Consider the following 115,343-nt stretch of genomic DNA (forward strand, 5'->3'; position numbering starts at 1 on the left):
TTGACGATTTTGGATTAAAAGGCTTAGATCATATCAATAGGCAAACGTTGATGGAAATTATCGAAGACAGGCACGGAAAACGCTCCACCATTATGGCTTCCCAGCTTCCTATAGAGGCCTGGCATCAAACCATCGGGGAACAGACTATTGCGGACGCTATTTTAGATCGCCTGGTACATACCGCACACCGGATTAATATTAAGGGAGAATCTATGCGGAAAAAACTAAGAAATAAAAGCTAACTTTACACCAAGAATGAATCGATTTTAAACACTTCATTTACACTGCTCACTTTTATCCGTTTTAGGTGGCTCACTTTGTCCGTTCTTTCCACCCAGGCGCTAAATGGCAAACTCTCGAAAAAAACTGGCCTTCAAAAAAGGGCAAGATTACGGAAAGGACTATCCGGGAAAGACCGTATTCGGGTCAAACGAAGATAAAAAGCGTCTCCGCATATCAAATGTATAACTAAGTTCAGAATAATGAAGATAGAAATTATAACGCAAGATGACCTGTTCAAATTGAAGGAGGATATTCTGGCCGAAATCAGGGCATTAAACCATAGCAATTCAACTAATGAACAGGGAAAGGTTTGGTTGAAAAGCGCTGAGGTACGGAGGCTATTGGGGATATCGCCAGGGACACTGCAGAACTTACGGGTGACCGGGACCCTGCCGTACCGGAAAATTGGTGGCACTATATATTACCGCCGAGATGATGTGGATACTATGATGGAGAATGGAAGTAATGACCACAATGGCAAATAAAATCGATTTCGGGAGCAGTGTGTTCAATGAGCTGTTGGAAAGATTGGCAGAAGATGAACGTCTACTGTTAACGCACATGGGACTTGTTGCCGCACTTTTATATTACCATCACAATGATAGAGAGAAAAAAGGCTATTTTCGGGGAAGCCGCAGTAAACTCATGCGGATATCTCGCATCAAATCCATAGCAACATATCATAAATGCCTATCCGATCTGGTTTCCTACGGCTACGTGGAGTACCAACCTTCCTGGCATCCTTCCCTTGGAAGCAGGTTTAGGTTGGCACCCTTATCTTAAAAATGGCTTATCTCGCGTGTTGAGATACTGAAGATTACAATAAACCAGCATGGTCAGGATCGGTCCGACAAGGCGGAGTGCCCGCTGGATAGTTTTTTTTCCAATTGAAGCATATCGTCTTTCACCCTGGTATCTAGCAACTTGGCATAATGCTGGGTGGTTTTCAATTTGGTATGTCCCATCATCCTTGCCACCGTTTCAATCGGCACACGGTTCGCCAGGGTTACTGTCGTAGCAAACGTGTGTCTCGATAAGTGGAAGGTAAGGTTCTTGGAAACACCCGAAAGGTCCGCTATCTCCTTTAAATACTCGTTCATCTTCTGGTTGCTTTTCACAGGCAGCGCAAGGCCACTTTGGACACAGGGCGGATAGTCCTGATAGCGGTTAATAATTCCCAGGGCCTGTGGCAACAGCGGCAGGTTGGAAGCAACGGAAGTTTTCTGCCTGTTGGTAGTGATCCAGGGGCTGCCATCGAATCCGATGACGATATCCGAACGCTTCAGTTTCTTCACGTCTCCATAGGTCAGACCGGTATAACAGCAGAATACAAAAATATCCCGGACATGTCGAAGCCGGGGATTGGAAAGCTCCTTTGATTCGATCTTCCGTAATTCTTCGGCAGAAAGAAAAGACTTCGGAGTCGGCTTTGCTGTTGACTTATAAAAAGCAAACGGATTTTCTGTAATCCATCTATGGGAAAGACAAAAGTTGATAATCTTTCGCAGGTGTTTAATATATTTCTGTGCTGTTATGGGAATGCATCCCTTTTCCGTCTTCAAATAAAATTCATAATTCTCAATAAAGGCAAGGTCAATATCTGCTATTATATAATCCGTTACATCGTAATAATGAGCAAGAAAATTGCGAAGATGATTTAAGGAATATTCAAAATTCTTGTGCGTACCTTTTGAATAATCCTTTCCGATCAATGACTCCACCTTTTTATTATGCGCTTCGAAAACCTCTATAAGCATCTTTTCCCGACTTTTCTTTTCGTCTTCCCGGAGGTACTTTTTCTTCAACGTTTCAATAGAAATAACTGCATCCTCATTAACCAGTTCAAGATATGCTCCATGGACTTTCCGCTCTATGGTGTCTAAGTGTTGGTTAAGCTGGCGGATCATCTCTTTGGTCCCTTTTGCACGGTTGGCATGGGGGTTCCATCGATCCGGTTCACATTTCCTTCCGGTGGAGATTTCACTGCGACGGCCTTCCACAGTTAACCGCATGTAAATCGGTTGCGGGCCACCCGCATAGTTTTTCGGCTTCTTCAGGTAGAAGAGCAAGGAATAATTTGCACTCATGACAATACATCATTTAAGTTAAACAAAGTTAGCCTTGCAGCAAACATGAAACAAGATGTTCACCTGTCAAACATGTTCATTTACAATTATTTAAACCGTTTCTGGTGAGTACTTCCTCAGTGATTAAAAGTACTCACCGAATGACTCACCGGAATTTTGGAAAAAATTGAATATTCTGGAGGAAGATTGAAAATAAAAAAGCCTGCAAACTTATGATTTGCAGGCTTTTAGCGTTTTTTGCTTTCTTAAAAAGCGGTCCGGACGGGACTCGAACCCGCGACCCCATGCGTGACAGGCATGTATTCTAACCAACTGAACTACCGGACCTTTCTGTATTGCGGTTGCAAATATACACCCCTTTTTCAATTCCGCAAATGTTTTCATTAAAAAAACACAAGATATTTTACAGGTCTCAAATAAACTTTTGTCTTTCAACAAGGTAAGTCTGTAAAATTTTTTCGATATTTTTTCCAATATCCGCTTCCACATATTTTATGCGGTATTGCGCGGCTTTTAATTTAATGGTATCGGTGTAATTTTTTAGTGCTTTCCGGTAGTCTTCCTTCATGTTTCGGGCATAAAGATCGATATGCTCACCGGTTTCCACATCCACAAATCGCTTCGGGCTATCGTCAAATTCAAAATCAAGTTCACTGCTTTTGTCCGTCACATGAAAAAGAACGACTTCATGCTTGTTGTATTTCAGATGGCGCAATGCATTAAAAAGTTCTTCGTCATCGGTTTCATCCTGGAACATGTCGGTAAACAGAAAGATCATACTCCTGCGGTGTATTTTCTCCGCAATCTGGTGCAGGTACGTATACGTCCGGGTCTTCCTCTCCTGCTCACGGTGTTCCGCCAGTCTCCCCAGAACATTCAACAACATCTGATAATGCCTGTTACTTCCCTTTTCCGGGGCGTAAAAGTTATAATCATCTGAGTATACACTTAACCCCATCGCATCGCGCTGACGCTTCAGCAAATTCATCAGAGAAGCGGCAGCCAGCACGGAAAATCCGATCTTATTGAGATGATTTACCGAAGGACGCTTTACTTCCGGATAATACATCGAGGAAGAATTGTCAATGATAATATGACAGCGCATATTGGTCTCTTCCTCATAACTTTTGGAATAGAGCTTATCGGTCTTGGCAAACAATTTCCAATCGATATGCCTGGTACTTTCGCCCTGATTATAAATCTTGTGCTCTGCAAATTCCGAGGAGAACCCGTGAAACGGACTTTTATGCATGCCGTTGATAAACCCTTCCACAACCTGGTTGGCCAGTAGCCCGAGATTCTTAAAGAGTTGTACGCTATTTAATTCGCTTTGAATATCCACATTATCCTAAATTAAACCACGGAATATATCCGTGACATTCTGAAAAAATAAGCCTAAGGTCTTATCAAAAATAAAAAAGGTTCAGCCACAGGCCAAACCTTTTTTATAATTCCGGGTATCTATGTGTTTCTACAACAAAGAATCAAGGGCTTCGGTGTATGTACCTTTGGGAGCCACACCTACTTGTCTTCCTACGACTTCACCATTTTGAAAAACCAATACGGTAGGGATATTGCGTACACCGTATTTAGCGGCAAATTCCTGGTTTGCATCAACATCCACTTTTCCTACAACGGCTTTACCTTCATACTCAGCGCTAACTTCTTCGATGATAGGTCCGACCATTCTACAAGGTCCGCACCATGCAGCCCAAAAGTCTACCATTACAGGTTTATCGCTTTTTAAAACTACTTCTTCGAAAGTAGCGTCTGTGATCTCTAATGCCATAATATAAAATTTTAGTTTCCTATCTTATTTACCATGCAAATTTAATCAAATATTCTTCCAAATCTCACGCTTACATATTAGTTTTGACTATGATCGTATTGTCTATAGCAATAATAGAACGCCAAAATACTGTTCATAGTGCAGGCTAATTCACACGGTCGGGATAATCGGTCAGTACTCCATCCACTCCCATTTTATGAAGTTGGTCTGCCGTAGAACGTGTATTTACTGTCCGGCAAAATACCAGAAGCCCAGCTTTGTGTATCCTATCCACATCTTCACGTGTAAGTACGGAATACTCCGCAATAATTGCTGAGGCATCAATGCCCGTCGCCGTCTTCAAAACTTCCGGAAGATCATCTCCTGCTACTACCGCCAACGGGATTTCCGGGTTCTGCATCCGAAAGCCCCCCAGTTCGTGCCGGTCTTCCCCGGATACCAGGAACTCCCCCGGACGCCATCCCTTTTTTTCGATATGATAGTCCAGCACACTATCCAGGGTTTCGGCCACGCCCTCACCCTGCATTTCGATATTAACCCTGCAACGCCGGTCTACGTGCTGCAACACTTCCTGCAAAGTCGGTATCCTGTGATTCCCATCGAGCAAAAGAGACTTCAGATCCAGCAGGTTAAAGGACTGAACCGCACCGTTGCCATTGGTGAGCCTGTCCACCTGAGGATCATGAAAAACAACCAGCTCCCCGCTGCGGATGCGGAATACATCGATCTGGATCATATCCACACCGAGTTCGAGGGCCTTATCTACCGAAGCCAGAGTATTTTCGGTCTCGTACCCCATGGCTCCCCGGTGTCCTATAATCTTCATACGATTACCTGACTGCTCGCATCCGGAACAACAAAACAGCAATCCCAGTAAAAAGAAAAACAATCGTTGCATGTCCCATTTATTTTCAATCCCTTAATATACGTAAAAACCCGCAATTATATAGAAGTTGCGGGTTTACCGGGTACGTTTTAAAAATATCTTCTACTCGGATGTGAGGATCAGGTATTCCCAGGGCTGAAAATCAAATCCGGTTCCGGGGTTTACCGCATGCTCTTCTCCGGTTTCATAGTCTTTAAAAACCCCTTTTGCTTCAACGGTAAACCGGACCGGTTTGTCGGTAAGGTTCGCTATAAACAACAGGGTATCTCCTTCCTTTTCTCTGCAAAACGCCAGCACTTTAGCATCTTCGGAAGTGGCCAGCCTTTGATAGGCAGCAGCATTTTTTCCTCCGTGCAGCGCCTTGTTATTGTTTTTGAGTTTTCCCAGTTTTTCATAGAGTGGGTAAAACTTTCCTTTTTCTTTCCTTATGGTATCCTTTTCGAAAAAGAGAAGTCTTTTATCCATGTCGTATTCCTGTCCGCTATAGATCAAAGGCATACCCGGAATCGCATAGGTCATGGCCGCAAAGGTCTCTGCCGCACCTCCCATTCTTTCAAAAACAGTCCCGTTCCATGAATTTTCATCGTGGTTGGATGTGAAGTTCATAAATATATCATCGGACTCCAGCAAGGTATTGTTCTTAGCCATATAATCATCCCAGGCTTTCACATCTTTCTTTCCTTGTGCGATTTCATTCATAATGTGGTGGCCTTCCCAGGCATATTGCATGTCAAAAGCATTTTCCAGAAGTTCAGGCTGTTCGGCTTCCGCCAGCATAAAGACGGGTTTAATTTCTCTCAGGGCAGCCGCAGCATCTTCCCAGAAATCTACGGGTACCTGGTGGGCTACATCGCAGCGATATCCGTCAACGCCTTCTTCTTCTATCCAATAACGCATATCCCTTATCATTTCCTGCCGCATCTCCTGATTGTCGTAATTGAGATCTGCCACATCGGTCCAGTCCCAGGACTCCCCTGTTTCCGGGTTCAGAGGGTCTATGATAGTACCATCCTTATCCTGCGTGTAATATTCGGGGTGCTCCTTTATCCAGATATGATCCCACCCGGTATGGTTCGCTACCCAGTCCAGTATAACATACATATCGTTGTCGTGAGCCGTTTTTACGAGGTGACGAAAATCTTCCATAGAACCGAATTCGGGATTGACCTTAGTATAATCGGTAATCGCATAATAGCTCCCCAGGGAACCTTTGCTTTTGGTCGAGGAAATAGGATACACGGGCATTAACCAGATAATCTTCACTCCCAGCTCTTTGAGTTTGGGAATGTCACGGGCAAAGGCATTAAAACTCCCCTCTTCGGAATACTGCCGGATATTGGCCTCATAGATAACGGCCGTCTCCAGCACATCATCCGAAACCGGCACCGGTTTGCTTTGTTCTTCTTGTTGCTTTTCCTTTTTCCCCGGCTGCTCCTTACAGGCCAGCAGGCTACAAAAGGCCATCACGGTTATCACTAATTTATTCATGTTTATTTTTTTTATTACTATACATTTTTTATACGATATAACATCCCAGATTCCGCAAATACACTATTTCAGTTCGAGAATCATCACGGTCTTGGAAGCTATCGAAATCTCCCCGAGAGACATTTCCTTCCCGGTGATAATATCTGTTCCTTTTTCAAAGCCGTTAAGGCTTTCCCGGAAACGTCCGGTCTCCACTGTCCGGTTCTCCGTACTGTTATTGATCACAACCATAACCGCATTCGTATCGTTATACCTGAAATAGACATATACATTGTCTTGCGGGAGATAGTGCTTCGTTTTCCCCGAATGTATAACCGGTGTTTGTCTTCTCCATTGGAACAGCTTTGAGGTATAAGCGAAAAACTCATTTTGCCTTTTGGTTCGTCCGGAGGCGGTAAACGCATTTTGTTTGTCATCCGGCCATCCTCCCGGGAAATCCTGTCGTATGGCTCCATCGCCCTCATCTTTGTTCCCGCCCATACCTATTTCACTCCCGTAATACAATTGTGGAATACCCCGTACCGTAGCCAGAATAGCCATGGCCATTTTGTATTTCGCAGGGTCTCCGCCGTACATGTGATTGAAACGCTGAGTATCGTGATTTTCCGCAAAGACCAACAGGTTATTGATATCGGGATACAGAAAATCATTGACAAAATTCCCGTACACTTTTACGATCCCTTTATCCCAGGAAGCTTCATCTTCGTGAAATACGGTACTCAAAGCATCGTGTAGCGTAAAGTCCATCACTGCAGGCAGGTGAGAATTAAAATCCTGTATGGCACCTATCCTGCTGTCTTTCTGCCAATACGCAATCTGGGCCTGGTCGTGCAGCCAGACCTCTCCGACAACATTGAAATACGGATATTCGTCTGTAATGGCTTTGGTCCATGCCGCTATACTTTCTTTATCATTATAGGAATAGGTATCGACCCGGAAACCATCCAGTCCTGCATATTCTATCCACCATATAGCATTCTGTATGAGGTAATTCAGCACCAGCGGATTACTTTGGTTAAGATCGGGCATGGTCGAAGTAAACCAACCATCGACGCAATATTTCCTGTCGATATCCGAAGCATTGGGATCGTACTGTGTTTCCATACGGTAATTGGAGTTGGCATATCCAGGAAACTGATGTATCCAGTCATAAGAAGGCAGGTCCCTGATCATCCAGTGTTCTGCCCCCCAGTGATTGGTGACATAGTCCATAACAAGTTTCATATCCTTCTTATGCAATTCGTCGGCCAGGCGTTTGTAATCTTCATTGGTCCCATAACGCGGATCTATACGGTACACATCGCTCTGCGCATAGGTATGATAAGAATATTCCGGATCGTTATCCTCAAGTAAAGGCGTGCTCCACAGCGTTGTAGCCCCCAGCTCCTGAATATAATCGAGATGATCTATGATACCCTGTATATCACCGCCATGACGGCCTCCCTGCTTCGTACGGTCTGCCTGTTCGGCCGTTTCGGGGCTCGAATCGTTATCAGGGTTGCCGTTGGCAAACCGGTCGGGCATAATGAGATACATCACATCCGAACTATCGAACCCCTTACGCAGGGCCGATCCTTCATTACGCTTCCGGAATTCGTAGGTATAACGGGACACCTCCCGCTTCCCCTTCTTCAGCCGGAGGACATAGGTCCCTTCGGCCACATCTGTTGTGCTGATGGTCATGAACAGGTAATTGGCGTTTTCCGTTTTCCGTATATTCGAAATGGTTATCCCATCCATTTCCGGAGTGTAGCGGGCAATGTCCTTTCCGTAAAGCATGAGTTGCAGTGACTCGCTTTTCATTTCGCTCCACCAGAACGGGGGTTCTACCCTTTCTATATGCTGCGCTCCAAGATGTATGGCATTGCAACAAAAGAGTATAAGAAATATTTGCTTCATCTATTCTGTTTTAAGATATTCTACATATTGTTACACGGTTACCGGGGTACCGGGATGTACTTCGGTTTTCCTTCCGTTGATCACGACAGGCACCGGGGTATTCCCGTCCAGCTCAAACTCGGTTCCGGAAGCTTTGACATGAATGCTCAAAAGCTGTCCGCGGAAATTAATTTTAAAGGAATAAGCCTTCCACTGTTCCGGTATTTTCGGGCTGAAATGCAATACATCCTCCCGGACACGCATTCCCCCGAACCCTTCTACGATACTCATCCAGGTTCCGGCCATCGATGTGATATGACATCCTTCCTTCACTTCCCTGTTGTAATCATCCAGATCCAGACGGGAAGTTCTCAGGTAAAAGGCATACGCCTGCTCCATCCTGTCGAGACGGGCTGCCTGTATAGAATGCACACAGGGGGAGAGTGAAGATTCGTGAACGGTAAAGGGCTCATAAAAATCAAAATGCTTTTCCAGTTCCTCCCCGGTAAAGTGGTCTTCGAAAAAATAAAATCCCTGTAACACATCGGCCTGCTTGATATATGGGGAACGTAAAATCCGGTCCCAGGACCATTTCTGGTTGAGCGGTCGTTGTGCAGGATCGAGATCAGAAACCCTGATCAATTCCTTATCCAGAAAACCATCCTGCTGCAGATATACCCCATGCGTCTCCGAGTACGGAAAATACATGGCCTCCCCAACCGCTTTCCATTGTGCTGCTTCTGTGTGTTCTATTCCGGTTTTGGCCGCAATACGGGAAAAATCGGAAACGTAATGTTTTTTGACCTCTTCCACCTGCTCCGCTGCGTATTCCAGGCACCATTTGGCCACATAATTGGTATACCAGTTGTTATTGACGTTATTTTCATACTCGTTCGGACCGGTAACTCCCAGGATCACATATTTATTTTTCGCGGTAGAAAATGTAGCCCGCTGGGCCCAGAAGCGGGCAATACCGATAAGTACTTCCAGACCTTTCTCCGGAATATAGCTGTAATCGCCCGTGTAGCGGTGATAGTTGTATATGGCATAGGCAATAGCCCCGTTACGGTGAATCTCTTCAAAGGTAATCTCCCACTCGTTATGACATTCTTCCCCGTTCATCGTTACCATGGGATAAAGCGCAGCCCCATGGCTAAAACCGAGTTTTTCCGCATTTTCTATCGCCTTATCAAGCTGGTTATACCTATAAGACAACAGGTTACGTGCCACCTCCTGGTTTTTGGTAACCATGTAGAAAGGCAGGCAATAAGCTTCGGTATCCCAATATGTACTTCCTCCGTATTTTTCCCCGGTAAATCCTTTAGGCCCGATGTTGAGGCGGGCGTCTTTACCCAGGTAGGTCTGGTTGAGCTGAAAGATATTGAAACGGATCCCCTGCTGGGCTTTGATATCCCCTTCGATAGTAATATCTGCCATGTCCCATATCTCCGCCCATGATTTTTTCTGTATTTCCAGAAGCCGATCATATCCCTCCTCCACTGCTTTACCGATCACCTCCTGTGCAGCGTGAACCAGCTTATCCTGCGGATGGTTCATAGATGCGGTGTACCCTCCGAATTTCTGCAACCCTGCTTTTTCCCCTTTCGCGACCGAAATTTCATAGGACAGACTGATCCGGTCATCCCCGGCCTTTTCAGATACGGGTACGGAAGCTATCTCTTCTCCATTCCGGAAGAGCGTATTGTGCATATAGGTCGCTACATGAAAATGCGTTTTGAAGGTACGGGACACAACAAAAGCTTCCTTTTCCGAGTGCCGGGTTTCGAGTGGTTCCCAGAACTTCTCGTCCCAGTTGGTATCTTCATTGGTAATCCCGGCATCGACATAGGGGGTAAAGCTGATCTTCGCATCGCGATTAAGCGGTGTTACCTCGTACATGATCACCCCGAGCTCATCGTATTCCAGTGAGAGAAAACGCCGGACATCCACCCGGATTTCCGTACCGTTTTGTAAAACAGCTTCGAAAGTGCGGTGATACCAGCCTTCCTTCATATTCAGTTCTCTCCTGAAATTGCGGATGGCACTGCACTTGTTCAGGTCCAGCTTCTCGCCATTGATCCCGACATCAACACCTATCCAGTTGGGGGCATTCAACACTTTGGCAAAATACTCCGGATAACCGTTTTTCCACCAGCCTACCCGCGTTTTATCCGGATAATACACCCCGGCGATATAACTCCCTTGGAATGTCGGACCCGAATAGGTTTCTTCAAAATTGGCCCGTTGCCCCATGGCGCCATTTCCTATGCTGAATAAGCTTTCGGACGATTTTACCCGTTCCTTGTCGAATCCTTCTTCTACGATGGACCATGCTTCGGGAATAATATAATCTTGGTTCATTTTCCTGCTTCTTAAATTGGTTTGTATTTTTCCGGGAAATCTCAGTCAGATCTCCCGTATCATCAGTTTTCTATTTGTGGTTTTAGTGCTTTACGGATAGTGATAAAAGTGTTTCCGGGGCTACAGCCGCAAAACCGGGAAACACATGATCGGCATCTTTGAGGGTTTCGGCTTCCCCGATACCTACACTTACCATACCGGCGCTATTTGCCGCCTCAATGCCGGCTACGGAATCTTCAAAAACCGTACAGTCTCCTTGTGGCACACCGATCTGAGCCGCTGCCAGAACAAAAACTTCCGGGTCGGGTTTGGCGGCAGACACGTCATTCCCATCCACAACCGCATCAAAAAGCGGCATTATACCGGTCTTCTCCAGGATCAGCCTCGCATTTTTACTGGCAGATCCCAGGGCTATCTTTCCTCCGTTTTCACGCAAAAAATGTAATGCAGGCAATACCCCGGGCAAAACTTCTTCCGTGCCCATGCGGGAAACATAGCCGAGATATTCTTCATTTTTCTGTGTCATCCACTGCTGTTTTTGCTCATCTGTAGCCGTGATATCTCCAAGTTCCAGAATAATATCGAGCGAACGGGCCCTGCTCACCCCTTTTAACCGTTCGTTGTCCTCTATGGTAAAACCGACCCCGATCTGTGTTGCAAGTTTTTTCCAGGCCAGAAAATGATATTTTGCAGTATCGACGATGACGCCGTCCAGGTCGAAAATAAATCCTTTCATCTGTTCGTTTTTATGTAGTGTTCAATAGTCAGATCGAATACACGAACCATGCGGTTCTATGTCATTTCCGAAAACGGTTATGGATTTCGATGCTGTGTTTTTATTGTGTTTTTTAATCTTGTAATGAAGTTGATATACGTTCCGGACATGAGAACATAACCCTGTCTCTGAGTTTATCCCGATGATTTTTCCTGTCTCGCTATGGGCTTGTCTGTTGTCCGGTTTCATCCACATCCTGCACCCCGAAAACCAGGACAGCAGCAATGAGAAAAGAAACTCCGCTGACCACAATGGCATATATGGCATTACCTCCATAGAGATATTTCACCATAGGACCGCCAATAAGGGCATTGATAATCTGTGGGATCACGATAAAGAAGTTGAATATCCCCATATATACTCCCATTTTTCGCGCAGGTATGGAACCTGCGAGAATAGCATAGGGCATGGCCAGGATGCTGGCCCAGGCAATGCCTATTGCACACATAGCGGGTATAAGCCAGTATTTGTCTGGTACAAAATAAACAGAGATCAACCCCAGTCCACCGGTAATAAGTGCTATGACATGGGTAGTTTTTCTCCCGACCTTTTTGGCTATAACGGGCAGAAAAAAAGCAAAAACCGCAGAAACGGCATTGTAAACTCCGAACAGTACCCCAACCCAGTCGCCGGCATCCTGATACAACCGGCTCGTGGAGTCCTCCAGTGGCAGACCATAGATATGATGCGCAATGGCGGGAGTAGAAAACACCCACATCCCAAACAATCCGAACCAGGAAAAGAATTGTACCCAACTCAATTGTATCATGGTCTTTGGCATTTTTGCAAAATCAGAAAATATGGTCAGCAAACCTGCCTTTTCTTCCGGCTCTTCAGGGACATCGGGTTCCATCAGGGCAAGTTCTTCCGGAGTGTATTCTTTGGTTGTCACTACCGTGACAATAATGCTCACCAGGAGTATGGAAGCTCCGATGACAAAAGACACCAGGAGATTCAACGGTACTTTCCCCAGAACAGCTTCATTGGACAGTCCCATCCAGTTGGCCAGTACATAAGGAAGCCACGACCCTACTACAGCTCCTATACCGATGAGTACGGTCTGAATACTAAACCCAAGCGTCCGCTGGTCCGAAGGTAGATTATCCGCTACCAGGGCACGGAAAGGTTCCATAGCCACATTAAAGGAAGCATCCATGATCATCAGCAACCCGGCTCCGACCCATAATGCCGGCAGAAAAGCTACGAAAATATCTGCTCTGGGCATGAGTATCAGCCCTATAGAAGCCAGGATCGCTCCCGTGAGAAAGAAAGGCCGCCTGCGCCCGAGACGTGTCCAGGTCCTGTCGCTGTAATGCCCTATAACAGGCTGCACCACAAGACCGGTCAGCGGTGCTACTAACCAAAACCAGGACAACTCATGGATATCTGCCCCGAAGATTTGTAAAATTCTGCTGGCGTTTGCATTCTGGAGAGCAAAACCCATTTGTATTCCCAGAAAACCGAAACTCATGTTCCAGATCTCCAGAAAACTCAGTTTACGCTTTTTCATTATCGTAATTTTCGTTTATACACTACGATAAGCGTTATCACTTATCAAGACTTTTAATCGGGTGAGAAGTAAAACTATAAGTCCTGACGGGTGTAAATATAAAATATTTTTTTGTGGTAAGTTTCTAATTCACAAGTTTTTTTGCACTACAACGTTGTAGTAAACCTACGTGTAACAAGGCGACCGGACAACTTCGGAAATACATTGTAGTTTTATTAAACTCTCCCGGTTCTTCCTGTTTTCGGGGTTCCGGTCATGCCGCTTGCCCTTGTTACGAAGGCTGATTTATTTTTTTGTACTTTCCCGCTCTTTTATGGAAGTCGGTATCACATGGGTACGGCTTGCTTCATCGTCCATATCATCGTTTTCCAAACGCTGAATAAGCATTTTTGCAGCCATTTCTCCCATCTCCAGCCCGTGCTGATCTACCGTAGTGAGGGTAGGAAAGGCAAATTGAGATAATATGCCATCTGTAAAGCCTACAAAAGCGATATCTTCCGGAATCTTATATCCTCTTCGCTGTGCTTCTTTCATTGCCGTCACGGCAAACAATTCGTTAACAGCAAAAACGGCATCGAATTTTTCCGAGTCAAAGAGTTCTGCGATCTGCCGCTCACAATTATCGATATCTTCAATTTTAACGATAAGCGATTCGCTCACCGCTTTGCCGGACTGTTTCAGGGCCCGGATATATCCTTCCGTACGCAATTTTCCGACACTCACATAATCTACGGTAGTTAGTAATGCGATGTTGTGACAGCCGGTTTCAAGCAAAAAATTCACTGCTTTTTCAGCGCCTTCGATATCATTGATGATCACCTTATCCCCCGGGACCTCCTCCGAGACGCGATCGAACATCACCAACGGCATTCCCTGGTCTATGGCTTCCAGAAGATGATGAAAATCTTTTTTCGACTGCGTTTCTTTGGAAAGCGACAATATAAAACCGTCAATACTCCCGTTAGCCAGTGTCTCCATATTGATCACCTCCTTGTCAAAAGATTCATCGGAAAGACAGACAATAACATTATATCCCGCTTTGTTAGCCTCTCTTTCGACACCACTGATCACCGTGGTAAAGAAATGATGCACGATCTCCGGAATAATGACCCCTATATTCTTGGTTTTCCTGTTCTTAAGACTAATGGCTATGTTATTAGGCTTGTAATTCAGAAGTTTGGCAAAGGCCTGAACCTTTTGTCTGGTATCCAGGCTTATCTCCTTACTGTCGCGAAGTGCTTTGGACACCGTAGAAACGGACACATCCAGTTCCCTGGCAATTTGTTTTATGGTAACTTTCTTTTTCATCTGTCTGCAATTTATACCTGAAAAATACCAGGCATACAGGATCGGGGATATCTACGATATAAAAGAAAAGTCTCAAAAAAACACAGCTTTCGTAGCTTCCCCAAAAAAACCTTGTTTACAAAGATACCGCTTCTTTTACAAATCGTATCCCTTTATAAATTAACGTTACCAAAAGCCGCAGAACCGCAGTACAGGCAAAAACAAACCGGGATCAGGGCCGGAATTCGAAAGATTTTATGACCAGCTCTACTTCTGCTGTGTCCGAGGGCGCGAGAGCATCGAACAACCACAGGTTCATATGCACGGGCATGGCCACCTGCGGAACATCAAATCCTGACGGGGTCTGCCATTGAAAAAAAGCATTCCGGGAGGCTTCCGTATGCCCGTGAAAGCCACTGAAAGCTACGTATTGATTGCTCCTCGTAAAACGATACGTCGTGTAAGAACCGTTCAGGGAAAGTTCGTTCGTATACGATACTCTCGACTGTCCGCTGGGATATTCCGGATACACGGTGTAGTTAAAATTATGCCATTGATCGTTTCCCCAACGGGCAAATTCGATATCGACCTCATCGTAACCGTCATACTGCCAGTCCCGGTAGTCGAAAAGACCGAAAACAATATTCTTGTCGAGCTGGTCCACACGCCCCTCTACCTGCCATACATAGGTTCCGTAACCAAAACTGCTTACCGAACTCACCTCGGCACAGGTCCAGCGTCCATCCGTTCCGCGACGGATCTTTAAATGCAGTTTTCCCTCTTCATCTACCCATACATTATCACTGTCCCAATAATTGTTCATCGGTCCTGTAGGTTGCTCCGCGTGTTTTACATTCCAGTAATATCCGCTGAATTGTATCGTATTCTGAACTGCCATATATAATTCTTCCGAAGATAAAGCATCCGGTTCATCCGAAACATCCTGTTTATTACAGGATAAAAAGAGAAGCCAGAAGAAACTTAATAGTACTGTTTTTTTCATGATGAGCAGGTTATTAGGTTATGATTTAGAAAGGGCTTAAGGATGATCAATAACGTTTTTACTTGATAAATTATGCATAAAATTCATGCTTTTCTCTGATCGGTTTTTATTTTTTTTGGGATCATTTTACAAACAAACCAACCGCTTTTAAGCAGCCGCAAAATACTCTTCTATAGCTTCCGACGCATTAAAGAATAAATTTTCGTTAAAAATACGTAAAAACTTACACGAAATACTGTTTTAGTCTTTGAAAACTTATTTTTCCCTTTTGAAAAGCGGATGAAAAATACAAGGAAAAGCTCTAATCATATTAACATTATATTAATCTCTCCTCCACAAGAGACTTAAAAATTGTTACATCATCAATTTTAACATGTAAAAACTGATGATCATACCAAAAAAGAGAAAAGTTGTCCACACGAAAACGTTGTAATAGATCTTCGTCAGTTTGCTTAACCTAAAATTTACATAGCTTTAGCTCCGAGAAGTAAAATTATAAGCCTGATTTTTAATTAAATCAACAAAAAACCGACACGAAAAATACATAAAACCAATATTCGTGTTCGCTTTAAAATCAAATCTATCTACAGCATGAAAACATTTTATATTTCCATCCTGCTGTTGTTTTTGCTTGGGCTTCCCCTGGGGGCGTATGCACAAACAACAGTTCACGGTACGGTGACCGACCATTCGGGTCCTTTGCCGGGGGTCAACGTGGTTATTAAGGGTACCACCACGGGAACCACAACAGACTTCGACGGTAATTACAGCATCGAAGCCGCTTCCGGTGATATACTTGTCTTTTCTTATATCGGTTACCGTACTTCGGAGAAAACGGTTTCGGGTAATACTCTGGATATCATCCTGGAAGAGGACACGCAACAACTCGACGAGGTGGTACTGATAGGGTACGGACAGGTAAAGAAAAAGGACGCTACCGGATCGGTAACTACGGTAAAGAGCGATGACTTCAATAACGGTATGGTGGTTTCACCCGATCAGCTTATCGCCGGAAAGACCGCAGGGGTACAGATCACTTCCAGCGGTGGAGAACCCGGAGCAGGGGCCAATATACGGATCCGTGGAGGAGCTTCGTTGAATGCGAGTAACGATCCTCTTATCGTTATCGATGGTGTTCCGGTAGACAAGGAAGGGATCGCAGGAGTGAGCAACCCGCTGAATATCGTAAACCCCAATGACATTGAAAGTTTCACAGTGCTCAAGGATGCTTCGGCAGCTGCCATTTACGGCTCTCGGGCCTCCAACGGGGTAATTATCATTACCACCAAAAAGGGAAGTAGCGGTGAAGTACAGTTCAATTATAACGCCAAGACATCGGTGAGTACGGTAACCCGTACAGTCGACGCGTTCTCGGCAGATTCCTTCCGCAATCTCGTACAAAACTACGGCTCTGATGCACAGCAAGCCTTACTGGGAAATTACCATACCAACTGGCAGGACATCATCTTCAGAGATGCCATAAGTTTCGACCAGAATTTCAGTGCCAAGGGGCAACTCTTCGGCAACACCCCTTTCCGGGCCTCCGTAGGATATACGGAACAGGACGGGATCTTAAAAACATCTTCCCTGGAACGCTGGACCGGATCTTTCGGTATCACTCCCAGGTTTTTCGACAATCACCTGAAAGTTGACATCAATGTAAAGGGGATTCTGAGCAACAGTCGTTTTGGGGATACCGGGGCCATAGGCAGTGCCATACTGATGAACCCGACCAACCCGGTTTACGACAGCAGTTTACCTTTTGGCGGATATTATGAAGATTTTACCAACGGCAATGTAGAGACCCTCGCCCCCCGCAATCCGCTGGGACTTCTGAAACAACGAAATAATACAGGAGATGTAAAACGAAGTGTCGGAAACATCGAGCTGGATTATAAACTTCACTTCCTGCCCGAACTTCGTGCCCATGCCAATTTCGGTTATGACATTTCTACCGGAGAGCGCAACGACCGGGTATCGGAAGAAGCTGCAGGATATTACCGCAACGGCACCGGGTACGGACATCTCGAAACCGAATCACAAAATAAGCGGAACCTGTTGATGGATCTGTATCTCAACTACTCGAAATCCTATGAAAACAGTTTTATCACCAATCTGGATGTTACTGCAGGTCATTCGTATCAGTCCTTTACGAATAGCGGTTTTAAGAACAATTATGATTACATCAACGACCAGGTTATCGTAACCCGGTACTACAACCCTGTGGTTATTGCCTCCTTCTTCGGAAGGGCCAATGTTTCCATCAAGGATAAATACCTCCTTACTGCAACGCTCAGAAGAGATGGTTCTTCCAGGTTTGATCCGGACGTACGATGGGGTAATTTTCCCTCCGCAGCATTTGCCTGGAATATGTACAACGAGCCGTGGCTCGAAAATTCAGCTACGCTGAGTAACCTGAAGCTTCGTATGGGCTGGGGTATTACCGGGCAGCAGGACCTTCCCGGGCGGTATTTTCCTTACCTGTCCGTTTATCTTGCGGGTACACCCCAGGTACAATATCCTTTCGGGGATAACTATTACACTACATACCGGCCTAACCCATACAGCAACAGCCTGACCTGGGAAGAGACCACGACCTACAATGCCGGGCTGGACTATGGGTTCTTTGACAACCGTATTACCGGTGCGGTCGATATCTATTACAGAAAGACCAAAGACCTGCTCAGTGAAGTATCCACACCTGCAGGAAGCAATCTTTCCAATGTCTTTGTGGACAATGTAGGAACCATGGAGAATAAAGGACTCGAATTCGAGATCAACGCTACGGCCATCGAAACCGATACATTCAGCTGGAATCTCGGAGCCAACTTCACCTGGAACCGCTCCGAAGTCACCGGACTGAATGCCGACACCGATTTTATCTCTGTACAAGACCGCAATATTACCGGGGGAACCGGACTTTTCAACCAGGTACATGCCGTAGGAGAAACTCCGTACAGCTTTTATGTATACGAACAGGTATATGATGCCGACGGAAAACCCGTAGAAAATGTCTTCGTAGACCGTAACGGTGACGGTGTCGTTGATGATAACGACCGCTATATCCACAAATCGGCACTACCGGATGTGTATTATGGCTTTACTTCCCAGTTCCGGTATAAAAAATGGGATCTCAACATGGTTTTCCGTGGACAGGCCGGCAATTATGTATACAACAATATCGACTCCAATGTAGGAATACGAAACGGTGTATTTACCAGTTCTACGTTCCTGACCAATATCGTGGAAAACTATAACGAGACCGGGTTTGTACAAGCTACGGACCAGGTAAGACTTTCGGATTATTACATTCAGAATGCGTCGTTCCTGCGGCTGGACAACATTACCCTGGGCTATAATGCAGGCCGGTTTTTGGGGAACAGTTTCTCTGCCAGGATATACGGCTCCGTACAGAACGTATTTACCGTAACCGGATATGACGGGCTGGACCCGGAAGTACAAAACGGGAACGATTATAATATCTATCCCCGTCCGAGAACATTCCTCCTGGGACTCAGTGTGGATTTTTAAACAAACATCAAGACATTCGACATGAAAAAGATAATGTTCAACTACATATATACAGGGATAGCAGGACTAATGGTAGTCTTCGCCACCTCCTGTACAGGTGATCTCGATACCGATCCGAGGGTCGAGCAGACCATAGACAATATTCTGGACGAAGATCCGGATGCCTATAAAGGGATGTTGGCCAAAATATACAGTGCCTTCATCCTTACCGGGCAGGAAACTTCCGGACAAACGGATGTTGTTGCTCCCGATGCCGGGGCTTCCTCCTACATCCGGAACTACTGGAATTTTCAGGAACTCACTACCGATGAAGCCCTGAACCGATGGGGAGACGGCGGACTCGATGCCCTGAACCGGCTCAACTGGACAGCGGGAAACAACTTTGTACGTATCCTCTACGACCGCATTTATCTGGAGGTTGCTATGGCCAACAATTTCCTGAGAGAAACCCAGGGTATCGAAGACGAGGAAATACAGGATTTCAGAAATGAAGCGCGGTTTCTTCGTGCCCTGGCCTACTGGCATGCCATAGACATGTTCGGGAATGTACCGTTTGTCACCGAAAATGATCCTGTGGGCAACTTCGAACCCCCGCGATATACCCGTGAAGCGCTTTTCAATTATGTAGAAAACGAACTCCTGGAAATCATCCCGCTGATGAAAGATCCCGGAACCAACGAATATGCCAGGGCCGACAGGGTCGCAGCATGGATGCTAATTTCCAAATTATACCTGAATGCCGAGGTGTACATCGGGGAGCCGAGATACAGTGAAGCACTCACCTATCTGGACAACATCGTAAGGGAGAGCGGATACAGTCTGGAACCGGATTACCAGAACCTCTTTCTGGCCGATAATGACAATTCCCGGGAAATTATCCTGCCTCTGGCCTCCGACGGATTGCGGAGCCAGTCTTACGGAGGAACCACGTATATCATTCACGCCGGGATCAGTAATTCTACGATGAATCCATCCGACTTCGGTGTTAACGGAGGCTGGGAAGGCAACCGTACCACTTCGGCTTTCGTGGACCTCTTCGGTAACCTTGAGACCAACGGAGACCGGCGTGCCCTGTTCCATACCGAAGGACATATTAAGGAAAATACAGATTACACGGCTTTCAATAACGGTTATGCCATCGCCAAATTTAAGAACATCACCGCTTCGGGCGACATGGGATCCGATACCAGCGGAGAATTCGTAGACACGGACTTTCCCCTGTTCCGCCTTGCCGATGCCTACCTTATGTATGCCGAAGCCGTAGTAAGAGGAGGAACCGGAGGAGACCTGTCTACAGCCCTGGATCTCGTCAATCAGCTCAGGGAGCGGGCCTATGGGGACACCTCCGGAAATATCGGTTCGGCAGCACTTACCCTCGATTTTATTCTGGATGAGAGAGGAAGGGAACTGTACTGGGAAGGTCACCGAAGAACCGATCTCATCCGCTTCGGGAAATTTACGGGTAACACCTATCTATGGCCCTGGAAAGGAGCTACCCTCGGAGGATCTGCCGTAGAATCGTTCCGTACCCTACTGCCTATTCCGCTGACCGACCTCGGCGTTAATTCAAACCTGGTTCAAAACCCCGGATATTAACGGCAGGCTTAAACCAAAAGAGATACGCCATATTTGGCTATCCCTTACATACATAACAACATATGCTAACCTTACAAGAATAAAACAATGAAAACACCGAATATTCTGGCTACGCTGATCCTGTCAGCAGGGCTTTTCTGGGCGTGTTCCGATGACGATCACCCCACATTGATTGCTGCCGATGAACCTGCTATAACCGCACCGGCCTCCGGGAGCAGTTATATCCTATCGGAAGATAATGCTACCGAACAAGCCGATCGCTTTGTCTGGAACAGGGCAAACTTCAGTATTCAGACGCAGATCAATTACAATCTACAGGCCGATATCCCAGGTAACGACTTCCAGAATGCGGCGACACTCGGAAGCACGACGGCCACGCAAATCAATGTCAGCGTAGAGCACCTTAACAATACTGCTATCGCATTAGGACTGCCATCCGGAGAAGCCTCGGAAATGGAAGTCCGGGTTGTTGCTTCGGTCAGCGATGAAGTAGAAGCCCTGGTTTCCGAAAGTATACTTATAAGTGTTACCCCCTATGGCTCCGGAAACACCGGTACTTCGTACCTCTGGGTTCCGGGCGGTTTCCAGGCTGCCGGAAATTACGGCCAGGACTGGACCCCTTCCGAAGCTCCTCAATTGCGATCACTATCTTCCGACCCCGAAGTGTTTGAAGGATATATCTATTTTGCCGCAGAGGCAGAGTTTAAGTTCACCGCAGCTCCAGAATGGGGTAATGGCGAATACGGTGACGGTGGTTCCGGTACGCTGTTACGCGATGAAGGCCCTAATCTCAAAACTCCCGCCGGGTATTACCGTATGCAGGTGAATACAGAAAAACTCACCTACACCCTTCTCGACACCGACTGGGGGATTATCGGAGATGCCATTCCCGGCACCGGGTGGGACAGCGATGTGGATTTGACCTATGATCCTGCTGAAAAAACCTGGAAAACCACTCTTGAACTACAGGCAGGCGAACTCAAATTCCGTGCTAATGACGCCTGGGATCTGAACTACGGAGATGATGACACCGACGGGACCCTCGAAGAAGGAGGCAGCAATATCAACGTCGAAGCCGGTGGTACGTACACCGTGGCGCTTGACCTGAGTCAACCCGGAGTATATTCCTATACCCTAACGGCCGTAACAGAGTAAACGATATCAAAAATAGTTGCAGGAAACGGAATGCATGATAGCCCCTATGCATTTCGTCCCCTGTACTTTACTCCGGTCAGAAACACCACTAAAACCAAAACCATGAAAACATCACAGCAAATCTCTACAAACCGTATCGTTTATGCTCTTGCATGGGTACTCCTGTTATGGGCGTGCAACAGTGATGAGCAGCACTATACCACAGATGCTCCCGAACCACTTCCGGTAAAATCCGATCTCAGTCGTTTCGACAACGGCGAACGGGTAATGATGCAGGCCTTTTACTGGGATGTCGAACCCCGGTTCGAATGGTGGACCACACTCACCGGAAAAATAGAAGACTGGGCAGCTTCGGGAATCGATCGTATCTGGCTTCCGGTGGCTACCAAGGGCCAGTCGGGTGAATATTCTATGGGATATGACCCTTCGGATTATTTCGATTTCGGGGAATTCGATCAGCACGGAACTGTCCCCACCCGATTCGGCACCAGGGCCCAACTGGAAACGCTGATCCGCGAAGCCCATCAGAACGGTCTGGAAGTCATTGCAGACATCGTACTCAATCACAATTCGGGAGGCGGGGAAGAATTCAATCCGTATCGCAATAAAAACACCTATACGCATTTTGATACCACACACGGTAATGCCTCCGGGAAATTCGACCGCTCCTATAAAGACTTCCACCCTAACAGCTTGCACGATCATGATGAAGAAGCACTTTTCTTCGAAGAACAGGATCTCTGCCATCATCAACCCAGGGTACAGGAATGGCTGTGGAAAGGCGAAAATTCCATTGCTCATTATTACAAAGACCATATGAAATTTGACGGTTGGCGTTTTGATTATGTAAAAGGGTTCGGCCCTTGGGTAGTAAAGGCATGGAATGATGAAGTCGGAGGTTTTTCCGTAGGCGAGTATTGGGACGGCAATGCGCCTGACCTTGCCCAATGGGTAGAAGATTCCGGCTCCCGGGCATTCGACTTTGCCTGTTTTTACAAACTGGACGAAGCCCTGGATCGCCAAAAAGACCTGAGGGTGCTCTCCGGAGACATGCTCCGGAAAATATATCCGGACAAGGCGGTAACTTTCGTGTCTAACCACGATACCGAAAAAGATGAAAACCCGGAAAACAATATCAGTGTAACCAATAAAATGCTGGCTTATGCGTATATACTGACCCATGACGGTTACCCTACCATTTTTTACAGCGACTTCGAAAATACAAATTACAGAACAGGGCTCAGGGCCCTTATCCGTATTCACAACAGTATCGCTTCCGGCGATATTGAAATTCTGTATCAAGGCGAAAAAGAATACATTATGAAACGCCACGGTTCGGAAGACAACCCCGGACTTATCCTCTACATGAATATCGGAACTTCCAACCGGCAACACACCGTATCCTCCAACTGGAAAAATACAAAGCTTGTCGATTATGCCGGGCGCACCAATGCCTGGCTAATTACAGATGACCAGGGACAGGTAACTATAGAAGCTCCCGCACATAACTTTGCCGTGTGGTCCGTATCGGAAGAATAATTTTACGGTAAAAACAACGTCCATTCGGAAAGACCAGGTTATTTATCCCGGGCTTATCTGTTTATCTCCCGGGATAATACTCCTGTTCTGCAATACACACACCAACATCGCGGAACAAACTGGGGGATAAAGTCCTCATTGTAATCCTTTTCAGGTTAAAAAGTACTGTTGCCGACTCCTGATATACAGTGCTGTAATTTTCGTGAAAAATGAATAAATTTTACCATTTTTTTGTTTTACCTCTTATTCTTCACTAATAAATCAAAATAAAAAATCAATTATTGGCAATATGTTAAAATAATCAAAGTTATCAACACTACAACGTTTTCGTATCAGCAAGACATGGCTGCATTAAAAAATTCACATAAATTTAACTCTACATTGATTTTTACATGGCAAAAACACATCAAAACTACTATTTATGAAAATTAACTTTATTAAAAATCTTGCCTTGATTTTTACCATATTCATATATGGCAGTATTCAGGCACAAAGTACGGTATCCGGTACGGTTTCGGACGCCATGGGTCCCCTACCCGGCGCCAATATTCTGGTAAAAGGCACAACCAATGGAACACAGACCGATTTCGATGGTAACTACTCGATAGATAACGTAGGCGAAGATGCTGTTCTCGTTATCAGTTACGTTGGGTATAAGAGCCAGGAACTCACTGTCAACGGCAGATCTACTATCAATGTTACACTTGCAGAAGATGCCCAGGCCCTGGATGAGGTTGTGATCATCGGTTATGGCGAAACCACCAGGAGAGATGCCACGGGATCTGTGGTTTCGGTTAAGGCAGAGGACTTTAACAAGGGAGTTATCGCCGCTCCGGAAGAGCTGATACAGGGAAAAAGCGCAGGGGTACAGATCACATCGTCAAGTGGTGAGCCCGGAGCCGGGATCAACATACGAATACGGGGGACATCTTCCGTACGGAGTAATAACAACCCGTTGTTTGTTGTGGATGGAATTCCGCTTTCCGGGGATAACACTGCATCAGGAGGAGCAGATATAGGACGCGGTTCTTCGGCATCCAAGAACCCGCTGAATTTTATCAACCCCAACGACATTGCCAGTATTGACGTCCTCAAGGATGCTTCCGCCACGGCAATATACGGTTCCCGGGGTGCTAACGGGGTTGTCATCATAACCACCAAAAGCGGAAAAGGGAAACAGGGAAGCCTGGAGTACTCCACAACGGCCAGTGTATCCAAAGCAGCCAACACTTACGACCTCTTAAACCGGGATCAGTTTCTTCAGGGCATCGAAAAATACGGAGGAAATGTAAGCGAACAGGATGAAGGGTCCGATACGGACTGGCAGGATCAGATATTACGTACTTCTTTTTCACAAACCCATAACCTGTCCTATTCCAATGGTTATGAAACGGGAGACTACAGGCTGTCCCTGAGTTATTCCGACCAGGAGGGGATCGTTAAAAACTCATCGATGGAACGACTGAACGGCCGATTAAACTTAAATCAGCGCCTGTTCAACGACAAGCTCAAACTCGGGGCACAGATCACTTTTTCCCGGGTCAATGACGAAGCGCCTTTAATTACCGACAATGCCGGGCACGAAGGCGATTTGCTGGGCGCTACATATGCAGCAAACCCTACCTGGCCTGCCGACCCCCAGTTTCAGTTCTCCACTTCCAATCTCAACCCACTCTCCATGCTGGAGTACTACCGGGACAACACGCATACCAACAGGAGCCTTATCAACCTGTCGGCATCTTATGACTTTACCGATGAGTTTAATATCAAGGTAAATACAGGTTTTGACAACTCCTCTTCCAACAGGGAAGGTGCACTTTCACCTTTACTTTTTATGGGAGGGGTTTTTGAAAACGGAAGGGCTTTTATTGCCGAACAGGACAACAGCAGTCAGCTTCTCGAAGTATTATTTAACTACCGCAAAGAATTTGAAAACTCCAAGCTTTCCGCCATGCTCGGATATTCATACCAGCAGTTCAAGAACGAAGGGCGTAACTATCAGGGGTGGGGATTTCCGGATAATGACATGGGTGGTATGATCCATGATCTCAAAACCACAGACCGAAGTATCCGGAATTCCATCACAGGTTCCTATCAGCAATACGGGTATGGAACAACCGAGGCTTTTGTCAACCGCTTATTTCCGGAAGATATTACCGAAGAAATTTCGGTTTCCGATGTTCCCATCAGGGCTGCTATTTCCGACTGGTTTAAATATACAGACGAATTACAATCGTTCTTCGGAAGACTTAACTACACCTTAAAAGATCGTTACCTCTTTACCGCGACGCTCCGGGCTGACGGTTCTTCACGTTTCGGAGGAAACAACAAATACGGCTATTTTCCTTCCGGAGCTTTTGCATGGATACTTTCCGATGAAGAATTCATTCCTGATGTTTTTTACAACCTGAAACTACGACTTGGATACGGTGTTACCGGTAATCAGGAAATCCCGCACAACCGCTATCAGACCAGGCAACGGTATGCAGGTCTCGGCATTAATGCCAACAGCGGGGAAGTACAACGGGTAGGACTGGACAACGTCGCATTTGCCAACCCCGATCTCAAATGGGAACAGACCCAGCAGTTTAACGTTGGGCTCGATTTTGGTTTCCTCGACAATCGCTTGAGCGGATCTGTGGACCTCTATCGCAAAAACACCACCGATCTCCTCATGCAGATCATGTCTGCACAGCCGGCTCCTCAGGAATTTGTGTACCGGAACCTCGATGCTGATGTCATTAATCAGGGCTTTGAGATCACACTGAACTACGGAGTTATCGAAACCGAGGACTTTACCTGGGATCTCGGCACCAATTTGTCATACAATGATAATGAGGTCAAAAATTTTGACGGTACTGTGGATACCGGAGGGATCAACGGACAGGGACTCACCGGGGCATTTGCGCAGCGCATCCAGGACGGGCAACCGCTGTTCTCTTACTTCCTCAGGGAATTTGCCGGTTACGACGAAAACGGGCTAACCGTTTATAACGGAGGAGACCGGCAGCAGTTTGTAGGTAAGAGTGCCCTACCCAAATACAATCTGGGAATATCGACCAGTTTCACCTATAAAAACTGGGACCTCTCCGCTTTCCTTGCCGGACAGTTCGGACATTACATTTATAACAATACGCGTAATGCATTCTTCACCGCCGGCGCTATCGGCAACGGAAGAAATGTTACCCGTGACATATTGAGCCGCCAGGAATCTAACCTTAATGCTGCCGATGTATCGACCAGGTTCCTGGAAAAAGGAGATTTTCTACGGCTTCAGAACATTACATTAGGACACAATTTTAAATTTGCGGACAATTCCAAGGTGTTCAAGTCATTCCGCTTATACCTGAATGCTCAGAACCTGTTTGTCATCACCAATTACTCCGGGCTTGATCCCGAAGTGAATGTCAACAAGGAACTGGATGGTGTTCCCTCTTTGGGAATAGATTACACCTCCTATCCCAGACCGAGAATATTCACTTTAGGATTAAATGCAACTTTTTAAAAAATATGTTATGAAAAATACAACCAGAAATATATTCTTCTTAAGCTGTCTGGCCCTTACTTTTTCGTGTACAGACCTTGAGGTAGATGAAAAAGATTCGATCGTGATCCCCGACACCGATGAAGGCTTCGGAGGTGTTAACCCGGATCAGACACTGAACTCGGCTTACGTAGACATTCGTAATACGTTCAATACCCAGGAAGCCCTGTATGCCCTCTCCGAAGTATCTACCGACGAGGTCCTGGTCCCTACCCGGGGGACCGACTGGGGCGACAACGGAGTATGGAGGCTGTTGCACGAACATACCTGGGATCCCACTCATCGGGACATCCTGAATACCTGGAACAGGCTCAACTCCAATATATACCGTATCAATCAGTTATTGGCTCCGCAATCGCAAGCCAGCTCACAACAGATTGCAGAAGGCAAATTTCTCCGTGCTTTCAGCATGTTCCACGTTATGGATCTCTACGGACAGGTACCCTTCCGGGAAGCCGACGAAGGGGTGGATGTAGACCCGAGCGTGTTTACGGCAAGTGAGGCTTTTGATTTTATACTGAATGACCTCAACGAAGCTCTTCCGGATCTGCCCTCACAAGGCCCCGGTGCCGGGACACTAAAGGCTTCCAAAGCCGCCGTACACTTTCTCCTGGCCAAATTATTTCTCAACAAACATATTTATAAAGGTAACGAAAGTCCGGATCAGGCCGATATGAATAAAGTCATAGAAGAAGTCGATGCCATTACCGCAGAAGGATTTGAACTGCAGGAAGGTTTTTTTGATATTTTTAAAAATGACCCGGATTCCGAAACAATCTGGTACACCGATGCATCGGTAGCGACAAGAATGTGGCCCGGACTCCACTATCACCAGGTAGTTTCGGATTATACATCCGGGGGATGGAACGGATTTGCCACCCTTGCCGGCCTGTTCGACCTTTTTGAAGGGCCGTCCGACACCAATGCCGAAGGTTCGGGACAGGAAGAACGCAGAGGATTTGTACCTGCCGAAGGTATCGGTTATGGATTTCTGGTCGGGCAACAATATGATACGCTCGGCAATGCATTAAATGACCGTGCAGGAAATCCGCTGATATTTACCCGAGACTTTCCGGCGCTGGTAGGTAATAACGAAAGAACCGGGATACGGATACTCAAATATCACCCCAGCAACGGAGGAGAAGCCACCGGTATGATCATATTCCGTTATGCCGATGCCTACCTGATGAAAGCAGAAGCCATACTACGCGGAGGGTCTTCCGGCGATGACGCTACAGCCATGGTTAACGCGCTCCGGGCCATAAGACATGCCTCCGAACGCAGCTCCGTCGATCTTCCGGAATTACTGGACGAACGGGCGAGAGAACTCTACACAGAAGGATGGAGAAGAAATGATATGATCCGTTTCGGAGTATATAACGACACCTGGGAATTTAAAGAAAACACCGAAGCATACCGGGTCCTTTATCCCATCCCGGCGACGGCCTTGGTTTCCAATCCTAATCTCGTTCAGAATACAGGGTATTAATCAGCCCTCTACTGTTCCTGAGTATATTTCTTAAGCAAAAGAGGCTGTCGTAAAAGATAGCCTCTTTTTTGTGTTGAGCTGTTCCCGCTTTATTTCTTACTTTTATGGCAAAACCCCTAATGAAAAAGAAAATAATAACAGTCTTTTCACTGGCTGCCCTATTATTTACCTCCTTATCGTCTGTAGGGCAGGATAAACAAACCACCCTTCTGGATGAGGTTATCGTAAGTACGGATTCGCTATCAATCATCTCCAAAGACAGTTCGCTTATTATCGGGACACCGGTCGTCAACCGGCAACAACTGGACCAGTATGGCCCCACTGATGTCACCTGGGCTCTCAACCAGTTACCCGGTGTTTATATGCTTTCCGGCGGAATGAATGTAAACCGCATTACCATGAGGGGTGTAGGGGCCCGAACTCCTTATGGCAGTAATAAGGTCAGAGCCTACCTCAACGATATTCCGGTTACCAATGCCATCGGGGAAACCTCCATAGAAATTTTCGATCCCGAAAATATAGACCAGGTTGAAGTGATCCAGGGTCCGAAAGCCGTGAATTACGGCACCAACCTCGGAGGCGCTCTCCTGTTCCGGTCAGGAACCCCATCGGGTTCTTATATCCGAAACAGCTTCACCACAGGATCTTATGACCTCATTAAAAATACCACCAATGCCGTATACAGTGACAAAAAACTTTCTGTAAATGCAGGGTACGAGCATCTGGAAACAAAAGGCTACAGGGAGAACAGTGCATACCGCCGTAATGCCGTATTCCTGAATGCCACATACCGGCCAGACTCCAAAAATGCCTTTACCCTGTTATTGAACCAGATCAATTACAACGCACAGATCTCGAGTTCTATCGGGCGGACAGCATTGGAAGAAAATCCCCGACAGGCAGCTTCCAACTGGCTCGAAGCACAGGGCTATAAAAACAGTAGGTCCACCCTGGCCGGATTGAGCTATACCCACCGTTTCAGTTCCGAATTCCGGAACACCACCAGTGTTTTTTACACCTACCTGGACCACTACGAACCCCGCCCCTTCAATATCCTTACCGGTTTTACCAACGGGTACGGGATACGAAGTACCTTCCGGAAAGATTTTGATTTCGCCGGGCAAAAGGCAACAGTCTACCTCGGAACAGAGCTGTATAAAGACCAGTACAACTGGCAGACCATCGAGAACCGCTACCAGGAAAACAATGGCAACGGCAGCCTGGAAGGACAGCAACTAAGCAGAAATAAAGAATACCGGAGCCAGGTAAATCTCTTCGCTTCCCTATCGCTTCCCCTGGCCCGGGGACTGAAGGCCCAGGTGGGCCTCAACAGCAATTTTACCTCGTATAATTTTTTGGATCATTACCATACCGGAGAAGACAACACCAGTGCTTCCAGGCGTTTCGACCCCATAGTGGCCCCTTCCCTGAACCTCGATTATCAATACGACAGCAACCTCCGGTTTTATGCTAACGTAAGCCGTGGTTTTTCTTTTCCGGGTACAGAAGAGACCCTCACTCCCGAAGGGGTCATCAATCCCGATCTCGGACCGGAAAAAGGTATGCACTACGAAGCGGGAAGCCACATTAAGCTATGGAAGGAACGGCTACGGCTATCCGTGGCCGCATACCTTATGGATATCAAAGACCTTCTGGTAGCTCAGCGCGTGGGAGAAGACCAATATATAGGAAGAAACGCCGGAAAAACCGAACATAAAGGTATAGAAGTCTCGGCCGAGTATCACTGGGCAGTATCCCGGAGCCTGCTCCTGATCCCTTTTATAAACACTTCTATCAATGATCACCGATTCATACGTTTCCGGGACGGGGACAACAATCATTCCGGAAATAACCTTACCGGCGTACCGGACAATAAGACCAATGCCGGACTGCGGATCATACACCGCAGCGGGTTATATTTTTATGCCAATTACCAGCATATCGGCGAGATCCCGCTCACCGATGCCAATAACTTATACACCGATCCTTACGGAATTGCCAACGTAAAGGCGGGTTACAAACATACGTTATCCGAAAAATTTATCCTCGAAATTTCAGGTGGCATCAATAATTTATCAGATAAGAACTACGCCCAATCGGTCCTTATCAATGCCGTAGGATTCGGAAATTCCGAACCGCGTTTCTATTACCCCGGTCTACCGAGAAACTTTTACGGTGGCATACAGTTTCGTTACCTCCTGTAAGTAACCTCAGTAATGCCAAGAAAAAATAAAATAAGCGAAAGAAATTACTTATTTTTGTTAAACACCCTTTCATTAACAAATGACCAGAAAATCCCGGAGAGGGACTTTGCTGTGTCTAAGAAAAACGGAAAATTCTATGAACACTATTTTAAGAGTATTGCTCACCGCCCTGGCCGTGGTGGTAATTGCTAAAATACTTCCGGGAGTGAGTGTAGACAGCTATCCGACTGCTATTCTCGTTGCGGTGGTATTAGCCCTATTAAATCTCATCGTAAAACCGATACTCGTTATCCTTACGTTACCGATCACGATTATCACCTTGGGATTGTTTTTACTGATTATCAATGCCGTGGTTATCCTTATCACAGATAGCCTTGTCAGCGGATTTCAGGTAGAGAATATCTGGTGGGCTTTACTATTCAGTCTTTTACTCTCTTTTTTACAATCTATTCTACATTCGTTTCTTAAAGAAAACACCGAAAGGTAGACGCTTTCGTCATTGTAGTATTCCGGGCAAAACCCGGCATCTTTCTATCGGAAATATGTCGCTGTTTTGCCCGGAATGCATTTAAGACAGCCAAAAATACCTGAGCCATCCCATCACTTTTTGCAGCCGTATGCTACGGATGCTTTACGGGCAGGGCAGCCTTTTCCCTGAAAAACAGGCTCCACCCTCCCGAAAAACCTCCTTTTATCACACAAAAAGATGCTCTAAAATTCAGACCCTCAAAAAGTTGGTTAACATTGTAAAATGTTCTAATTTTGCACCCTGTTTTATATGCCATGTTAATTTTATTAAAGCGAGTAAATGGATATTACAAGAGAGCAAATAGATGAGTTGAATGCTGTAGTAAAGGTTGCTATCAGCAAGGACGATTACAGTGACAAAGTAGACACAGTCCTGAATGACTACCGCAAGAAGGCGAATATTCCCGGTTTCAGAAAAGGACATGTTCCTATGGGATTGGTGAAAAAACAATACGGGAAAGCGGTTCTGGTAGATGAAGTTAACAAGCTTTTACAAGATGCCCTTGATAAGTATCTCACCGAAGAAAAGATTGATGTTCTCGGAAATCCGCTGCCTAAGGCACAGGATAATTTTGACTGGGATGCAGAAAATTTTTCTTTTGAATTCGAACTCGGACTGGCTCCCGAATTTGAAGTTAACCTGAAAGGTAAAAAAGCAATAACCAGCTATAAGATCGTTGCCGATGATAAAATGCTGGACGAGCAGGTCGACAGAATTCGCAACCAATACGGGAAACTCATATCCAAAGACACTATAGAAGAAGGAGATGAAATCACCGGAACATTTACCAGTGAAGAAAAGGAGATAGACAACAAGGCTACTTTTTCACTTGACAAGATCAAGGGAAAACGAAACCTCGGTAAGTTCACCGGAGCCAAAACCGGTGATGTACTGGAGCTCAAAACCAAAAGCCTTTTCCAGGACGATCACGACCTGATGAATTTCCTGAAGGTAGAACACGATGAAGTTCACGACCTGGACATCTCCGTAAATTTCACTATTGAGGAAATCAATAAAAGAGAACCTGCGGAACTCAACCAGGAACTCTTCGATAAGTTGTTCCCGGAAGGAACTGTGACTACCGAAGACGAACTGAAAGCCAAGATCAAAGAAGATGCCGAAAAACAATTCGAGCAACAAGCCGATCAAAAGTTGTTGAATGATGTTACCGAATATCTCGTCGAGAGCACAACCTTCGACCTTCCCGCCGAATTCCTGAAAAAATGGATCCGTCAAACCGGAGAAAATCCTATCAGCGAGGAGCAAGCCAGCGAGGAATATGAAAAATCCGAAAAAGGATTACGCTATCAGCTTATCGAAGGCAAGATCATCCGTGACAATGAACTCCAGGTTACTTTTGACGAACTGAAAGATTTTGCCAAAGATTTCATAAAAATACAGATGGCGCAGTTCGGACAAACCAATCCTTCAGACGAAGAACTGGATGGTATCGCAGCAAGAATCCTGTCTAACCAGGACGAGGTAAAACGCCTTTCCGAGCAGCTGATGAGCAAAAAACTGCTCAGCCTCTATAAGGAAAAGACCAACCTCAAAACCAAAGAAGTCAGTTATGAGGACTTCGTTAAAGAGGTTTACCAGTAGTCCGCAAAGACAAATAAAATAACTATATTTAAGGCGTTAATTCATTCGATTTAACGCCTTATTATATAAAATAAAAAACTATGGATTACACAAGAGAGTTTAAAAAATACGCCATACAACATCACGGAGTCAACAGCATGTATTACGACAAAATCGTAAGCAGAATGGCTCCTGTGGGGATGACCCCCAACATTATCGAAGAACGGCAGATGAACGCTGTTGCCATGGATGTCTTTTCCCGTCTCATGATGGACCGTATTATCTTTATGGGAACTGCCATAGACGATCAGATCGCCAATATTATACAGGCGCAGTTATTGTTTCTCTCCAGCGTAGACTCGTCCAAAGACATCGAGATCTACATCAATTCCCCAGGAGGAAGCGTATATGCAGGTCTGGGGATTTATGACACTATGCAGTTCATAAAACCGGACGTCGCCACGATCTGTACCGGTATGGCCGCTTCAATGGCTGCAGTATTGCTTTGTGCCGGACAAAAAGGAAAACGAAGTGGTCTTACACACTCCAGGGTCATGATCCATCAGCCTCTGGGAGGTGCACAGGGACAAGCCAGCGATATCGAGATCACGGCAAGAGAGATCCTGAAACTCAAGGACGAGCTTTACCATATTATTGCCAACCACTCCGGACAACCCTTTGACAAAGTAAATAAGGACAGTGACAGGGATTACTGGATGAAGGCCGACGAGGCAAAAGCATACGGTATGATCGATGAGATCCTGAGCCGGAGCTAAAAGAAAATAACCGGAGCTGTCTGTAAACACGACATACCGATCTGAAAGACATCTCCCGGGAAAGCCTGTATTACGGGTTTTCACATTAATAATTACAGCCCTTTTCCTCACGGAACAGGGCTGATTTGACAAAAAAAACCGTTATGGCTAAAGAAGAATTAGAATGCTCATTTTGCGGAAGGAAAAAACCGGAAACCAGCCTGCTTATTGCCGGACTGGACGCACATATATGCGACCGGTGTATCGAACAGGCCCATAGCATTGTTCTGGAAGAGATCAAACAATCCCAATCGGAAGAACTCTCTGCCGAACTGATACTGAAAAAGCCGCAGGAAATAAAAGCTTTCCTCGACCAGTACATTATAGGTCAGGATTTTACCAAAAAAGTAATGTCCGTGGCAGTGTACAATCACTATAAAAGACTGTTACAACCGGCCTCCAAAGACGATATCGAAATACAAAAGAGCAATATCATTATGGTAGGGCAAACCGGTACCGGTAAAACGCTTATGGCGCGGACCATTGCCAAAATGCTCAACGTACCACTGGCTATCGTAGATGCTACCGTACTTACCGAAGCCGGGTATGTGGGTGAAGATGTAGAGAGTATCCTTACCCGCCTGTTGCAGGCCGCAGACTATAACCTGGAAAAAGCAGAAAGGGGTATTGTCTTTATCGATGAAATCGATAAAATCGCCAGAAAAAGCGACAATCCTTCCATTACGCGCGATGTCTCCGGAGAAGGCGTTCAGCAGGCCCTCCTGAAATTGCTCGAAGGTACCGTGGTCAATGTACCGCCGAAAGGAGGACGTAAACACCCCGACCAGAAATTTATCGAGGTGAATACCGAGAACATCCTGTTTATCGCCGGAGGAGCTTTTGATGGTATTGAAAAGGTAATTACCAAACGGCTGAACATGCAGGCTATCGGGTATAATGCTTCCCGCGAAGAAGAGGTCATAGACGAAGAGAATCTGCTTCAGTACATCATTCCCAAAGACCTTAAAGAGTTCGGACTTATTCCCGAAATCATAGGAAGACTTCCTGTCCTTACCTATATGGACCCGCTGGATGCCGAAGTACTACGGGCTATCCTTACCGAACCCAAAAATGCGATTGTAAAACAATACAGCAAGCTTTTTGACATGGATGATATCACCCTGAACATCTCGGACGATGCGCTGGATTTTATCGTAGAAAAAGCAATGGAATACAAACTGGGTGCTCGGGGATTACGCTCGCTATGCGAAACCATTCTTACCGATGCTATGTTTGACCTTCCGAGTTCGGACGAAAAGACACTGGAAATCGATCGTCAGTACGCCAGCGAAAAACTGGCTAAAGCTAAAGTGAGTAAACTCAAAGCAGCTTCATAAAAGAAGACGATACGCTATAAAACAAAACTGCCTGAAGTTCCATCTCGTACTTCAGGCAGTTTTTGTTTTTACACTCCCGCACCGCGGTTTTCGGAAGCCGGTTCGGTTACAGACCCGTTCATGCCCAGCATCTCTTCGAGATAATTTCTTTTATTGGACAGTCTCGGTACTTTATGCTGCCCTCCGAGCTTGTTATATGTTTTCAACCAGTCGTAAAACAATCCTTTTCTCGCAATGTTTACCCGCGGCATATTTAAGGTCATGTTGTTATAGCGCTTGGCTTCATAATCGGAATTGAGCGACTTCAGGCCTTCATCGAGCAGGATGATAAACTGCTCCATATTTTCCGGGGGTTTCCGGAACTCTATAAGCCATTCGTGCCCTCCTTTCTCCTTGCCTTCCATAAATACAGGAGCTACCGTATAGTCTACAATCTCACAATCGGCTTCCTTACACGCTTTTTTAAGTGCTTCCTCCGTATTCTCTATGATCAGTTCTTCGCCGAACACGTTGATGAAATGCTTTGTACGCCCGGTCACCTTTATACGGTAAGGATCCGTACTGGTAAAACGAACGGTATCCCCTATCAGGTAACGCCAAAGTCCCGCATTAGTTGTAATGACAATGGCATAGTTTTTTCCGGGCTCTACCTCCCATAACGGAATGGCGCGTTGCGCGTCTGCACCGAAAGTATCCATCGGGATGAACTCGTAGAATATCCCGTAATCGAGCATTAGCAGCAATTCGTCCGAATCGTTCCGGTCCTGGATCGCAAAAAAGCCTTCGGAGGCGTTGTATATCTCGTAATATTTAAAAGAATCTCTGGGCAACAGTTTTTTGTACTGGTCCCTGTAGGGATTAAAATTCACACCACCATGAAAATACACTTCAAGGTTATTCCACACCTCAAAGAGGTTGTTCTTACCCGATTTTTCCAATACCTGGTTGAGCAATACCAACATCCAGGAAGGAACTCCCGCAAGACTGGTGACGTTCTCCTGGGTAGTTTCGTGGATAATCGCTTCGATCTTGGCCTCCCATTCGCTCATCAGCGAGATCCTGTTACTCGGCGTACTACTCATTTCCGCCCAGAAAGGGAGGTTGTCTATGATAATGGCCGACAGGTCGCCGAAGAAGGTGTCATTATCCTCATAAATAGATTTGCTCCCGCCCAGCCTGAGGCTCTTCCCTGTAAACAGTTTGGAGTCTTCATTGTTATTAAAATATAGCGACAACATGTCCTTGCCTGCCTTAAAATGACAGTCTTCCAGAGATTCGGTACTTACCGGGATAAATTTGCTCTTGGCATTGGTCGTTCCACTGCTCTTTGCAAACCACTTTATAGGCGTCGGCCAGAACACATTGTGCTCTCCCCGCCGGGCTCTTTCTATAAAGGGCTCTATATCTTCGTACTTGTTGATAGGAACATTGTCGCGAAAACGTTCGTAGTTGGTTATGGTCTCAAAACCGTATTTCTTCCCTATATCCGTGTTTCTTGCGGTTATAAGTAACTGGTTCAAAAGTTCTACCTGGACTTCTTCCGGATATTTCAGGAAAAGTTCCATCTGGTAAAACCTTTTTTTCAGCCACCAGGAAGCTATGGAATTAAACAGGGGAATCGGCATTTTTTGTGTACTTTTACAATCCTTTTCTATATTGACAGGGAATAAAAATACTAAAAAACTTTACCATGTACCAAGGTGTCCTGATAAAAATGAAAACCGAATTTACCAGTCCCGTAAACTATTACCTGGTTTTCAAAAATGATTTCATTCATATGAACCAGCTTTTGGATAAAGAAGTAAAGTTTTCTTTTGTTTCTTACGAATGTCTTAACTGCCATCTCGACAAGCCCATTTACCGCCAGGGCTTTTGTAAAAGCTGTTTTTTCGAAACGGCTTCGGCCGGCGACTGGATCATGAGACCGGAGCTCAGCAAAGCACATCTCGACGAGGAAGACCGTGACCTGGATTTCGAAAAGCAAATGCAGTTGCAACCCCACGTGGTTTATCTCGCCCTTTCCAGTGAAGTAAAAGTAGGTGTCACCCGTAAAGCCCAGATCCCTACCCGATGGATCGACCAGGGCGCCCATCAGGCGATTGAAGTCGTGGAAGTTCCGAACAGATATCTCGCCGGTATTACCGAGGTAGCACTGAAAGATCACATGACGGATAAGACCAACTGGCGCAAAATGCTGACCAACACCCTGGCAGATATCGACCTGGTCGCGGAAAAAGACCGTCTGGACGATTTTCTTCCCGAAGCGGTAAAACCTTACTACCTGGATACCAATCAAAAAATCTATACCATAGAATATCCGGTCCTTCAATATCCGGAAAAAGTAAAAAGTCTCAACTTGGACAAAACTCCTGAGTTTTCAGGGAAGCTTAAAGGCATCAAGGGGCAGTACCTCATTTTTGACAACGGTACCGTATTTAATGTAAGGGGAAATGAGGGATATGTCGTTAATATCGAAATACAATAAAGCCGGTTAAAGCCCGAGCCTTTCCATAAATTCATTCTTGTAACTCTCACCGATAGGAATACGGTTGTCGTAGATAATCACCTTGTTCTTCTGCACCGACCGGATATAGCCGATATTGACGATAAAGGATTTGTGTATACGTAAAAACTGCCCTTCCGGCACTTTCTCCAGAAAATCTTTAAAACTCAAAAGTGTCAGTACCGGTTTGTTAGTACCGGCTACGTGAATCTTCAGATAATCCTTTAAGCCCTGTACATAGACAATGTCATCGATATTGAGTTTTACGTTTTCGTAATCTGCCTTTACAAAAATATATCCTGTCTGCACATCACTGAGTCCGCAGGAAGATGAGATATAAGGTTTCATGCTTTTGTCTTTTTCTTTTAAACTCATAAGTTCTTTAGCTCTCACAACAGCCTTGACAAAGCGGTGATAAGGGATCGGTTTTACAAGATAATCCACAGCATTCAGTTCAAAACCTTCTATGGCGTACTGGGAGTATGCTGTTGTAAAAATAAACAGGGGCCTGTTGTCCATAGATTGCATAAAATCGATACCGCTGATCTGCGGCATTTCGATATCGGAAAAGATGAGGTCCACTTCTTTTTCCTTGATCACTGCTATGGCATCCAGAGCATTCGTAAATGTTCCGACAACATCCAGCAAACGGATCTTCTCGCAATAGTCCCTGAGGACATCGATAGCCAGGGGTTCGTCATCGATAATTACACATTTCATGTCTTGTCGAATTTTAGCGTTAGGCTTACCGTAAAGGCTTCTCCGTCATCTGTGATATCGAGAGTATGCGAATCCGGATATAACAGGTTGAGCCGGTTTCGTATGTTCTGCAAACCTACTCCCGAACTCTCATCGTTCTTTTTATACCTGCCAATGATATTACGAATGTAAAAATGGATAGCATCTTCCTTAATAGAAATCACGGTTTTCACTACCGTTCTCCCTCTGTAATCCGTTCCGTACTTAAAGGCATTCTCTATGAAAGAAATAAAGAGAAGCGGTTGTATTTTCTTATCCCGGTCGTCCCCGTAAATATTAAGCGTCACCTGTTCTCCGTCGGACAAACGAAGCCGTTGTAATTTTATGTAATTCTTAATATATTCGATCTCCTTCGACAAGGGCACCAGATCGCGATTGGCTTCATAGAGCATATAGCGCATCAGATCCGAAAGGGTGATTACAGCTTCGGGCGTATCGTTTGATTTTTTTACGGAGAGCGAATAAATACTGTTGAGGGAATTAAACAGGAAGTGCGGATTCAACTGTGCTTTGAGGAACTGCAACTCCGAAGTCACCTTTTCCGACTGTATCTGGTGGCGCAGGGCTTCTCCTTTTTTCCACTCCATATATATTTTAATTGCCGCCCCGATAACAAAGTACATAGCTACCACCATAGCTGCACGTAAAGACATCAAAAGCCTAAAACGCCACATCTGCGTACGGCCAAAGTTCTCTGCGGCTCTTGTTGCATGAGCTTTATGCCATTCGGGTTCCATACCAGGATGAGGTATGTCATCATAGCGTCTGATATTTACGCCTCTTTGAGGCCGGATAGAATCATGACCTGCCCGTACCGACTCCGAAACGCTGCCGCTCTCCATCCCCGGAGGAGCATCCATTCTTTCCGCTATAATAACCGCACCCGGAGGCGGGCTATCGAACCCACCGATCAGCACGACATTGAGCACAATGATAGACAGGGAAATAAAAACGTATTTGCGCAGCTTTTTTTTCAGCAGAAATTTAGGAACGAGATAGGCGTAATTGAGGTAAAAAAGTGCGATATTAATCAGACTGCGATATAGTGTCCGGTAAAGTATCTCTACCGGGACATACCGTATCTCAGAATACACCTGATAATTGAGAACTACAAAAAAGAGTATCCATACCGCGGCATGTACAGCGATATATTTCCACTTCTTTTTGCTGACCATATTCCCGGACAAATGCATTTTCGATACCTTTAATTGGCTAAATCTATACAATTTAAACGAACGTGAAGCGCTTTTAACTCTTCCTTAGTAATTGCAGGAGTCTCTCCCTTCAGCATCTTTTTCCTTACCAGGAATGCAACAGCCCTGGCATCGTCATAAGTACAAAAAGGGGAGGTATTTGATATTGCAGGAATAATCTGCTGCTTTATCAGTACTTTATTCCCACTTTTAAGCACATATCCGTATCCGCCCGGAATTGCTATGACTTCCGTACTTATTGCACTGTTGTCCCGCGGGTAAAACAGGCCTATCACCACTGCGCACATACATACAGCAAGAACAAATATCAATGCTATCTTTTTCATAATACACTATATTAAGACTTCGAACGGATAACGGACAGTACTTCCGGTTCTTCTTCATGTACACTCCCGGCCTAACAGGGGGAATATGGACCCGAAGTATTCCTTTTCTTTTCATCTACCGGCAACCAATTAACAACTAAAAAAAGCACTAATCATCCTCGTCGTATTCCTCCCAGGGGAAGAATTCCTGAACATCATCGAGATAAAGACTTCCGGAACGTCCCAGTCCTACGAAAGCCCTTGCCCCGTTTGAAAAAGTTACAGGACTTTGTCTGGACGTTCCTTCATAACCTGTTTTACGTTCCCAGATATCATATACGGGATCGTATTCCCAAACAGAGCCCAATGTTCCCGATGCGGTCCCACAGGCAATATACCCATAGCTCCCTATGGCAAAGCCAACCGCATTACTTCGTACGATACTGTAATCGTCCTCCTCGTCAAGACTGTTAAGTTTGGTCCAGCTTTCGGTCTCCGGATCAAACATCCAGAAGTCTTTGATATATACTCCGTTGGAAACACCAGTCCCCATATAGACCTTATCATCGATGGTAAAGCTTGTCGCTCCTTTGCGTTTATCTCCTCCGAAACCAAAGAGTTCGGTCCAGGTATCGGAAGAGGGGTCGTATTTCCAGAAATCTTTTCTGTCATTATCTCCGTCGGTTCCCGTACCGAAGTAACCGTACCCGTTAGCGGCAAAAGCCAGGGCTTCCCGTCTCGGATTTTCGGGAAAATCGGCAATAGCACTCCAGGAGTTTACATTGGCATCATAAGTGTAAAAATCGCGAAGTTCGTTGACCCCATCATATCCGGACCCTACATAACCGTTGTTGTTTATGGCAAAACCAACGGCAGCACTACGTGCCGTACCCGGAAAATCTGCTTTTTGCACCCAGTAATCCCCGTCCATATCGTATTCCCAGAAATCGACACGATAATTATCACCGTCATAACCGGTACCGGTATACCCTTTATTTCCTATGGAAAAATAGGCGGAACTACTTCTCGGTTTCCCGTCAAAAACAGAGCGTATTTTCCAGTTCCCCATATCTTCATCATCGTCACTGGAACAACCTGCCAGGAACACTACGAAGAAAAGCAGGGAAGCTCTGTACAAGATAAAATCCAGGTTTCTTTTCTTTGTTCTTCTCATTTGTTATTTGGTTTAAAATTTATAATTGACCCCTAAGGATATATAGGGGGACGATGCCATATCGTACGTATAGTCTTTGGTATCGTCCCGGTAAAGATCCAACGTGTTATAAAGTGTGTATCCGACTCCTACCGTAAGCTGCCAGCCTCGGTTAAAATCATATTCGTAATTCAGTCTCCCGTTGAGGCTCATATAACTCAGTTTGTAGCGTACAGCTTCCTTGTCATCAAAATATCCGTTCCAACCCTGTACTCCCGCATAAAAAGCATTCAGACCAAGTATCGGTTTCAGTGTATGGTTCGAACCCGCTTTCCAGGACACATACGTATAGGGATACCCGATCGCATAGGCCCATCTCGCATTGATTTTTCTCAGGTAATTGACGATTGGCACAAAACGGAGTTTTCCGAAAGCTGTGGTATATTCTCCTCCCACCGTCAGGGAAGAAGTAGCTCCCCCGGTATGCAACCATGTTCGGGTAAAATATCCGCCATAACCGAAATTGAATCCTTCCGCAGTCCAGTCTCCCCGAAAATCCGAAGCTATCTCCGGTTGAACGAAAGCGGTGAAAAACCAATCATCTCGTATAGCGTACGAAACAAAAAACTCGGTCCCCAGGGTGTACGTTCCGGTAAAATGCATGTCCGTTGCCGGTTGTGACGTATAGGTATAATCCAGATCGAACTTATGCAGATCGGCAGCAGCTCCGATACGAAACCTGCCCAGGTTGAAAACCTTACTCCCTCCTATGCGGGTTTCGTAAATGTTTACCCCATCGTCCGATTTATTTATATTGTAGTCCAAACGGATCATATCCGAAAATTTTTCCTGCCCCGCCACTTCGGTGACTACCATCAAGAGAGACATAATGATTAATAACCTTCTCACCAATTTTTTGAACAAATCTACACGGCTGCCTTACCGGGCAAAAACGGAATAGATGAAACCCGCCTATTTCTATACCAACGGGATGCTTCTGTAGATGAAAACTCCGCAGACCGTTTGATAGACAAATAGACAGGTTTGGTATAGTGTCCTCTCCTACTGGTCGATTTTCATTTTCCTGCTATATCAACCCGGTTATTTTTGCTCCAAATCAATTTTATATGCGATACGTATTATTATTATATCTGTCCGTACTCCTGTGGTCCTGTGGCGATGACAATGCATACGACACCGATTTTGATGCCGGTGAAGATTTTACCGACAGTAATATCAGGGTGCTTTCTATCGACACGATGACCGTTGAGATGTCTACGATGAAATTCGACAGTCTGATCACTTCCGATGCTACCCGGATACTGGTCGGGCAATACACAGATACGGTTTTTGGCAAAACGACAGCTTCAAGCTATTTCGAATTACTCCCGTCTTCATACAGTATAAGTAATGATGCCGTATTTGACAGCATATCCCTGTTCCTGGGATATGACAATTATTATTATAACGACACCCTCCAGACGAGTTCCATCCATGTAAAAAGGCTGACTTCCAAGGTTAAACCTCCACAGGGAAATTCTTTTTACAACACACAGTCCATAGCACATGAAAGCCAGGATCTCGGAGTGATTTCCTTTACACCCCGTCCGCTTGGCGGCAAGGATTCTGTAGAGATCAGACTGGATGAATCTTTCGGAGAGGATCTCTTTGAGCGCATTCAGAACAAAAACATCTCTACGAACGATCAGTTGAGGGAATACTTCAAAGGTGTGGTGCTTCAGCCCGGAGAAGATGATAACGGAGCCGTACTCGGTTTCAGCACGACCAGCGGAAACACCTATCTCAGGTTATATTATTCTACCCGGGAAACGGAAGAAGCTACCGTAAAGTACACGGATTTCACCATTACTACCGGGAACAGCCCGGCAACTTTCTTCAACGGTATAGTTTCCGAAGACAGCAATACGCTTTTCAGCAACCTCACCTCGCACAAAACACTGTTATCCAGTTCCGATACCGGAAACCGGACCTTTATACAATCGGGAAGAGGTCTTGCTACACGGATAAATTTCCCTTCCGTACGTTCTCTTTACGACATACAGGGTACGGGAACTGTACTCAGTGCAGTATTGAAAATTAAGCCTGCAAACACCTATTACGACAAAAACCTGTCTCTTCGGGATACCCTCAATATCTACGTAGTAGACCAGAATAACGATATTACGGAACAACTGACAACCTCGGAGTCTACGGCTTTACAGGCCATACTAAACCGGGAGAACCAGGAATTTAATGATGTCTATTTCGAAGTTCCCCTGGGCACTTATCTCGAACGTCTGTTAACCGCAACAAGAGAGGACAGAAGTTCGATCATCCTGATTCCGAACGAATACAGTTCGTCCATCGACCGGATGGTGCTCAACGGCGAAAACAACGAAGATTACAAGGCTACCCTGGAAGTTATATATGCCGTCTATGATGAAAACCAGGAATAACCACAAGACCTCAAGCCCGCAGCCGAAAGGACAAAAACAACTATTCCCTATGAAGAAGATCATTTTTTTTGCATGCCTTTTTATATGTTCTCATGTTATCAGTGCCCAATCCGAAGGACTTACCGCATCGCCCTACTCCATGTATGGCCTCGGTATCCTCAACCAGGCCAATGTAGGGAAATACAATGCTCTCGGACACGGGGGTATTGCTATGCCCGGTAACACCGGAATAAACAACATGAACCCCGCATCGTATGCTTCCATTTATGAAAAATCCTTTTTATTCGATGTGGGGTTTCAATCCGAATACAATCATTTTGCCAATAAGATCAACGACGAGAGCAAATGGAGTTTTAACTTCTCCAACCTCGCGCTTGCCTTTTCCCTCTCCAAAAGATCGGGTATAGGTGTTACGCTTATTCCCTATACCAATGTGGGGTACACCTTACTTGGTGTCACTACGAATATCGAAGGTTCTGATGAGACCTTCGAAAGTACGATCAACGGTACGGGAGGATTAAACGATCTGCAGATCAACTACGGTTATATGCTTTCCGACAAAATACGACTCGGAGCCAGTGCCTCATACCTCTTCGGGAGCATTGAGGAAAACGAATTTTTTTACGTGGGAAGCAGCTATTTTAATATGGATGAAACTTCTTTTTATCAGGGGGTACGTCTGGGGCTGGGATTTCAATATGACATCCTGAAGAAATTCACCCTTGGGGGTACCGTAAAACTTCCCGTAACCCTGGATGCCAGTATGGACCGGTCCGTTATCAAGACATTAGACGGGGTCAGTGTAACCGTAGAAGATGAAGAAGACCAGAGTATTACAGGATTTAAACTTCCGACAGAAATCGGGATCGGCGTCTATTTCTCCCCGTTTAGAGGTCTTTCGGTAAATGCCGATTACAAACGAAACTTCTGGAGCAGCACGAATCAGACAGATAATATTGGCCGGTATGAAGACCAGGATATTTTCAGTTTCGGAGCAGAGTACATGAAAAATGCCCGTTCGCTGGATTACATCGACAGGGTACAGTTTCGGGGTGGCTTTACCGCAGACAACGGTTACCTGTCTATCAATAACAGAAAGGTCGGTGGGTATGCGATTACTGCCGGATTGGGTCTACCGCTGAACACCAACACGCACTCTATGCTCAACCTGTCCTATTCCTACGGACAGAAAGGACAACTGACTAATGTGCTGGTCAAGGAAAACTACCATTTCATCACCCTGAATGTCAGTCTCGAGGATCTTTGGTTTATCAGAAGAAAAATCGAGTGACAGGTTAAAAAAAGGCCGGACCACATCAGCAGTCCGGCCTTTTTGTAAGCTATACCGATAATCAGTTTACCGTATCTTTTTTCTTTTTCCCAAACAGTCCCTGAAGCACATCTCTTGCGGCTTCTTTAACATCCTGTTGCTTTTTCGTTTTTGTAGAGTCTGTAGCCGTACTGTCCTTACCTTGTCCGCCCAGCAGATTACCGATAGCATTGTTTACGGCATCTTTGCCTTGATTGACCAATTTGTCTTTCTGTTTGGCCACGATCTGTTGTGTCAGTGCCGTTACGGCCGATTTGATATCCGTAGACACAGACGGGCTGCTATACGTACCTCCTATGGTTGCCGTCACCGGAACCGTCATTTTATCCTTTTCACTTTCACTGAGTTTTGCCAGCAGGCTACTCGCTTCTTTTCCGAGGTACTTTGCCGGTACATTAAAAGTAGCTTTATATGCCAGGGTTTTATCGAAACCATGGCTACCTGCTACTTCCACGTCTATATCCTGGTATTTGATATGAAAAGGTTTCACATTTACTTTTCCGTTATCGAAAGTCAGGTAGGTTTTTACATCCTTGAGATTTAGTTTGCTCACATCCAAAAAGCTCAGGTTACTGGTAAGGCTTTGCAATAATTTCGAGTCTTTGGTATCCACTCCGGAAGTGAGCAGCTCGGCCAGGGCATTCCCCGAAACAGACATCAATATCGGGGTCAGGTCATCATTAAGATTACCGGAAAGCGAAAGATCCGTATTGAGTTTACCCTGTAAAACGCTGGCTATAGGTGTGAGTGCCTGTAGCATATCCAATCCGCGGAACGATTCGGCAATATCAAAACTGTTGATATCCATTTTCATATTGAAGGTCGGTGTGGCTCCTTTGGTCGAAACATCGCCGTTAATGGCCAGGTTTCCGTTGAAAATATCAGAACGAAGATCTTTCAAAGTAGCTTTTTCATCCTTGATGATCAGCGTACCTTTGACGTTTTTGAGTTTCAGATTGTCATACACTACGGTTTTGGCAGCAGCATTTATCGTACAGTCCAGAAAAGAAGGGATCTTTATTTTTTCCCCGGATGTATTTTCCGGAGTCTTTGTTTCTTTCTCCCCCGTTTCCGGAGCCTTTCCGTTTCCTTTTTCTTCCGAATCGGCAACCATAAAATCATTTACGGAGAAGTTATCGGAAGACAATGTAAAATTCCCCTCAATGTTCTCCTTATTAAACATAAAGCCCATCAGGTTACTGATGGTCCCCGTCGCATTGAGATCGGTCTGCCCCGTGCGCGCCTTAAAGGTATTCAGTTTTACGGTTTTGGGATTAAATACCACATTGGCCTGGCTTATACTTACCGGGTGTGCCATCTCCGGTGAGTCATAGGTAAATCCGGTAAGGTCGAGGGTTCCGGAGTTTTTGGTATTTTCGTACCGTTTGTGCTCGATAGAAGCCATGTCAAAAGCCGTCGTAATATCGGCAACCAGGATACCGCTCAATTCCTGTTCCATCGGAAAGGGATAGGCCTTGGAAAGATTTGCCAGGTTGAGTTTCCCGTCTACCCGGGCATTTACATACATGTTTTCGGTAATATTATTGAGGCGTGCATTGGCATTGAACACGTCCTGATCTATACGAAACGAGAGTTTACGGATATCCACGTAGGTGTCTTTGGCAAGCCCGGTCTCATTGACAATATCGGTAGCCAGACGTATATCGGTTACCGATTTTGGAAGATCGGGATACTTGAACGAGGCGTTGTCCGATGCTATTTTTATGTCAAAAGCCGGGATATGGGTTTCGTCGATCACACCTTTTACTTCTCCTTTTACTTCGAAATTTCCGGTAGTCTGTACATTTTCGATGTTGCTTGCATACGCCTCAGGGATCACCGCAAGAAAATTTCTGAAGTCCGAGGAGGGCGTATTAAACGTTATATCGACCTCCTGATTATCGTCATTGATCTGCACGTATCCGTCAAACACCAGAGGCAATTGATTCAGCAGTAACGTATTGTCGAGAAAAGTGTACCGGTTTTTTTCCAGGTCTATCCCCAGAACCGCATCGAGATTTACTTTGTTTTTTGATATGTATGCCATGCTGTCCATGACAAAAGAAACCAAGGCATCCGTTTGGGTTTTCAACTCGGATTGTTTCAGGGAAAGATCTCCGCTACCGGAGTGGTTGAGTTCTTCCAGAACAAACTGCATTTTTCCTTCCTCATCGAGATAGGAGATCCGGCTGTCCAGGATTTCGTATTGCGCTACGGAAAACCTGAAGTCTTCTCCGCCTTCTTCGGGAGTATCTGCAGCCGTATTGTTTTCTTCACTTTCTTTTGCGATATCATAGTTGGCTTTTCCTTCACTATTAACAAGGATATTGACCTTGGCTTTATCTACGCCGAAACTACTGATGCGCATACCGCTACCTTTAAAAAGCTCTCCGATCCCCATTTTCACGGAAACCTCATCGGCATAAAAAAGAGTGTCTCCTTCAAAAGGAGCCAGGTTGATTACCGATATCTCATTTAAGGCAACACGGGCCTTTGGAAATCCGGACAGCAGACTGATATCCACATCCTTAAAATCTACCCGGGCATAAAGATTTTTATTGATATTCTCCTTAATCAGGGCAGTTATCTTATTTTTAAACAAAAACGGCGCCGCTGCAAGTAATACGATAAGAACAACGAGCGTAATTCCGGTAATCTTTAAAATCTTTTTGATTTTCATTGCTTTAGTCCTTTATATAGATGTAACGTTATTAAAGAGTTTGTATTTTATGATGTGGAAATAACTTTACGGTCAGGGTAACCGGATCTCTTCTCCTTCTCCGAGACCAAACCACCTTCGTATAATATATACGAAAAAATACAGAAAAGGAGTATCCAGTAAGGCGATCATCATCTTAAAGAGCACGCCCCCCACCAATAATCCGGAAAAACGTTCCCAGGCAATGACATCGAATGAACAAAGCAGCAGGAGCACGGTCATCGTATCGATAATCTGCGAGCATATCGTAGAGCAGTTATTGCGTAACCACAGGTGCCTGCCGTTGGTAAAACCCTTCCAGAAATGATATATGTGAATATCTACGTACTGCGCAGCGAGGTATGCCAGCATGGAAGCCATAACAGCCAGTATCGTACGCCCGAAAACATCCCGGAATATTTCGTCGCCTATAGGAGACCAGTCCGTGGCAGGGGCAGCTACCGAAACATAGATAATGAGCAGGGAAAACAGTGATGCGAAAATCCCGGCAGTCACTACCTGGTTTGCTTTCTTCTTACCGAATATTTCAGAGATCAGATCCGTGATCAGGAACGTTACCGGGTAGGGTAGAATACCTACGGATATTTCGAATATTCTGGCCCCGAAAATATTGATCTCTCCGAAAGGATACCAGTAAAAAAATTTCTGAAAAATAAGGTTGGATACGACCAGGGATGTTATAAATAATGCGGAGAGGTATAAATACAACCGGTACGCTGCCTTCTGATTTTGCATGTAAATAGTTTTTCGTATTCGGAAAAGCTGCTCGAAAAATGGGATAAAGTTCCGGAGATTTGTGGTAGCGAATCTCCGGAACTTTAGGCTTTACTTTTATCAGCGTATGATCAGCTCAAACGGCATACGGGCCTGTGCCCCTTTCTGCGCAGATAACACTTTGATGTTCTGTAATACCCGGTAGGCCTGCTCTCCTATTTCCTCCTTTAAAATTTCTTCTTTGGTCTTACCAATGGAAACTCCTATAAATTTGTCCATAATATCCTGTACGCTTGTCGTATACACCGGGAAATCCTGAATGGTATAGTCCGTAGTACCCCCGGTTTCAGCTGCATAGGCGACCGCATCTTCCAATCCGCCTATCTCATCGACAAGACCTATTTCCAGCGCCTCCGTACCACTCCATACCCTTCCCTGGCCAATGGCATCCACCTCTTCGCGGGTCATATCCCGGCCATCGGCAACGTGGCCGACGAAAGTGCTGTATATGTTTTCGATACTTTCCCTGGTTACTTTTTCATAGTCTTCAGACAAGGGCTGAAACACGCTGTACCCTAAGGATTGCTCATTGGTTGTTACATATTCCGAATGTATTCCCATTCGGTCTGCAAGCTCCTTAAAATTGGGCAACATCCCGAAAACCCCGATAGAACCGGTTATGGTATTAGGTTCCGCATATATCTTATCGGCCCCCGATGCAATGTAATAGCCACCTGAAGCAGCGAGGTTCCCCATAGAGACCACCACCGGCTTATTGCGTTTGGTAATTTCTATTTCTCTCCAGATAATATCGGAAGCCAGCGCGCTTCCTCCCGGAGAGTTTATACGAAGTACAATAGCTTTTACCTTATCGTCTTCTCTGGCTTTTTTGAGCGCTTTTACTACAATACCCTGCCCGACCAGCTCTTTTCCACCTTCTCCGTACACGATCTCCCCCTCGGCATAGATAACCGCGATCTTGTCTTTACCGGATTTTTTAGACTTTTTAGCTGCGTACTCCGCATATTCGCGCAGGCTGACATACTCCACATCCTTATCCTGTTCCAGAGCGCCTGCATTTTTCAGTGAAGTCTCATACTCATCGAAATAAGCGATACGGTCTACCAGGTTAACTTCCAGTGCCATCGCAGGAGTTCTCGCTCCCAGCGTATCTGCAATATCGTTTAACCTATCAGATTCCAGTCCGCGGGTTTCAGCAATCCCGTCCAGCATGGAATTCCATACCGAAAATAATAATTCGGAAATCTGGTGCCTGTTGTCCGGGCTCATTTCGTTACTCAGGAATGGCTCTACCGCACTTTTATATTTTCCGTGACGGATGACTTCAAATTTCACTCCTGATTTCTCCTGAAGATCTTTAAAAAACAAGACTTCTGAAGAAAGCCCTTTAAAATCTATATCCCCGACAGGGTTCACAAACACAGAATCTGCCACAGAGGCCAGATAATAGTCTTTCTGGGAATAAAAATCACCGTAAGCATATACGAATTTCCCGGAAGTCTTAAAATCTTCCAGGGCATCACGTAAAGCCTTGGTCTGGGCTATTCCGGCCGGGAGATAGTTACTGTTGATGCTTATCCCCTTGATCTTGTCATCGTTTTTGGCGTTCTTAATCGCTGCCAGGTAATGGTTCAGGCCGTCATACTTTTCGAATTTCATCCCGAAATCCGTAAAATCGAACTTTCCTCCGTAATCGCTCAGAGGCTTGTCGATACTCACCTCCAGTATGGCTTTGTCCGGTACGGTAACCACATTGTCCTGATTGCCCGCCAGGGAAATGAAGATAATAAACATAAAAAATAAAACGCCAAGGGCTATAAAACATCCCAGGACAGATGCCAGCAGGTTTCTCAAAAATTTCATGGTATTCTCTCGTATTACTTACATTCCAAAACTCGATACGTACAGTAGCGTTGTACTATACATCACAAAGATAATCTTTTCGTTTTACCCATTAGCATCGGGAATACCGATTTACATTTATGCGGGAAGCGGCAGCAAAAAAGCCGTATTGTTTTTACGGGGGGGCCTCGTTTATGTTGGTTTCTTTTAGTTATTTTGCACAATGAAACGCGCATACCTGTCCATAGGAAGTAATCTCGGGAACAAGATACAAAACCTCCAAAATGCTGTAACCTATCTCGAAAAAGACAATCCCCTGAGCGTCACGGCTTGTTCTGCGGTATATAAAACACCGGCGTGGGGCTTTACGGGAGCGGACTTTCTCAATGCCTGTATCGCTATCGAAACATCCCTGCTACCGCAGGAACTGTTACATCATATCCTGGAAACGGAAAAAAGACTGGGGAGAGTACGTTCCGGCGAAAAGGGATACCAGCCCCGGACCATCGATATCGATATCCTGTTTTATGAAGACGAAATTATCCGGCAGGACAATCTCGTTGTTCCTCACCCTCAGATTCCCAACCGTCTTTTTGTACTTCGCCCGCTGGCTGATATTGCACCGGGGAAAGTGCATCCGGAACTGCGAAAAACCATAGGACAACTGCTGGAAGAATGTGCAGATCACAGCGAGATCCATACCACTTCCCTTTCCTTACATACCGAAAGGGAGCATCCGTTTGCTTCCCTGCACTACATTGCCATAGAAGGAAATATCGGTTCCGGGAAAACCACCCTGGCCACCAAGATCGCAGAAGACTTTAACGGCAAACTCATTCTCGAAAGATTTGCCGACAACCCTTTCCTGCCCAAGTTCTACGAGGACAGAAACCGCTATGCTTTTCCGCTGGAGATGTCTTTCCTGGCCGATCGGTACCAGCAATTTACGGACGACACTTCACAACCCGACCTGTTCCGGAATTTTATGGTCAGTGATTACGACATATTCAAATCGTTGATTTTTGCCAAGGTAACACTCGCCGAAGACGAATTCCGGCTGTACCGTAAGCTCTTTGACCTGATGTACAGGGAAGTGACCAAACCCGACATCTATGTATATCTCTACCAGAACACCGATAAGTTATTACAAAATATCCGGAAGAGAGGACGAAAATACGAACAGAATATCCCCCCGGACTACCTGGAGGAAATCCAGAAAGGATATCTCGATTTTATCAAGGCAAACCAATACAACAATGTCTTATTACTGGACATTTCCGACCTGGATTTTGTGCAGAACAAGAATGACTACGATTTCATAATCGATAAAATACACGATTTTAAGGACAAAATACAAAAATTATAATTTTTTTAACCTTTTCTTGCATTTTACGATAATGTTGTATTAAATTAGTACCGCTAATAAAGCTAACTAACTAACTTTTTTCATAATCCAACCCCCGGGATTCAGTCACTTGAATCCCTTTTTTTATGTCTTAATTTTCGGAATTAAAGTACCAGCTCCCGAAACAGTTGCCGGAGAGTTTCTTCGGGATCTGCGCTAAAACCGGGATGTGGTCTGGAAGTCTGTATAACGGAGCTCCGGGTAGCGGTCAGCCAGCGAAACCGGGATGCGATATCGAGCCGGGCAATGGGCCCGCCATCGCTACTTCCCCTGCTGATCTTATCGAAAGAGCTCAGGTTTTCTTCCAGCTGTTCTGCAGTGACCTCGCAGGCAAACAACTTCAGTTTTTCTTCCGGAATGTGATACAGCGTTTTGAGGAATCTTTGCTCCTTGCAAAACAGTATCACCCCGACATTGAGGAACTCTTCACGTTCCACTTTGGGGACCAGCCGGATTACGGCGTATTCATACAGTAGCATCTCTCGCATTCTTAGCTTCATTAATAAATATACCGGAATTGGCCAGCCTGGTTTTCAGAAAGGAAAAATACACTTCCCGTATCTGTTCCGGGCTCTCCTCGGTCTGCTCCCATTGCAACCAGGTATCGGGTATGAGGCCCGTAATAGCTCTCAGCACCTCGTCCGTCAGGATGCTCCGGAATTGCCGGTCAGTTTCATCGAGCATATCAGCCTGCGGAAGCAGTACATGATCTTTGATATAGGGGAAAGGCGTTCTGGCCTGTTTTTCCCATTGATTCCACGAATGGTGAAAATAAAAGGAGGCTCCGTTGTCTATTATCCACAGCTCTTTGTGCCAGAGCAACATATTAGTGTTCCGGAACGTCCGGTCTATATTGGTGATAAAAGCGTCGAGCCATACGATCTTCGAAGCGAGTTCACGATCGACCTGCACAGCTACAGGGTCAAAATTTATAGCTCCGGAAAGAAAGTGAAGTCCGATATTGAGCCCCCGGCTTTCCCGGAGCAGGTCCTGGATTTCTTCATCTCCTTCCGTACGGCCGAAAGCTTCATCCAGTTCGGCATAGACAATCTCCGGCACCTTAAGTCCGAGTGCCCTGGCGATCTCTCCACCGAGCAGTTCTGCGATAAGCGCTTTTACACCATGCCCTGCACCCCTGAATTTAATCACGTATTTAAATCCGTCATCGGCTTCCGCTATGGCCGGCAGCGAACCTCCTTCGCGAAGCGGGGTGATATACCTGGTTACTTTTACCTGTCTGATTTCCGGAGCAGCCATTTTCGTCGTTTTTACCATGGCAAAAGTAGGGTATTCTTCCGAACCGGAGGGGCTCGCCACATCCGGATATACTAAAGCATCTCTTTTTTTATATCCGGGAAAAATGTATTTTAGGTGTTTTCAATACAAAACGATACACGGCATACCCGGGAAATCCCAAAGCTTTTATTTTCTATTTTTGTAATCCATGGAAGAATTTCTCGACAAGGAAACACATATCTACCTTCAGAAGCTTATCGGTTTCGGGATCGCTCTACTTGAAGCTATCGCCATACTGGTTATCGGTTTCTGGCTATCCCGGATTATCAGCAAATACATCTGCCTGCTGATGGAGAAACGGGAAGTGGAACTCTCCACCCGGAACTTTCTCCGGGATTTCCTGCGTATACTCTTCAACATCCTGGTTATTGTTATGGCCATTCATACCGCAGGTATTGAGGTTACTTCCATTCTTGCGATCATAGGAGGTGGTGCCGTAGGTATCGGCCTCGGGTTACAAGGCAGTTTTTCCAATTTTGCAGGGGGCATCATGATCATTTTTACCAAACCTTTTAAAACCGGTGATCTCATTCAGTCCGGTGACGATATCGGGTATGTCGAAAAGATCAGCTTGCTCAACACCACGATACGGTCTCCCCGCAACGAGATTATCGTATTGCCCAATTCCCCCTTATTCAATCATCCGCTTTCCAATTATTCCGCCAAAGATACTTACCGGATCGATATTACGGTAGGCGTGGAATACCGTTCGGATATACACAGGCTTTCTCCCTTGTTGAAAGAAGCTATCCGCAAGCACAAAATATTCATTCCCGGGAAACCGATTACGGCAGAGATCGAAGCTTTTACGACAGATCGTATCCATCTTACAGTAAGGGCCTATACCCATCCGTTCAACTATTTCGACGCTCCATTAATACTTCACGGAATCTGTAAAGACACCATCGAAGCCAACGGTTTTGTGATGCCCGTAGCACCGAGGGAAATAAAACTTATTTCACAGGAAAACCCGGGCGATCCAAAGAAGCCGCTTGAAAAAGAATAAAAACTTATCTTTATACAAATACGCAAACCCAGGATCATGAAATACATACTATCTTTTACACTTCTGTTATTTTACGCAATTACCTTACAGGCCCAGAAACTCGATGGTTCCTGGAAGCTTACCCATAAAAACGGAAAAATGGTCCATGACACGGAGTACATCCGGATATACCAGGACGGATATTTTACCTTCGGAGGTAAAAAAACAGCGGATAATTCTTTTACCGATGCCGGGGGAGGCCCATACACCATAGAAGGAGATCAATATACGGAAATACCGGATTTCTATACGGCTGCACCGGAAAAAACAGGAAAAAAGCAACAGTATTTCATAGCGGTCACCAAACAGCAGATCGTCCTGAAACAGGCAGGAGGCCATACCGAAACCTGGACACGGATATCAGAAGAGAAAGACCAGCTTACGGGAAACTGGGTAATTACGGGACGAGCCGACCCCAAAGGGAAAATGAACGAAATGACTCCGGGCGATCGCCGGACTATTAAAATCCTGAGTGGTGGAAGATTCCAATGGGTAGCCTTTAATTCTGCCACAAAAAAATTTCATGGCACAGGTGGTGGCACCTACACTGCCGAAGATGGAAAGTACACCGAGCATATCACTTTCTTCTCGCGGGACAAAGACCGGGTCGGAGCTTCTCTCGGATTCCATTATGACGTCAGGGACGGCAAGTGGTATCACAGTGGAAAAAGCTCGGCCGGAAAACCGATCAGTGAGATATGGTCCAGGTATAAAGATGCTTATCAAGCTAAAAAATAGAAACGCTGTTATTCCAAGATAACCCCGTATTTTCCAAGCAGGCCTGATGCACCTTCCAGGGAAAACCTCGCCTTTTTCAGATAATTCGTCTCCGGATCGATAGCAAAACGTTGAGATGTCCGGAAATCAGAGCCTTCCAGGTGTGTTTGTTCAAAAACAGCACCTGTCAGGTCGCAACGGTCAAAAACAGCATCGCGAAGGTCACATGCCCTGAAATCCACGCCTTCCAGTTTGCATGCCGTAAAAACACATCTGCTGAGTTTTAACTGCTGAAAGGAAGAAAAATCCAGCATACAGTGTTCAAACCGGAAATCGAGCAGGATGTCATTACACCGGTCAAAGGAGACTCCGAGTAATTTACAGTGCTCGAAAAGCACATCGCGAAAAGCCGTACGTGAGGGTTGTACCATACTCAGGTCGCAATGGGAAAAACGGGATTCCGAAAAATCGATGCCGGTTAGACTGACCCGGGAAAAATTACATCGGTCAAACGTACATCCTTCGTATTCTCCCTTTTCAGGAACATTTGCGCTAAAATCCCTGTTTTCGAATATCTTATCGGAAATGAGCATGTTGTGTCTTGTTTAAGAATTTACAGCCTGTAATTTATTGAACATATCCCAGATCACCACGCCTGCACTGACCGAAATATTCAGGGAATGCTTGGTTCCGAACTGGGGGATCTCCACGACCTCATCACACCCGGATACCACATCTTGTGCCACCCCTTTGACCTCGTTACCGAATACTACGGCATATTTTTTACCGGGCTCCGGGATAAAATCCTGGAGCATTACCGCCTTTTCCGCCTGCTCAACGGCTATGGTTATTATTCCGGAATCGCGTAATTCCGCAATCAGGGGGGCCGTATCTTTCACATACTCCCAGTCCACACTTTCCGTGGCCCCAAGCGCTGTTTTGTGAATATCCTTGTGCGGCGGTGTGGCCGTTATACCACATAAATATATCTTTTCTACAAGAAAAGCATCGGCCGTCCGGAACACCGACCCCGTATTATTTAAACTCCTTATATTATCCAGAACGACTATCAACGGCGTCTTTTCCGTGTTCTTGAACTCCTCTACTTCGAGCCTTTCCAGCTCACTGTTTTTCAGTTTTCGCATATACTGGTTTTGATCGCTATTATCTCATGACAAAAATAACCTTTTGCAACCCAATACAAAACCGGCCGGTATGTCTTTTATCACTTAAGCTCCGGGATATCGTGCAAACAAAAATTTCAAACAGCTAAAATTATTCATAAATTCGCCATTGGTTAAGACCGGGGAAAACTTCTCCGTTTCCGAATGTAAAACTACAAACCTTAAAAACCTCGAATAACGTTGGCATCTACAAAGAGTAAGAAGGAAACACCGTTGATGAAACAGTACAACCAGATCAAGGCAAAATATCCTGATGCAATGCTTTTGTTCCGTGTGGGAGATTTTTATGAAACTTTCGGGGAAGATGCTGTCAAAGCTTCGGGAATACTGGGGATCGTTCTCACGCATCGCAATAATGGTGGTGACCGTAGTGAACTTGCGGGATTTCCCCATCATTCGCTGAATACGTACCTGCCCAAACTGGTCAAAGCCGGAGAACGTGTAGCCATCTGCGACCAGCTGGAAGACCCTAAACTCACTAAAAAGATAGTAAAGCGGGGAGTCACCGAACTCATCACTCCGGGAGTAGCCCTGAATGACGACATACTTCATGCCAAAACCAATAATTTTCTTTGCGCAGTACACTTCGGTAAAAAAATGATGGGTATAGCCTTTCTCGATATTTCTACGGGAGAGTTCCTCACCTCTCAGGGAGACCAGGAATACACCGACAAACTCTTACAGAATTTCAGTCCCAGCGAAGTACTGGTATCCAAAAAACACAAACAGGAATTCCTAAGTGCATTCGGCAATGATTTTCATGCTTTCTTTATGGAAGATTGGGTGTTCCAGGACGATTTTTCCCGGGAGACCCTGACCAACCATTTCAAAACAAGTTCACTGAAAGGATTCGGGATCGATCATCTTTCGGAAGGCATTATCGCTTCGGGTGCTACCCTGCACTACCTTTCGGAAACCCAGCACAACCAGTTACAGCACATAACATCGGTAAACCGGATCGCCGAAGACGAATATGTATGGATGGACCGCTTTACCATACGCAACCTCGAACTATACAGCGCTACGGCAAACAATGCCGTTACGCTTATCGATATCATAGACAAAACCATCTCTCCCATGGGGGGCCGTATGCTCAAAAGGTGGCTCGCCCTGCCTCTGAAAAATGCGGAGAAGATAAGACAACGTCATAGCGTGGTCCGCTACCTGCGGGAAGAGGACGGCACCTTGCAAAAAATACGCACCCAGATAAAACAAATCGGCGATATCGAGCGCCTGATCTCCAAAGTTGCTACCGGGAAGATCAACCCGAGGGAAGTGGTACAGCTCAAAAATTCGCTCGAAGCTATCATTCCTGTCAAAACACTGGCCACAGAAAGCCCGGAAGAAGCCCTGAGATTACTGGGAGACAAACTCCATGCCTGCGATGCGCTTCGCGAAAAAATCGTGGAAACACTGCATGAAGAAGCCCCGGTAAACATTCAGAAGGGAAATGCCATAGCTTCCGGATTCTCCCCGGAACTGGACGAGCTTCGGAGCCTCGCTTTTTCGGGAAAAGACTATCTCGAACAAATGCTGGAACGGGAATCGCAACGAACAGGAATCCCTTCCTTAAAGATCGATTCCAACAACGTATTCGGTTATTACATCGAAGTGCGTAATGCCCATAAAAACAAAGTTCCCGAAGAATGGACCCGGAAGCAGACCCTGGTCAATGCCGAGCGTTATATCACGGAAGAACTGAAGGAATACGAGGCCAAAATCCTCGGAGCGGAAGAAAAGATACTGCAACTGGAACAACAGTTGTTTGCCCGACTGGTGGAATGGCTCACACAGTTTATCGCCCCTGTCCAGGCCAATGCGGCACTCATCGCCCAGCTCGACTGCCTAAGCGGCTTTGCACAACTGGCTTCGGAAAATAACTATACCTGTCCCGAAATTAACGACTCATTCGAATTACAACTCCGAAACGGAAGGCATCCTGTTATCGAAAAACAGCTTCCCCTCGGAGAAAGTTATATTGCCAACGATGTTTATCTCGACAGGGAAGACCAGCAGATCATTATGATCACCGGACCTAACATGAGTGGTAAATCGGCCATACTCAGGCAAACGGCCCTAATCGTTTTGCTGGCCCAGATGGGTAGTTTTGTCCCTGCCGACGAAGCCCGTGTAGGTATTGTAGACAAGATATTTACCCGGGTAGGGGCCAGTGATAACATCTCCATGGGAGAATCGACCTTTATGGTGGAAATGAACGAAACGGCTTCAATACTGAACAACATTTCGGAACGCAGCCTCGTCCTCCTCGACGAAATAGGCCGGGGTACCAGTACATACGACGGTATTTCCATTGCATGGGCGATCTCCGAATACCTCCATGAACATCCGGCACGGGCCAAAACCCTTTTCGCCACACATTATCACGAACTCAACGAGATGTGTGAAACTTTTACCCGGATCAAAAATTATAACGTATCGGTCAAAGAGCTCAAAGACAAAGTGCTCTTTCTCCGGAAACTGGTTCCCGGAGGAAGCGAGCACAGCTTTGGTATCCATGTCGCCAAAATGGCGGGAATGCCGCAACAGGTTATACAAAAAGCCAACAAAATTCTGAAAAAACTGGAAAAATCACATTCGTCCGACGAACTGTCCGACAATCTGAAATCGATGCGCGATGACGTGCAGTTGAGTTTTTTTAACCTGGACGATCCGCTGCTGGAAGATATCCGGGAAGAGATCCTTCATACGGATATCGACACCCTGACCCCGGTAGAAGCCCTGATGAAGCTCAATGAAATAAAGCGTATGCTTGTAAAATCCGGAAAATAGGAACTGTAGTCCTGTACAGTAATAATTTCAGTTCCAGGCATGTGCCGGATCACAGATCTGAAAAAAGGAAAACAGTCATGAAAAACATACTCTTTTTTTAAAAATCTCTTTGCCATTTATAGAAAAACATTAAATTTGCATCCGCAATAATCCTTACAAGGATATGTTCTTACACATGCGAAAATAGCTCAGTTGGTAGAGCGCCACCTTGCCAAGGTGGAGGTCGCGGGTTCGAATCCCGTTTTTCGCTCAAGTCTTAATTCGCTCCCGGAGCGGGTTCAGTTTTACAACAACCGCTCGGGTGGTGGAATTGGTAGACACGTTGGACTTAAAATCCAATGAGCAGTAATGTTCGTGCGGGTTCAAGTCCCGCCCCGAGTACAGATGATCGTCTTAGAAACAAAGTTTTTGGGACGATTTTTTATTTTTATCTCTTTTCACTTCCCTCCTTGACAAGACATTCCAGGAAAACTTCGGGACTTTTACACCCCGGATACTTTAACAGGTTGCAAAAAAAAGCTTAATTTTAGACCATAGCGCATTGTGCTATGTCAAAGCCCTCTTAATATCTGAACTTTAACCAAACAACAAAATTATGCTCTCTAAAGAAGATTGCCTCAAAGCTGTCCTTTCCTGGGATACCGCCAAAGAAAGTTATTCCAGAACCGAACAGCTTATTAATCCCGTTTTTGTATTTGATTTCGAAGAAAAAGATTGTAACTGGATTGAGAAGTTTAACGATAACAAAGCATATATCTATGCCCGTATCGGGGTGTACCGGGAGCAACTGAATCTCATTATTACGCCACTCGATAAAAACGGAAAGCCGAAAGATCTGGAAGCTTTTCTCAATATCCCCCTTACCCCTTTACAAAAAGACCTGGTACTCCTGGAACGGGAAGAGACCGTGGTCATCAAAAAAACAACGCTTTCCCGCGACCTGGATATCACACACTGCTGTGAAGAGACGGAACTCCCGGTGTACAACAACCCCGTACTGAACGAGAAGACATCTCTGGAAGAGATAGAAATGTGGAAGAATAACTGTCTGGACTGGTTTTACAGGGAATGCACGGAGTTTAACGGCAAAAGAATTTTCAGGACCTTTACGATCCCTTTTACGGATCTGATCAAAGGCAACAGTAAATTCGATAAAATCATTGCCGTTTTCGGACTTAAATATTCGGTCATATACCAGAGATATATCCCCACCCTGATATTCATAGCCGTAGACACCGCGACTATGCAGGCACAGATACGCAATGCTGCTCCGGCTGGCACCATCAATACGGATATGCTGAGTAATGCTTACGACTGGTCACGTCCCTGTCCCCCTTTTTGCCGGGAAAAATTAGAAGAGAAAAACTAAGGAAACACCATGAGTTTCTATTACGGGTCCCTGATCCTTTCCAACTGTTTACTGATCTTATCTTTTGTACTGGGGCTATCCCGGTGGGCCACCCTGAAGCGGGACAAAAGACATTTTTTTGTAGCCTACCTGGGGTTCGTCCTTACTATAGAAGTCATCAATGAAATACTGATCATGCTGTTTTACGTACAGGACATCAGTTTTATCTACCCGTTTTACATAAGCGGGGAATTCTTTTTGCTCATGTGTTTATTCCTATCCATACAAAAGATGTCCGGATCTTGGTATTATGTTGCCGCAGCGGTGGCACTGCTGTTTTTTGCCGAGGCCGCATGGCTGCGAAGTGAAGGAGCAGATGTATCGGCAGGGTACGGAAAAATCATATCGCACCTCTCCATCGTGTGTTTTTCCGGATATATACTGATCAGAGCCATACGCGAATCGGGCAGAATCGATTATTTTCTGAATATATACAGTTGCCTGCTCTTGTACTATGCCATCTCTGTTTTTCTGTTCCTAATTCTGGACCAGCTCACAGCGCTTACACCCCGGAATGCTGCTGTCATCTGGGGAATGAATAACATACTATCATCAGTTCTTTACGGCGTTTCATGGTATACCTTCCTGCAATTAAAGAAATAAACATCAGTATCAGCGAACTGGTTATCATGATTATCATCCTTACGATAATCATCAGTTTTTCTTTGCTCGCTTACCAAAGTTTTATCAAAAGAATAATCCGCGAAAAGAGCATACAATATGAACAGGAAATACGACATCAGAAAGATTTCCTGCAACAGCAGGTGAAAATCCAGGAGGATGAACGTGAACGAATTGCCGTATTGCTCCACGACGATATCGGCAACCGCCTGAATATACTTTCGGTATGGCTGCACAACCCCGAAGCCTGGAACAGCCGGCGATCGCAGGAGATCATACTGGCACAGATCCCGGAACTGATCGATGCCACCCGGAGTATTTCCCATTCTCTGTATCCTATCAATCTGGAACGTTTCGGACTTCTGCTTTCCCTTGAAGAAATGCTGTCCGGAATGAGCCCTTCGCTTCATACACGCCTGATCACCACACATCCGTACCAGAACAGGCCTGTTGTTGTCGAAGTACAGCTCTACAGGATCATACAGGAGTTCATGACCAATGTTATCAAACACGCAGAAGCATCAGCTGTAAAAATCTATCTCCGTGATTCGGAAGGTTCCCTGTCTGTATTACTTTCTGATAACGGCAAAGGTTTTGACACCGGTTCTTCCGGAAAGGGAATGGGACTGCGGAACATTACATTACGTCTTCGTTCCCTTAACGCTTCTTACAAATGGAAAAGCACGAAGCGCCAAGGATCCCGTTTAATCTTCATAATCCCCAAACCATGACTATAAAAATTGCACTGGCAGATGACGAGGAACTGTTCCTGGAAGGTCTGACCCGCCTGCTATCTGTCTCCAAAGAGATCACGGTAACCACCACAGCAGAAGACGGTACTGCATTACTCCGAAAGCTATCGGAAATTGAAGAAGGACAATTTCCCGAGATCGTTCTTGCCGACATACAAATGCAGCCCATGAACGGCTTCGAACTGGTGGAGCAATTACGAAAGTACTATCCCGACCTGCGGATTATCATTCTTTCTTCCCATTACCGAAATGCTGTTTTCGGTCAGATGATAAAGCTCGGTGTTTCCGCATTTCTACCCAAGAACTCCACAAGAGAGAGCCTGCTCAACGCGATTCGGTCCGTGCATGAAACCGGAGTTTATTTCTCACCGGGAGATCATCGTATGCTCCTGGAATACGTTAAGGATAAACCTAAAAAGCATAGTATCATTTCATCTGACGAATTATCGGAAAGGGAAATAGAAGTGGTAAAACTCATTTGTAGCGAACTTACAAACCAGGAAATCGGTGATAAACTCTACATCAGCAAAAGGACCGTAGAGAGCCACAGGCAACGGATACTGGAAAAAATAGGCGCCCGGAATACCGTAGGACTGGTGATCTATGCCATTGCTCACGAAATCATCCCCCCCTCGCCATATTTGGGCTCCGTATAAATACGGAATACTCATTTTGGTTATTTATACGCTAAAACTTCCCGGGATTCTTTCCTTACTTTGAACCAGTTCATTGCAAGTGAAGCTTCAACCCCGAATAATGAGCGATGGTGTAATCTGAAAAACCAACAAAAAGAGTAAGAACAACCCAAATTTTAAAACAATGGCTGATTATAGTTTAGACATTCAATTTACACAGGATCAATTACAAATTCTGTATATGGCAGGATCCAATGTCGTAGTAGCAAAACCGAGCGGAGACGGCAGTACACCCAATGTGGCATGGCAGGTATTTAAGCCTATGCAGGCCAATACGCTGAGCTGGGATGAAGAATATGGTATATATGCTTCCACTTCGGAAGTAACCAACGGTGCCAAGCTCGTACAGCTCTCCAGTGTCGATGTCGGCGCTCCTATGAATAAGTTGTTTACACTGCAACCCAGTGCCGTTATCTCAGGCCCTGCGGACGGTGGTACAAAAGACGCTTTTTCCCTGCTGAACAAGTACGATCAGAAATCACTGATGACTGTCGGACTTTACCAGAATGCCAATGTAAACGGAACGGACATCATTGGAAACGCTATTTCCGCAGTTCCTACCTTGTTATCCAGTACAGCGGTCATGACCCCATACACTACGGTCTATATCTGGTTGCAATCGCAGGTAAAAAGTAACTCCGTAGTAACCACCGTAACCTCTCCCATGACCGAGTTGAAATTCGGAGGAGGGACCAATCGAATTTCGGTGAAGTACGATTCCCAATCCGGAAAATTTATCAATTCCGGACAGGCTAAATCTTCCAAGGTATCGATCCATTATCTCGAACCGGCCTTATAACCTATATTCAATCCCTACGGGCTGTATGTGCACATACAGCCCGTTAATTTAAAGCAATCCCCATGAAGAATACCGATGAACAGAGGGAATCCATATCCCTGAAAAATTACCTGTATGCCCTTCAGCAACGAAACCTGGTCTACAATCACGATTTCAGATATTTCAGTAACCGGAACATAAACGGAAACGTTACGGATTACGGTATCCCCGATGGCTGGCAATATCAGGACCCCGGACAAAACGGCACTATCGGTTTTGACAATACTACCATGCAATGTGTCATTAAAAAAAGCGGAGGCAACGAACTCATGGAGTTCAAACAGGCGCTCCATGAATTTCCAAGATGGGAACAGGCGCTTCGCGGCAAAACCGTTTCGGCACAGATAATAATGAGTGCGGGCAAATCGGGCGATGTTACTGTCTCGCTTTCTGACGGTATCAACACCTCTTCGGTAACCAGATCCGGAAATCAGTCCATGACCTTCGATATTCAACTGCAAACCGATCCGGCCGCTACCGGACTTATCCTTTCTTTAACTACCACAGTGCCCTACATGACGCTTAATATCGACTATGCGACAGCAAATCTGGGACACATTCCGCTCAGGAACCTTCCGTGTATGGTACAGGGTATCATCGGGGAACGAAAGCAATATATCGCCACGGAAACCCCGCCTGCAGAAGAACTATCACTATGCAACGGTCTCAAAGAACTCGATGGAAATTACACCAGGCTGAGATCGGTAATCGGAGACAAGTTCGGAATCAACAGTACAAACGGCAACCCCTACCTGATCAATATGGGAGGATACTTCAGCCGGGCGTGGGACAATGGCTCCGGTATTGATCCGGACGCCGGAGACCGAACAAAAACCGGACAGGGTAATCGTAGCGGAGATCATGTGAGTTCCTCGGAAAAAGACATATTCCTGAAACACGATCACGGCCTTAAATTTTCTCTTGACAAACAGATCCTCACCGGCGATAAAGGAGCTGCCACCGTCATCAATACGACCACGACCTCCAAGACCAACCCACAATCGGAAGGAAAAGAAACCCGGCCGATAAACATCGCCGAACTCTACACTATCAAATGGGCATGAAGACCGCATAAAAATCACAGCAAAACACCAACATCATGAAAACCCTGACTTTATCTTCTGTAGAGCAGTGTATCACAGCTGCATATCATCAATATCTTACCGGGAAGCCAGGCACCATAACCTGTACAACCATCGAAGACGGAACTGTCAATATACAATGTGTGATCAGCGGCACCCGGTTTAATTGTGGTTTTGCAGGTTATCAAATGAACGGAGACGACACCGACCACCTCAGGACCTGGTGCATTACACATCCCGGAGACGGCTGGAGTTTTGGGTTCAGGGGTATAAGTCCCTCGCATCCCGACAGCCTGAATATTACGCTTATCGACAAAACTCCCTTAATGTTTAATTTTCATGTATACCTGGGCTGAACCGGTATCATCCTAACCTTGCTGCATTTCATAACCAAAGGTCGGTTGAAGGACTCCGAATGTCCTTCAATCGGCTATATAATCAGTACCTTCCCTATTCATGCCTTTTCTCCAAAACCGCATTACTTCCCCCAGGCACTAGAACCTGTTATACGATCCATGTACCGGATCCCTCAATTAAAACTTATATACACCATCTCACAGGAATTTCCATAGACAAGGAAATACCCTGAACCTATCTTTGTAAAAACAAACACAACATGAATGTATTAATCATAAATTCCCTGCTTTGTATACTTGCCCTATATAATACAAGCGACATACATCAGGATGAATGGAAAACAGTTCGTGAGGAGAATGGAGTTAAAATCAGTTACCGGTGGGTAACATCTCCGAAGGGTAAAAAAGCACGGGAAATGAAAGCTGAATTTATCCTGAACACTGATATACCAACGGTTATCGCACAATTCCGAAATGCCAGGAACCTGATACAATGGTCGGTCGCCGCAGAGACTTGTGAAATATATCCCGAAGCCGACAATACCTGGGAAACCTACATCTGTTTCGATTTCCCTTGGCCATTAAGGTCCAGAGATCTCATAACACAAAACGAGTTAAGGGTCTCAGGAGACACCACAGTGATCCTAATGAACAGTATACCTCAGTCACGTCCGAAGGTTACCGGAAATAAACGTATATCTTCTTATCAAGCCATATGGCGTTTTACACCAGTTTCCAAAAAACGGATCAGAGTTGTCCACATGGTGGTCACCTATGACCCTCCTGAATTTCCAAGAGTACTTGCAGACCCGATAATTCAGAACAAATTTATAACCTCGGTAGAACGATTGCGACAACAAATCTGAAAAAGTTTTTTTATGCCCGCAATTTTGACTATATTAAAAACAAAGATTTTTGCAATAGAAGGTAGCCCTAAACATATTGCAGGTGGTTTTGCCCTCGGATCTTTCATAGGTATGATGCCCATCCCGGGATTTCAGCTTTTTGTGTCCCTTGGAATAGCATCGCTCATAGGCCTAAATAAGAAAGCGGCCTGCCTTGCTGTTTTCAATACTAATCTCTTCACCGGAGCTTTCATTTTTACGTTCAATTATTGGCTGGGTGGTACTGTACTGGGAATATCATCGGAATTTCACTTTCCGGATACAATCGGGTTAGATTTTATACATATAGTGTTCACCTCTGGAAAAAACGTGCTCTATGCCCTGCTTGCAGGAGGGTGTATCACAGGGTTATTTTCTGCATGGCTAAGCCATTACCTTGTATTGCTTTGGTTTCGAAAAAAAACTTATAGATAAAATGTGCTATCAAAATACATATACTGTTATTACAGGAGCGAGTCAGGGACTGGGAAAAGCCCTTGCCTCAGTTTGTGCCCGAAAAGGACAGAACCTCATCCTCATCTCACTTCCCGGCGAAAATATTCACCATACCGCCGGGGAACTGATGCAAAAGCATTCGGTGGAAGCAGTCTGCTTTGAAACGGATTTGACACGTGAAGAAAATATATTCAAAACCGTCGATGACATGAAACGGTATAATATCAACACACTCATCAATAATGCAGGAATCGGAGGAACCAAAAAGTTTGCAGACGCAGACCTTGCATATATCGATGATATCATACTGCTCAACATGAGGTCGTTGGTATTACTTACCCATAAACTACTCCCCGTACTTCAAAGGCAACGACAGTCATATATCCTTAACATATCCAGCCTGGCTGCCTTTTCGCCTATGCCGTATAAAACAGTCTATCCGGCAAGCAAGGCTTTTGTGTACTCATTTTCGCGCGGGTTGCACGCCGAGCTCAAGAAAAGCAACATCCATGTTTCGGTAGCACACCCCGGTGGCATGCCAACTAACAGAGATACGACTAAAAGGATTAATTCTCATAGCAAATTTATCCGCTCTTCCATACTTTCTGCCGAAGACACCGCATTGATCTGTATGGAGAAACTCCTTCGTAAGGAAAGCATTATTATTCCAGGGAAAATGAACAGGGTAAGTTCTATCATCCAGAAATTTATCCCGGTAGATCTCCAGTTAAGAATTTTAAGTCATAAATTACAACGCGAATTACAACATTAAATATGACAGAAACCATATTGGTTACGGGAGCAAACGGCTTCCTCGGCAATCATATCGTAAGGATGTTAGGACATCGCAAATACCAGGTAATGGCTTTGGTCCGTCCGGGAAGTGATATCACTGCACTCCGGGGTCTGGACTGCACCATACTCTATGGACAACTTCATAACGTCAACGATATAGAGAATGCCGTCCAGAAATCGGATTATGTTATTCATTGTGCTTCCTATACCAATCCGAACAGCACCAATACGGATATGTACCTGAAAGTCAATGTCGATTCCACAAAGTTACTGGTCAAAGCCTGTGAAGATCACCGTATCCGTCGTTTTGTACTGGTGAGTACGGCAAATTGTTTCACCAATGGTTCCCGGGCAAACCCGGGAAATGAAGACTCCGGCTTTATGCCCTGGCTACGCCATTCCGGTTATGCCTACAGCAAGTATCTGGCCCAGCAATACGTACTCGAAAAGCACCGAAAAGAAAAATTTCCTGCTGTTGTCGTCGCCCCTACGTTCCTGGTAGGCCCCAACGACACCAAACCTTCCAGCGGAGCTCTCCTCCTGTATGCCATGAAAAACAAGATACTCTTCTGTCCGGGCGGAGGAAAGAGTTTTGTCGATGTCCGTGCTGCCGCATCCGCGACGGTCAATGTGCTCACCCTGGGCGACGAGGGCAGCTGCTACCTCCTGTCCGGAGCCAATATGGATTATAAAACCTATTTCCGGAAAGTGGAAACCTTTACCGGGCAACGTAAATACCTCATACCGTTGCCGAAAATTCTCGGAACCATATTTCGCCTGCTCTCAGGCATCATACCCGCAAAGCGATTAAGACTTCTCAATGCTCACCTACGTATGCTGGCTCTGGATAATTATTTCAGCAATGAAAAAGCAAAGAAAATTCTGCAAATGTCCGATACCAATATCGATGAGGCCCTGAAAGACGGTGTTCACTGGTTTACTGTACACGGTTATGATAAAAATAAGACCTGAGCTCGGACAATAAAGGTTATTGAAAACCAAAGATATTCATTTGAAAAACAAAAAATTAAAGATATTCCTTTCCCGACTATTACTTATCTACGGGCTGCACCTCATCATCAAATGGGGAGATGAAACATTTCATCATTTTTTCGATTTTACACTCCGTGGTATATACTTTTCGACTTTTGTAATCATCCTATGGATGACCTGCATCTATCTGTTGGATTATCTGAAAAAAAAATGGTTTGTTTCCCGGAAACAACCGTATACCTACTTGGGATTTTGTATTGCCTATGGTTATATTTTTGCTTTAATCACCAATATTGTTTACCGGTATGTAGACACTAATTATTTCGAAACCGACTGGGGAGATATCGGATATTTCAATCCGATGCTTATCCTGGGCATCTTAGTATTGTTTATTTCGGCACTAAGCTTTAATGAATACTTTCAGGCGGAACTCTCCGCAAAGGAAAGTCAGATACTCACCGAAAAACTAAAAAAAGAAAATGCCATTGCACATTACAAATTACTGCAAACACAGATAGAACCACACTTCCTTTTTAATAGCCTAAGTGTGTTATCTTCTCTGGTGCATCAGGATGCCGGACTCTCCTCTGACTTCATTATAAGACTATCACGTCTACTGCGTTTTTCCATGACCTGGAACGAACAAATGTTTGTTCCGTTAAAGGAAGAAGTCGATTTTATGCTTGATTATTTTTTTCTGATGCAGACACGGTTCGGAAATAGTAGTATTACACTCCGGAACAACATCTGTATCCCATCGACAAAAGATTTTTTTTTACCTCCAGGAACCCTACAGACACTCATGGAAAATGTTATAAAACACAATAGCCACAGTTTGGAAATCCCACTTACAGTATATCTATACAATGACGAAAAATTTATTTATTTTGGCAATAATATAGTTTATAAATCCAAAAAGATCAATTCCACTGGAATAGGTTTAAAAAATCTATCCCAACGGTTTACATTACTGTGTGGAAAAGGAATAACGTATAATATACAGAAAAATAATTTTGTTGTTCGTCTCCCTGTCATCACCAAAAACATTCTACATGCGCATATTAATTATTGAAGACGAGCACCATACGGCAAACCGGCTTCGGGAGCTGTTATCCTCATACCATCATCCCGTTCATATCGCCGGGATGACGGGATCAATACGGGACACTCTTAAATGGTATGCCCAAAACCCCATGCCAGATCTGGTTTTTCAGGATGTCGAGCTCTCCGACGGTAATTGTTTTGCGATCTTCGAGGCCATTGAAATATCAGCTCCTATCGTATTCACAACAGCATATAGCGAATATGCCTTGAGGTCTTTTGAAGTAAACAATCTCGATTATATTGTGAAACCTTATGAAAAAAAAGATGTTTTCAGGGCTCTCGACAAACTAAAAAAAGTTAAGGATAGCCTCCGGAACCCAGGTAATGAAATACTCAGAGAGGTACTAAAACCCGAATATAAAGGCCGTCTGCTCGTAAAACTGGGAGATTTCTACCAATCGATCTCTATTACCAGTATTGCATGTTTCCAATCAGAAGACGGTCTTACCATAGCCCGTACTTTTTCAGGAGACAAACATTTCGTTGAGCTGTCTGTAAACAGCCTTTCGCAGGAACTGGACCCACGTGATTTTTTTCAGATCAACCGAAAATTCATCATTAGTATTTCAGCTATATCTTCTATCAGACAATGGTTTGGAAACCGTCTAAAAGTCACTTTGAAAACCCCGGTAGAAGAGGATATTATTGTGAGCAGGGAACGCGTTCGTCATTTCAAGGCTTGGCTTAATCACTGACTGGGCATATTTTCGGGATCCAGACTTTATAGCCTTGCAATACGCACCACGGGAAATCTGCAGAATTCAACACACCTAATCCCTCCTAAGACGTGATTTGTCTCCGTAAAGCGATATTTTCAGTGTCTGGTAATCTCAGCCTGTTTTTTCCCTCCAATATCAATCAACCATACTGTTTCTCCTGCCCTTTTAGGACTCGTTACTGCCTGTTACAATATACATTCGGATTTACATACCAACTCCGTTTTTATGGTACTTCCTTTTAAATTACATTTATAATGTGGCGAAAGAATCACAGAAAGGACGCAGATAAACCCTCTTTTAATTAAAGAAACTACAGAATACCTTATTACAAAAAAAAATAAAGCCAACCGATACTCTGCGTCAGAAAAAAAGACAAAAAAAAAGACAATCCCGGTAAAATATTTTACCGCCTATTCCGACTATATAGATATAACGCATCTGCATTGCATGGATCAACAGCAAAAAAATAATCTTATTCAACGGGTAACGATTTCCGAAGAGGGCAAGTTGATCCACTTTTTAAAGCAATGGATACCCAACAGGGAAGATGCCCGTGATATCGTACAGGATGTATTTTACAATCTCGTACTCGGTTTTGAAGAAATACGGGATCTGGACAAAATCTCGTCCTGGATGTACAGCACAGCGCGATTTAAGGCCATCGATTTCATACGCAAGAAAAAACCGACGCCGGAATCCCAGCTCACCAGACCTTCGGAAACGGATGAAAATGAAACCGGTATTTTCGAATGGCTGCAGGAACATGTTCCCGCACATCAGGAAACGGAAATGTGGCAGGAGGAGGTATACAGAGTACTGGAACACACCCTGGAAAGCCTTCCTGAAGAACAACGGGAAGCCTTTGCACTTCATGAACTGGAAGGTATGTCTATCAATGAGATCGCAGAGAAACAACAGGTTTCCGTCAACACGGTACTCTCTCGAAAAAGATATGCGGTTGCCCGCCTCAAAAAAGAGTTACAGGTTTTATATAACGAATTGAATGATTAACCCCTAAACCCATATAAACAAGGATATCCGGGGAATCCCGATGTAAAAAACAATAAAAACAAACTGATGAAAATACTAAAGATCATAGGAATGGTAGTTGTAAAACTGGCCTGCGTTGGACTATACGTATTTGTGGTCATGCAACTCTGGAATTGGTTGATGCCTTATGTTTTCGGTATCACGGAACTGACCTTCTGGCAAACCCTGGGCGTACTGTTATTGTGTAAGCTCCTATTTCTGGGTAACGGCTGGAATTACCGAAGAGGCCGATACGGTCGTCCTTCCCGCCAGCGTGAACGCCGGTGGAAATCGGATTTCAGGAAAAAGTGGGAAGAAAGAATGTGTAACCCCCAAAAGCCCGAAGATGAACAATAATGGCACTCCCTTCGAAGTACTGGTATTTGCTACCGGTATAACCACCACTAAAGAAGCCAATACGCTACTGGAACTATTACTGCTTCACAAGGGTGTAAAACAGGCTAATTTTGACCTCGAAGATATAGACAATATTCTCAGGGTGGTATCCTGCGGAATTACGGAGGAGGAAGTAGAACAGTTACTTTCTGTGCACCACATGCAATGCAGGGCCCTGGTTTAACGTACATATATACCGAAAACAAAATTCCGGATATCGGCCTGAAAAAACAGGAAAATATCCGGAATCGGTAGTATATATACGAATTTATTTTTCTTCCTTACGTATAATATGTCTTTCTCTGGCCAGGAGGGTATTTTTCAGCAACATGGCTATAGTCATTGGTCCCACACCACCCGGAACAGGAGTTATATAGCTTACTTTTTTGCTTACATTTTCAAAATCCACATCTCCGACGATACGATATCCCCTCGTTGCGGTCTCATCAGGGACACGGGTAATTCCCACATCGATAATCACGGCATCATCCTTAACCATTTCTGCCTTCAGGTAATTGGGCTGCCCAAGTGCAGTGATAATAATATCGGCCTGTGATGTAATCTGCGTAATGTTTCTGGTATGACTATGTGTAAGGGTTACGGTAGAGTTCCCCGGAAACCCTTTTCTTCCCATCAGGATACTCATAGGTCTTCCCACGATATGGCTTCTTCCGATCACTACGGTATGTTTCCCCTTGGTCTCTACATTATAACGCTCGAGCAATTCCAGTATCCCGAAAGGAGTAGCAGGAATAAATGTAGTCATGTCCAGAGCCATCTTACCGAAATTTACGGGGTGAAAACCATCGACATCCTTGTCCGGATCTATAGCCATCAGTACTTTCTGAGTATCAATCTGCTTGGGCAGAGGCAACTGCACGATAAAACCGTCTATGTCATCATCTTCATTGAGTTCCTTTATCTTTTTGAGAAGCTCCACCTCGCTGATCGTACTGGGCAATTTAACGAGTGTCGATTCGAACCCGATCCTTTCGCATGCCTTCACCTTACTTCCCACATACGTCAGGCTGGCCCCGTCATTTCCGACCAGCACAGCTGCCAGATGTGGTACCTTCTCTCCTTTTTTCTTCATTTCGGCTACTTCCGCAGCGATCTCATCTTTAATTTGATTGGAAATTTTCTTCCCGTCGAGTAATTCCATATTACGGTTTGTGGTTTATTGTTTTTGACACCGGGGATATCCCCTTCGCTTCGGGTATCCCCAAAGGAGAATTATCATTTTTCAAACATAAATTCCTTATCGCATTCCCTTCATTCCTCCCATCATCTGCATCATTTTCCTTCCGCTGCCGCCCTGCATCATCTTCATCATTTTGCTCATCTGGTTAAACTGCTTAAGTAACTGATTGATCTCCTGTACCGAGGTTCCGGAACCTTTTGCGATCCTCTTTTTGCGGGAAGCGTTTAATACGGAGGGCGTAGAACGTTCTTCCGGGGTCATGGAGTGAATAATGGCTTCGATGTGTTTAAAGGCATCATCATCGATATCCACATCTTTAAGGGCTTTTCCGGCACCGGGGATCATTCCGAGGAGATCCTTCATGCTCCCCATTTTTTTGATCTGTTGTATCTGGGATAGAAAATCATCAAAACCAAACTGATTTTTTGCGATCTTCTTCTGTAATTTCCGGGCTTCTTCTTCGTCGTATTGTTCCTGAGCACGTTCTACAAGAGATACCACATCCCCCATTCCAAGGATACGATCAGCCATACGCGAAGGGTGAAATACGTCTATGGCATCCATTTTCTCGCCGGTACCGATAAACTTGATCGGCTTGTTCACTACGGACTTAATAGAAATCGCGGCACCACCACGGGTATCTCCGTCGAGTTTGGTAAGTACCACCCCGTCGAAATCGAGTCTGTCATTAAATGCTTTGGCTGTATTTACCGCATCCTGTCCGGTCATCGCATCCACTACAAACAGGGTTTCTTCCGGCTTGATGGCTTTATGGATCTCGGATATTTCGTTCATCATTTCCTCGTCCACAGCGAGACGACCTGCCGTATCGACGATAACCACATGATGACCGTTAGCTTTGGCATGTGCTATACCTGCCTGTGCAATAGCCACAGGATTGGTATTTCCACGATCCGAAAATACTTCTACCCCGATCTGCTCTCCTACGACATGCAACTGGTCTACAGCAGCGGGGCGATAGACGTCACAGGCTACCAGGAGCGGTTTTTTAGTCTTTTTATTTTTAAGAAAATTAGCCAGTTTTCCGGAAAAGGTAGTCTTACCGGACCCCTGAAGTCCGGACATCAGAATGACGGAAGGATTACCGGAAAGGTTAACACCTTCGGCATCTCCCCCCATGAGCTCCGTAAGCTCGTCTTTCACGAGTTTTACCATCAGCTGCCCGGGTTGTAACGTAGTCAGTACGTTTTGTCCGAGGGCCTTTTCCTTGACATTATTGGTAAAATCTTTAGCTATCTTGAAATTTACGTCGGCATCGAGCAGTGCTCTCCGTACCTCTTTCAGGGTCTCCGCTACATTGATCTCCGTAATCTGCCCGTGTCCTTTAAGGACGTGAAGGGCTTTATCCAGCTTTTCACTTAAATTATCAAACATAATTACCTGCTTCTTTTTTTACAAGAGTGCCGTTTCTTTTCGCGGCAGGTGCAAATTTAAGAATTTGAACCGAAGACAGACAGGCTGAAGCGCTAATTTTAAACATTTTCCATCTGCGACATCGGAAGAATCCGGAAAGATCAGGGTTTCTTTAACAGAAACTTTTGTTTTCGAATTTCCGGCTATATATTTTTTCACAAAAAACAACAGAAGGGCAAGGCGTATTACCACAATATCATTCCACGACCTGATCAGTAAAAAACCGTTCCGCAGAATATCCGCCCCAAAGAAGGTGTAATACTATATTGTACAGAAGAAAGCATTAAACAGCATTACCGGATACCTTAATAACGGGAGAAACAGCAAATTACCGGTTTACCCCCAAGATATTCATAGATCTTTATAAAAAGAGAAAGAGGCCTTGCGGCCTCTTTTCTGGCTGTCAGGCACCCCTACCCAACAGCTCAATCCAAACAACCTAAATTTGACAGTTGATCATTTTAAGTATAAAAAATAGACAGATTGTTAACCAAAACATCAACTGTATCTTATATCTTTTCCGTGTTCGTCTTTATATTTTTCTTTATTATTTCCCTTTTCGGTACAAATTCAGCTACCGAGACTGCAAATAGCTCTCCCGTTCTTGACGGCAGCAATCAATTCGCTGTTTGTACTCACTTCTATTTCTTCACCCGTCGCATACATAACGATTACGGGATAGTGAATGCTGGTCCGCAGGTTTCCTATCTGGTTTATAAATTCATAAAAGTCCTGATCGGCATTTATCGTCACGCTTCCGTTGGATTGATTATTAGCATTGTACGTAAACATCTCCACGGGATAACGAAACTGCACACAGTTTATCCGGCTATCCGGACTATCGGTACACATGGCCTTAAGCATGTCGAACTCTTCAGCTGAACGCACAGTATTCTCAGTATACTCCCGGGATACGACCGTAAAGGGAACCTGTAATGTCAACGGTGTTTCCAGATTCTCTGCAATACGACGGACAAAATCCTTATCCGCTTCGTTATTAATCATCCTTACCGCCCCGTTAAGGGTAATTGCTACGGGTAATTTTACGGTTCCGCAACTGTACATGTCAAGAAAATCATCTGATGTACCGTCATTCGCCGTTGCACGCTGAATCCACAATGCCATTTCCGAACCGGAGGTTATCACCAGATCCGGATCTTCACCGACTATTTCATTTATTTCGTTCTGACAGGAAAATAATAAAATGAACGTTATCCATACCACCGGGAACTTCTTCATATTCTCACCCGCTTTTCCCGCGTACTTCAACATTAAAACAGTTGTATCACCAAATACCCTACCCCTCATTTGTATTTTTTTATTTTTTTCTAAAAAAAATCATATTTACCGATACCGAAAGAAAATCTTTTTAAGGCTATCACCTTCGTTCACTGCAAGGTAAACAGAACACCTCCTTCCGGCAAGAGTATCACAAAGGAATAAAATAAATATTTCTTTATGCGCATAACGTGATTTTTTCCGGTCTTAATTTCTGTCTCGCTTTACTTCTATTCGCAAAATAGATATCTTTGCCGCTACACCAGATGTAAGTCCTATGCTACGACAAAACGATCCGGTATGCTCGGAGAAAACATATATCTCGCTGTACAACACCTATGCCAAAAAACTGAACAACTTTGTCTATTATAAGTGCGGAGACAGTAAAGAAGCAGAGGATATTGTTCAGGAATCATTCGTGAGGTTATGGAAAAACTGCGATAACGTGCCCCTGGAAAAAGCCAGATCTTTTTTATTTACAGTAGCTAACAACTTGTTTTTAAACATTGTTGCACACAGAAAGGTGGTTCTTCATTATGCCCGGGAAAAACCTGTTGGCATCGATGAGGAAAGTCCACAATTTGTGCTGGAGGAAAAGGAGTATATGGACAAACTTCAAACTGCCATATCCAACCTGAGTGAAGCACAACGGACCGCTTTTCTGATGAACAGGATAGACGGCCTGAAATATACCGAAATAGCAGAGGCTCTCGGCATCTCGGTAAAGGCTGTTGAAAAAAGAATACACAAAGCCCTGGTTAGTCTGAGAAAAGAAATAGAAGGCTTTTAGCCCGATCAACGAGCTGTTATACATACAAATAAAACACCATAGAGGTAGGGTTTTACCTCTGTAAACTGTTTTATAACTAAATTACGGAAATGAATAACGATACCCTGTTAGCAAAATGGCTTAATGGTGATATCTCCGAAGAAGAACTCAAAGCCCTGAAAGCATCGGGAGAACTGGAGTCTTACGAGAAGATTATCACATATACCGCCATGTTAAAAGCCCCGGCTTTTGACAAGGAGGCCGTTTTGCACGAAATACAACAGGTGAGAAAAGAACAGGAGTCGTCCCGTGTCCGGAAAATCCGTACCCGGATACCTTATGCCCGGGTCGCTGCCGTATTGTGTATCGCACTCGTTTCCTATGTTTTTCTTTCCGGAAGAGATACCGTTATTTCCACTTCCAATGCCCAAACAACAGATCTGGTCCTTCCAGACGATTCACACGTTACTCTGAATGCAGGCTCCGAACTGATATATAACAAAAAACAGTGGGCACGTAAAAGAGAAGTTCATTTGAAGGGCGAAGGTTTTTTCCGAGTCAGTGAAGGAGCTTCTTTTGAAGTCAAAACCGATCAGGGAGTGATTTCCGTATTGGGAACTGCTTTTAATGTCAATGACAGGAACGATTATTTCGAGGTGAGTTGTTACCGGGGTGCTGTCAGGGTTATACACGGTAAAGACAGCCTCATACTCCAACCTGGTGAAAGTTTCCGGGCAATACAAGGGATAAAAACCAAAAAAAACAATACTGCCGGGGAAGTGCCTACATGGATGCGCGATGAAACGTCCTTCCGCAGTGTGCCGTATTCCGTAGTTTTAAAAGAGTTCGAGAGGCAATACAACGTTGACATCACCGCCCCCGAAGCTACCGATCTTTACTTTACCGGAAGTTTTAGCAATAAGGATATAGAAACCGCCTTAAAAAGTATTACCTTGCCATTCCGTCTAAAGTACAGATTCACGGATGGCAAAAAGGAAAAGGTTACGATATACACCGATAAACACTAAACTGGTGAGGGTCTTGCTACCCTTATGTTTTGTCTGTATCCCCCGCATCATTTCCGCACAACATCAAAAAGCGCTCTCCACGGTTTTACCTGTTCTTGAAAATCATTTTCAGGTCAAGTTCTCTTATGCCGATGAGGATATAGCCCCCTATATAATCGACAAACCCGATCTCAGGAAACCACTCCTGAGGATATTGGCTGAAATCGAAGAACAAACAGCTCTGAATTTCAGAAAGCTCAACCAGAGATATTATGTTATAAGTCCGGATATCAAAGGCGTATGTATATCAATAAGAGATGCCCTCAGTAAGGAACCGGTCGTAGGAGCTACCGTAGAGATCAAAGGAACAAACCGTTTTACGGTTACGGATACACTCGGCTTTTTTCGTTTTGACGAAGTACCCGAAAATACAAAACTCCTGATCAGATCCATGGGCTATAAGTCCACCGAGGTTAACGCCGTATTCCCCGAAAATCCCCCTTGCAATACCCTGCTGCTACAGCCGGAATACGAAGAACTGGAAGAGGTGGTCGTAAAGCAATATCTCACCACGGGTCTCGACAAGAAAATGGACGGAAGCATCGAAATAAGTACCGAACGTTTCGGTATTCTTCCCGGACTGGTCGAGCCGGATATATTACAGACCATACAGGCACTTCCCGGGGTAGAAAGTGTAAATGAGACTGTTTCAAATATCAATATACGGGGAGGGTCTCACGATCAGAACCTCATCCTCTGGGACGGTATCAAAATGTACCAATCCGGCCATTTTTTCGGATTGATCTCGGCGTTTAATCCCTATCTCACCCGGAATGTATCGGTCATAAAAAACGGGGCCAGTGCGTTTTACGGCGACGGTGTAAGTGGCACTATAGATATGCATTCCTCCGATGAAATTGACAGTAGCTTTGGCGGCGGAGCAGGGTTTAACCTTATCGCCGCAGATGCATTTGCCCGGATACCCTTAACTAAAAAACTGGCCGTACACCTTTCGGCCCGACGCTCTGTTACCGACCTGGTTTCAACCCCCACCTACAATTCCTATTTTGACCGGGTTTTCCAGCATTCCAAAATTACCGATATCGAAAACCAGGAAGTTGCCGAAGACATCGACAGAAAAGAAAACTTTTATTTTTATGATGCCAGCATAAAAGTACTTTATAATCCGCATGAGAAACACAAAATAAGGGCTAATGCACTGTTCTTTAAAAACAGTCTGCTCTATGATGAGAGCAGTTCGTCCGCTTCGGAGTCCAAAAAAAGTACGCTGGACCAGCAAAACCTCGCTTTCGGTGCCAGCCTGGAAAGCGAATGGTCGTCCCGGCTCACTTCATACGTCAATACGTATTACACCAAATACAACCTGGACGCAGCCAATTACACACTCTTTACCGACCAGCGGCTGCTACTCAACAATGAGGTACTCGAAACCGGTGTACGAATGCATTTCAATTACAGGTTAACCAACACCGTTCATTTAAGGGGTGGCTACCAGTTTTATGAGGTAGGGATCAGCAATACGGACGATATCAACGTGCCCCGGTATCGTGTTAAAGAAAAAGACGTCATTCAAAATCACGCGTTTTTCTCGGAATTCACCTATCAGTCGGCCGAAAAAAAAACATACATAAGAGCGGGATTACGCGGAAATTACATCAAAAAATTTGAGAAATATATTTACGAGCCCCGCCTGAACATCCGTCAGAAACTCAGTCGCAGACTTGCCGTAGAGCTTCAGGGCGAAATGCGCAGCCAGGTCACCAACCAGGTGATCGACCTGCAACGGGATTTTCTGGGAGTAGAGAAAAGACGCTGGATACTTTCTAATGACGATGATCTTCCGGTGACCAGGAGTAAACAGGTATCGGCAGGTATCAATTATAACAGAAGCAGTTTCTACACCGGGTTAGAAGCTTTTTACAAAACCGTAGACGGAATTACGACATCCGGACAGGAGTTCCAGAACGAAGGTCAATATCTGCGTACTTCCGGGAACTATACCTCCAAAGGCATAGAGTTTCTCATCAATAAAAAAACACCACATTACAGTACCTGGCTTAGCTATACCTACGCGATCAATACTTATAATTTTGATGCCCTCACCCCTTCTTCTTTTCCTAATAATCTCGACATTCGTCACGCGGTGTCCTTTGCAGGAACCTATATCCTGCATAACTGGAAAATCGCAATGGGAATCAACTGGCGGTCGGGAAGACCTTACACCACCCCACAGCAGGGCAATGAGGTTACGGAAAGACAAACCGGAAACACGATAAATTACAACAGTTCCAACAGTGACCGGCTTCCGCAGTTTTTACGTGCAGACCTGTCTTCGACCTATAATTTTGCCCTGGGTAAAAAAGTAAATGCCGATCTCGGAATAGCCATACTCAACATCATCAATAAAAAGAATACCCTCGACATCTATTACAGACTCGAAAACGATCAGAGTACGGATATCCAAAAAGTTGAAAACCGCTCTTTGGGTATTACGCCGAATGTGACCTTCCGGATATTTTTTTAATACAAAACCCCGGCAACGACAATTACCGGGGTTCATGCAACTAAAAATAAAAAACTTAAAAACTAACTAACTTCAAAATAATAATGGTTCTATTCGTCGAGCAATTCATATTTAAACTGCGGATATCCTCTTGCTCCCGAGGCATTCAAAAATGCGGTAAATTGTAATTTATAGTAATTTCCGGAAGCATCTTTAACAACAAAATACCTGTCATCCTTTACCTGGGCCGACCCTCCGAAACTTGCTGTTTGCCTCCAGTCACTGCCTATAATCGCCCTGTCATCATATACGAATTCGGATTCCCTGATATCGGCTTTGGTAAATGCCTCAAAAGAAGGTTCACCTGTTTCTACGCTTTCACCGTCCGTCGTTTCTTTGGTGATAACGGTATAGAGCCCTACATTTCCAAGGGTATTATGTAATGCGTAATCCGAGTAGGCTGCCCCTGCTACCAATCCTCCCATATTGCCGTAATAAGAATAAACACTGGTAAAATTAATATCCCAGTCCGCTTTGGCAGGCTCTACACTTACTTCACTACCCTCTACCAGACTAAAAGCTTTGAGATTATAACTGTCATCTTTGGATATGACCACTTCTTCGTGATCGTTAGCATCCAGTGCAGCATATTGCAGTATATAATCCTCTCCGTCCGCTAATATCCTTACCTTATAAAATCCGCGGTGTTCCCCGGTCGTCAGTATATCTCCTGCGTCCGGTGTCTCTGTCGGGATAGTGCTTCCTGCGGATATGATGTACACATTGTTGTCCGAAGCTGTTGTAGAAATTTCAGCGATAGCCGTACCTCCCGGTTCTCCTTCTTTGGTGTCGGTAAATGAAATTCCGTTATCCAGATCTCCATACATATAATAACTCAACGGAAGTCCTGCAATCAGTTCCCCGACACCGCTTACGCTAACCTCCGTCAACTGGAACTGTGCATTCAGGCCTTTGAGAGGTATTGAACTCTCAAAAACGGTGCTGCTGTTCACAGCATCGATATCCGTAAAGCCGGGAAGTTCCGCAGCAGTCGCCAGAATAGCGCTGTTAAGAAAAACTCTGTGCTGTGAACCGCAGTAAAACCCGAGCTCCCAGGTATCTCTTTTCACTACGGTAGTATTGGAAGTACTCAGGTCTATATATACCTGGTTGGGCTGATTGGGGCCACCGGATTCCACATCGACAGTAGCAGATTCTACTGCCGGGATTTCCGGTCCCCCACCCGTACCGTCATCATCACTGCTACACCCGGTTACAAGCAGGCCTGTCATAAAAATAAGAGAAATAAAAATTCGTTTCATATTGAGGTTAGATTTTAAAATTATACAAAAGTTTAAGGTAAAAAGACCGGCCGTACCCCAGCAATATGTTTCCCGGAGGGGCCCCGTGTGCAGACCCTGCTATGGCCGTAGTGTTTACACTGACCACATCGAGAAGGTTCCGGGCTCCTGCCGTAAGCTCGAGTTGCCTATCAAAAAAGGATCGCCGGACACTGGCATCCAGCCAGGTAAAAGCATCCTGTTCGCCCTTTACGTATACGGGATCACCGGCATCCGTCGCCTGCTGGACATATTGCGGTTGCTTGCCATTGTATTTGAGTTGAGCAAAAAAGGTGGTATGTATCGACGGAATAGTATATCCTACAGAAGCATTTGCCGTATAGGTAAACAAGTAATCATCCCGCATATCGGTTTCTCCGGATGCCTGCTGGGAAATCCCGGTGTAGCCCAATCCTAATGTAGCACTCCAGCGGTTATAATACAATGTATTTTCCAGAGACGCACCGAGGATCCTGTGCCGATCGAGATTCATATAACGGAAGCTTCCGGAGGAATTGTCTCCATTCACCAGGGTGAGGTTTATTTTATCCCTGATATCATAATAAAACCCTTTGAAAGCATTGATAAGCCTGACATCCTTAAGTTCGGATTCTTTTTCCAAAGCCAGCAATGCCGATATACCGTCTTCGGGTTTCAGGTCCGGGTTTCCCTGGATGTTGTGATTCGCATCTACGAAATAGTAAAATAACTGCTCGAAGGTCGGGGTTTTGTAGGCCGATCCTAAAACACTACGCAATGTCAGGTCTTTTTTAAATTCATACGCAGCGGTTACACTCCATATCCAATGATTATCGTACATCGAATTATTATTGAGACGTACTCCAGGATACAGGGAAAAACGCGCTGCAGGAGTGATGTGCAACGATGTAAATACATCGTAATTCTCCAACCTGTTCTCTACGATGTCGGATGAATATCCGCTTGCGGAGGCATCATAACCTCTTTGGTTGGTCAACTCATAGCCCATGGTAAGATCAAAAAAACCGGAACCCGAAAATATACGACTTAATGTTCCTTTCGAAAACAGAAGATTACTGGATTGGTCTTTAATATCAGTGATCACTTCCTGTTCCCGTCGCTCGCCTACATCGTACACATAATTCCTGTTATCCCTTTCCTGTTTCTGAAAAGAAAGCGACAGCATATAATTCATGTGATACAGATTTCCATCGGCGTACAACTGGTGCATAAACCGGGAACTACTGTATTGACGGTCATTGGCCGTAATGCGATAATTGCTGTTCTCTACCCTGGCATTAATAGCATGATTATATACATCGAGGACTTCATCGAAATACCCGAATTTATAGTACAGGCTCATCCCCGGAGCCGTATAATACACCCCACCGGTGAGGTTCAACTGTTCTTTCGGATACCACTCATGTCCCCGTAGTCCGTCATTGACTACACTGCTGCCCTGAACTTTAAAATAGTCCTTCCCCCGGTAGTTATTAAAGAAACCCTGAAAATCATTACGGTTAAATCCGGCTGATACATATAACCTGTCCGTTAGATTATGTCCTATGTTCAACGACTGAATATGTCTGCCTTGCTCAGACCAGTCATACTCTCCGCCTACGGTTTCTTCCTGTAGAGCAGCCCGTATCTTCCACTTTCCTTCTGTCCCTTTCCTCGTTACGATGTTAATTACCCCTGCCACGGCATTATCTCCGTACAACACTCCCATGGCCCCCTCCACAACTTCAATACGCTCCACATCGTCCAGATTGATCTGGGTGACATCTATATTATTGCCATAACCGTTATCGCTCACCAGGGGGATATTGTCTATCAGGATCTTCACATAATCGCCGTCCAGGCCAAACATACGTATGGTAGATCGTCCGGACTGTGGATCCGGAACTACGTTGATATTCAGGGAGTAGTGTAAAACATCGGCCAGGGTATTACCGGCAATATTATCAATAGTCTGCCGGTCTATACGACTCACCGGAAACAGTTTTGCCGGGACATTCCCTCTCCTGAACTGATCGGTTACCACAACTTCCTGAAGCTCATTCACTTTAACAGAAGTGGTATCGGCACCGGATTGCCCCATGACACATATCGGCAGGAGTATTGCTGTAAAAAAGTATGTAATATGTTGAGGTAAACGTATAATCATTATCGTATAAAACTGGCATTTATCTTCTCTGTCCCTACCATACCTTATCCAAAACCACAGATTTCCAACGGGGATAGGACACCAGCAATAACCAAATATTTATGAGGAGTAATCCGCCGGTCTGTATCAATTCCCTGATGTGTTCCGGTTCCAGAAAAAGGTGAAAGAAAAATATATTTAACGTAACAGGTAAAGCAATTATAGCACCGAGAATCCCAAAAACCTGACTGAGCAACAATACGCCCGCAAGTAGTTCGACAGTACCGAGAAAGGGCCAGAAATAACCCGTTTGTTTCATCCCGAAAATATAATTTCGGATTTTCAAAACCGGTATATTGTCTCCCAGTTCCTCTCCTCTTTGTACCTGTTCGATCATCTGTGTCGGCTCCGGAACAGGTTTGGTAAATTTTGCAATCCCACCGTATGTCAGCATTCCACCGAGAATCAAACGAAATATGATATGTGTGACTTTAAGGAACATCTTTATTTTTATTAAGAATAAATATCAATAATATTGAAGCAAATATATAATTTATTTTTATTCAATCTAAATTAATTTATTAAATTTGTCCCGGTTCTTTGCGGGATAATACGGGAACCTCATACTCATTAAAATCATCAATTATGAATAAAAACTCCTTTTGGCTACACCTCCTATTTATACTCGGATTTACGATATCCGGGCTTGCACAAGACACTAAAGAGAAAGATGTCGAAGCTATAAAAGCCATGTGCGGCTGTTATGAGGTAGCTTTTAATTTTGCCGAGACTTTTGCACCGGATAAGAATTATAAATTCCACGATCGTTACAGGTCCGGCGCTCTGGAATGGGTAACTCCCGTGGAAGAAAGTAATGACAAAATCGTTCTGCAACATCTGCTTATCATCAACGACACAATGATTATCAAACACTGGAGACAGGACTGGCTTTATGAAAACACAGGGTTATATACCTACTATAAAGACAACCAGTGGAATTACGGGGAGCTTCCGCAGGACGAGGTCCGGGGACAATGGACACAAAAGGTTTACCAGGTCGATGACAGTCCGCGCTATGAAGGCACGGCCACGTGGATACATACAGACGGTAAGCATTACTGGGAAAACACCACAGATGCTCCGCTACCCCGCCGGGAACACACCAAAAGGAATGATTATAATGTAACCCGGAGGACCAACAGGCAGGAAATTACTTCTTATGGCTGGTTGCACGAACAGGACAATGACAAGATTGTCCGTAACGATCAGGTAGAAGACAAGGTTCTCGCCCAGGAAAAAGGAATGAATTATTATAGAAAAACGGAGGATGCCCGATGTGACCCTGCCCGAAAATGGTGGAAAGAAAACCAGGAGTACTGGGCCAGAGTGCGCGGGGAATGGGATGCCATATTTGCCCGAAAAACCACGTTGAAGCTGCTGCCCAAAGCCAATGACAAAAGACTCTATGAGGTACTGTTCGACATGGACACCAGTGCTTCATCTGAAGATATCAAAGATGCAATAGTGCCCTTTATTGCCCCCGATAATCATCGGGATTAGTTTTCATCTATGGTTAACTGTGGAGCCGCCTTGTCCCAAGCAAGGCGGTTCTTTTTTTGATCTCCGGGAAAAAATTCTACATGCGCTCAGGAACATTAATTCCCAGTAACCGAAGCCCTGATGCAATAACTTCTCCTACCTTTCCTGCCAATTGCACCCGGAATGCCCTGCTGGTCTCTTCTTCAGCTCCCAGAATGGAAACGTTCTGGTAGAAAGAATTGAATTCTTTGACGAGATCATAGGTATAATTGGCAATAACTGCAGGGCTGTAACCCTCCGCAGCACTGCTTATAACGGCCGGAAAGGCTTCCAGTTGTTTCAGCAATTCCTTTTCCTTCTCGTGGAGCACGATATTTTTGATGTCGCTATGGTGCGCAGTTTCATCCGCTTTTCGCAATATAGATTGTATACGGGCATACGTGTACTGGATGAAAGGCCCGGTATTTCCGGCAAAATCAACGGACTCTTCAGGGTTGAACAGTATCCGCTTTTTAGGATCCACTTTAAGGATATAATATTTCAGGGCACCTAAACCTATAATGCGATAAAGCTCTTCTTTCTCTTCTTCCGAATAACCATCGAGCTTCCCGAGCTCTTCGGATATCTCTGCAGCGGTCCTGGTCATTTCCACAATGAGATCGTCGGCATCGACTACCGTCCCTTCACGGCTCTTCATCTTTCCACTGGGCAGGTCCACCATACCATAACTGAGGTGGTACAGGCTTTTCGCCCATTCATAACCGAGCTTTTGCAGGATAAGGAACAACACCTTAAAGTGATAATCCTGTTCATTACCTACCGTATATACCATCCCACCGATATCAGGATGATCTTTAACCCGCTGAATTGCAGTACCTATATCCTGAGTCATATACACCGCCGTTCCGTCCGCACGAAGCACAATTTTCTCATCCAGTCCCTCATCTGTGAGGTCTATCCATACACTGCCGTCTTCCTTACGGTAAAAAATACCGCGTTGCAGCCCGTCTTCCACCACATCTTTTCCCAACAGGTAGGTATCACTCTCATAATAATAGGAATCGAAATCGACACCGAGATTTTTGTAGGTAATATCAAAACCGTCGTACACCCATTGGTTCATCGTTTTCCAGAGGCTCACTACTTCTTCATCGCCGGCTTCCCACTTGCGGAGCATCTCCTGTGCCTGTAACAAGAGCGGTGCCTGCCTGGCAGCTTCCTCCCTGTTCATTCCTCCGGCAACGAGCTCTTCGATCTCTTTTTTATATTCTTTATCGAAAATAACATAGTAATTCCCTACCAGCTTATCTCCTTTTAACCCGGTAGATTCCGGGGTTTCTCCATTCCCGAATTTCTGCCAGGCCAGCATGGACTTACAGATATGTATTCCCCTGTCATTGATAATCTGGGTTTTGTATACTTTTTTTCCGGCAGCTTTCAGAATTTCCGCAACCGAATATCCGAGAAGGTTATTCCGGATATGCCCCAGGTGCAACGGCTTATTGGTATTGGGCGAAGAATATTCGACCAGGACGGCTTTCCCCTCCGGATCGGGAGTGACATACCCGTATTGCTCCTGCTTGCGGATACTTCCAAAAAAATCCAGGTAATAATCATCACAGATCACGAGGTTCAGAAATCCTTTCACCACATTAAACCTGTCTATTTCGGCCACATGCGTCTCCAGATAGCTTCCTATCTGCTCCCCTATGGCCTGCGGATTGCCTTTTAACAGGCGCAGCATGGGAAATACCACTACGGTGATATCTCCTTCAAAATCTTTACGGGTAGGTTGTAATTCTACCGTTTCGAGATCGGCATCAAATATTTTTTTAACGGCTTCCCTGACCCGGGCTGTAATATGATCTTGTATATCCATCTGCGTATTTTTTTCCTGTACAGGCCCGCAAAGATAAAAAGACTTTAGGTTTTAGGTGCCAGATTTCGCATATTTGCTTCCGTCGGACCGTCTTCGGGATCAAAAAAAGGGCCTACATCCCTTCCCCACCCTTTCACGGTTGTTACTTCTGATGGCAAGCTACCTGTCAAAGTATTCGAAAAAAGCGTATCTTTAAAGAAAAATTCATGCTCCTCTGCGCCTCCCGTAACGAGATCGGGAACAAGAAAAAAATTGAAAAGATCGTAGGAAAGCCCTGCACCATTGCGGACAGGGTAAAAATCGGAGGTGTGCATTCCCCTGAGATGGATATCATATCGTCTTCCGTCAAACTTCACAATCTCATTATTCTCAACAAATCGCACAGTACGTCGTGTACCCTGGAACTGAGGCCCGGCGGAATCATTTTACGTTTCTTTGCCGCGATGAACAAGTATATGTTTCTTATTCCCTATTACAAACTTTCGATACACAAGATAAACACAAGTATATACGCTATTCACAAAGATGACTACCATGTGAATATCGATGTGAGAAATGAAGCGGGCAGAGATTTTATAAAGAAAATACTCAAATCCAAATCGGACAGTTACCCTACTTTTATCGACGATCTCTGATGCGTTTGGTTCCGGTTTCTTCACCCCGAACTCTCCGTATAGCTCCGAACAATGTCTTAAAACAGGTTACCTGGTCGTCCGGCTTATCCTCATTCTCTTTTTCGCTATAATACGCATCCAGGAAGTTTTCTGTCCCTGTCCATACGGTATGGACCAAACCGCGAAAACGATCCCGCATCTCCGGGGTTGCATTTTTTCTGTTTGTCAGCAACTGGTCCAATTGTGCTACCGCTACATCCTCTTTACGCCACGGGCAGGTGACCACATTAAACCCTTTTACGGCAAAGTACACTGCGGTAGGGTCTGCTCTTTCATAGTGCCAGTCACAGATCATCACATCTTTGGGGATCATATCTATGGCCCGGTGTGTGTTGTTCATGCTCGCTTCCCACATCCCTATACCCGTTGTTTTTCCATCGATGAGCCGGTCTCCCCATATCCAGAGTTCCTTGGCGCTCAAGGAAAGATGATCTCTTATCCGTGCTACTTCTTCTGCATAGAGCACAGCTTTGTCACGTCCGCCACATCTCGGGCATTTCTCATCGCCGATATAAAACACTTCATCCATTCCGGCATGGAATGCATCCGCTTCGAAAACACCGGTGATTTCATCGATCAGTGCAAATACGATATCATGAACTTCCGGGTGTAGCGGACAATAACTCTTACAATACAAACCATCGGGATTTGGCCATTCATAGTTTTCCGGTAAGTTGACATGCGGAGTTTCGTCAAATTCAGGGTATACTTCCAGCAATTTTCCTACGGTACCGGCCCAGGACTGATGTCCGAGAAGGTTGATTTGCGGAATAATGCGTATGCCGTGTTCCCGACAGGCTTTCACAATCTGCTCTACATCTGTCGCGGATAACGCACTTTCACCGACAAGCTCCGGATGTGAGGTATACCGGTAATTATAATCGACCCTCAGGATTAAAGTATTTATCCGGTAAAAGGCCAGTTCTTCATTTATAAAATTCACAAAACGACCTACTCCGTCACGTGCAGGAGCTGCTATGGCAAAGCCCCGCACAGCGACTTCATCGACCGCAGGACTCTGACAAAACACCAGAAAACACACGAAAAACGAACAAGCCAATAAGATTATTTTTTTCATAACGATGAGATTTATGTGTTAATTTTCCGGGAATTAATCCCTGAAAATGTATTTCTTCTGACGATATGCAAAACAGCACCACCTGTTTGCTACGTAACTAAAATAACTATATTTGTCATCATGCCAACTTTAAACGATGAAAAAGTCGCCGAAAGATATCTTACACGATTTGCAGCGTGAGAGGAGTGAAGCATCTTTTGATATCTTTTTTTCTTGCTACCATAATCACGTTTTGCTATGGGCAAACAGCATTGTTAAAGATCCTGATCTGGCCAAAGATATCGTGCAGGATTTTTTTCTGGATTTCTGGCAGCACAAACGCTATCTCTCCATCACCACAGATCTTTCTGCTTATGTGTATCGCGCTATAAGAAACGCTGCATTGAAGCATCTCGACCGGGCAAAAAAAATGGTCTCGGACGAATCGCTGAAAGACAATTTCCAGGAGTTCCCTCTGTACAGAGAACTCGACCGAAAGGAAATTATTTATACAGCCATCAACAACCTCCCGGAGAAGTGCAGGGAGGTTTTCACCCATTGCTGCATATACGGAAAAACCTACGGAGAGACCGCAGAAGACCTCGGTGTATCGATCAATACGGTGCGTACACACATGACGCGAGCTTTCCGGTTACTTCGGGAACAACTGCACCCTTCTCTCTTTCTCCTGCTGCTCACCAGGGATATCTGCCTCGAAACCAACTGATTTTTCAGGCAGGGATACGATAAATAACCGGTCTCACTTCGATTCCCGGAGCCTGCTTTTAAAAAAAATTAACGACGATTTCACATCATTCTCTTTTTTTTGACTCTCTTAGTAAAGAACCAACTGAAAAATGCATACGGATATCGAAAAAATATACCTCAAAGTGATCCAGAACCATCCGCTGACCTTCGAAGAACGACGGTTACTGGTGAAAAAACTCCGTGACGATCCGGGATTAAAACCTTTCTTACTGCACCTGAAAGACATCCACCATGAGGCCACCGCCCTGAAAACAAGTGACCTGGACGAAAAAAAGGCACTTCTGGCGCTAAAACAACGCATGAAACCCGAACCGAAAAAAGCACTCCGGATCCGGCCATGGATGCGCTATGCGGCCATACTTACCGGGATATTGATCACCGGGTACAGCTGGTATCTCTTTCACCATACCACCGAAAGCAACACCCCTAAAATAACGTTACAACTCGAGGATGGCTCCGTAAGGGAACTGGACGAGAGTACAGTGAATATCATCACCGGCAATAACGGCAGGGCCATTGTATCTCAGAAAAAAAACACCCTTCACTACGACCATGTATCACAGCCGGGGGAAACCTCCGTACTTCACAACGTATTAAATGTACCTAAAGCTAAAACGTTTCAGCTTATCTTATCCGACGGTACTCGTATTCTGCTCAATTCCGGAAGCAGGATCAGGTATCCGGAAGCCTTTCACCCCGGTGAAAAAAGAATCGTACAACTTCTGGACGGCGAGGCTTATTTTACTGTCCGGCACGATTCCCTAAGTCCATTCATCGTTCGCACAGGAAAAATCGATGTGAAAGTCCTGGGAACAGAATTTAATATTTCGGCCTATACCGAAGACTCCCTCTTACATACCGTATTGGTCAGCGGAGGGGTAAAAGTACGTTCGGAGGGAGGAACCGTACGTGAACTCGTACCGAACCAGATAGCCACGTATAACAGGGCGTCGGAACAGCTCTCGGTGCAACAGGTGACCGTCACAGATCATATCGCCTGGGTAGACGGTAAGATGCGTTTTGTGGACAAACCGTTCGGGGATATCCTGAAAACCATTGAAAGAAGTTATGATGTGAAGATCATTAACCGGAATAAAAAACTACAGCACGCCCGCTTTTACGGTGATTTCGACATCCACAAGGAAAGTGTAAATGACGTGCTGAAAGTATTTGCTACCGGCAGGCCTTTTTCGTACGAAAGAAATGGCAATGTTATTACCATTCTGCCCGATGCCGACAAAAAAGAACATGAAACCCTATTGCCTATGCCATAACCTGTTTACAAACACTTTTTTCGGATAATACGGGAGGTATTACCTGAAAAAAGGGAAATGCGCCAACATTTCCCTCAGCTACTTATTAATAATTAAAGTGACTAACCATTGAATAAGTTCTATCAAAATTATGAAAATTAATTACCTGAGAATGAAAATATCATTGCTTTTGCTATTTTTCGTGGTGCTCCAGATTACGGCTTCCTCCGCCCCTGCACAGAAAAAGCTGGTATTTGACCTGCAGAACGTAACACTAAATGAGGTTTTGGAGGAAATAAAAAAACAAACCGACTACAAATTCTTTTTTGAACGGGAAGTTATAGATCTCTCCGAGAGGATCTCCTTAAAAGCCGAAAGGGAGACTGTAGAAATTATACTCGAACGGTTATTCCGGGGAAGTCCGGTGACTTTTACAATTATCGACAGGCAAATTGTACTGACCAAAAAAATCGCGTTTGCCCCGCAACCTGTTTACCATGCGGAAATGCCCGTACAGCGGGTTATTACGGGAACTATCACAGACAGCAGCGGAATTCCCCTGATGGGAGTTACCATTCTGGTAGAAGGTACCCGTACAGGCACTACTACCGATGAAAATGGTAAATATGCCATCGCAGCAGCCGGGGGAGACACCTTACTGTTTTCCTACATCGGGTTTGCCTCTCAATCCGTAAAGATAACGGCTGTAGATACTACGGTAAATATCGCTCTTACGGAAGAGGTGAACTCACTCGAAGAAGTGGAAGTCTCCGTAGCCTTCGGCAAACAAAAGCGAATCAGTGTCGTTGGGGCGCAGACCTCTGTAAATGTCGAGGAGCTCCAACAACCGGTATCCAACATCAGTACCGTACTGGCAGGTCGTGTTGCCGGATTAACTGGAGTACAACGCTCGGGATTACCCGGATATGACGGTGCGGATATCTGGATCCGGGGGATATCTACCTTTACCTCGGCCGGGAACGGCCCTCTCATCCTGGTAGATGGCGTGGAACGGTCCATGAACAATATAGACCCCAGGGACATCGCTTCCTTTACCATCCTCAAAGATGCCTCTGCAACAGCGGTATACGGGGTTCGCGGAGCAAACGGTGTAGTACTCATCGAAACCAAACGCGGGAAAATAGGAAAACCTTCTATTCAGGCCGATTATAACGAAGGCATATCTTTCTTCACCAAAGTACCCGAACTGGCCGACGGCATTACCTATATGAAACTGGCCAATGAGGCCAATACGACCCGTGGGCTCGCTCCCAGGTATTCCCAGGAAACCATAGACCGCACTGCCTCGGGTGAAGATCCGTTATTATACCCGAATGTCGACTGGATGGACCAGGTGTTTAAAGATTTCGGAAGAAACAGGCAGGTTAACGTCAATGTCAACGGAGGTGCCGAGAACGCCCAGTACTACGTATCGCTAAGTTATTACGACGAATCCGGATTATTTACTACCGATGGCATGGAAAACGACGATGCCCGAACACGATTTAAGCGGTATAATGTGACTTCAAACCTCACGGTAGATATCACCCCGACAACCAAAGTAAACCTCGGGGTCCAGGGATACATCTCGGAAGGCGGATACCCCGGAATTCTCGGAGGTGAAGATGATTCCGCAAGAGATGTCGTCAACGAGATATTCAATGCCGCAATGCAGGTACCTCCCGTAGAGTACCCCGTCATGTATCCCGGAGATTTTGTTCCGGGGATCAGTCCCAACGGAGATCTCAAAAACCCATATGCCCTGGTTACCAGAAGCGGCTACCGTACAGACACGCGAAACCAGATCTATTCTAACCTCAACATTACACAGGAACTGGATTTCTTTACAGAAGGCTTATCCTTTAACGGTATGTTCGCCTTTGATGCCTATAATGCTCACAACATTTTGCGCTCCAAGCGGGAAAGTACGTATTACGTGGATATTGCCAACCCCTATAACGATGACGGCAGCCCGAACCTCCAGGAAACTTATCCGGGACAGAACCACCTCGGATATCGCAGACAAAATGGTGGTAACCGGAGGTTCTATATTCAGGCTTCCTTAGATTATAACCGGACATTCGGAGCCCATACCCTCGGAGGCCTGCTGCTGTTTAACCGTACGGACTATGTCAATGCCTTTGCCGGCGACCTCACCGAATCTATCCCTTTCCGTAACCAGGGATTTGCCGCCAGGGTAACTTATGCTTATGAAAGTAAATATTTTCTGGAACTGAACGGAGGATACAACGGTTCCGAAAATTTTGCCCCGGACCGGCGTTACGGCTTCTTTCCTTCCGTAGCCGTGGGTTGGGTCGTTTCTAATGAGAAATTCTTCGAACCGATAAGCGAAACGATCAACTTCCTAAAGATCCGGTATTCCGATGGTAAAGTGGGAGGTGCCTCAGGAGCCGGACGCTTTGCGTACCTCAGTAAGGTAGAAGAAGACAATGACTACGGTTTTGATTTCGGTGAAAATGTAAATTTCCGTAACGGGATCAGGGAAACCTACCAGGGAGTAGATGTTACCTGGGCAGAGTCCAGAAAGCAGGACCTGGGACTGGAGCTCAATGCGTTTAACAGCAAATTTAAAATGACCGTAGACTTTTTTAAGGAACACACCACAGGCGCATTCCTGCAAAGGCAGGACATTCCCAACTATATCGGGCTGGTCTCCGATCCGTTCGGTAACATCGGGGAAACCGAAAATAAAGGAGTCGATGGTACGGTCGAATACTATACCGCGATCCGGGACTTCAACCTTTCATTCCGGGGAACATTTTCATACAACGAAAACAAGATCATACAAAACGGTCAGCCGGAACAGCCTCATACATGGCTCAACAGGCAAGGCAATCCTATCCTCGGCATTTACGGCCTGGTCGCCGAACGGTTATTCACTCTCGAAGATGATAAAGACGGGGACGGTTATATTACTACCGAAGATGGTTTTCCTTCTCAATACGGGCAGATACAGCCCGGCGATGTCAAATACAAAGATCTGAACGGTGACGGACAGATCGACGCCTACGACAGGCAGCTTATCGGTGACGGGGATGTACCCAGGCTCACCATAGGGTTCGGGCTTGGCGGAGACTACAAAGGTTTTGACGCCAGCGTATTTTTCCAGGGTCAGTTCCATGCTTCACGCGTCATCTCGGGGAACAGCATCATACCTTTTAACGGCGATGGTGGAAGAGGTAACCTGTACGATATCGCTGTCAACCGCTGGACGCCCGACAACGATGATCCGTATGCCATGTATCCGAGGTTGTCTTTCGGAGCCTCTGGTATAGGACAAAACAACAATACCCAGGAGAGTACCTGGTGGCTTCGCAAAATAGATTTTCTCCGTTTAAAATCTGCCGAGATAGGCTATACGCTCCCCAAAACCCTGACCAACAAATGGCATATCGGAACCACCCGGTTCTACCTCAGGGGTACCAACCTGCTGACTTTTACCAAGTTTAAACTCTGGGACCCGGAATTAAATACCTCCAACGGGGGTGCATACCCCAACATTTCCGTATGCTCTCTGGGTGTTAACCTTCAATTTTAACCGATTATGAAAACAATGTATTTCACATATAACAAGATGAAAAAACTGATCGTTTCCATAGCGATCGGAGGCGCGGTGCTTTCATGCAATGACGACTTTCTGGATCAGGTCCCCGATGACCGACTGACTTTCGAAGAGACCTTTTCCAGCAGGAATACGACAGAAGAATACCTCGCTGCAATATACAGAAGACTTCCCAATGAGTACGCACAACGTTATACCACAACCCAGAACTCAGGTCCGTGGACCGGGGCTTCGGACGAAGGAGAATACGTATGGTCATTCCCCCTGTCCAATTATATGAATATAGGTGACTGGAATCCGACAACCGGGAATATCAGCACCTTGTGGAGCAATTTTTATCGCGGCATACGGGAATGTTCTACCTTTATAGAGAATATAGAAAACTGCAGGGATTGTACGGAGGCAAATATCAAACAATATACCGGGGAAGTCCATGTGCTCCGGGGTTTTTTCTACTACGCCCTATTACGCTCCTGGGGTCCCGTAATTTTGCTCGGTGATGCCTCGACCAATGCAGACTCCGATGTTTCGATGTTCAAACGAAATACCATAGATGAAGTGGTAAACTATATAGTCAGCGAGCTGGATACCGGCGCAGAGGCATTGGAAGGGATCAACTTCAAAGGCGGAAATGCAGGAAGGATGAGCCGGCCTTTTGCAATGGCTATTAAGGAAAAAGCCTTGTTGTTTGCGGCCAGCCCTATTTTTAACGGCAATACCGATTATGCGGAATTAACGGATGAAGAAGGTAATTTCCTGATCCCACAGTCTCCGGACATCAACAAATGGAAAACAGCAGCAGATGCCGCCAAAGCTTTTATCGACGAATTTGTGCCCGGCACCTTTTCGCTATACAAGGAATATAACGACGATGGTTCTGTCAATGGCTATCTCTCCTGCAGAAATGTGATGTTACGGGACTGGAATCCGGAAATGATCTACGAACGGCCGCGGGGAACTTTTTACCTCAATTACGATTGTACCCCGTACCATGCCGGGGCAGACAGCAGGGTTAAAGGGGCTGGCGGATTAGGGCTAACCCAGGAGTTTGTCGATGCCTTCTTCACGGAAAACGGACGACCTATCGATGATCCCGAATCCGGGTACCAGGCTTCGGGGTTTACCGATTTTCAAACTCCTTACGACGATCAGAGCCGGACGATCTTCGCGGCCTGGGCAAACAGAGAACCCCGGTTCTATGTCAATGTTACCTTCAATAATTCGCTCTGGCTGAACAGGGACCATGGTGATGTCATCACCACAACCTGGTATTCCGGGAATTCCGGGAAGGGCTCGGGCGGAGGTAACGATTATACACCGACGGGATATATTGCAAGGAAAAATATTGCTCCCGACGGATCGACCAGCAGGGCCATTCCTATGATACGGCTTGCGGAGATCTACCTCGATTATGCAGAAGCCCTGAACGAATACGAGCCCGGAAACCCGGATATCCTGAAATATGTCAATCTGATCAGAGAACGTGCCGGTATTCCCCTCTACGGTTCTTCCGGACTACCACAGCCCGCAGGGCAGGATGCCATGCGAGAGGCCATACACCGGGAACGCCGGGTGGAACTCGCCCTGGAGAGCGTAAGATACTTTGACCTTATCCGTTGGAAACAGGCAGAAAATGCCCTGCATGGCCCTGTACACAGTATGGATATCAACGCTACTGACGAAGCGGATTTTTATCGTGTCATTACTTTCGAAACACGAGTATTCACAAAAAAACATTATCTCTTTCCTGTTCCGCAGGGAGAAATTGACGCTAATCCGGCTCTTCAGCAAAACACAGGATGGTAACATTGTATTGAACCCGATTCTTTTCTATATAGCGAACCCGGCAGGGCATCTTTTGCACTCCGGGTTCCATTTTAAACCCTTGACAAATGATAATGAAAAAAATTCTTGCTTATAGCCTGCTATCTTTACTGGCCCTACAACTGGGCGCTCAGCAATCCGAAACTTTTAAAAAGAAGGGGAAGACCCTGGTATTCATCAATGAGGACCCTGAACTGAATCCGAAGGTCCAGGCCGGACTGGTCCGTACTTTTTTTAAAGTTTATCCCAAACTGGTTAAAACCTTCAACCGAAACGCTGTAAAAGACGTGGAAGTCCGGATCGATACGGCATATACCGGGGTGGCATATGCCCACAACGGAAAAATAACGATCAGTTCGGAATGGCTCCGGAAAAAACCCGGAGATCTCGATGTAATCACTCACGAAACAATGCACCTCGTACAGGCCTATCCTTCCGGAAGCGGTCCCGGCTGGATTACCGAGGGCATTGCAGATTATGTCCGTTATATATACGGCGTCGATAACAAGGGTGCCGGCTGGTCTCTACCGGAGTATAAAGAAGGGCAGCATTATACGGACAGTTACCGGATAACGGCCCGCTTTTTCTTTTGGCTTTCCCTGAATTACAAAAAAGGAATGCTATCAAAACTCGATAAAAACATGCGTAATGCTACATATAACGATGCTTTCTGGCAGAAGGAGACCGGGTACGACCTCGAGACTTTATGGCAACAGTACACGGAAAATCCGGATATCAGTTAACCCCAACAACCTAACCTATTTATTAATCTTTAAATATTCCAAATCATGAAAACTATGAATTTTTCCAAACTCGCACTTGCAGCGGGCCTGGTCGGGCTCTGTCTGTTTCAGACCTCTTGTTCTTCAGAGGTCAAAGAAGACATTGCCCTGAACAGTGAGACACTTACTGCAGCAGTCAACTATCCCGATCCTCCGTTAACCTGGCAGGAACATTGGTTTGAGCACAATCAGCTCGTTCAAAGAGTATTTTTTGACGACCACCTGGCCTTGTATTTCGACGACGATGTAGACACTGCTGTCACCTGGCCGAACACTTTTCTTTCGGACGTGTGGGAATACGTAAAAAGCAATTACGGCAGCTTCGGGGACGACCCGAGATTGTTTACCATACTGCACACCGGAAAATATTCGGGAGGCCATCCTTCTACCTACTTCGATTCGAGTCACGATTACAGAAATGTCATCGACTGCGGGCCTTACACCTGGACCGATGAGACACCTACCGGGGGCATCAATATGCTGGTTCATGAAGTGGGCCATATCGTGGAGATCGCATCAAAAGGTGTAAAAAGTTCTCCGGCCTGGGACATCTGGAAAGACAGCAAATGGGCAGAGATATTTATCTATGACGTTTATAAAAATCTCGGCAAAGACGATTTTGCACAGGAAGTCTATGATGACCTGATGAATAAATATGATAATTTCCCCAGGCAAAACACCCAATGGTTCAAGGACTGGTTCTATCCTATATATTCTCAATACGGTGAAGGTGCTGTTCTGAACAATTTCTTCGAACTCCTTGCGGCGCACTTTCCTAAAAATGCTTCGGGGACGGAATATTCCCGTAGAATGAACTGGGGAGAATTTGTTCATTTCTGGAGCGGTGCCGCAGGAACAGACCTGAAGCCTCTTGCTCAGAACGCATTCGGGTGGTCTACAGAATGGGAAAATCAATGGGTACAGGCCAAGAGCACATTTAACCAGATTACATATTAAATAAAACTGCTGTATATACAGTACGGAAAAGCCCGGAAATGCAATTTACATTTCCGGGCTTTCAAATATATAAGATTAACTATTATGGCCTGTTAAGCATTTTTGGAAGTCGAAACATGTAGTCCGCATTCCCGGTTCTCCAATACTTTGGTCGGATCGTAATATTTGAATTCATTTTCCAATCCGTGTTCTTCGAGGTAACCGTCCAGTTTTTCGTCAGACCAGTAAAAGAATGGGGATACTTTCAGTACGCCATCGCTGCCGAGTGTTACAATATCCAGAGAATCGCGGAAAGCGGTTTGTCCCTTTCTCAGATTCGTAAACCATACATCCGGTTTATGAGCCTCCATGGCTCTGCGGAACGGTTCCAGTTTTACCTGCTCGGTAAATTTCTGGTGTAGAGGAGAATCAACTCCCGGTATTCCCATAACCGCATCCCGGTGTGCCGCAGTCTGCCGGGGCACATAAAGGTCTATTTTCAATTGTAGCTTTTCAATAAGCCGCTCCGCATGCTTATACGTCTGGAGAGTGTTATACCCGGTATCGCACCATATCACCGGAATATCGTTTTTTACTGCTGTAGTTGCATGCAGGATAGCTGCTTCATAGGGCCTGAAATTGGTCGTCACTACGGGGCGATTGGCCGTTTCCAGCGCCCAGGCTACGATCTCTCCGGGCGATTTGTCTTGCAGATATTCGTTTATCGTATTCAGATCCATGATCATTTATTTTTTGTGATTCGCAACCAGGCTCTTTCATGCAGGTAGTAGAGTACCATCTTCGAAACCACTTCTATACTCCCTATCCCTACAGCTATCCTGATGTTACCGGTAAGTATATAAGAGATGATCATGGTATCTATGGTACCTACCAAACGCCATGAAACAGCCTTTAAAACAGACACCCTGCGACTGTTTGATGCCGGTTTTAATTTTTGTGTTTTGAGCAAATCGAGTATCATAATAATGGTAATAGGCTACAAATATACCATTAATCTATCGATTTAGTAGATTTTAAAGTGATTTTTTAGCCTTCCGCAGAAAGATCGGCCAGTGTTTTTTTCTCTAACACACTGAGCATACTGTCTCTAAGCTCCACCATAACCCTGTTTAGCGAGCATGCTTCTTCTGTTTTACAGTCACTACATTTCTCGTAAAAATGCAGGCTCACACACGGCAGCGGTGCTATGGGGCCTTCCAGTATCCGCATCAGCGCGGCAATTGTAATCTGCTCCGGATCTTTCAGCAGGTAGTATCCTCCGCCCTTCCCTTTTTTAGAACCGAGAAAACCGGAATTCTTTAATTGCAACAATATAATCTCCAGAAATTTCTTGGAAATATTTTCACTTTCGGCAATTTCGGATATCAATACCGGTTTATTATCTTCTTTTCTGGTCATATACACCAGTGCTTTCAGCCCGTATTTGGTTTTTTTTGATAACATAGTTTGAAAAACTGCCCTTAAAAGTTCTACCTCTTATCTACTATAGGTAAGCCCTGCTCTAATATAACGATTATTTTTGTGACGGGTCTTTTTCCAGGAATATCTCCGCCATCATACATCTGGCACTTCCTCCGCCGCAAGCTTCTATGACATCCAGCGAAACAGAGAGAATTTCACAATACTTCGTTATGGCCATAATCTGTCCGTCTGTCAGACAAGAATATGCGGCAGCACTCATAACCAGGAATTTCTTTCCGTCTTTTCCTGCAACCTGCAACATATTACCTGCAAAACTATTTACCTGTGCTTCCGTAATACGTATGATCTCTTTTTCGTCTTCCTTTAAATGCCTTACCAGATTTTTAGCTTCTTTCTTGTCATCGACTGCATCGAGACATACCACGGCAAAATCTTCGGCTATACACATCATCACATTAGTATGATAGATGACCTTTCGTTCTCCTTCCACCGTCTGATATGCTGTAAAAATTACCGGAGTATATTCGAAATTCTCACAGAACTCGATAAACAGCTCTTCATCCGCTCGGGGAGAAAGTGCACAGTACGCTTTGCGGTTTACCCTGTCCAGAACCATACTTCCGGTGCCTTCCAGAAACACGCCGTCTTCTTCCGCCTCTGTATAATCGACAATAGTCTCTATACGGAATCCTTGCTCTTCGACCATATCCAGGACTTCTTCGCGTCGTTCCAGTCTCCGGTTTTCGGCAAACATCGGATATAAAGCTACCGTAGCATCGGTATGAAAAGATATCCAGTTGTTGGGAAATACAGCATCGGGGGTATCCGGTTCTTTGCTATCCTCCACAACGATGACGGAAATTCCCGCATCTCTGAGCTTCTCCACAAAGGCATCAAACTCTTTCAATGCCCTGGCCTGAACAGTTTCCGGTAAAAGACCGTCCAGTACTTTCTGGTAATAATTGTTTACTGCGGTCTGTTCGTTCATCCGAAAATTTACCGGACGGATCATCAAAACCGTATCGGTTATCTGCTTGTTTATCATTATTCGCGTATTAATGGCATGGTTGAACATCGGAAAAGCCCTTCCTGTTTGGCGATCTCGGCATAAGCGACTTCCTCTACGGTAAAACCGTTTTCCCTGAGCCAGTGATTAAGCCTGGTAAAATTACGCTCGGAAACTACGACATCGGCAGCTATGGAAAAGACATTCGAAAACATATAATACATTTCGTCTCGTGTGATGTGAAAGAGATTCTCCTTTCCGAACAACCCGACGAGATCATTGTAATCTTCTTCGTTTCGAAATCCGCCTTTGTAAATAATCCCTTTATCTCTCCCGACGGGCTGAAAACAGCAGTCGAGATGCAGGGCATTATCTCTTGCTTCCGTACGGGACTTGACCAGATCAAATGCCTTCACTTCTTTATTCGGAAACAAATCGCGAAGAAAATGAACGCCATGCATATTGGTCCGTGCCGTAATCTGCTCCGGGTAATCATCGCCTTTATAGGTTCCGACAAAAATATGATCGTTCCACAGCATGACATCCCCTCCTTCTATGTGTACTTCTTCAGGCGGTGTGATTATTTTATCCGGAGCGATTTTTTCCATCACATAGCCAATGGCATTCAATTCCTTCTCACGGTCTGGAAGAATGTTTGATTTTATGAAGAGATCATCGACCACAAATGCAATATCTCTTGCAAATATCTGGTTGTAATCCGCAATAACTTCGGGGCGAAAAACCTCTACCTCATATTTTTTCAATACGCCTGCAAATGCTTCCATTTCCGTTACCATATCCTGCTCTTTCGGATAGGTCCCCGCCAGGATGTGCTCAAGAGATTTAGGATCGTAAGTTTCCTCCGGTTTCGGCACCGGGCCATTATTTCTGGCGGTACCGAGCACCAGAGCTCTTAACCTGGAAGTTTCGTCTTTAACGTTAAGATGCAACATAAAGATTATGATTTGTTACAAATATAAAAAGTAGAGACACACAAAAGTGCACCTCTACTTTATTTTTTGTTTTGGGAATATGGTTATTACCGCTTGCTTATATCAACAAAAGCACGTTGATTTTCCCCGATATATACCTGTCTCGGTCTTCCGATAGGTTCGTTTCTCAAACGCATTTCCCTCCATTGCGCTATCCATCCGGGTAGTCTTCCCATGGCGAACATTACCGTGAACATTTCGGTAGGTATGTTAAGAGCTCTGTAGATAATTCCGGAATAGAAGTCTACGTTAGGGTACAACTTCCGGTCTACGAAATACTGATCTTCCAGTGCTTCCTTTTCCAATCCTTTGGCAATATCGAGAACGGGATCAACGATTCCGAGGTTTCCGAGAACATCATCGGCTGCTTTTTTGATAATTCGTGCACGGGGATCGAAGTTTTTGTACACCCTGTGACCAAATCCCATCAAGCGGAACGGATCATTTTTATCTTTGGCTTTTGCCATATATTTTTTGGTATCTCCTCCATCGGCTTTAATACCTTCCAGCATTTCAATCACTGCCTGGTTAGCTCCACCGTGAAGTGGTCCCCACAAGGCCGAGATCCCTGCAGAAATGGAAGCAAACAATCCGGCATGAGAAGAACCTACGATACGCACGGTAGATGTAGAACAATTCTGTTCGTGATCGGCGTGCAATATGAGCAGCTTATCCAGTGCATTGATAGTAATATCATTTTTCTTGTATTCCTTGTTAGGTCTTTTGAACATCATTTTGGCGATGTTTTCCACATACCCCAGGGTATCATCCCCGTAATCCAGAGGAAGCCCCTCTTTCTTGCGCAATGTCCATGCTACCAGAACAGGGAATTTAGCCATTAGTTTTACAATGGCTTTATACATATCCTCCTCTGAAGATACATTTACCGAAGAAGGGTTAAATGCGATAAGAGCACTGGTTAAAGACGCCAGAACTCCCATGGGGTGAGCAGACTTCGGAAAGCTGTCGAGAATTTTTTTCATCTCCTCGTCAACCACAGCCTGGTCTCTTATATCGTCATGGAATTTATCCAGTTGACTTTGTGTGGGCAACTCGCCAAAAATCAAAAGATATGCAACCTCAAGGAAATCGGCTTTTTCGGCCAGTTCTTCGATGGTATAACCGCGATAGCGAAGAATCCCCTTTTCCCCGTCCAAATAGGTAATAGCACTTTCACAAGACCCGGTATTCTTGTATCCGGGATCGAGCGTGATGATCCCGCTGTTTGCCCGGAGTGTCTTGATATCTATGGCTATTTCATCTTCAGTCCCTATGGTTACTGGAAACTCATATTTCTCACCGTTATACTCTAAGGTAGCAGTTTTTGACATAATAATTCTATAGATTTTAGATTTACTTATTCCCTCATTTCCGTTCTTCGGCAGATCTCTGAAAAACAGAAGCGAACGAGAGTTGCGAAAATACAAAATAATGTGTTAATATAAGGTTAATTACCACTATTTTTGCTTGTTGAGACGCCTGAAAAGCGGTTATCTGACAAAGATCTTTCTACAGGTTAATATTATCAATCCTCAGAATTACATCGACAAATATAAACCCCTTCGCTCTTCGAGACCACAGCAATTAGACTTTCCATATCCGACCGAGAAAACCCCCGAAAAAGAAAAGCTCCGGAAGGTGAACTCCGGAGCTTTGTATTAACTTGCGAAAAAGGAATGCCCTATTTTACCTTAAAGGCTTTTTCTTTGGGGTAGTAGGCTACATCTTCCAATTCTTCTTCGATACGCAGTAACTGGTTGTATTTGGCCATACGATCGCTTCGTGAAGCCGAACCTGTTTTGATCTGACCTGTGTTCAAAGCCACAGCAAGGTCTGCAATCGTATTATCTTCGGTCTCACCGGAACGGTGCGACATTACGGAAGTATATCCTGCATTATGGGCCATATTTACGGCAGCGATGGTTTCGGTCAGGGTACCTATCTGGTTTACCTTGATAAGAATGGAATTGGCTATACCGTTCTCTATACCACGGGAAAGGCGCTCCACGTTAGTAACAAACAGGTCATCACCTACCAGCTGTACCTTATCCCCTATCTTTTCGGTGAGGTATTTCCATCCTTCCCAGTCGTTCTCGTCCATCCCGTCCTCAATAGAGATGATAGGGTATTTACCGGCGAGTTCGGCCAGATAATCTGCCTGCTCGTGAGACGTTCTGACTTTCCCTTTATCACCTTCAAATTTGGTGTAATCGTATTTTCCGTCAACATAGAACTCGGCAGAAGCACAATCCAGGGCTATCTTCACATCATCACCGGCTTTGTAACCTGCTTTTTCGATAGCTTTGATGATAGTCTCCAGAGCATCTTCGGTTCCGTCGAGGGTAGGTGCAAATCCTCCTTCGTCTCCTACTGCTGTACTAAGCCCTCTGTCGTGCAATACTTTTTTGAGGTTGTGGAAGATCTCTGTTCCCATTTGCATGGCATGTGTAAAGTTCTCTGCTTTTACAGGCATGATCATGAACTCCTGGAACGCGATAGGGGCATCGGAGTGAGACCCTCCGTTTATAATATTCATCATCGGTACGGGAAGCGTATTGGCACTTACCCCACCAACGTAACGATACAAAGGCATACCAAGTTCGTTTGCTGCAGCTTTTGCCACGGCAAGAGATACTCCGAGTATAGCATTAGCCCCAAGTTTGGACTTGTTTGACGTACCGTCGAGCGCTATCATTTTCTTATCGATAGCATTCTGCTCGAAAACAGACGTTCCTACAAGTTCCTCGGCAAGAATGTTATTGACATTATCTACGGCTTTAGACACTCCTTTACCCATATAGGAAGAACCACCATCTCTGAGCTCAACAGCTTCATGCTCTCCTGTAGATGCTCCGGAAGGAACGGCTGCCCTACCTAAAATTCCACTTTCGGTAACAACATCGACCTCTACGGTGGGGTTACCTCTTGAATCTAATATCTGCCTTGCGTGAACACTAATAATTATACTCATAATATTGCTTTGTTATATTCTTTTTCTTTTTCGTTATAATTGGCTTGTCAACTACGATCAGTTCAACTATTTACCGCATTCTTCCCTGAGATCATTTCCACAAACTGGTCAAACAGATACGATGCATCGTGTGGTCCCGGGCTCGCCTCGGGATGGTATTGTACGGAAAAACAGTTTTTGTTCTTAATACGGATACCTGCAACAGTATCGTCATTGAGATGTACATGGGTGATTTCCACACCTGCGTGATTTTCGACTTCTTCCCTGTTTACGGCAAATCCGTGATTCTGTGATGTGATCTCTCCTTTTCCGGAAAGCAGGTTCTTCACAGGATGATTGATTCCGCGGTGTCCGTTATGCATTTTATACGTAGAAATCCCCTGAGACAATGCAATAACCTGATGTCCGAGACAAATACCAAAAAGCGGCAGATCTTCTGCTATAATCTTTTTAGCTACATCTATAGCACTCTCCAGGGGTTCCGGGTCACCAGGCCCGTTGGAAAGGAAATATCCGTCCGGGTTCCATGCTTTCAGTTCTTCGAAAGTAGCATCATAGGGGAACACTTTGATATAGGCATCCCTTTTGGCAAGATTCCGAAGAATATTTTTTTTGATACCGAGATCCAGTGCCGCAACCTTATAGGTAGCATCAGGATTTCCGAAGAAATAGGGCTCTTTGGCCGATACTCTGGAAGACAATTCCAATCCTTTCATGTCCGGAACTTCTGCAAGTTTTGCTTTCAATTCCTCTATACGATCGACCTCCGTAGAAATTACGGCATTCATAGCTCCGTTATCACGTATATAACTTACCAGCGCTCTGGTATCGACATCGGAAATAGCGAAAAGGTTATTTTCATCGAGAAAATCCTTTAACGACCCATCGGCATCGACACGGGAGTAATTATAGCTGAAGTTTTTACAAACAAGCCCCGCTATTTTCACCGAATCCGATTCTACTTCATCGGCATTTACACCATAATTACCGATGTGCGCGTTGGTTGTTACCATGATCTGGCCGAAGTAGGAAGGATCCGTAAAGATCTCCTGGTACCCCGTCATACCGGTATTAAAACACACTTCTCCGAAAGCAGTTCCTTCTTTACCTACTGCTTTTCCATAAAAAATGGTCCCATCCGCGAGGATAATGACCGCTTTCTTTCTCGATTGATACTTCATGTAAGGATAAGTATTTTAAATAAATTCTCTGAAGTCCTTTTTGATATAAGACCCTTTGATATTACCACCCATACAGGGTAACAGTAAGATCGTGTCATTCCGGACATTCCGAAGAATTTTAAAAAGTTTTACAAAATAACATAAAAAAAAGGATAAACTAAAATGTTTATCCTTTTGATATGTAATGATTTCGTTATCATTTGTTATTCCTCCGATGCAGGTTTCTTATCTTCTCCTTCGGCAGATTTTTCAGCTTTCGTTTCCTTTTTGGGAGCTTCTGCTTTTTTCTCTTCTTTTACGGGAGCTTCAGCAACCGCATCGTCCTGAGCCTTCTTGCTACGACCTCTTCGGGTAGTCTTTTTCTTGCTACCTTTTCCTGTATCGTAAGTTTCGTTGTAATCAACGAGCTCGATAAGCGCCATATCCGCGTTATCCCCGAGACGGTTACCTAATTTGATAATCCGCGTATATCCTCCCGGACGATCTGCAACTTTTACCGCAACATCCCTGAAAAGTTCGCTGACAGCTTCCTTACTTCTAAGTCTGCTGAAAACTATTCTTCGGTTGTGTGTAGTATCTTCTTTTGATTTTGTTACCAGAGGCTCGATGAACTGCTTCAACGCTTTTGCCTTGGCTACGGTAGTGTTGATACGCTTGTGTTCTATTAAAGAGCACGCCATATTCGCCAACATAGCCTTTCGGTGTGCTGATTTCCTCCCTAAATGGTTTATTTTCTTTCCGTGTCTCATCTTAATTCCCTATTGTTCTTTTCCGGAAATGTACTCCCTGTGAAGGGAATACATTCGAAAAAGGAAAAGATTAATCTTTATCTAATTTATATTTTGACAAATCCATTCCGAAGCTCAGCCCTTTCACGCTTACCAGTTCTTCCAGTTCAGTCAGGGACTTTTTACCGAAGTTTCGGAATTTCATTAAATCGTTTTTATTAAAGGATACGAGGTCACCCAGTGTATCCACCTCGGCAGCTTTCAGACAGTTCAATGCACGTACGGACAAATCCATATCCACCAGTTTGGTCTTCAGTAATTGTCTCATGTGCAGAGACTCTTCATCATAAGTTTCCGTCTGTGCGATCTCATCGGCTTCGAGCGTTATCCGCTCATCGGAGAACAACATGAAGTGGTGTATGAGTATCTTGGCCGCCTCAGTAAGGGCATCTTTAGGATGAATGGAACCATCGGTGATAATTTCAAAAACCAGCTTTTCATAATCCGTCTTCTGTTCTACACGATAGTTCTCAATGCTGTATTTTACGTTCTTTATCGGAGTAAAGATAGAGTCTGTAAAAATAGTCCCAATAGGCGCGTTTGGCTTCTTGTTTTCTTCAGCAGGAACATATCCTCTTCCTTTCTCTATGGTAAGTTCCAGGTTGATATTCACACTGGATTCCATATTACAGATAACCAGATCCGGGTTCAATACCTGAAAACCGGAAATGAATTTCTGGAAGTCACCTGCTGTCAATTGCTCCTTACCGGTCACTGAAACCGAAACAGTTTCGTTATCCACATCCTCGATCTGCCTTTTAAAGCGGATCTGTTTGAGGTTCAGGATAATTTCTGTGACGTCTTCCACCACACCGGATATTGTAGAGAATTCGTGCTCCACGCCTTCTATTTTTACCGATGTAATAGCAAAACCGTCCAAAGAAGCCAGCAAGACTCTTCGCAATGCGTTACCAACGGTCAATCCGTATCCGGGTTCCAAAGGGCGAAATTCAAATTTCCCTTCGAAATCGGAGGAATCGATCATTATAACTTTATCGGGCTTTTGAAAATTAAATATTGCCATAATACGACAGCTGTCTGATTATTATTTAGAGTATAACTCGACGATTAATTGTTCTTTGATGTTTTCCGGGATCTGAATTCGCTCCGGAACAGCAACAAAAGAACCTTCTTTTTTCTCGGAATTCCAAGTAATCCATTCGTAAACACTGGAACTGTTTGCCAAAGAATTCTCGATCACTTCAAGTGATTTTGACTTTTCGCGAACTCCAACAACATCGCCGGGTTTTAAAGTATAAGAAGGAATGTTTACGATTTCCCCGTTTACGGTAATATGACGGTGCGAAACTAATTGTCTTGCACCTCTTCGGGAAGGTGATACGCCCATTCTGTACACTACGTTATCCAGACGGGACTCACATAATTGTAATAATACCTCACCGGTAACTCCTTTGCTTCGGTTGGCTTTTTCGAACAGGTTTCTGAATTGCTTTTCCAGGATACCATAGGTGTACTTAGCCTTTTGCTTCTCCATCAACTGGATAGCATACTCCGATTTCTTTCCTCGTCTACGGTTGTTACCGTGTTGTCCGGGAGGGTAATTTTTCTTTTCAAAAGATTTGTCATCTCCAAAGATCGGCTCTCCGAATTTTCTTGCGATCTTGGTTTTTGGACCAGTATATCTTGCCATTTCTTAATTTTTTTGAGGATGATTATGAATTAAGGCTTATCCTTCGATAATCGTTAACTATCCCCAGTTGTATAAACGCGTTAATTAACTTAAACTCTTCTTCTTTTGGGAGGACGACATCCGTTGTGTGGCAACGGTGTAACATCGATGATCTCCGTAACTTCTATACCTGCATTGTGGATAGTACGTATAGCAGATTCTCTTCCGTTACCCGGTCCTTTAACATAGACCTTAACTTTTCGGAGACCAGCTTCCTGAGCTATCTTCGCAGCATCTTCTGCAGCTACCTGGGCAGCGTAAGGAGTATTTTTCTTAGATCCTTTGAAACCCATTTTCCCGGCAGATGACCAGGATACCACATCTCCTTTTTTATTCGTAAGGGAAATGATGATATTGTTGAATGATGCAGAAATATGCGCTTCACCTACAGATTCTACAACGACCTTGCGTTTCTTAGAAGTTTTTGTATTTGACTTTGCCATATTACCCTACCTATTATTTAGTTGCTTTCTTCTTGTTAGCAACAGTTTTTCGTTTACCTTTTCTTGTCCTGGAATTATTTTTGGTCCTTTGCCCTCTAAGTGGTAAACCAATTCTGTGACGGATACCTCTGTAGCATCCTATATCCATCAATCGCTTGATGTTAAGCTGTACTTCAGAACGCAATTCCCCCTCGATCTTGAAAGCTCCAACAGCTTCACGAATACGGTTGATTTCGTCATCGGTCCAATCAGACACCTTGGTATTTTCATCTACTTCAGCCTGCGCCAGTATCTCTTTGGCTCTGCTTTTTCCAATACCAAAAATATAGGTTAATGAGATAACCCCTCTTTTATGTTTTGGTACATCTACTCCTGCGATTCTTGCCATAATTACCCTTGTCTTTGTTTAAATCTAGGATTCTTTTTATTAATTACGTACAATCTCCCCTTACGACGCACAATAATGCACTCGGGACTTCTCTTTTTTAATGATGCTCTTACTTTCATGATAATTCAATGTTCGAGTTCGGGATTGCAAAGATAGCTATCTATTCCGAACCATTTAGTATCTATACGTGATTCTTGCTTTAGTAAGGTCATAGGGACTCATTTCCAGCTTTACCTTATCTCCAGGCAACAGTTTTATATAATGCATACGCATTTTTCCGGATATATGAGCAGTAACCACATGACCGTTTTCCAATTCTACACGAAACATTGCATTAGACAATGCTTCGATAATTGTTCCGTCTTGCTCTATTGCTGATTGTTTAGCCATTTAAATACTTCTCAGTTTTGTAACCTGCCTGTACGGGCAGATAAGGTTTATAGATTTATGAGTACCACATGCGGCTCATAATTCGCCTTCCTTATGCCACTACTTTTCTGTTCTTACCTGTTTTCATCAGTCCGTCATAGTGCCTGTTCAGCAGGTACGAATTTACTTGCTGCATGGTATCAATGGCAACTCCGACCATAATGAGCAGCGACGTCCCTCCGTAGAAAAGCGCCCATCCCTGCTGCATACCAACGATTTTAACCACAAACGCAGGCAAAATAGCAATAATTGCCAGGAATATAGATCCGGGAAAAGTGATCAGCGACATGATTTTGTCGAGATAATCACCGGTTTCCTTACCGGGTTTAACCCCCGGAATAAACCCTCCGCTTCGTTTAAGATCGTCAGCCATTTTGTTGGTAGGAACCGTAATGGCGGTGTAAAAATACGTAAAAACTATGATCAGCAATGCAAAGACCAGGTTATACCAGAATCCGAAAATATCCATAAAGGCAGTTTTCACGGATTGCGCAGCCTCAGAATTAGACAATCCTGCAAGCGCTCCCGGAACAAACATAATGGCCTGTGCAAAAATTATGGGCATTACTCCCGAAGCATTAAGCTTAAGGGGAATATACTGTCTTGATCCGAATACATTCTTTTCATAACCGCCTGAAGCTGTTCTTCTGGCATACTGAACCGGGATCTGCCGTGTGGCCATAACCAGCATAATACTTGCAAGGATAACCACAAACCAGATAACAAGCTCAATAAGAATCAGCATCAGACCTCCGTTGTTCTCAGATACTCTCGATGCAAATTCCTGAGCGAAAGACTGAGGTAACCGGGCTATAATCCCCACCATGATGAGCAGTGAAATACCATTACCGATACCTTTATCCGTAATTTTTTCACCGAGCCACATCGCAAAAATTGTTCCGGTTACCAGAATAATAACCGACGGGATGATAAAATCGAGTCCTTTTCCTAAAAGAAAAGCACTGTCCGGTACACCCAGAGCTCCGAGTCCGTACAGATAGGCCGGTGCCTGAACCACACATATTGCTATGGTAAGCCATCGTGTGATCTGGTTAATGGTCTTTCTACCGCTCTCTCCCTCTTTTTGCAGTTTCTGCAGGTAAGGTATTGCTATCCCCATAAGCTGCACCACAATAGATGCAGAAATATAAGGCATAATACCCAAAGCGAAAATGGAAGCGTTGGCAAAAGCCCCTCCCGTAAAAGCATTAAGAATCCCCAATAAACCGGTATCTGTTTTGGTGGACAGTTCCGCTAGTTGTACCGAATCAACACCAGGAAGCACGATCTGTGTACCGAAACGATACACCAGCAGTAACCCGAGGGTTACTACTATTCGGCTCTTCAGCTCTTCTATCTTCCAAATGTTGCTAAGTGTCTCTAAAAATTTCTTCATGGTCGGTTTTTTCTTATAAAGTTACCGCTTCTCCACCTGCCTTTTCAACGGCAGCTTTAGCGCTGGCAGTAAATTTATGAACAGATATTTTCAGCTTTGCCTTCAGTTCTCCACCACCCAGTATTTTTACCAGGTCGGATCTTTTAACTACTCGGTTAGTCACTAAGATATCCATATCCACGGTATCGGTGATAACACCTTTATCTACCATGTCCTGTAAAGTACCAAGGTTGATCCCAACATACTCTTTTCGGTTAATGTTTTTAAAACCGAATTTAGGAACACGTCTTTGAAGGGGCATTTGTCCACCTTCAAAACCGATCTTTTTAGAGTATCCGGAACGAGACTTAGCTCCTTTATGACCTCTTGCAGCGGTACCTCCTTTTCCGGAACCTTCTCCACGGCCAACTCTCTTTCCGTCCTTATGTACTGAACCTTCTGCAGGTTGTAAGTTACTTAAGTTCATACCTATATTGTTAATTAAGCCTCTTCTACAGAAACTAAGTGTTTAACTTTATTTACCATACCAAGGATATTTGGTGTAGCATCGTGTTCTACAACCTGTCCTATTTTCTTCAGACCAAGAGCTTCCAACGTTCTCTTTTGATCCTGAGGACGTTTAATATTACTCTTTACTTGTGTAACTTTGATCTTTCCCATTTCTATCCTTGTTTATCCTTTAAAAACTTTCTCCAGAGAAATTCCACGCTGCGCAGCAATGGTTCCGGCCCCTCTCAGTTGCAACAGTGCATCGAAAGTAGCTTTTACCACATTGTGCGGGTTAGAAGATCCCTGAGACTTAGACAATACATCATGTACTCCTACCGCTTCGAGTACGGAACGAACCGCACCACCTGCGATAACCCCGGTACCGTGAGAAGCAGGCTGGATATACACCCTTGCTCCACCGTATTTACCTTTCTGCTCATGTGGCAACGTTCCCTTGTTCAGGGGGATACGAACCAGGTTCTTTTTAGCATCTTCTACAGCTTTGGAAATAGCATCGGCAACTTCCTTGGATTTTCCAAGGCCGTGACCAACAACTCCGTTCTCATCACCGACTACCACGATAGCAGAAAAACCAAATGCTCTACCACCTTTAGTAACCTTAGTAACTCTCTGTACGCCAACCAGACGGTCCTTCAGTTCCAGCCCGCCGGGTTTTACCAATTCTGCGTTTTTGTATTTCTGATACATAATTTCTTAGAATTTAAGTCCTGCTTCCCTTGCTCCTTCTGCTAATGATTTCACCCTTCCGTGATAAAGATAACCACCTCTGTCAAAAGAAACAGTTTCTATTCCGGATTTCAATGCTTTCTCGGCAATAGCCTTACCTACCAAAGCAGATATTTCTATTTTAGTGCCTTTAGAGTCCGCAATGTCCTTATCTCTGGAAGATGCCGATGCCAGGGTTACTCCCTCAACATCATCCACCAGTTGTGCATAAATCTCTTTATTGCTTCTGAAAACAGCCAGTCTCGGCTTTACAGCAGTTCCGCTGATCACCTTTCTGATTCTGTTTTTTATACGTTGTCTTCTTTCGGTCTTTGATAATGCCATAATACTAATTATTAAGCTGATTTACCTGCTTTTCTTCTCAATTGCTCTCCGACAAACTTGATACCTTTTCCTTTGTAAGGCTCTGGCTTACGGAAAGAACGGATCTTGGCAGCAACCTGGCCTACCAACTGTTTATCGTACGATGTCAGTTTAATAATAGGATTTTTCCCTTTCTCAGAAATGGTTTCCACCTTTACTTCAGGTGCAAGCTCCAAAACGATGTTATGAGAAAAACCAAGAGCAAGATCAAGTTTCTGACCCTGATTGCTGGCTCTGTAACCTACACCAACCAGTTCCAGCTCTTTGGTAAACCCTTCAGAAACCCCAACAACCATATTATAGATCAAAGCACGGTACAGTCCGTGTTTTGCTCTTTGTTCTTTGCTTTCATCGGTAGTTTCCAATATAATCTGTCCATCCTCTTGCTTTACAGCAATGTCTTTAACTTCTTGAGTTAATTCGCCTAATTTACCTTTAACGGTTACGTTGTTCCCTTCTACGGTAACGGTAACCCCGTCAGGTACATTTACTGGACTTTTTCCTATTCTTGACATTTTCTTTGTCTTTATTTGTTAGTAAACGTAACACAACACTTCACCACCCACATTCTCCTGTTTAGCCTGCTTACTGGTCATTACTCCGTGAGAAGTAGAGACAATAGCTACTCCCAGACCATTCAGAACTCTGGGCAGATCGGCAGAACCAACATACTTACGCAACCCGGGTTTACTCACACGTTGTATCTTTTTGATAATGGGCTCCTTGGTAGCTTTATCATATTTCAAAGCTATCTTTATTTTACCCTGCACGGCATTATCCTCGAATTTATAACTCAGGATATATCCCTGATCAAACAAGATCTTGGTTATTTCTTTTTTCAAATTAGAAGCGGGAATCTCCACTACACGGTGACCAGCACTGTTGGCATTCCTGATTCTTGTCAAATAATCTGCTATAGGATCTGTATACATCTGTATTTATTTGCGGTTGCAGTTTTCGGATCTACTCCGAACTTACCACCAGTTAAAAATTTACCAACTTGCTTTTTTAACACCGGGGATCAATCCCTGGTTAGCCATTTCACGGAAAGTTACCCGTGAAATACCGAAAACTCGCATATACCCTTTTGGTCTACCTGTAAGTTTGCAACGGTTGTGTAACCTTACGGGTGAAGCATTTTTAGGTAATTTCTGAAGTGCTTCGAAATCACCGGCTTCCTTAAGAGCCTTACGTTTCTCAGCATACTTATCTACCAGTTTCTGCCTCTTCACCTCACGGGCTTTCATGGATTCTTTTGCCATACTTAATTCTTTTTAAATGGTAATCCCAATTCGGTTAACAATGATTTCGCTTCTTTATCGGTCTCCGCAGAAGTAACAAAGGTAATATCCATACCGGATATTTTATTCACTTTGTCTATATCGATCTCCGGGAAGATAATTTGCTCTGTCACTCCCAGGTTGTAATTTCCTCTACCGTCAAAACCATTGGCCTTGATACCGTTAAAGTCCCTTACCCTTGGCAAAGCACTTGTCACCAATCTATCAAGGAATTCGTACATTCTTTCTCCCCGTAAAGTCACTTTTGCCCCGATAGGCATTCCTTTACGAAGTTTAAAAGATGCAACGTCCTTTTTTGACATGGTTGACACTGCTTTTTGCCCGGTAATCCTGGTAAGCTCATCCACAGCATGGTCAATGAGTTTTTTATCGGCAACAGCAGCTCCGACACCACGGCTAACTACAATCTTTTTTAATTTAGGTACCTGCATTACGTTCTGATACCCGAACTCTTCTGTAAGAGCAGAAACTATTCTGTCCTTATACTCTTGTTTCAATCTCGGAATGTAAGCCATAACTAAATTACTTCATTAGATTTCTTGGAAACTCTCACTTTCTTTCCATCCTTAACTTCATACCCTACTCGTGTTACTTCTTTCGATTTAGGATCGAGCAGCGACAGGTTAGAGATATGAATAGGAGCTTCTTTTTCAACGATTCCTCCCTGAGGGTTGTTAGCACTGGGCTTTTGATGTTTCTTCACCGTATTAACTCCCTCAACGATCGCTTTATTCTTTTCACGATCTACCTTCAGAACCTTACCTTCAGAACCTTTATGATCTCCGGCAATAACCCTTACAGTATCTCCTGATTTTATTTTTAGCTTTGTCATTTTGCTATCTTGTATTACAGCACCTCAGGTGCTAATGATACGATCTTCATAAACTGCTTATCGCGAAGCTCTCTTGCTACAGGACCGAAAACACGTGTACCACGCATTTCACCGGCAGCATTCAGCAACACACAAGCATTGTCATCGAAACGAATGTAAGAACCGTCAGGTCTACGCACCTCTTTCTTGGTACGAACAACTACTGCAGTAGATACTTGTCCTTTCTTAACGTTTCCGTTAGGAGTAGCCTCTTTTACAGTAACTACTATCTTATCACCTACAGAAGCATATCTTCTTTTTGTACCTCCGAGAACACGGATAGTCAGAACCTCTTTGGCTCCGGTATTATCCGCTACTTTTAATCTAGATTCCTGTTGTACCATAATTACTTCGCTCTTTCAATGATTTCAACTAATCTCCAACACTTGGTTCTGCTCAACGGACGAGTCTCCATTATCTTCACAGTATCACCGATGTTGCAATCGTTCTTTTCGTCGTGCGCAACATATTTCTTAGTTTTCAACACGAACTTTCCGTACATAGGGTGTTTTACCCGTTTCACTTCGGAAACGACAATGGATTTCTCCATTTTATTACTGGTTACAACACCTATTCTCTCTTTTCTTAATTTTCTTTTTTCTTCCATCTTAAAGCAGCATAGAATTATTGTAATTCTCTTTTAGTAAGCTCAGTGGCTAATTTCCCAACCGTTCTTCTTGCCTTTCTAAGCTGAAGCGGATTTTCCAGTGGCGTAATAGCATGGGCCATTTTTAAGTCTGCATAATTCTTTTTGAATTCACCGAGCTTTTCCTGTAGCTCAGCAACAGATAATTCTTTAATTTCTGACTGTTTCATAATTCCTCAAGTATTAAGCTGAATAATCCCTCGCCACAATGAATTTTGTTTTCACCGGAAGCTTCTGTGCTGCAAGACGCAATGCTTCTTTCGCAACGTCCAGCGGTACTCCACCGACTTCAAACATAATTCTGCCTGGTTTAACAACTGCAGCCCAGTATTCCACTGCACCTTTACCTTTACCCATACGTACCTCAAGAGGCTTCTTGGTGATCGGTTTATCCGGGAAAATCTTAATCCACAACTGCCCTTCCCTTTTCATATAACGGGTAGCCGCAATACGCGCAGCTTCTATCTGACGCGCTGTAATGAATGAAGAATCCATAGATTTTATACCGAACATTCCGTTTGAAAGCTCATGTCCTCTTTGGGAGTTCCCTTTCATACGTCCCTTCTGCTGCTTGCGATATTTGGTTCTTTTTGGCTGTAACATTTTTCTTTACTTTAAAAAATTACTTTCTGCGACGAGCTTTTTTCGCACCGCCTTTACCGCCTCCTTGTTGCTTTTTGGACATTCCAACAAGCGGAGACAACTCCCTCTTTCCGTAAACCTCGCCTTTCATGATCCACACCTTCACACCCAGCCTACCATAAGTAGTATGAGCTTCAACAAGTGCATAATCGATATCAGCTCTGAAGGTAGACAAAGGAATCCTTCCTTCTTTGTAAGATTCAGAACGCGCCATTTCCGCCCCGTTCAAACGTCCGGAAATTTGCACCTTAACACCTTCTGCATTCATCCTGATTGCAGCTGCAATAGCCATTTTTATAGCTCGTCTGTAGCTGATTCTGCTCTCTATCTGACGTGCAATACTTGCAGCAACGAGATTAGCGTCCAGTTCCGGCCTTTTAATCTCGAAAATGTTAATCTGAACCTCTTTGTCCGTAATTTTCTTAAGCTCTTCTTTCAGCCTGTCTACCTCCTGTCCGCCTTTCCCGATAATAATTCCGGGACGGGCAGTGGTGATAGTAACGGTTACAAGCTTCAGGGTACGCTCAATAATTACTCTTGAAACACTAGCTTTTGACAAACGAGCATGAACATATTTTCTGATCTTATCGTCTTCGGCAATTTTATCGCCGTAGTCCTTACCGCCATACCAGTTAGACTCCCATCCTCTGATAATACCAAGGCGATTTCCGATTGGATTTGTTTTTTGTCCCATTTATCTCCTAGCTTTGTGTGTTATTATTAGCTCCAAGCACCAATGTTACGTGATTGGAACGTTTTCTTATCCTGTGCGCACGACCTTGCGGTGCAGGACGAAGCCTTTTCAGCATACTTCCTCCGTCCACACGGATCTCCTTAACAAACAGGTCTGCATCTTCAATGCTTGCATCCTCGTTTTTGGCCTGCCAGTTGGCTATAGCAGACAACAACAGTTTTTCCAAACGACGGGATGCCTCCTTTTGACTAAATTTCAAAATAGCAAGCGCTTTTTCTACTTTTTGTCCCCTTACCAGATCCGCAACAAGACGCATCTTTCTGGGGGAAGTAGGGCAGTTATTCAACTTTGCAAATGCTAATTCTTTCTTAGCTGCTTTGATTTGCTCTGCTCTTTCTCTTTTGCGAACTCCCATAGCTTCCTATTATTTTTTTCCTTTATTTTTCGCACCGGCGTGACCTCGGAAAGATCGTGTCGGTGAAAATTCTCCTAATTTATGTCCCACCATGTTTTCTGTAACATATACAGGAACAAACTGACGACCATTATGAACAGCTATAGTCTGACCAACAAAATCCGGTGTTATCATAGAAGCTCTGGACCAGGTTTTTATAACCGTCTTCTTCCCAGACTCTACATTTTG

At 44.8% G+C, this 115,343-nt stretch carries 112 protein-coding genes and 3 tRNA genes (1 of these 115 running past the window's edge); 50 read left to right on the plus strand and 65 right to left on the minus strand.

From position 1 onward, the window contains the following. The 3 genes from BT112_RS13780 to BT112_RS21660 all read left to right on the plus strand — a co-directional run. The coding region (locus BT112_RS13780) for an ATP-binding protein (protein WP_175545800.1) at nt 1-242 on the plus strand (242 nt) is incomplete at its 5' end. Between the two features lie 240 nt (nt 243-482). Next, a complete protein-coding gene (locus BT112_RS13785; protein WP_072317976.1) occupies nt 483-767 on the plus strand; it encodes a helix-turn-helix domain-containing protein in 285 nt (94 codons plus the stop codon). Beyond that, entirely contained in the window at nt 757-1,065 is a 309-nt protein-coding gene (locus BT112_RS21660; protein ID WP_072317977.1) for a hypothetical protein, read from the plus strand. Before BT112_RS13785 ends, BT112_RS21660 begins: the two co-directional genes overlap by 11 nt. Nucleotides 1,066-1,118: 53 nt before the next feature. Here BT112_RS21660 and BT112_RS13795 read toward each other — a convergent pair whose 3' ends face one another. The 12 genes from BT112_RS13795 to BT112_RS13850 form a co-directional block, all read right to left on the minus strand. Continuing rightward, nucleotides 1,119-2,369, minus strand: coding sequence for a site-specific integrase (locus BT112_RS13795; protein WP_072317978.1), 1,251 nt, complete (start codon nt 2,367-2,369; stop codon nt 1,119-1,121). Nucleotides 2,370-2,622: 253 nt separating this feature from the next. Next, nucleotides 2,623-2,696, minus strand: a tRNA-Asp gene (locus tag BT112_RS13800). A gap of 85 nt (nt 2,697-2,781) precedes the next feature. After that, nucleotides 2,782-3,711, minus strand: a complete 930-nt coding sequence (locus BT112_RS13805) for a DUF58 domain-containing protein (RefSeq protein WP_072317979.1) — start codon at nt 3,709-3,711, stop codon at nt 2,782-2,784. A gap of 129 nt (nt 3,712-3,840) precedes the next feature. Continuing rightward, on the minus strand, nt 3,841-4,158 hold the full coding sequence (gene trxA / locus BT112_RS13810) for a thioredoxin (RefSeq protein ID WP_072317980.1): 318 nt from the start codon (nt 4,156-4,158) through the stop codon (nt 3,841-3,843). Between the two features lie 145 nt (nt 4,159-4,303). Beyond that, on the minus strand, nt 4,304-5,056 hold the full coding sequence (locus tag BT112_RS13815; RefSeq protein ID WP_072317981.1) for a glycerophosphodiester phosphodiesterase: 753 nt from the start codon (nt 5,054-5,056) through the stop codon (nt 4,304-4,306). A gap of 90 nt (nt 5,057-5,146) precedes the next feature. Then, on the minus strand, nt 5,147-6,532 hold the full coding sequence (locus tag BT112_RS13820) for an alpha-amylase family glycosyl hydrolase (RefSeq protein WP_072317982.1): 1,386 nt from the start codon (nt 6,530-6,532) through the stop codon (nt 5,147-5,149). A gap of 63 nt (nt 6,533-6,595) precedes the next feature. Beyond that, entirely contained in the window at nt 6,596-8,431 is a 1,836-nt protein-coding gene (locus BT112_RS13825; protein WP_072317983.1) for a glycoside hydrolase family 13 protein, read from the minus strand. Nucleotides 8,432-8,461: 30 nt separating this feature from the next. Continuing rightward, nucleotides 8,462-10,771 carry a glycoside hydrolase family 65 protein gene (locus BT112_RS13830; RefSeq protein WP_072317984.1) on the minus strand — a complete coding sequence of 770 codons (2,310 nt, stop codon included), beginning with the start codon at nt 10,769-10,771 and terminating at the stop codon, nt 8,462-8,464. Between the two features lie 82 nt (nt 10,772-10,853). Continuing rightward, complete coding sequence (pgmB, locus tag BT112_RS13835) at nt 10,854-11,507, minus strand: beta-phosphoglucomutase (protein WP_072317985.1); 654 nt, start codon at nt 11,505-11,507, stop codon at nt 10,854-10,856. A gap of 199 nt (nt 11,508-11,706) precedes the next feature. Next, nucleotides 11,707-13,056, minus strand: a complete 1,350-nt coding sequence (locus BT112_RS13840; protein WP_072317986.1) for an MFS transporter — start codon at nt 13,054-13,056, stop codon at nt 11,707-11,709. Nucleotides 13,057-13,341: 285 nt separating this feature from the next. Then, the gene (locus BT112_RS13845) at nt 13,342-14,364 is read right to left on the minus strand and encodes a LacI family DNA-binding transcriptional regulator (protein WP_072317987.1); all 1,023 of its coding nucleotides are present in this window, start codon (nt 14,362-14,364) and stop codon (nt 13,342-13,344) included. Nucleotides 14,365-14,575: 211 nt separating this feature from the next. Then, complete coding sequence (locus BT112_RS13850) at nt 14,576-15,346, minus strand: glycoside hydrolase family 16 protein (RefSeq protein WP_072317988.1); 771 nt, start codon at nt 15,344-15,346, stop codon at nt 14,576-14,578. 591 nt (nt 15,347-15,937) lie between these two features. On the opposite strand from BT112_RS13850, the gene BT112_RS13855 reads away from it, so the two are divergent. From BT112_RS13855 to clpX, 11 genes are all read left to right on the plus strand, one after another. Continuing rightward, nucleotides 15,938-18,877 carry a SusC/RagA family TonB-linked outer membrane protein gene (locus tag BT112_RS13855; protein ID WP_072317989.1) on the plus strand — a complete coding sequence of 980 codons (2,940 nt, stop codon included), beginning with the start codon at nt 15,938-15,940 and terminating at the stop codon, nt 18,875-18,877. A 21-nt stretch (nt 18,878-18,898) separates the two neighbouring features. Continuing rightward, nucleotides 18,899-20,473, plus strand: a complete 1,575-nt coding sequence (locus tag BT112_RS13860) for a RagB/SusD family nutrient uptake outer membrane protein (RefSeq protein WP_072317990.1) — start codon at nt 18,899-18,901, stop codon at nt 20,471-20,473. Nucleotides 20,474-20,560: 87 nt separating this feature from the next. Continuing rightward, nucleotides 20,561-21,628 (plus strand): SusE domain-containing protein, encoded by a 1,068-nt coding sequence (locus BT112_RS13865; RefSeq protein ID WP_072317991.1) that lies wholly within the window; start codon nt 20,561-20,563, stop codon nt 21,626-21,628. A 102-nt stretch (nt 21,629-21,730) separates the two neighbouring features. Beyond that, nucleotides 21,731-23,167, plus strand: coding sequence for an alpha-amylase (locus BT112_RS13870; RefSeq protein ID WP_072318091.1), 1,437 nt, complete (start codon nt 21,731-21,733; stop codon nt 23,165-23,167). A 421-nt stretch (nt 23,168-23,588) separates the two neighbouring features. Further along, on the plus strand, nt 23,589-26,672 hold the full coding sequence (locus BT112_RS13875) for a SusC/RagA family TonB-linked outer membrane protein (protein ID WP_072317992.1): 3,084 nt from the start codon (nt 23,589-23,591) through the stop codon (nt 26,670-26,672). A gap of 10 nt (nt 26,673-26,682) precedes the next feature. Continuing rightward, nucleotides 26,683-28,200 carry a RagB/SusD family nutrient uptake outer membrane protein gene (locus BT112_RS13880; RefSeq protein ID WP_072317993.1) on the plus strand — a complete coding sequence of 506 codons (1,518 nt, stop codon included), beginning with the start codon at nt 26,683-26,685 and terminating at the stop codon, nt 28,198-28,200. A 119-nt stretch (nt 28,201-28,319) separates the two neighbouring features. Beyond that, entirely contained in the window at nt 28,320-30,404 is a 2,085-nt protein-coding gene (locus tag BT112_RS13885) for a TonB-dependent receptor family protein (protein WP_072317994.1), read from the plus strand. Nucleotides 30,405-30,540: 136 nt separating this feature from the next. Beyond that, a complete protein-coding gene (locus tag BT112_RS13890) occupies nt 30,541-30,891 on the plus strand; it encodes a phage holin family protein (RefSeq protein WP_072317995.1) in 351 nt (116 codons plus the stop codon). A gap of 321 nt (nt 30,892-31,212) precedes the next feature. After that, nucleotides 31,213-32,535 carry a trigger factor gene (gene tig, locus BT112_RS13895; RefSeq protein ID WP_072317996.1) on the plus strand — a complete coding sequence of 441 codons (1,323 nt, stop codon included), beginning with the start codon at nt 31,213-31,215 and terminating at the stop codon, nt 32,533-32,535. Nucleotides 32,536-32,615: 80 nt separating this feature from the next. Then, nucleotides 32,616-33,290 (plus strand): ATP-dependent Clp endopeptidase proteolytic subunit ClpP, encoded by a 675-nt coding sequence (clpP, locus tag BT112_RS13900; protein WP_072317997.1) that lies wholly within the window; start codon nt 32,616-32,618, stop codon nt 33,288-33,290. 143 nt (nt 33,291-33,433) lie between these two features. Further along, the gene (clpX, locus tag BT112_RS13905; RefSeq protein ID WP_072317998.1) at nt 33,434-34,666 is read left to right on the plus strand and encodes an ATP-dependent Clp protease ATP-binding subunit ClpX; all 1,233 of its coding nucleotides are present in this window, start codon (nt 33,434-33,436) and stop codon (nt 34,664-34,666) included. A gap of 68 nt (nt 34,667-34,734) precedes the next feature. Here the strand turns inward: clpX and BT112_RS13910 are convergent, their stop codons facing one another. Next, entirely contained in the window at nt 34,735-36,291 is a 1,557-nt protein-coding gene (locus BT112_RS13910) for a GH3 auxin-responsive promoter family protein (protein WP_072317999.1), read from the minus strand. Between the two features lie 65 nt (nt 36,292-36,356). Here BT112_RS13910 and BT112_RS13915 point away from each other — a divergent pair, with 65 nt between their 5' ends. After that, nucleotides 36,357-37,151 (plus strand): DUF2797 domain-containing protein, encoded by a 795-nt coding sequence (locus tag BT112_RS13915; RefSeq protein WP_072318000.1) that lies wholly within the window; start codon nt 36,357-36,359, stop codon nt 37,149-37,151. A gap of 6 nt (nt 37,152-37,157) precedes the next feature. On the opposite strand, the gene BT112_RS13920 is transcribed toward BT112_RS13915, so the two are convergent. From BT112_RS13920 to BT112_RS13940, 5 genes are all read right to left on the minus strand, one after another. Next, complete coding sequence (locus tag BT112_RS13920) at nt 37,158-37,889, minus strand: LytR/AlgR family response regulator transcription factor (RefSeq protein ID WP_072318001.1); 732 nt, start codon at nt 37,887-37,889, stop codon at nt 37,158-37,160. Next, nucleotides 37,886-39,121 (minus strand): sensor histidine kinase, encoded by a 1,236-nt coding sequence (locus BT112_RS13925; protein ID WP_072318002.1) that lies wholly within the window; start codon nt 39,119-39,121, stop codon nt 37,886-37,888. The genes BT112_RS13920 and BT112_RS13925 overlap by 4 nt, the downstream gene beginning before the upstream one ends. 11 nt (nt 39,122-39,132) lie before the next feature. Next, nucleotides 39,133-39,468: a DUF4907 domain-containing protein gene (locus tag BT112_RS13930; RefSeq protein ID WP_083564935.1), complete on the minus strand. Its 336-nt coding sequence runs from the start codon at nt 39,466-39,468 to the stop codon at nt 39,133-39,135. A gap of 148 nt (nt 39,469-39,616) precedes the next feature. Then, nucleotides 39,617-40,621 carry a Kelch repeat-containing protein gene (locus tag BT112_RS13935; RefSeq protein ID WP_072318004.1) on the minus strand — a complete coding sequence of 335 codons (1,005 nt, stop codon included), beginning with the start codon at nt 40,619-40,621 and terminating at the stop codon, nt 39,617-39,619. Nucleotides 40,622-40,633: 12 nt separating this feature from the next. Next, a complete protein-coding gene (locus BT112_RS13940; RefSeq protein WP_139276202.1) occupies nt 40,634-41,509 on the minus strand; it encodes a hypothetical protein in 876 nt (291 codons plus the stop codon). Between the two features lie 218 nt (nt 41,510-41,727). On the opposite strand from BT112_RS13940, the gene BT112_RS13945 reads away from it, so the two are divergent. Both BT112_RS13945 and BT112_RS13950 read left to right on the plus strand, forming a co-directional pair. Then, a complete protein-coding gene (locus BT112_RS13945) occupies nt 41,728-43,056 on the plus strand; it encodes a DUF4270 family protein (protein ID WP_072318006.1) in 1,329 nt (442 codons plus the stop codon). Between the two features lie 49 nt (nt 43,057-43,105). Continuing rightward, nucleotides 43,106-44,347 carry a BamG family beta-barrel-assembly machinery protein gene (locus BT112_RS13950; protein WP_072318007.1) on the plus strand — a complete coding sequence of 414 codons (1,242 nt, stop codon included), beginning with the start codon at nt 43,106-43,108 and terminating at the stop codon, nt 44,345-44,347. Nucleotides 44,348-44,408: 61 nt separating this feature from the next. Here the strand turns inward: BT112_RS13950 and BT112_RS13955 are convergent, their stop codons facing one another. The 3 genes from BT112_RS13955 to sppA all read right to left on the minus strand — a co-directional run bounded on the left by BT112_RS13955 (nt 44,409) and on the right by sppA (nt 49,703). Next, nucleotides 44,409-47,066, minus strand: coding sequence for an AsmA family protein (locus BT112_RS13955; protein ID WP_072318008.1), 2,658 nt, complete (start codon nt 47,064-47,066; stop codon nt 44,409-44,411). A 72-nt stretch (nt 47,067-47,138) separates the two neighbouring features. Next, nucleotides 47,139-47,846, minus strand: coding sequence for a queuosine precursor transporter (locus tag BT112_RS13960; RefSeq protein ID WP_139276204.1), 708 nt, complete (start codon nt 47,844-47,846; stop codon nt 47,139-47,141). Between the two features lie 93 nt (nt 47,847-47,939). After that, nucleotides 47,940-49,703, minus strand: a complete 1,764-nt coding sequence (sppA, locus tag BT112_RS13965) for a signal peptide peptidase SppA (protein ID WP_072318010.1) — start codon at nt 49,701-49,703, stop codon at nt 47,940-47,942. 202 nt (nt 49,704-49,905) lie between these two features. Here sppA and folK point away from each other — a divergent pair, with 202 nt between their 5' ends. After that, nucleotides 49,906-51,048, plus strand: a complete 1,143-nt coding sequence (gene folK / locus BT112_RS13975; protein ID WP_072318012.1) for a 2-amino-4-hydroxy-6-hydroxymethyldihydropteridine diphosphokinase — start codon at nt 49,906-49,908, stop codon at nt 51,046-51,048. A gap of 143 nt (nt 51,049-51,191) precedes the next feature. Here folK and BT112_RS13980 read toward each other — a convergent pair whose 3' ends face one another. Further along, entirely contained in the window at nt 51,192-51,575 is a 384-nt protein-coding gene (locus BT112_RS13980; RefSeq protein ID WP_072318092.1) for a DUF3037 domain-containing protein, read from the minus strand. Continuing rightward, complete coding sequence (locus tag BT112_RS13985) at nt 51,553-52,344, minus strand: HipA family kinase (RefSeq protein ID WP_072318093.1); 792 nt, start codon at nt 52,342-52,344, stop codon at nt 51,553-51,555. The genes BT112_RS13980 and BT112_RS13985 overlap by 23 nt, the downstream gene beginning before the upstream one ends. A 187-nt stretch (nt 52,345-52,531) precedes the next feature. Between BT112_RS13985 and BT112_RS13990 the strand changes: the two genes are divergently transcribed. Both BT112_RS13990 and BT112_RS13995 read left to right on the plus strand, forming a co-directional pair. Then, nucleotides 52,532-53,389, plus strand: coding sequence for a mechanosensitive ion channel family protein (locus BT112_RS13990; protein WP_072318013.1), 858 nt, complete (start codon nt 52,532-52,534; stop codon nt 53,387-53,389). 36 nt (nt 53,390-53,425) lie between these two features. Continuing rightward, a complete protein-coding gene (locus BT112_RS13995; RefSeq protein ID WP_072318014.1) occupies nt 53,426-54,166 on the plus strand; it encodes a hypothetical protein in 741 nt (246 codons plus the stop codon). A gap of 8 nt (nt 54,167-54,174) precedes the next feature. On the opposite strand, the gene BT112_RS14000 is transcribed toward BT112_RS13995, so the two are convergent. Continuing rightward, nucleotides 54,175-54,738, minus strand: a complete 564-nt coding sequence (locus BT112_RS14000; RefSeq protein ID WP_072318015.1) for a pentapeptide repeat-containing protein — start codon at nt 54,736-54,738, stop codon at nt 54,175-54,177. Between the two features lie 12 nt (nt 54,739-54,750). Continuing rightward, on the minus strand, nt 54,751-55,290 hold the full coding sequence (locus BT112_RS14005; protein WP_072318016.1) for an RNA methyltransferase: 540 nt from the start codon (nt 55,288-55,290) through the stop codon (nt 54,751-54,753). Between the two features lie 255 nt (nt 55,291-55,545). Here BT112_RS14005 and mutS point away from each other — a divergent pair, with 255 nt between their 5' ends. From mutS to BT112_RS14100, 19 genes are all read left to right on the plus strand, one after another. Then, nucleotides 55,546-58,119: a DNA mismatch repair protein MutS gene (gene mutS / locus BT112_RS14010; protein WP_072318017.1), complete on the plus strand. Its 2,574-nt coding sequence runs from the start codon at nt 55,546-55,548 to the stop codon at nt 58,117-58,119. 177 nt (nt 58,120-58,296) lie between these two features. Then, a tRNA-Gly gene (locus BT112_RS14015) sits at nt 58,297-58,369 on the plus strand. A 45-nt stretch (nt 58,370-58,414) separates the two neighbouring features. Then, nucleotides 58,415-58,500: transfer RNA gene (locus tag BT112_RS14020), tRNA-Leu, on the plus strand. A gap of 214 nt (nt 58,501-58,714) precedes the next feature. Continuing rightward, entirely contained in the window at nt 58,715-59,488 is a 774-nt protein-coding gene (locus BT112_RS14025; protein ID WP_072318018.1) for a hypothetical protein, read from the plus strand. A gap of 9 nt (nt 59,489-59,497) precedes the next feature. Next, on the plus strand, nt 59,498-60,130 hold the full coding sequence (locus BT112_RS14030; protein ID WP_072318019.1) for a hypothetical protein: 633 nt from the start codon (nt 59,498-59,500) through the stop codon (nt 60,128-60,130). Beyond that, a complete protein-coding gene (locus BT112_RS14035) occupies nt 60,100-60,879 on the plus strand; it encodes a sensor histidine kinase (protein WP_072318020.1) in 780 nt (259 codons plus the stop codon). The genes BT112_RS14030 and BT112_RS14035 overlap by 31 nt, the downstream gene beginning before the upstream one ends. After that, on the plus strand, nt 60,876-61,556 hold the full coding sequence (locus BT112_RS14040; protein WP_072318021.1) for a response regulator transcription factor: 681 nt from the start codon (nt 60,876-60,878) through the stop codon (nt 61,554-61,556). Before BT112_RS14035 ends, BT112_RS14040 begins: the two co-directional genes overlap by 4 nt. A gap of 163 nt (nt 61,557-61,719) precedes the next feature. Then, on the plus strand, nt 61,720-62,394 hold the full coding sequence (locus BT112_RS14045; RefSeq protein ID WP_072318022.1) for a hypothetical protein: 675 nt from the start codon (nt 61,720-61,722) through the stop codon (nt 62,392-62,394). 62 nt (nt 62,395-62,456) lie between these two features. After that, nucleotides 62,457-63,497, plus strand: coding sequence for a hypothetical protein (locus BT112_RS14050; RefSeq protein ID WP_072318023.1), 1,041 nt, complete (start codon nt 62,457-62,459; stop codon nt 63,495-63,497). 35 nt (nt 63,498-63,532) lie between these two features. Beyond that, nucleotides 63,533-63,871 (plus strand): hypothetical protein, encoded by a 339-nt coding sequence (locus tag BT112_RS14055; protein WP_072318024.1) that lies wholly within the window; start codon nt 63,533-63,535, stop codon nt 63,869-63,871. A gap of 416 nt (nt 63,872-64,287) precedes the next feature. Beyond that, nucleotides 64,288-64,737 carry an SRPBCC family protein gene (locus tag BT112_RS14060; protein ID WP_139276206.1) on the plus strand — a complete coding sequence of 150 codons (450 nt, stop codon included), beginning with the start codon at nt 64,288-64,290 and terminating at the stop codon, nt 64,735-64,737. 12 nt (nt 64,738-64,749) lie between these two features. After that, the gene (locus tag BT112_RS14065) at nt 64,750-65,190 is read left to right on the plus strand and encodes a DUF2062 domain-containing protein (RefSeq protein ID WP_072318026.1); all 441 of its coding nucleotides are present in this window, start codon (nt 64,750-64,752) and stop codon (nt 65,188-65,190) included. Between the two features lies 1 nt (nt 65,191). Beyond that, on the plus strand, nt 65,192-65,983 hold the full coding sequence (locus BT112_RS14070) for an SDR family NAD(P)-dependent oxidoreductase (protein ID WP_072318027.1): 792 nt from the start codon (nt 65,192-65,194) through the stop codon (nt 65,981-65,983). A gap of 2 nt (nt 65,984-65,985) precedes the next feature. After that, entirely contained in the window at nt 65,986-66,978 is a 993-nt protein-coding gene (locus BT112_RS14075) for an NAD-dependent epimerase/dehydratase family protein (protein ID WP_072318028.1), read from the plus strand. Nucleotides 66,979-67,018: 40 nt separating this feature from the next. Next, the gene (locus BT112_RS14080) at nt 67,019-68,071 is read left to right on the plus strand and encodes a sensor histidine kinase (protein ID WP_139276208.1); all 1,053 of its coding nucleotides are present in this window, start codon (nt 67,019-67,021) and stop codon (nt 68,069-68,071) included. Next, a complete protein-coding gene (locus BT112_RS14085) occupies nt 68,052-68,798 on the plus strand; it encodes a LytR/AlgR family response regulator transcription factor (protein ID WP_072318030.1) in 747 nt (248 codons plus the stop codon). The genes BT112_RS14080 and BT112_RS14085 overlap by 20 nt, the downstream gene beginning before the upstream one ends. 471 nt (nt 68,799-69,269) lie before the next feature. Beyond that, a complete protein-coding gene (locus tag BT112_RS14090; RefSeq protein WP_072318031.1) occupies nt 69,270-69,833 on the plus strand; it encodes an RNA polymerase sigma factor in 564 nt (187 codons plus the stop codon). 66 nt (nt 69,834-69,899) lie between these two features. Next, the gene (locus BT112_RS14095; RefSeq protein WP_072318032.1) at nt 69,900-70,208 is read left to right on the plus strand and encodes a hypothetical protein; all 309 of its coding nucleotides are present in this window, start codon (nt 69,900-69,902) and stop codon (nt 70,206-70,208) included. After that, nucleotides 70,198-70,431, plus strand: a complete 234-nt coding sequence (locus BT112_RS14100; protein WP_072318033.1) for a hypothetical protein — start codon at nt 70,198-70,200, stop codon at nt 70,429-70,431. Before BT112_RS14095 ends, BT112_RS14100 begins: the two co-directional genes overlap by 11 nt. Nucleotides 70,432-70,515: 84 nt before the next feature. On the opposite strand, the gene folD is transcribed toward BT112_RS14100, so the two are convergent. The 3 genes from folD to BT112_RS14120 form a co-directional block, all read right to left on the minus strand. Next, a complete protein-coding gene (folD, locus tag BT112_RS14105; protein ID WP_072318034.1) occupies nt 70,516-71,409 on the minus strand; it encodes a bifunctional methylenetetrahydrofolate dehydrogenase/methenyltetrahydrofolate cyclohydrolase FolD in 894 nt (297 codons plus the stop codon). Between the two features lie 96 nt (nt 71,410-71,505). Then, nucleotides 71,506-72,843, minus strand: a complete 1,338-nt coding sequence (ffh, locus tag BT112_RS14110; RefSeq protein ID WP_072318035.1) for a signal recognition particle protein — start codon at nt 72,841-72,843, stop codon at nt 71,506-71,508. Nucleotides 72,844-73,452: 609 nt separating this feature from the next. Next, on the minus strand, nt 73,453-74,121 hold the full coding sequence (locus BT112_RS14120; RefSeq protein WP_139276212.1) for a hypothetical protein: 669 nt from the start codon (nt 74,119-74,121) through the stop codon (nt 73,453-73,455). A gap of 316 nt (nt 74,122-74,437) precedes the next feature. On the opposite strand from BT112_RS14120, the gene BT112_RS14125 reads away from it, so the two are divergent. The 3 genes from BT112_RS14125 to BT112_RS14135 all read left to right on the plus strand — a co-directional run bounded on the left by BT112_RS14125 (nt 74,438) and on the right by BT112_RS14135 (nt 78,481). Then, entirely contained in the window at nt 74,438-74,950 is a 513-nt protein-coding gene (locus tag BT112_RS14125) for an RNA polymerase sigma factor (RefSeq protein ID WP_072318038.1), read from the plus strand. An 89-nt stretch (nt 74,951-75,039) separates the two neighbouring features. Further along, a complete protein-coding gene (locus tag BT112_RS14130) occupies nt 75,040-75,957 on the plus strand; it encodes a FecR family protein (RefSeq protein WP_072318039.1) in 918 nt (305 codons plus the stop codon). Continuing rightward, the gene (locus BT112_RS14135) at nt 75,914-78,481 is read left to right on the plus strand and encodes a TonB-dependent receptor (RefSeq protein WP_072318040.1); all 2,568 of its coding nucleotides are present in this window, start codon (nt 75,914-75,916) and stop codon (nt 78,479-78,481) included. Before BT112_RS14130 ends, BT112_RS14135 begins: the two co-directional genes overlap by 44 nt. A gap of 89 nt (nt 78,482-78,570) precedes the next feature. On the opposite strand, the gene BT112_RS14140 is transcribed toward BT112_RS14135, so the two are convergent. The 3 genes from BT112_RS14140 to BT112_RS14150 are packed head-to-tail and all read right to left on the minus strand — an operon-like array spanning nt 78,571 to nt 82,427. After that, the gene (locus BT112_RS14140; protein ID WP_072318041.1) at nt 78,571-79,782 is read right to left on the minus strand and encodes an HmuY family protein; all 1,212 of its coding nucleotides are present in this window, start codon (nt 79,780-79,782) and stop codon (nt 78,571-78,573) included. Between the two features lie 7 nt (nt 79,783-79,789). Next, nucleotides 79,790-81,946, minus strand: coding sequence for a TonB-dependent receptor plug domain-containing protein (locus BT112_RS14145; RefSeq protein ID WP_072318042.1), 2,157 nt, complete (start codon nt 81,944-81,946; stop codon nt 79,790-79,792). Nucleotides 81,947-81,980: 34 nt separating this feature from the next. Continuing rightward, the gene (locus BT112_RS14150) at nt 81,981-82,427 is read right to left on the minus strand and encodes a DoxX family membrane protein (protein ID WP_072318043.1); all 447 of its coding nucleotides are present in this window, start codon (nt 82,425-82,427) and stop codon (nt 81,981-81,983) included. A 143-nt stretch (nt 82,428-82,570) separates the two neighbouring features. Here BT112_RS14150 and BT112_RS14155 point away from each other — a divergent pair, with 143 nt between their 5' ends. Continuing rightward, nucleotides 82,571-83,485, plus strand: coding sequence for a DUF6607 family protein (locus BT112_RS14155; protein ID WP_072318044.1), 915 nt, complete (start codon nt 82,571-82,573; stop codon nt 83,483-83,485). Between the two features lie 76 nt (nt 83,486-83,561). Here BT112_RS14155 and argS read toward each other — a convergent pair whose 3' ends face one another. Continuing rightward, the gene (gene argS, locus BT112_RS14160) at nt 83,562-85,343 is read right to left on the minus strand and encodes an arginine--tRNA ligase (RefSeq protein ID WP_072318045.1); all 1,782 of its coding nucleotides are present in this window, start codon (nt 85,341-85,343) and stop codon (nt 83,562-83,564) included. 206 nt (nt 85,344-85,549) lie between these two features. Between argS and BT112_RS14165 the strand changes: the two genes are divergently transcribed. After that, a complete protein-coding gene (locus BT112_RS14165; RefSeq protein WP_072318046.1) occupies nt 85,550-85,978 on the plus strand; it encodes a hypothetical protein in 429 nt (142 codons plus the stop codon). Here BT112_RS14165 and BT112_RS14170 read toward each other — a convergent pair. Then, nucleotides 85,962-87,095: a family 20 glycosylhydrolase gene (locus BT112_RS14170; RefSeq protein WP_072318047.1), complete on the minus strand. Its 1,134-nt coding sequence runs from the start codon at nt 87,093-87,095 to the stop codon at nt 85,962-85,964. The genes BT112_RS14165 and BT112_RS14170 overlap by 17 nt on opposite strands. 136 nt (nt 87,096-87,231) lie before the next feature. Between BT112_RS14170 and BT112_RS14175 the strand changes: the two genes are divergently transcribed. The 6 genes from BT112_RS14175 to BT112_RS14200 all read left to right on the plus strand — a co-directional run bounded on the left by BT112_RS14175 (nt 87,232) and on the right by BT112_RS14200 (nt 96,241). Continuing rightward, the gene (locus BT112_RS14175) at nt 87,232-87,801 is read left to right on the plus strand and encodes an RNA polymerase sigma-70 factor (protein ID WP_072318048.1); all 570 of its coding nucleotides are present in this window, start codon (nt 87,232-87,234) and stop codon (nt 87,799-87,801) included. Between the two features lie 130 nt (nt 87,802-87,931). Beyond that, a complete protein-coding gene (locus BT112_RS14180; RefSeq protein WP_072318049.1) occupies nt 87,932-89,116 on the plus strand; it encodes a FecR family protein in 1,185 nt (394 codons plus the stop codon). Between the two features lie 130 nt (nt 89,117-89,246). Further along, nucleotides 89,247-92,654, plus strand: a complete 3,408-nt coding sequence (locus BT112_RS14185) for a TonB-dependent receptor (protein ID WP_072318050.1) — start codon at nt 89,247-89,249, stop codon at nt 92,652-92,654. Between the two features lie 36 nt (nt 92,655-92,690). Next, nucleotides 92,691-94,484, plus strand: a complete 1,794-nt coding sequence (locus BT112_RS14190) for a RagB/SusD family nutrient uptake outer membrane protein (protein ID WP_072318094.1) — start codon at nt 92,691-92,693, stop codon at nt 94,482-94,484. 92 nt (nt 94,485-94,576) lie between these two features. Continuing rightward, a complete protein-coding gene (locus BT112_RS14195) occupies nt 94,577-95,245 on the plus strand; it encodes a basic secretory protein-like protein (RefSeq protein ID WP_072318095.1) in 669 nt (222 codons plus the stop codon). A gap of 45 nt (nt 95,246-95,290) precedes the next feature. Beyond that, complete coding sequence (locus BT112_RS14200; RefSeq protein ID WP_072318051.1) at nt 95,291-96,241, plus strand: hypothetical protein; 951 nt, start codon at nt 95,291-95,293, stop codon at nt 96,239-96,241. A 92-nt stretch (nt 96,242-96,333) separates the two neighbouring features. Here the strand turns inward: BT112_RS14200 and BT112_RS14205 are convergent, their stop codons facing one another. The 32 genes from BT112_RS14205 to rpsS all read right to left on the minus strand — a co-directional run. After that, nucleotides 96,334-96,960: a phosphoadenosine phosphosulfate reductase domain-containing protein gene (locus tag BT112_RS14205; protein WP_139276213.1), complete on the minus strand. Its 627-nt coding sequence runs from the start codon at nt 96,958-96,960 to the stop codon at nt 96,334-96,336. A gap of 2 nt (nt 96,961-96,962) precedes the next feature. Further along, a complete protein-coding gene (locus BT112_RS14210; RefSeq protein WP_072318053.1) occupies nt 96,963-97,202 on the minus strand; it encodes a DUF2061 domain-containing protein in 240 nt (79 codons plus the stop codon). Between the two features lie 65 nt (nt 97,203-97,267). Then, a complete protein-coding gene (locus BT112_RS14215; protein ID WP_072318054.1) occupies nt 97,268-97,684 on the minus strand; it encodes an RrF2 family transcriptional regulator in 417 nt (138 codons plus the stop codon). 70 nt (nt 97,685-97,754) lie between these two features. Further along, nucleotides 97,755-98,708 (minus strand): citrulline utilization hydrolase CtlX, encoded by a 954-nt coding sequence (gene ctlX / locus BT112_RS14220; protein ID WP_072318055.1) that lies wholly within the window; start codon nt 98,706-98,708, stop codon nt 97,755-97,757. Then, complete coding sequence (locus BT112_RS14225; RefSeq protein WP_072318056.1) at nt 98,708-99,622, minus strand: dimethylarginine dimethylaminohydrolase family protein; 915 nt, start codon at nt 99,620-99,622, stop codon at nt 98,708-98,710. Before BT112_RS14225 ends, ctlX begins: the two co-directional genes overlap by 1 nt. Before the next feature lie 86 nt (nt 99,623-99,708). Next, complete coding sequence (locus tag BT112_RS14230; RefSeq protein ID WP_072318057.1) at nt 99,709-100,992, minus strand: citrate synthase; 1,284 nt, start codon at nt 100,990-100,992, stop codon at nt 99,709-99,711. Between the two features lie 350 nt (nt 100,993-101,342). Beyond that, complete coding sequence (eno, locus tag BT112_RS14235) at nt 101,343-102,632, minus strand: phosphopyruvate hydratase (protein WP_072318058.1); 1,290 nt, start codon at nt 102,630-102,632, stop codon at nt 101,343-101,345. 62 nt (nt 102,633-102,694) lie between these two features. Then, nucleotides 102,695-103,813 carry a glutamine-hydrolyzing carbamoyl-phosphate synthase small subunit gene (gene carA, locus BT112_RS14240; protein WP_072318059.1) on the minus strand — a complete coding sequence of 373 codons (1,119 nt, stop codon included), beginning with the start codon at nt 103,811-103,813 and terminating at the stop codon, nt 102,695-102,697. A gap of 203 nt (nt 103,814-104,016) precedes the next feature. Next, on the minus strand, nt 104,017-104,562 hold the full coding sequence (gene rplQ, locus BT112_RS14245; RefSeq protein ID WP_072318060.1) for a 50S ribosomal protein L17: 546 nt from the start codon (nt 104,560-104,562) through the stop codon (nt 104,017-104,019). A 70-nt stretch (nt 104,563-104,632) separates the two neighbouring features. Beyond that, entirely contained in the window at nt 104,633-105,625 is a 993-nt protein-coding gene (locus BT112_RS14250; RefSeq protein WP_072318061.1) for a DNA-directed RNA polymerase subunit alpha, read from the minus strand. 21 nt (nt 105,626-105,646) lie between these two features. After that, a complete protein-coding gene (gene rpsD, locus BT112_RS14255) occupies nt 105,647-106,252 on the minus strand; it encodes a 30S ribosomal protein S4 (protein ID WP_072318062.1) in 606 nt (201 codons plus the stop codon). 89 nt (nt 106,253-106,341) lie between these two features. Continuing rightward, a complete protein-coding gene (gene rpsK, locus BT112_RS14260) occupies nt 106,342-106,734 on the minus strand; it encodes a 30S ribosomal protein S11 (RefSeq protein WP_072318063.1) in 393 nt (130 codons plus the stop codon). A gap of 13 nt (nt 106,735-106,747) precedes the next feature. Further along, on the minus strand, nt 106,748-107,122 hold the full coding sequence (rpsM, locus tag BT112_RS14265; protein WP_072318064.1) for a 30S ribosomal protein S13: 375 nt from the start codon (nt 107,120-107,122) through the stop codon (nt 106,748-106,750). A gap of 2 nt (nt 107,123-107,124) precedes the next feature. After that, on the minus strand, nt 107,125-107,241 hold the full coding sequence (gene ykgO, locus BT112_RS14270) for a type B 50S ribosomal protein L36 (protein WP_072318065.1): 117 nt from the start codon (nt 107,239-107,241) through the stop codon (nt 107,125-107,127). Between the two features lie 55 nt (nt 107,242-107,296). Next, nucleotides 107,297-107,512, minus strand: a complete 216-nt coding sequence (infA, locus tag BT112_RS14275) for a translation initiation factor IF-1 (RefSeq protein WP_008239515.1) — start codon at nt 107,510-107,512, stop codon at nt 107,297-107,299. Nucleotides 107,513-107,603: 91 nt separating this feature from the next. Further along, the gene (gene secY / locus BT112_RS14280; protein ID WP_072318066.1) at nt 107,604-108,947 is read right to left on the minus strand and encodes a preprotein translocase subunit SecY; all 1,344 of its coding nucleotides are present in this window, start codon (nt 108,945-108,947) and stop codon (nt 107,604-107,606) included. A 13-nt stretch (nt 108,948-108,960) separates the two neighbouring features. Continuing rightward, nucleotides 108,961-109,413, minus strand: coding sequence for a 50S ribosomal protein L15 (gene rplO, locus BT112_RS14285; protein WP_072318067.1), 453 nt, complete (start codon nt 109,411-109,413; stop codon nt 108,961-108,963). A 14-nt stretch (nt 109,414-109,427) separates the two neighbouring features. After that, the gene (gene rpmD / locus BT112_RS14290) at nt 109,428-109,607 is read right to left on the minus strand and encodes a 50S ribosomal protein L30 (RefSeq protein ID WP_072318068.1); all 180 of its coding nucleotides are present in this window, start codon (nt 109,605-109,607) and stop codon (nt 109,428-109,430) included. 12 nt (nt 109,608-109,619) lie between these two features. Further along, nucleotides 109,620-110,144: a 30S ribosomal protein S5 gene (rpsE, locus tag BT112_RS14295; RefSeq protein ID WP_072318069.1), complete on the minus strand. Its 525-nt coding sequence runs from the start codon at nt 110,142-110,144 to the stop codon at nt 109,620-109,622. Nucleotides 110,145-110,150: 6 nt separating this feature from the next. Continuing rightward, on the minus strand, nt 110,151-110,507 hold the full coding sequence (gene rplR / locus BT112_RS14300; protein ID WP_072318070.1) for a 50S ribosomal protein L18: 357 nt from the start codon (nt 110,505-110,507) through the stop codon (nt 110,151-110,153). An 11-nt stretch (nt 110,508-110,518) separates the two neighbouring features. Then, nucleotides 110,519-111,061 (minus strand): 50S ribosomal protein L6, encoded by a 543-nt coding sequence (gene rplF / locus BT112_RS14305; protein ID WP_072318071.1) that lies wholly within the window; start codon nt 111,059-111,061, stop codon nt 110,519-110,521. A gap of 18 nt (nt 111,062-111,079) precedes the next feature. Continuing rightward, nucleotides 111,080-111,478 carry a 30S ribosomal protein S8 gene (rpsH, locus tag BT112_RS14310; RefSeq protein ID WP_072318072.1) on the minus strand — a complete coding sequence of 133 codons (399 nt, stop codon included), beginning with the start codon at nt 111,476-111,478 and terminating at the stop codon, nt 111,080-111,082. Nucleotides 111,479-111,538: 60 nt separating this feature from the next. After that, complete coding sequence (rpsN, locus tag BT112_RS14315; protein WP_072318073.1) at nt 111,539-111,808, minus strand: 30S ribosomal protein S14; 270 nt, start codon at nt 111,806-111,808, stop codon at nt 111,539-111,541. A 2-nt stretch (nt 111,809-111,810) separates the two neighbouring features. Continuing rightward, complete coding sequence (gene rplE / locus BT112_RS14320; RefSeq protein ID WP_072318074.1) at nt 111,811-112,362, minus strand: 50S ribosomal protein L5; 552 nt, start codon at nt 112,360-112,362, stop codon at nt 111,811-111,813. Nucleotides 112,363-112,364: 2 nt separating this feature from the next. Then, a complete protein-coding gene (rplX, locus tag BT112_RS14325) occupies nt 112,365-112,679 on the minus strand; it encodes a 50S ribosomal protein L24 (protein WP_072318075.1) in 315 nt (104 codons plus the stop codon). Nucleotides 112,680-112,693: 14 nt separating this feature from the next. Then, nucleotides 112,694-113,062 (minus strand): 50S ribosomal protein L14, encoded by a 369-nt coding sequence (gene rplN, locus BT112_RS14330; protein ID WP_072318076.1) that lies wholly within the window; start codon nt 113,060-113,062, stop codon nt 112,694-112,696. 2 nt (nt 113,063-113,064) lie between these two features. Beyond that, nucleotides 113,065-113,325 carry a 30S ribosomal protein S17 gene (rpsQ, locus tag BT112_RS14335; protein ID WP_072318077.1) on the minus strand — a complete coding sequence of 87 codons (261 nt, stop codon included), beginning with the start codon at nt 113,323-113,325 and terminating at the stop codon, nt 113,065-113,067. Nucleotides 113,326-113,342: 17 nt separating this feature from the next. Then, the gene (gene rpmC / locus BT112_RS14340) at nt 113,343-113,534 is read right to left on the minus strand and encodes a 50S ribosomal protein L29 (protein ID WP_072318078.1); all 192 of its coding nucleotides are present in this window, start codon (nt 113,532-113,534) and stop codon (nt 113,343-113,345) included. A gap of 13 nt (nt 113,535-113,547) precedes the next feature. Further along, nucleotides 113,548-113,967 carry a 50S ribosomal protein L16 gene (gene rplP / locus BT112_RS14345; protein ID WP_072318079.1) on the minus strand — a complete coding sequence of 140 codons (420 nt, stop codon included), beginning with the start codon at nt 113,965-113,967 and terminating at the stop codon, nt 113,548-113,550. 19 nt (nt 113,968-113,986) lie between these two features. Beyond that, nucleotides 113,987-114,700, minus strand: coding sequence for a 30S ribosomal protein S3 (gene rpsC, locus BT112_RS14350; RefSeq protein WP_072318080.1), 714 nt, complete (start codon nt 114,698-114,700; stop codon nt 113,987-113,989). A gap of 7 nt (nt 114,701-114,707) precedes the next feature. After that, nucleotides 114,708-115,115: a 50S ribosomal protein L22 gene (gene rplV / locus BT112_RS14355; RefSeq protein ID WP_072318081.1), complete on the minus strand. Its 408-nt coding sequence runs from the start codon at nt 115,113-115,115 to the stop codon at nt 114,708-114,710. A gap of 9 nt (nt 115,116-115,124) precedes the next feature. Then, a protein-coding gene (gene rpsS / locus BT112_RS14360) for a 30S ribosomal protein S19 (protein WP_008613595.1) crosses the window boundary here: on the minus strand, nt 115,125-115,343 show its 3' portion. Its footprint extends 60 nt past the window's final position; only the last 219 of its 279 coding nucleotides appear in the window; the start codon falls outside the window, past its right edge; the stop codon is at nt 115,125-115,127.

The sequence above is a fragment of the Sinomicrobium oceani genome, from assembly GCF_900119185.1.
GTDB lineage: Bacteria > Bacteroidota > Bacteroidia > Flavobacteriales > Flavobacteriaceae > Sinomicrobium > Sinomicrobium oceani.

Bases quoted from the DNA above. Each gene is read 5' to 3' on its own strand.
- BT112_RS13785 (WP_072317976.1), top strand. From the start codon at position 483: ATGAAGATAGAAATTATAACGCAAGATGACCTGTTCAAATTGAAGGAG.
- BT112_RS21660 (WP_072317977.1), top strand. From the start codon at position 757: ATGGCAAATAAAATCGATTTCGGGAGCAGTGTGTTCAATGAGCTGTTG.
- BT112_RS13795 (WP_072317978.1), bottom strand. From the start codon at position 2,369: ATGAGTGCAAATTATTCCTTGCTCTTCTACCTGAAGAAGCCGAAAAAC.
- trxA (WP_072317980.1), bottom strand. From the start codon at position 4,158: ATGGCATTAGAGATCACAGACGCTACTTTCGAAGAAGTAGTTTTAAAA.
- BT112_RS13815 (WP_072317981.1), bottom strand. From the start codon at position 5,056: ATGCAACGATTGTTTTTCTTTTTACTGGGATTGCTGTTTTGTTGTTCC.
- BT112_RS13820 (WP_072317982.1), bottom strand. From the start codon at position 6,532: ATGAATAAATTAGTGATAACCGTGATGGCCTTTTGTAGCCTGCTGGCC.
- BT112_RS13825 (WP_072317983.1), bottom strand. From the start codon at position 8,431: ATGAAGCAAATATTTCTTATACTCTTTTGTTGCAATGCCATACATCTT.
- BT112_RS13830 (WP_072317984.1), bottom strand. From the start codon at position 10,771: ATGAACCAAGATTATATTATTCCCGAAGCATGGTCCATCGTAGAAGAA.
- pgmB (WP_072317985.1), bottom strand. From the start codon at position 11,507: ATGAAAGGATTTATTTTCGACCTGGACGGCGTCATCGTCGATACTGCA.
- BT112_RS13840 (WP_072317986.1), bottom strand. From the start codon at position 13,056: ATGAAAAAGCGTAAACTGAGTTTTCTGGAGATCTGGAACATGAGTTTC.
- BT112_RS13845 (WP_072317987.1), bottom strand. From the start codon at position 14,364: ATGAAAAAGAAAGTTACCATAAAACAAATTGCCAGGGAACTGGATGTG.
- BT112_RS13850 (WP_072317988.1), bottom strand. From the start codon at position 15,346: ATGAAAAAAACAGTACTATTAAGTTTCTTCTGGCTTCTCTTTTTATCC.
- BT112_RS13855 (WP_072317989.1), top strand. From the start codon at position 15,938: ATGAAAACATTTTATATTTCCATCCTGCTGTTGTTTTTGCTTGGGCTT.
- BT112_RS13860 (WP_072317990.1), top strand. From the start codon at position 18,899: ATGAAAAAGATAATGTTCAACTACATATATACAGGGATAGCAGGACTA.
- BT112_RS13865 (WP_072317991.1), top strand. From the start codon at position 20,561: ATGAAAACACCGAATATTCTGGCTACGCTGATCCTGTCAGCAGGGCTT.
- BT112_RS13870 (WP_072318091.1), top strand. From the start codon at position 21,731: ATGAAAACATCACAGCAAATCTCTACAAACCGTATCGTTTATGCTCTT.
- BT112_RS13875 (WP_072317992.1), top strand. From the start codon at position 23,589: ATGAAAATTAACTTTATTAAAAATCTTGCCTTGATTTTTACCATATTC.
- BT112_RS13880 (WP_072317993.1), top strand. From the start codon at position 26,683: ATGAAAAATACAACCAGAAATATATTCTTCTTAAGCTGTCTGGCCCTT.
- BT112_RS13885 (WP_072317994.1), top strand. From the start codon at position 28,320: ATGAAAAAGAAAATAATAACAGTCTTTTCACTGGCTGCCCTATTATTT.
- BT112_RS13890 (WP_072317995.1), top strand. From the start codon at position 30,541: ATGAACACTATTTTAAGAGTATTGCTCACCGCCCTGGCCGTGGTGGTA.
- tig (WP_072317996.1), top strand. From the start codon at position 31,213: ATGGATATTACAAGAGAGCAAATAGATGAGTTGAATGCTGTAGTAAAG.
- clpP (WP_072317997.1), top strand. From the start codon at position 32,616: ATGGATTACACAAGAGAGTTTAAAAAATACGCCATACAACATCACGGA.
- clpX (WP_072317998.1), top strand. From the start codon at position 33,434: ATGGCTAAAGAAGAATTAGAATGCTCATTTTGCGGAAGGAAAAAACCG.
- BT112_RS13910 (WP_072317999.1), bottom strand. From the start codon at position 36,291: ATGCCGATTCCCCTGTTTAATTCCATAGCTTCCTGGTGGCTGAAAAAA.
- BT112_RS13915 (WP_072318000.1), top strand. From the start codon at position 36,357: ATGTACCAAGGTGTCCTGATAAAAATGAAAACCGAATTTACCAGTCCC.
- BT112_RS13920 (WP_072318001.1), bottom strand. From the start codon at position 37,889: ATGAAATGTGTAATTATCGATGACGAACCCCTGGCTATCGATGTCCTC.
- BT112_RS13925 (WP_072318002.1), bottom strand. From the start codon at position 39,121: ATGCATTTGTCCGGGAATATGGTCAGCAAAAAGAAGTGGAAATATATC.
- BT112_RS13930 (WP_083564935.1), bottom strand. From the start codon at position 39,468: ATGAAAAAGATAGCATTGATATTTGTTCTTGCTGTATGTATGTGCGCA.
- BT112_RS13935 (WP_072318004.1), bottom strand. From the start codon at position 40,621: ATGAGAAGAACAAAGAAAAGAAACCTGGATTTTATCTTGTACAGAGCT.
- BT112_RS13945 (WP_072318006.1), top strand. From the start codon at position 41,728: ATGCGATACGTATTATTATTATATCTGTCCGTACTCCTGTGGTCCTGT.
- BT112_RS13950 (WP_072318007.1), top strand. From the start codon at position 43,106: ATGAAGAAGATCATTTTTTTTGCATGCCTTTTTATATGTTCTCATGTT.
- BT112_RS13955 (WP_072318008.1), bottom strand. From the start codon at position 47,066: ATGAAAATCAAAAAGATTTTAAAGATTACCGGAATTACGCTCGTTGTT.
- sppA (WP_072318010.1), bottom strand. From the start codon at position 49,703: ATGAAATTTTTGAGAAACCTGCTGGCATCTGTCCTGGGATGTTTTATA.
- folK (WP_072318012.1), top strand. From the start codon at position 49,906: ATGAAACGCGCATACCTGTCCATAGGAAGTAATCTCGGGAACAAGATA.
- BT112_RS13980 (WP_072318092.1), bottom strand. From the start codon at position 51,575: ATGCGAGAGATGCTACTGTATGAATACGCCGTAATCCGGCTGGTCCCC.
- BT112_RS13985 (WP_072318093.1), bottom strand. From the start codon at position 52,344: ATGGCTGCTCCGGAAATCAGACAGGTAAAAGTAACCAGGTATATCACC.
- BT112_RS13990 (WP_072318013.1), top strand. From the start codon at position 52,532: ATGGAAGAATTTCTCGACAAGGAAACACATATCTACCTTCAGAAGCTT.
- BT112_RS13995 (WP_072318014.1), top strand. From the start codon at position 53,426: ATGAAATACATACTATCTTTTACACTTCTGTTATTTTACGCAATTACC.
- BT112_RS14000 (WP_072318015.1), bottom strand. From the start codon at position 54,738: ATGCTCATTTCCGATAAGATATTCGAAAACAGGGATTTTAGCGCAAAT.
- BT112_RS14005 (WP_072318016.1), bottom strand. From the start codon at position 55,290: ATGCGAAAACTGAAAAACAGTGAGCTGGAAAGGCTCGAAGTAGAGGAG.
- mutS (WP_072318017.1), top strand. From the start codon at position 55,546: ATGAAACAGTACAACCAGATCAAGGCAAAATATCCTGATGCAATGCTT.
- BT112_RS14025 (WP_072318018.1), top strand. From the start codon at position 58,715: ATGCTCTCTAAAGAAGATTGCCTCAAAGCTGTCCTTTCCTGGGATACC.
- BT112_RS14030 (WP_072318019.1), top strand. From the start codon at position 59,498: ATGAGTTTCTATTACGGGTCCCTGATCCTTTCCAACTGTTTACTGATC.
- BT112_RS14035 (WP_072318020.1), top strand. From the start codon at position 60,100: ATGGTATACCTTCCTGCAATTAAAGAAATAAACATCAGTATCAGCGAA.
- BT112_RS14040 (WP_072318021.1), top strand. From the start codon at position 60,876: ATGACTATAAAAATTGCACTGGCAGATGACGAGGAACTGTTCCTGGAA.
- BT112_RS14045 (WP_072318022.1), top strand. From the start codon at position 61,720: ATGGCTGATTATAGTTTAGACATTCAATTTACACAGGATCAATTACAA.
- BT112_RS14050 (WP_072318023.1), top strand. From the start codon at position 62,457: ATGAAGAATACCGATGAACAGAGGGAATCCATATCCCTGAAAAATTAC.
- BT112_RS14055 (WP_072318024.1), top strand. From the start codon at position 63,533: ATGAAAACCCTGACTTTATCTTCTGTAGAGCAGTGTATCACAGCTGCA.
- BT112_RS14060 (WP_139276206.1), top strand. From the start codon at position 64,288: ATGAAAGCTGAATTTATCCTGAACACTGATATACCAACGGTTATCGCA.
- BT112_RS14065 (WP_072318026.1), top strand. From the start codon at position 64,750: ATGCCCGCAATTTTGACTATATTAAAAACAAAGATTTTTGCAATAGAA.
- BT112_RS14070 (WP_072318027.1), top strand. From the start codon at position 65,192: ATGTGCTATCAAAATACATATACTGTTATTACAGGAGCGAGTCAGGGA.
- BT112_RS14075 (WP_072318028.1), top strand. From the start codon at position 65,986: ATGACAGAAACCATATTGGTTACGGGAGCAAACGGCTTCCTCGGCAAT.
- BT112_RS14085 (WP_072318030.1), top strand. From the start codon at position 68,052: ATGCGCATATTAATTATTGAAGACGAGCACCATACGGCAAACCGGCTT.
- BT112_RS14090 (WP_072318031.1), top strand. From the start codon at position 69,270: ATGGATCAACAGCAAAAAAATAATCTTATTCAACGGGTAACGATTTCC.
- BT112_RS14095 (WP_072318032.1), top strand. From the start codon at position 69,900: ATGAAAATACTAAAGATCATAGGAATGGTAGTTGTAAAACTGGCCTGC.
- BT112_RS14100 (WP_072318033.1), top strand. From the start codon at position 70,198: ATGAACAATAATGGCACTCCCTTCGAAGTACTGGTATTTGCTACCGGT.
- folD (WP_072318034.1), bottom strand. From the start codon at position 71,409: ATGGAATTACTCGACGGGAAGAAAATTTCCAATCAAATTAAAGATGAG.
- ffh (WP_072318035.1), bottom strand. From the start codon at position 72,843: ATGTTTGATAATTTAAGTGAAAAGCTGGATAAAGCCCTTCACGTCCTT.
- BT112_RS14120 (WP_139276212.1), bottom strand. From the start codon at position 74,121: ATGAAGAAGTTCCCGGTGGTATGGATAACGTTCATTTTATTATTTTCC.
- BT112_RS14125 (WP_072318038.1), top strand. From the start codon at position 74,438: ATGCTACGACAAAACGATCCGGTATGCTCGGAGAAAACATATATCTCG.
- BT112_RS14130 (WP_072318039.1), top strand. From the start codon at position 75,040: ATGAATAACGATACCCTGTTAGCAAAATGGCTTAATGGTGATATCTCC.
- BT112_RS14135 (WP_072318040.1), top strand. From the start codon at position 75,914: ATGGCAAAAAGGAAAAGGTTACGATATACACCGATAAACACTAAACTG.
- BT112_RS14140 (WP_072318041.1), bottom strand. From the start codon at position 79,782: ATGAAACGAATTTTTATTTCTCTTATTTTTATGACAGGCCTGCTTGTA.
- BT112_RS14145 (WP_072318042.1), bottom strand. From the start codon at position 81,946: ATGATTATACGTTTACCTCAACATATTACATACTTTTTTACAGCAATA.
- BT112_RS14150 (WP_072318043.1), bottom strand. From the start codon at position 82,427: ATGTTCCTTAAAGTCACACATATCATATTTCGTTTGATTCTCGGTGGA.
- BT112_RS14155 (WP_072318044.1), top strand. From the start codon at position 82,571: ATGAATAAAAACTCCTTTTGGCTACACCTCCTATTTATACTCGGATTT.
- argS (WP_072318045.1), bottom strand. From the start codon at position 85,343: ATGGATATACAAGATCATATTACAGCCCGGGTCAGGGAAGCCGTTAAA.
- BT112_RS14165 (WP_072318046.1), top strand. From the start codon at position 85,550: ATGCTCCTCTGCGCCTCCCGTAACGAGATCGGGAACAAGAAAAAAATT.
- BT112_RS14170 (WP_072318047.1), bottom strand. From the start codon at position 87,095: ATGAAAAAAATAATCTTATTGGCTTGTTCGTTTTTCGTGTGTTTTCTG.
- BT112_RS14175 (WP_072318048.1), top strand. From the start codon at position 87,232: ATGAAAAAGTCGCCGAAAGATATCTTACACGATTTGCAGCGTGAGAGG.
- BT112_RS14180 (WP_072318049.1), top strand. From the start codon at position 87,932: ATGCATACGGATATCGAAAAAATATACCTCAAAGTGATCCAGAACCAT.
- BT112_RS14185 (WP_072318050.1), top strand. From the start codon at position 89,247: ATGAAAATTAATTACCTGAGAATGAAAATATCATTGCTTTTGCTATTT.
- BT112_RS14190 (WP_072318094.1), top strand. From the start codon at position 92,691: ATGAAAAAACTGATCGTTTCCATAGCGATCGGAGGCGCGGTGCTTTCA.
- BT112_RS14195 (WP_072318095.1), top strand. From the start codon at position 94,577: ATGAAAAAAATTCTTGCTTATAGCCTGCTATCTTTACTGGCCCTACAA.
- BT112_RS14200 (WP_072318051.1), top strand. From the start codon at position 95,291: ATGAAAACTATGAATTTTTCCAAACTCGCACTTGCAGCGGGCCTGGTC.
- BT112_RS14205 (WP_139276213.1), bottom strand. From the start codon at position 96,960: ATGGATCTGAATACGATAAACGAATATCTGCAAGACAAATCGCCCGGA.
- BT112_RS14210 (WP_072318053.1), bottom strand. From the start codon at position 97,202: ATGATACTCGATTTGCTCAAAACACAAAAATTAAAACCGGCATCAAAC.
- BT112_RS14215 (WP_072318054.1), bottom strand. From the start codon at position 97,684: ATGTTATCAAAAAAAACCAAATACGGGCTGAAAGCACTGGTGTATATG.
- ctlX (WP_072318055.1), bottom strand. From the start codon at position 98,708: ATGATAAACAAGCAGATAACCGATACGGTTTTGATGATCCGTCCGGTA.
- BT112_RS14225 (WP_072318056.1), bottom strand. From the start codon at position 99,622: ATGTTGCATCTTAACGTTAAAGACGAAACTTCCAGGTTAAGAGCTCTG.
- BT112_RS14230 (WP_072318057.1), bottom strand. From the start codon at position 100,992: ATGTCAAAAACTGCTACCTTAGAGTATAACGGTGAGAAATATGAGTTT.
- eno (WP_072318058.1), bottom strand. From the start codon at position 102,632: ATGAGTATAATTATTAGTGTTCACGCAAGGCAGATATTAGATTCAAGA.
- carA (WP_072318059.1), bottom strand. From the start codon at position 103,813: ATGAAGTATCAATCGAGAAAGAAAGCGGTCATTATCCTCGCGGATGGG.
- rplQ (WP_072318060.1), bottom strand. From the start codon at position 104,562: ATGAGACACGGAAAGAAAATAAACCATTTAGGGAGGAAATCAGCACAC.
- BT112_RS14250 (WP_072318061.1), bottom strand. From the start codon at position 105,625: ATGGCAATATTTAATTTTCAAAAGCCCGATAAAGTTATAATGATCGAT.
- rpsD (WP_072318062.1), bottom strand. From the start codon at position 106,252: ATGGCAAGATATACTGGTCCAAAAACCAAGATCGCAAGAAAATTCGGA.
- rpsK (WP_072318063.1), bottom strand. From the start codon at position 106,734: ATGGCAAAGTCAAATACAAAAACTTCTAAGAAACGCAAGGTCGTTGTA.
- rpsM (WP_072318064.1), bottom strand. From the start codon at position 107,122: ATGGCAAGAATCGCAGGAGTAGATGTACCAAAACATAAAAGAGGGGTT.
- ykgO (WP_072318065.1), bottom strand. From the start codon at position 107,241: ATGAAAGTAAGAGCATCATTAAAAAAGAGAAGTCCCGAGTGCATTATT.
- infA (WP_008239515.1), bottom strand. From the start codon at position 107,512: ATGGCTAAACAATCAGCAATAGAGCAAGACGGAACAATTATCGAAGCA.
- secY (WP_072318066.1), bottom strand. From the start codon at position 108,947: ATGAAGAAATTTTTAGAGACACTTAGCAACATTTGGAAGATAGAAGAG.
- rplO (WP_072318067.1), bottom strand. From the start codon at position 109,413: ATGAACTTAAGTAACTTACAACCTGCAGAAGGTTCAGTACATAAGGAC.
- rpmD (WP_072318068.1), bottom strand. From the start codon at position 109,607: ATGGGAAAGATCAAAGTTACACAAGTAAAGAGTAATATTAAACGTCCT.
- rpsE (WP_072318069.1), bottom strand. From the start codon at position 110,144: ATGTATCAGAAATACAAAAACGCAGAATTGGTAAAACCCGGCGGGCTG.
- rplR (WP_072318070.1), bottom strand. From the start codon at position 110,507: ATGGCATTATCAAAGACCGAAAGAAGACAACGTATAAAAAACAGAATC.
- rplF (WP_072318071.1), bottom strand. From the start codon at position 111,061: ATGTCAAGAATAGGAAAAAGTCCAGTAAATGTACCTGACGGGGTTACC.
- rpsH (WP_072318072.1), bottom strand. From the start codon at position 111,478: ATGTATACAGATCCTATAGCAGATTATTTGACAAGAATCAGGAATGCC.
- rpsN (WP_072318073.1), bottom strand. From the start codon at position 111,808: ATGGCAAAAGAATCCATGAAAGCCCGTGAGGTGAAGAGGCAGAAACTG.
- rplE (WP_072318074.1), bottom strand. From the start codon at position 112,362: ATGGCTTACATTCCGAGATTGAAACAAGAGTATAAGGACAGAATAGTT.
- rplX (WP_072318075.1), bottom strand. From the start codon at position 112,679: ATGACAAAGCTAAAAATAAAATCAGGAGATACTGTAAGGGTTATTGCC.
- rplN (WP_072318076.1), bottom strand. From the start codon at position 113,062: ATGGTACAACAGGAATCTAGATTAAAAGTAGCGGATAATACCGGAGCC.
- rpsQ (WP_072318077.1), bottom strand. From the start codon at position 113,325: ATGGAAGAAAAAAGAAAATTAAGAAAAGAGAGAATAGGTGTTGTAACC.
- rpmC (WP_072318078.1), bottom strand. From the start codon at position 113,534: ATGAAACAGTCAGAAATTAAAGAATTATCTGTTGCTGAGCTACAGGAA.
- rplP (WP_072318079.1), bottom strand. From the start codon at position 113,967: ATGTTACAGCCAAAAAGAACCAAATATCGCAAGCAGCAGAAGGGACGT.
- rpsC (WP_072318080.1), bottom strand. From the start codon at position 114,700: ATGGGACAAAAAACAAATCCAATCGGAAATCGCCTTGGTATTATCAGA.
- rplV (WP_072318081.1), bottom strand. From the start codon at position 115,115: ATGGGAGTTCGCAAAAGAGAAAGAGCAGAGCAAATCAAAGCAGCTAAG.